Source organism: Aeromonas sp. Y311-2 (assembly GCF_027706025.1).
Taxonomy (GTDB): Bacteria; Pseudomonadota; Gammaproteobacteria; order Enterobacterales; family Aeromonadaceae; genus Aeromonas; species Aeromonas veronii.
The window spans coordinates 1-103,621 of sequence record NZ_JAPDCL010000018.1 but is presented as its reverse complement, the minus strand read 5'-3'; the positions used below and the strand labels follow the sequence as shown (position 1 = coordinate 103,621).

Genomic DNA, 103,621 nt, shown 5'->3' with positions numbered 1-103,621 from the left:
GGGTATTAGCTGGTCAAGGATGGCGATCATACCTCAGAAGCCGCGCCACGCCTCGCTCATATGAGGGGATGGTTAAGTGTGCTGATGGGCGGCTAGCCAGTTACGTGGTAGACCGAGCGACTCCAGAACAGATAGATTGCTGGTTGGGGGAGATTGCTCTACATGAGTCATGATTAGTCTGCGCCTCCGTCTGGGGGTTGTTGATGGCAGCCCAATGCGAATCATCACTCAGGAGTTCATTGGGTCATCATCTAGTTTGGGGCATTTCGCAAGTCGTTGGCTAAAAAATCGACATTATAATTTAATTCAATTTAATCAATGCGTTAAGTGCATTCATTCCAATTAGATTCGTCATCGCTCAACACAAGCGCGCACCGATTGGTTGATGGTCTCCATATGACAATTATCGTTCGCTCACTCTGTTCCCTGCCTGGCTACTATTAATCAACCTATTCGCGGCTCTACAAATATTCAATCCTCCAGAGCTGCCATGGCCTCTCGTGAGAATCAAAGGTTTGGCTTCAGGCCTAAATTGCATGAAAAGTGTGGTCGATTTGCGAAACGAGGCCGGTAATTAAACATAATGGGGTCACTTTGAATAAGTTTTTTCGGGGGATAGCTATCGAGCCTTCTTCACTGGACCCAATTGCATGATTTCGATTAAAAAAGTGTTCATTGGAATTGGTATACTGCATCACTTCAAAATCGGGAGTGATGCATGAATTTCACCTTGTTGTTCGATTGGCTCAAGCTTCTTGAGCCGACTTCTGCCCCTACTTTCGTGGTCTGCCTGGTCGGGCTGCTGTTAGTGCTTTTTGGCTTGTTCTATCTTTGGCCATCTCTGTTTGTGGCGAACAATCTGAAGCAGGCAAGCAAAGGATTAGAACCACTGCGTGACCTGCCTGCTTTTGAGAAGTTGGAGCAGGCAACAGCAATGTTTGCATCGCCAAAATTTATAGCTATGAAGCATGCGTGGAAAGAATATGAAGACACTTTGCATAAGCAGAGTGAACTGGCCGAGGGAGAGAGTCGCTTGATAGCTGTTCGCGCGACAACCCTGTCAGCGACCTTCTTCTCAGTGCCAAGTATGGTGGAAATGCCGCTTCGCACTGAGGTTTTCAAGCATCTACCAGGCGTACTTACTGGTATCGGTATTGTCGGCACCTTTTTAGGACTGATGTTGGGATTGTCGCATTTTGATGTATCAGATCCCGCGAAAGTGACCGAAAGTGTTTCTCGCCTGCTCAGTGATGTACTTTACGCTTTTGTTGGGTCTTCATTTGCAATTTTGGCCTCTATTTTAGTTACTGGGTTTGAGAAGGCTCGATGGGGACGTTGCCTTGTATTGCTGGAAAAGCTGACCGAGTCCATTGATGAACTCTTCAAGGGGGGGGTGGGTGAGGAATATTTAGCCGACCTGGTTAAGGCCAGCAATGAAAGTGCAGTGAATGCCCGGCAACTGAAAGACAGCTTGGTGAATGACCTACGCACCATGTTGCAAAACCTGGTTGATACCCAGGTACAGGAAAACTTCAAATTAGCCAACACTCTCTCAACCTCTTATCAAGAAGTCGGTGCGTCTTTAGCTAACCAAATTGGGCGTTCTATCGAAGATAGTCTTAAAGACCCGTTGGAAAAAATTGCTGGATCTGTGAAGCAGGCAAGTGGCGATCAGTCGGGCCAGGTACAGCATCTATTGACTGATGTACTGAGTGCTTTCATGAGCAAACTAGATGCATCTTTCGGTCAACAGTTCAGCGGTTTGCATGAGATGCTCGGTCAGTCCGTAACAGCAATGCAGTCCATGCAGCAAGGCTTTATGGCATTGGTTGACGATATGCGACGAGCTGGAGAATCCTCTTCTCAGCAAAGTTCCTCCATGATCGCGCAACTTCTTGCTGATATGCAGGCTGGCCAAGCAAGTATGCAGACGGGCATGAATGAAATGCTGTCACAGATGCAGACTACGGTAGAACGAATGGGAAGTTCGGGCGAAGATGCCAGTGAGCGTATAGCTCACCAACTTGAGAAATTGTTTGCTGAGAGTGAGGTTCGTCAGCAACAGATGGCCGAAAGTCTGACCAGCTTTATAGAGCAGGTCCAGCAAAGTGTTGGTCAGGGACAGGAAGAGATCATGAGCAACATGTCCACCAACTTGACTCTCTTGAGCTCCCAACTCAACCAGATGTTCCAGACCTTTTCCTCTAACCAAGAGGGAATGGATGCTGCTCATCGTCAGGCACAGGCCGATATCAGGAACACAACGGAGACTGTTATTGGTGGGTTGGATAAGCAGCTTAAAGAGACGCTGCAATTGGTCGAGCAGCAGAGAGAAGTGGCACAGCGGGCTAGCGATAGCCAGCAACAAGCAATGGTTGAGAATCTGGATCATTTTATTGCTCAGATTCAGCACCGAGTAGGTCAGGGGCAAGAAGAGGTTATGGCGAGCATGTCGAGCTCACTAACTCATTTGGGCTCCAAGCTTGAGCAAATGTTCGAGACGTTTGCGACCAATCGAGAGGGCATGGATACAGCGCATAGCCAAGCATTAACTAACGTTCGTACTATGACTGAGAACATTGTTGATGGTCTGCAACAACAGATTCGAGGTTTGATGGCGCTGGTAGAACAGCAGCGCGAAGAAGCGCAGCAAGTTATTGAAGTTCTTGGTCAGCAAACAAGGGAGCACTTGCAGCAGATGGCACAAGGGGCGGACAAAATGCGCCTCGCTGCGGATCGGTTCGACACGGCAGGCAATAGTGTGGCTCAGGTTGGTGAAACTACTGCCAAAGTGATGGAGTCGGTACAGCAAGTTGGTGGAGACCTGGCAGGCGCTTCTCGTGAGCTCACAACTATCATCGCAGAATACCGCGCTCATCGAGAGTCTGCCGTCAAAATTCTGGGTACTATCGAGTCTGTTGTCGCTGGAGCGCAGAGCGAACAGAGCCAGCGAGTGCAACTTATTAGCGATCTTAAACAACACGGTGAGCGAATGCGTGATCTGAACCGTGAGGCTACAGAATACCTCGACCAGATCGGCAACGCGATGGCAAAGGGGTTCAACGAGTTTGCTGATGGGCTGAATCGAAATCTGGTTAAGACCATGGGGAGTTTGGATAGCGAGTTGGATAAGGCAGTGAAAGGCCTTGCTGGTGGTATTGATGAAATGAAGGAAGGGATTGAGGATCTTTCCGAGTTGTTTGAGTCGGTCAAGGTACGACGCTAAGGGGCTAACTTATGTTCGGGATGAAAGGGGCCTCAACCTCACGTCGCTATGATGAGGCGGAAAAGCCATTTTGGATATCTTATGCCGATCTGATGACCGCCATGATGGTGTTGTTCCTAGTGGTTATGGTTGCCTCACTTGCATCTGTGACCCAGCGAATTCGGGAAGTAGAGGCTGGGGAAAAGCAAAGAGGACAGGATATTACCCGTATCTGTCAAAGCCTGGAGATTCAGGCGCGAAAGAAGAGCAATATCATCAAGGTAGACTGTCGCGACAACCGAATTAGCTTTGGGGAGGCTGGTCGCTTTGGCCACAACCAATATTTTCTCGACCCACAGGGTCAGCAGGCATTGCAGGATGTGGTGCCATTGATCTTGGATGTTGCCGATAGCCCGGAAGGGCAACGTTGGATGAAGCAAGTGGTGGTCGAAGGTTTTACTGATACGGATGGTTCTTACCTCTATAACCTCCATCTGTCCCTACAGCGTTCCGAGTGGGTAATGTGTTCTCTGCTTGATGGGCGGAGCCAGTTGCAGCAGTCCCTATCAGCCGAGCACCAACAGCAGATCCGCAGCTTGTTTTTAGCTGGAGGCGTTTCTTTTAACAATGCAAAGGACAGCAAAGAGGCAAGTCGTCGAGTAGAGTTGCGCATGCAATTTTATGGACTCAAGGAAGACAAGCAGCAGGCAGTGGAGAGCGCACCTCATTTTTCTGGTTTGATGACTGCTGAACGCTGTCAATTGGAGATGCGTTGATGGTGGATGCAATTTCCCGTTTTACCGCGACCTTGGAGTCCAGTGTAGAACGGGTCAAGGAACACTATCTGGAGCGACCTCTACATTCTTTTGCTGCTTTGAAGCAAGCTAGTGCTGAGGTTGAGGCAAGCTTTGACCAAGCGGATGCTGCACCAGAACCACCGAAGGAGAAGCGTCATGCCGCTTTGGCGGCTTTCCTGCGCAATGAACCACTCACTCGACGACAGTGGCGGCTGGTATATGCAGGACTTGTTGACTCTGTTGAGGCAGGTAAACAACTACTAGATGATGAAAGAGTCTTTCCACGAGTGGGTAGGCATGTTCGTGCTCACATCGATAACAGTGGGTTAGCTCGTCGAGATTGGTTGGCACTTTGTTTTAGCTATTTTGGCTATCAGGCAATCGATCCAGAAAAGAGTCAAAACTGGCAACAGTTGCGCACCTATATCCGGGATGGTTACCGAGTTTTACGGAATCCGGCGAAGCTGAAAGCTTGGATGCGGATAGTTGATGAGCACCAAGATCTTTTTCAGAGTGAGGCTGGCTTGCAGTTAGGGCAGCAGATATTTGAGGGGACTGTAACAGACCTTACTCAGCTTCAGACTCTTGCCCAGATCCCGGCAGAAAGTTGGCTCTGGCATCAAGTTATCGCGGTCGTGCAGAAGAAAATTACCGAACTTGATGAGACGAGATTTTTAGCCCGGTTACCGGAGTTGCTGACGCTGATGGGGGTAAACAATAGACGACATGCTGACGAGATCTTAGCCGCTTGTCTTACTCGGTATCGTGATTGTCACTGTCATGCTCAGCCACAACCCCATTTGATGCAAGCTGGTCTGGAGATCTGGGGAAATCCCCAGTTGAAGTCAGAGCAGAATCGTTGGCGCCACCATGTAGGCAAACCAGTGTGCGACATGGTGGGTGCTTGGCTTGCCAAACAGGATTTACAACATTTCTTTAGTTTACTTAAAGGCGAAGGTGAGGTTGATCAGGCTCGCCTCTTCTATTGGCTGCGTTTTGCTGATCAAATGAGCTACACCCGAATTGTGATGGGACGTGATGCACAATTAAACAGGGATGTAGAGTTTGCCCGTTTTCGTGATCAGAATAAGGGGCGCCTAGGGCATTTATCCGGAGGAACGTCAGCCGATAATGCTGTAATTATGCAGATTGGCAGATACCTTTTTGTTGAGTTTTCACGTACAGGAAATGCCTGTTATGTCTATCATGCTGATTCCTGTGGGTTCAATCCAGATGCACATACATTAGAGCTTAATGGTGTTTTGAAACGAGGAAGTACTCGTTGGCGTCATGCTCCTAGGCCATCTAGACCTGATGCGATGGAGGGGTGGCAGACCACTTATGACTATGAATTGCGACGGCTGGGTATTATTCCTACACCACAGGGTGCCCATCAGTCATGGAGTCAATCTGTCAAGCCAGCAGTCCAATCCAATCAAGCATCCTCAGCCAAAGCAGAACCTAAGCGCCAATCTTACAATGTACCTGAACGGCAGACGGCAGCCAGTAACTCAGTGTATTCAGACAGTAAAGGGAAAAGGGATTTTACCCTGTTGCTTGAGCAGTTAGGCGATAACTTGCTGCGCTATGTGGATAACAGCAACAAGTATGGGACTTTCCATATAGAGCTCAGGGAACGGCATGAACGGCATGAATGGTTATTAAAAAGCTGTAACTTCATCGCGGACAAAAACAAACCTCTCATGTTCAGTACAGTTATTCAGGACAATGAAAGCACTAGTACTCCCCAAGCGGCAGTGTCGATAAAAGATGATTTCTCTCTACTGCTAGAACAGTTAGGCGGAAACCTGCGGCACTATACGGATCATCGCGCTAAGGGGGGAGCTTTCCATATAGAGATCAAGCAGCGCAATACAGATGACATTTTGCTTCTTAGACGCAATGGATTTGTGGTCAAAAATGGTAGCCCGTTTATGTTTTGGAAAAAATGATGCTTGGACGTTGGTTTAGCAAATTTGGGAAAAATAAGCATGACCCGGTTGATCTCAGCCCATGTTGGCAGGCGGATCAAAGAGGGCTCGTGTTTGCCGAAAGTATACAGGACGAACCTGCGCGATGGGCCTTGGTTGCCTATTTGGAACAGCTTGCTGAGGAGGATTACGCCGCAGAGCTTAGCGACCGCTGGCTCCTAACTTGGCGTAACTTGTATCGATTACTAGCGGATCCCGAGCATGAAAGCAGTCTGGCGTTGTTATCTTTGCCTCACTTTGCTGATGTACGCCCCAAATTGGAATGTACTGGTAGCCTGCTTGATGCTCATTTTACCGTTGCGATTACTCACTGGTGTGACGGCGCAACAGGAGAACATGTTGAGTTAAAACGCCAAGGGGCGTTAGTAACAACGGCAAAAGGACAGGGTTTGCTGAGCGAGGCTAGCTGGCAGCTCTGTGAAGCGTTGCGTGATCTTGTTCGTTGTCAGAAGGAGCAACCAGGTGAGGCGACCAACTATGAGGGATGGGCCGTTATTCGCAGTGCAGCTAAGGCAGCTAATGCTGACATGGATGGTTTTCTTGCCAAGACCGTGGTTGTCAAGCCTCAGCGACTGGCCTTGCGACCACGGAAGGCTGAGATCGATTCCTGTCCCGTCATTGAGGTTAGCGTTGATTTTCCTGAACAACCGGCAGGGTTCCTTTCCTCATTTGATGCCACGCAACGGGTGCAGGATAGATACCGTATAACGCAGTCAGATGGCACTATTGCTCATGTGGTGATAGATCCTGAAATTAAACATGTGCTCGAAGCCATCAAGGCGATCCCAGGCAGAAGAGTTGCTGGGGATTCGGCTTTGTCTTTGTTACGTAACCCCTATGCCCTGCTGGGAGAAAAGACCAGCGTAGTACTCGATCCAGATCAGCACGAGCAATCGCTTGTCGATGCGGGGATTTATTTTCATCACTTTCGTCTGGAGCCGCAATTCGAGGTCGAGAGTGGGAAAATCACCATCGTATTGCTGCACCTTTCCCCAATAAGCCGAAAGCCACTCCCAGATGTAACCCTTTGTTTCAATTCACCAGGAGTATTTGCTCCTTTTGTACAAGAGCTTCGCCTTAAGATGGCTGCTGGTATGAGTGCAGGTTTCTGGCAGGGTTTTGAGCTTGAGCTCGGCGACTTTGACGAACAGCAGTTGTTCGACATCGAAAAGTTGCTAGATCGCTGGCAAAGAGAGGTGGCCGGAGAGTTGTTCGATTCTTTGTTTGAGCTTTCTCGCTATGGGGATCGCATCATCGGTCTGGGAGAAGTCGTTCCTGTTTCATCGCCCTTTCTGGCTAGAACCACGGGGCAGGATTGGCTATCGAGCGCGAGCGAGTCGCATGAAATAGAGGAATCCTTGGGAGATGCTATCGCACAGATCAATTTTGATGATTCAGCTCTGCTAGATGAGTTGTCAAAGAGGATTGATGCTGCGCTTGCAAACGACATTGGACATCTTTGTTTGCCCGGTTCTGAGCAACCAGTCCCGTTGCGCTTGGCTGAGCAGTTACAAAAGGAATGGCAAAAGCGCCTTCAAAGCGAAGATACAACAGTTCAAGAATCCATGAGGAAAAATGGCATTGGCTTGTTGATGGAAGAAAACATCGATGAGGTGGGTTATGCCAAGTGGCGACAAGATGCGATTGAACAGGCGCATCTTTCTTCCCCTTCCTTACCGGAGAGACTTAAGCCAGAAATTTCGCTGCGTGAGCACCAATTGCACGGTGTGGCATGGTTACAGCATCTGTTCGAACTGTCGCCAGAACATGTATCTGGTTGCCTCTTAGCCGATGACATGGGCTTAGGTAAAACGATCCAATTGCTGACCTTTGTGGTTGATTATCTGGAACGTCAACCTAGTGGCGATCCTGTTCTTATCGTTGCCCCGGTTTCGTTATTGGATAACTGGGAAGCAGAATTGCGAAAGTTCTTCTATGCCGATGACATTGTCGTCATGCGACTCTACGGTGACGCTCTATCAGAGGCAAAGTTTCGTAGCTATGAAATCCCAGAATCATTGCGTCAGCAGGGTGTAACAAATTTGCTGCGTCCCGGTTGGTTGAAGGAGGCTCGTATCGTGTTAACAACATACGAGACGATGCGTTCCCAAGAGATCTCCTTGGGTCGTCAGTCATGGGCCATGGTGATCTGTGATGAAGCCCAAAAAATCAAAAATCCGGCAGCTATGGTGACTAGGGCTATAAAAGCCATGAAGTCTAGGTTTCGTATCGCTTGTACTGGGACTCCAGTAGAAAACACCCTGATCGATCTTTGGAGCCTGTTTGATTTTGTCCAGCCTGGTTTGCTCGGGGCCTTGAACCAATTTGGTCGTGAATACCAAAAACCAATTGAAGAGGGAGAGTGCAAGGATCTAGCTGCTCTGGCTCGATTACGCTCCTTGATTGAACCTCAAACCTTACGGCGAACCAAGCAGGACGTGGCTAAGGATTTGCCTTCCAAGATAGAAGATCGCACTTGCCGCAATCTGACCATGGTTAGTCGGCAGCGTTCCCTCTATAACCAGCAGATTGGTGAATATCGACAGCGACAATTGGTGCAGGAGGCCGCAGGGAGTAAAGAGAGTTTCATCCTTCCTGTGTTGCATAAACTCAAGCTGGTCTGTGCTCACCCCTATTGTGTGGAGCCTGATCTTTGGTTACGCGAACATTCCCCTAAGATGAGGTGGCTTTTAGAACAACTGGATAACATCCGTCGCAGCGGGGATAAGGTTATCATCTTCACCGAACTACGGGATGTTCAGCGTGAAGTACTGCACGCGGTTAAGGTCCGTTTCGATATATCCCCAACAATCATTAATGGGGACACCAGTACAAGTAGCGATAGCCTGAATAGTCGCCAACGTCTGATTGATCGTTTCCAGGCTGTGACCGGTTTCAATGTAATTATTCTTTCCACCGTGGCGGTGGGGTTTGGTGTCAATGTGCAGGGAGCAAACCATGTGATCCATTTCACCCGATGCTGGAATCCGGCCAAAGAAGATCAGGCGACCGATAGAGCATACCGTATCGGCCAGACCAAGGATGTATTTGTCTATTATCCAACCATACGTGATGCTGAAATTCAGACCTTTGAGGCAACGCTCGATGATTTGCTGGATCAGCGGAGATTGTTAGCGAGTGATATGTTGCAGGGGAAAAAGGATTTACAACTATCGGATTTTGATGGTGTGCTTAACAAATGATGTCATTGCCACACTTTTCAACACTAGCATGTAGCCTTTCTGCTAACGCGCACAAATGACAAGCGTCTGCTCACTAATCCTCATAAGAGGTAATTAGCTGTTTTGTAATTTAGTTACATAGTCACTGTCACGGCAAACAGAACTTGGTTTCCAACTTCAATGTCCTGCTTGTTGGTTGAGCTGGCGGAGGATTGCTATTGAGTTTCCAACTTAAATGTCACTTGTGGGCTCGCTAAGTTACTGAATCGATTGATCAGCTAGTTTCCAACTTAAATGGTCATGATCAGTTTAGGTGCAACAGTTAAGCCTTATAAACAACAGGGCCACCCAGACGGGTGGCCCTTCGTTTACATGGACTTTATCTGCATGTTGCTATCCGAATGTCCGGCTTAAGTCCTTGAGTTGGCTCGCTTTGCTCTGCAAGTTGGCACTGGTTTCACTCACCTGATCGATTTTGAGACTGTTATCGTGAGAGAGCGAGGATATCTGGTTGATATTACGACTGATCTCCTCGATGACCGCTTGTTGCTCGGTGGCAGCGGCGGTGATCTGGTTTGAAAAATCAGAGACCTTGTCTATCTCGATCACAACCTGATTCAGGTTGCCGGTACTTGCCCGGGTGGTGGCGAGGCAGGCGTTGGTTCTGGTCACATTGAGATGCATCATCTCTTTCCATCCCCCCAGGGTTTGCTGGATATGGCCAATGCTGTTCTGGATCTGCTCTGTCGCCTTGTGGGTTCTGGTCGACAGGCTGCGAACCTCGTCCGCCACCACTGCAAAGCCGCGCCCCTGATCGCCTGCCCGTGCGGCTTCGATGGAGGCATTAAGCGCCAGCAGGTTGGTTTGATCTGCAATGCCGCGAATTTCGCTCATGATGGTGCCGATCCGCTCGGATTCGCTCGCCAGTTCGACGGCTGACTGAAAGGCTTGCTCCGCTTGAGTAGCAAGCGCCGACATCTCTTCTCCTGCTTCCGAAAGCTGGGTGCTGGTGGTGATGCAGTGGCTACGGGCTTCTTCAATCTGGCTGTTGCTGTCTTGAATATTGCGGTTGATCTCCTCGGCGGCCGAAGCCATCTGGGTGACGGCGGTGGCAATCTGCTGGATCTGCGTGTCTTGCGAAGAGATATCCTGGCTGGCCAGCGAGGCGGAGCCGCGCAGGTCATTGGCCATGGCATTGAGCGACGCGGTGGTGTCATCCACCCTGCCGAGTACGGTACGGATCTTCGCTTGCCCGAGCTTGATATGGAAATCGGCAATGCTGTGGGGGGCATCCCCCGAGAAGATAAGGCGGCTGATGCTGTCGTAATCCTGCTCGAGCTGCTGCAAGAATCGCGGTGTGAGGAAGAGAGGGTGGCGATTGAACCAGATGGCTGCCAAGAGAGGAATGATGACCCAGAGCGCCTGCAGCGGTGAGAGCAGCCAGAGCGCGCTGATCACGCTGACGAGCAGCAGAGGTATGGTCATCATGGCCGGTGTGAGTTGACGCAGGCCCATGTGAATGGCAGAGCCGGTTTCACGGGCTTTAAGGGTTTTGTACATCTTGCTGGCACGCGCTTTGTGCTCTGCGGCGGGACGGCAGCGGACGGATTGGTAACCGACCATCTTGCCATCTTCATAGATCGGGGTGACATAGGCATCAACCCAATAATAGCGACCATCTTTGCAGCGATTTTTTACCATGCCTCGCCATGGTTTGCCTGCCTGCAGGTGGGCCCAGAGATCGGCAAACGCTGCCTTGGGCATGTCGGGGTGGCGCACCAGATTGTGATGCTGCCCCAACATCTCTTCCAAGCGATAGCCTGCCACCTGACAAAACGCCGGATTGGCGTAGGTGATGTCCCCTTTGAGGTCGGTCGTCGATACCAACTGGATATCGTCGGCAAATTCAACCTCGGTATCTGTGGTGTGAAGCGAGCTGGTTACCATGATCAGGCTCCGGTTTCGGCGTAACGGAATACTTCGTTTGAGTATGGCAGAGGATGTTCATTTATTGTGTTGTTGCACATTAACTCTTGTGCTACTGCGTGGGGACGGGATGGGTCTCACATTTTTACACCATGGTTTGGCGAGGGGTGGCAGGCCAAGTCACATGGCCCGGAGAGCAGCAAACCCCTCATCCTTTGGCGGTCTCAAATTGATTGCCGTACGGAATAGACAAACGCCGATCAGTTGATCGGCGTTTTGTCTATGAGGTGCCGGATGGTTTCACACTCGGCTGGCTTAAAACTCTGTCTGTTTAAAGATGGGCGACTTAAAACAGCAGTTGCGTCAGGTAGCCCATCAGGATCGCCATGCCGAGTATCACGGTAAGGAAGGCCGCAATCATCGGGGTTCTGAACATCGATTTGAGCAGGATCACCTCGGTCAGGCTGGCACCGGCACTGCCGATGATCAGCGCCATGACGGCGCCCATCCCCATCCCTTTGCCCAGCAGCACCGACGCCAGCGGGATCACGGCCTCGGCGCGGATGTAGAGCGGGATCCCGACGATAGCGCTGAATGGAATGGCCAGCGGGTTGTCGGCGCCGGCATGGGCGGCGATCCACTCGGCCGGAATAAAGCCGTAGATAAATGAGCCGATAAGCACCCCCAGCAGCAGGAAGGGCAATACCGCTTTGAACTGCTGCCAGGCATCGATGCGAGCTTTGACCCAGGCGGTGGGGAGCTGTGGCGCTCTGGTCAGGGCAGCCGTGCCATAGCCGCAGCAGGGGAGGGTGGCCTGTTCTGCCATCTCTGGTTGCGGAGCCGGGCAGCATGCTGCCCCGTTGAGGGGTTTGATTGCGCGAATGGCACTGCGTTGGTTGTCACTGCAATTTGTTTGAGTTGTGGCGCGGGTCGCCGGGCCACAGTTGCTACCGCAAGAGGGGGTGGCCTCTTTGGGGTCGATGACATGGCGCTCGAATCCCAATCTGTCGAGCAACATGCTCGCCATGACGGAGACGCTGGCGGCGATCACGGCGTAGAGCAGGGTCACTTTCCAGCCAAAGGTGGCCCACATCAAGCCGACGATGATGGGGTTCAGCAGTGGCGAAATAAACAGGAAGGTGAGGGTGGGGCCAAAGCCAGCCTTGGCCGAGAGCAGCCCTCTCAGCATGGGGATGGTGGAGCAGCTGCAAAACGGGGTGACAGCACCGAGCAGGGCCGAGAGCAGATAGCCCTTGCCATGTCTCGCTCCCAGCATCCGCTGGATCTTCTCGTCGGGGATCTTCTGACGGATCAGGCTGACCCCGGCGCTAATGACCAGAAACAGCACCGACAGCTCGACAGCCAGAAACAGGAACATCTGGGCTGCATCGGTCAGCATGGTTAACCACTCATTCATTGTCGTATCCTCACTTGGTTTCTATATTTCCAAAATAATCGAAATGAATGTTCGGTCAAGATATTTCTGGTATTATCGAAATATCAAATTTGTGGAGGGCGCAGAGATGCAACTGGAAGAGGTCGCCAAGGCATTGAAAGAGCTGGGTCATCCGACCCGGCTGTTTATCTTCAAGCATCTGGTCAAGGCGGGAGAGCAGGGACTGCCGGTGGGGGAGCTGCAAAAGCAGCTGGCGATCCCCGCTTCCACCCTCAGCCACCATATCGCGGCGCTGGTCTCGGTGGGGCTGGTGAAGCAAAACCGGGAGAGTCGCACCCTGCTTTGCGTCTCTCAATACGCGGTGCTGGAGGAGATCATCGCCTTTTTCCGCGATGAGTGTTGCGTCAACAGCCCGGAGCATCGGCAAGATCAAAGGCAAGAGCTGCCTTCCTGAGGGCTATGGCTGCTAGTAGTGCTGCGCGCAATAAAAAAACGCCGATCATCCGATCGGCGTTTTGCATTGTTTTTCTCAGCTGCGGGCATTAACCCAGATTGGCTGCGACCTTGCTTTGGGCTTGTCCTTTGCGCTTGATGACAAAGCCAATGCCCAGTACCACCAGCCAGGCGGGGATCAGTTCGACCGAGATGCGGAAATCGGGGGTCATATACATGATCACCAGAATACCGGCCATGAACGCGAGGCAGAGATAGTTGCCGAAGGGGTACCAGAACGCCTTGAACTTGGGCTGGACACCCTCTGCGACCATGGCCTTGCGGAACTTGAGGTGCGCGAGGCTGATCATCGCCCAGTTGATCACCAGTGCGGAGACCACCAGCGCCATCAGCAGACCGAACGCCTTGCCCGGCATCAGGTAGTTGATCAGCACGCAGAGCAGGGTGGCGATGGCCGAGACCGAGAGGGCAACCAGCGGCACGCCGCTCTTGTTGGTCTTGAGCAGGGCTTTCGGGCCGTTGCCCTGCTTGGCCAGCCCGAACAGCATCCGGCTGTTGCAGTAGACGCAGCTGTTGTAGACCGACAGTGCCGCCGTCAGCACCACGATGTTGAGTACGGTGGCGACCAGATTGCTGTCCAGTGCATGGAAGATCATCACGAACGGGCTGCCGCCTTCCACCACTTTACCCCAGGGGTAGAGGGACATCAGGATAGCCAGAGCACCGATGTAGAAGATGAGGATGCGGTAGATCACCTGATTGGTGGCCTTGGGAATGCTCTTCTCGGGGTTGTCCGCTTCCGCGGCGGTAATGCCCACCAGCTCCAGACCGCCAAAGGAGAACATGATCACCGCCATTGCCATCACCAGACCGCTGATGCCGTTGGGGAAGAAACCGCCCTGGGCCCACAGGTTGGTGACGCTTGCCTCGGGTCCGCCGGCACCGGAGATGAGCAGATAGCCGCCAAAGCCAATCATGCCGATGATGGCGACCACCTTGATGATGGCGAACCAGAACTCCATTTCGCCAAACGCTTTGACGTTGGAGAGGTTGATGGCGTTGATCAGCACGAAGAAGAAGGCGGCCGACATCCAGGTCGGGATCTCGGGCCACCAGTACTGGACATAGATGCCCACCGCGGTCAGCTCGGCCATGCTCACCAGCACGTAGAGCACCCAGTAGTTCCAGCCGGACGCAAAACCGGCAAACTCACCCCAGTATTTGTAGGCAAAGTGGCTGAATGAACCGGCTACCGGCTCTTCCACCACCATTTCACCGAGCTGGCGCATGATCAGGAAGGCGATAAAGCCGCCGATGGCATACCCCAGCAGGACTGAGGGGCCTGCCATCTTGATGGTTTGGGCAATGCCCAGAAAGAGGCCGGTGCCGATGGCGCCGCCCAAAGCAATCAACTGAATGTGGCGGTTTTTAAGGCCGCGCTTCAGCTCCTCACCGTCTTGTTTCAAATCCATGGGTCTGTCCTTACGTCTCTGTTGTCTCTGGTCGGTGTTGGGCTCATCCTGAGCAGGCCGCATTGCGTAGCCAAAACCTGACGAAAGCTGTATTTATTTCGTTACGTCATGCCATTTTCAATTTTTACTGTTGGCTGGCAACCGAAGCAGAATAGTGATAATCCGCCATGAATGCACCTGTTTTCCATCTCTAATGGCCGTATTTTGTACCAAAGGTAGCTTTTTCATGATTTGAAGAGGCTTCTTGGTAGTTTTTGGTTGATGTTTGCGCAATCGAATTCTGTTTTGTTGACATTTTGTCTTGTTGGTGTGCTTTTGTGGTGCCAAGCCACAAATGGATGCAAATGATGCCAAACAAGCAAGAGTACAGGGAAGAGTGCAGGGAGTTGGAGTACAGAGAGCGCGAAAGCGTGCTGCAACAAGGGGTTGCCCGGGGTGTGCTGGTGGCGCTCTGGTTAGGGATTGCCGCCAGTCCACTGTTGTTGCTGGTGGCCGCGATTATGTTGCTGGGTTGGCTGTTACTCGGTGACCAGGAGTTGCTGCACTACTGGCAGTCGCTGTTGCTGGTGGGTGGGGTAACGGGGGCGCTCGTTGGTGGCTGGCTGGCGGAGCGGGTTCGCCTGCGCCACGGTTTGCTGGCCTTCTATGCCCGGTTGATGAACAACCCGGAGCTCAATCGTTAGTTAACGCTGGCTGTTTGCCGAGCGCAGCAGAACGGAATCGAATAGCGGCTAACTGGCAGCAGGTGACAAGGCACAACGCCAAGGTCGACAAGAAGAGGGATAAGCATTTGTGGTGCTTATCCCTTTTTTATCCACGCTTTTCACTGTCATCTATGTAAATTGCAGTTCGCCACAGCTGACTTTCGCCGCGACACTGTAATTTTTATCTTTTGTTGATGCCGATAGCTGTCAAGCTGGCTTAACAGAGCTGGCGGCGCAGACCGGTTGCCTCGAGGACCTTGGCGCTGATCTCCTCCACCGAGTGGGAGCTGGTATCGAGGAAGCGTATCGCCTCCTGGCGAAACAGCCTCTCCACGCAGGCCAGCTCCTGCTCGCATTGTTCGATGGAGGAGTAGCGGCTGTTGGCTCGGCGCTGGTTGCGGATCTCGTGCAGCCGCTGCGGCGCTATGGTGAGGCCAAACAGCTTGTGACGGTTGGCCTTGAGGGGGGCGGGCAGCTCCAGCATCCCCATGTCCTGCTCGATAAAGGGGTAGTTGGCGGCGCGAATGCCGAACTGCAGCGCCAGATAGAGGCTGGTGGGGGTCTTGCCGCAGCGGGAGACCCCGATCAGGATGATGTCCGCCTCATCGTACTCTTTGGTGGTGATGCCATCGTCGTTGGCCAGCGCAAAGTTGACCGCCTCGATGCGATCGTCATAGAGCTTGCGATTCTCCATACCGTGGGTGCGGTGGAGGCGGGGCTCGGCTTTTACCCCCAGCTCCTGCTCCAGCGGGCTGACGAAGGTATTGAGAAAGTCGTGGCCGCACGCTTCCGATTTCAGTACCTCTTCCCGTACCAGCGGGTCGACGATGGTGTGAAACAGGATGGGGCGTACCCCGGTCTGGCGGAACTGCTCGTCGATCCGCATCCGTACCTGACGGGCTTTCTCCAGTGTCTCCACAAAGGGGATAGTGATCTGCTCGAAGGCCAGCGGAAACTGGCTCAGTACCGCGTGGCCGAACACTTCGGCGGTGATGGCGGTGCCGTCTGAAACATAAAATACGGTGTGCACGTAGGGCTCCTGTGATACCGCGGGTGGGGTCGCATGGGGTAAGGGGTGAGAAGTATCTCCCGAAACCATACCAGTTTTGTCAACCGGTCTGCTGTGCCCAAGTTGTGAAGTGGCTTGCAAACCTGAATCGTTATCTTTTTGTGTCGCCATTGTAGAATGTTCCGGTCATTCGACCATCCCCAACTCTTGCTCGGGGATTTTTTTGAAAACCAATAGAAAACGTTTTCATGGTCGTTGGCAACAAAAGAAACAGACAATAACGCACCTGACTTACCCATAACCTCATCGATTAAATCGGGCGCACGAGGTGCTATGGCATCGGTGCCCACCAACCTGGAGACATCCAAGTGCAACAGTACGTGCTCTGGTACGAACAACTCGGAATGCAGGACGTAGAACGAGTTGGCGGCAAGAACGCATCCCTTGGCGAGATGATCAGCAACCTCTCTGGCGCCGGCGTATCCGTGCCGGGGGGCTTTGCTACCACCGCCTTTGCGTTTAACGAGTTTCTGGAGTCAAGCGGCCTCAACGGCAAGATCCACCATCTGCTCGACAATCTCGACGTGGACGATATCGCCGCCCTCAACCGGGCCGGTCAGCAGATCCGCGACTGGGTGATAGACGCCCCGTTCCAGCCCGAGCTGGAGCAGGCTATCCGGGTTGCCTATGAAAAGTTGAGTGCCGGTGTCGAGGCCTCGTTTGCGGTGCGCTCCTCCGCCACCGCCGAGGATATGCCGGACGCCTCCTTTGCCGGTCAGCAGGAGACCTTCCTCAACGTACGTGGCATCGATGCCGTCATGACGGCGGTCAAGCATGTGTTTGCTTCCCTGTTCAACGATCGCGCCATCTCCTATCGGGTGCATCAGGGCTATGACCACAAGGGTGTTGCCCTCTCGGCCGGGGTACAGCGGATGGTGCGTTCGGATCTCGCCGCTTCCGGCGTCATGTTTACTCTGGATACCGAGTCCGGCTTCAACGACGTGGTCTTTATCACCGGGGCCCATGGTCTGGGCGAGATGGTGGTGCAGGGGGCGGTCAACCCGGATGAGTTCTATGTGCACAAGCCGACTCTCAAGGGGGGCCGCCCGGCGGTGGTGCGCAAGACCCTCGGCTCCAAGCTTATCAAGATGACCTATTCGGACGATGCCGGTCACGGCCGTCAGGTGAAGATTGTCGACACCAATGAGGCCGAGCGCAGCCGCTTCTGCATCACAAATGAGGAGGTGATGGCGCTGGCGAAACAGGCCCTCATCATCGAGCAGCACTATGGCCGCCCGATGGATATCGAGTGGGCCAAGGATGGTCAGGATGGCCAGCTCTATATCGTGCAGGCCCGCCCGGAAACCGTGCGCAGCCGCCAGGAGGCTAACACCCTCGAGCGTTTTGCCCTCAAGCAAGCGGGCAAGGTGTTGATCGAGGGGCGTGCTATCGGTCACAAGATTGGCGCGGGCCCGGCGCGGGTCATCTCCTCCATCAGCCAGATGGACGAAGTGCAACCCGGCGATGTGCTGGTCACCGACATGACCGACCCGGACTGGGAGCCCATCATGAAGCGGGCCTCCGCCATCGTCACCAACCGGGGTGGCCGCACCTGTCACGCCGCCATTATCGCTCGCGAGCTGGGCATTCCGGCGGTGGTGGGCTGTGGCAACGCCACCGACCATATTCAGCCGGGCCAGCGGATCACCGTCTCCTGCGCGGAAGGGGATACCGGTTTTATCTATGACGGCGAGCTGGACTTTGATGTGGCGGTGACCGAGGTGGGCAATATGCCGCGCCTGCCCATCAAGATCATGATGAACGTCGGCAACCCGGATCGTGCTTTCGACTTTGCCCAGTTGCCCAATGCCGGGGTGGGGCTGGCACGCCTTGAATTCATCATCAACCGGATGATCGGCGTGCACCCCAAGGCGCTGCTGGAGTTTGACCAGCAAACCCCAGAGCTCAAGGCCACCATCGGCAAGATGATCGCCGGTTACGACAGCCCGCGTGAGTTCTACGTGGCCAAGCTGACCGAGGGGATCGCCACTCTGGGGGCCGCCTTCTGGCCGGAGCGGGTGATCGTGCGGATGTCAGACTTCAAGTCCAACGAGTACGCCAATCTGGTGGGCGGTCGTGGCTACGAGCCCCACGAGGAGAACCCGATGATCGGTTTTCGTGGCGCATCCCGCTACATCGCCGACAGCTTCCGCCCCTGCTTTGCCCTCGAGTGCGAGGCGATCAAGCGGGTGCGCGATGTGATGGGGTTGACCAACGTCGAGGTGATGATCCCCTTCGTGCGCACCGTGGGCGAGGCGGAGCAGGTGATCGACATCCTGGCCGAGAACGGTCTGCGCCGCGGCGAGCGGGGGCTCAAGGTGATCATGATGTGCGAGATCCCGAGCAATGCCCTTCTGGCGGACCAGTTCCTCGAGCACGTGGATGGCTTCTCCATCGGCTCCAATGACATGACCCAGCTCACTCTTGGGCTGGATCGGGACTCGGGGCTGATTGCCCATCTGTTCGACGAGCGTAACGAGGCGGTCAAGGCGCTGCTGGCGATGGCGATCCAGGCTGCGCGCAAGGCGGGTAAGTACGTGGGGATCTGCGGTCAGGGCCCATCTGATCATCCAGACTTCGCCGCCTGGCTGGTGGAGCAGGGGATTGACTCGGTGTCGCTCAACCCCGATACCGTGGTCGATACCTGGCTCTATTTGGCGGAGCAGCATGGCGCCAAGTAAGCCACTATCAAAATAAGCAGCACAGAAAGGGGGCCATGATGGCCCCCTTTGTTATCTGTGTGTCGCGACCTATTTCGGCTGCTGTTCGGCCCCCGACAGCTCGATCTGCACATTAACCCCTTCGCTCTTGAGCTTGGTGGCGATGGCGTTGAGATCGGTGCCCGATTTGGCCTCCAGCAGGGCGATACCGCCGCTGCTCTGCTTGAAGTTCAAGCCGTGGCGAGTCGCCAGTGCCTTGGCGCTGGCATCGTCAGCTTCCACTAGCAGGGTGCCACTGACGGTGAGTTCGGGGCTGGCGGCCCCTTGCATCAACACGTCACCGCGGCGCAGGGTCTGTTGCGGGACCTTGCTGTCAAGGCTGCGGGCGACCCGCTTCTTGCTGCCATTGTCAGGAATGAGGTAGGTCTGGCCGTTCACCTCTATGGTGCTGTACTGCTTGCCATCCATGGTGATGGACTCCTGGGCGCAGAGCTGTCCCGAGAGGGGGGCCAGCAGGGTTGCCAGAAGCAAGGTAACAGGTTTGTTCATGGTAATACTCCTAGCGTGTTAGCTGCGGTTGGCATCGTGACCCAGGACCCGCAGGGACCATGAGATCAGCTTGCCCGGTTGGCGATTGTTGCGCTCGGTCAGGGTGGTACGCTCACGGGTCTCGCGATTGAGCAGAGAGACCTGACGGGTACCGTTGGCAACGTCGGTTACTTCCAGTCGCCATGTGCCTTGCGCCGATTCGCCGTAGAACTTGTTGGATAGCATCCGCATGTCGCGCAATCCCTTGGTTCGCACAAAGCCCAGCTGCTGCTGGTCGAGAGATTGGCCGACCAGGCTGTTGAAGGGGCTCAGCAGGATGCTGCGGGTGCCAGCGGGGGAGACCAGTTCGATCAGCAGATCGGGCAGGCGCTGATGATCCAGACTCACCATCACCTGAACCGCTTCTACCGTCAATGGTGTCGCGATGCGGGTTGTTGAGCTGGTCGGGCTGTTGCCCACATCCGCAATGGCGGCGGCACTGCCGGTGACATTGATCTTCTGCCATGGCAGCTGTACCAGCGGGGGCAGGGGCTGGTGATTGGCTGCCAGCTCAAGGGCCTTGTTGACGTCGATCAGACCGAAACCGTAAGTCGGGCTGAACCACATGCCGGCGGCATTGCGCTCCCAACCTTCCAGTCCTTTCACGTCGCGCACCTTGCCGGTGCTGCTGGTGTAGCTGACCATCACAGGTTTCTGTGTGGCATCGACCCGGGTTGCGCTGCGCGCCAGCAGATCCCGCAGGTCCCGCACCGACAGATCCGGGTAGGCGGACATCAGCAGCGCCATGGCGCCGGAGGTGCTGGGGGTGGCGGAGGAGGTGCCGTTCATCACGCCGTTGTAGTCGCAGCTGGCATCCAGTTGCGAGTTGCCGTGCAGCCGGTTGGTGCTGGGATCGTCGGTGCGGTTGTAACCCATGTCGCAGCCGGGCAGATCCGTGGTTACCATCGCCGGAGCGTCGGTACCGTACTCGCCGCCGGTCGCGCTCAGGAAGATGTTGCTGCCGACGCTGGAGTAGGAGGATCTGACGCCATCGGCCTTGAGCGCGCTTACCACCAGGTTCCAGAAGTTGCTGTTGGAGGGATCGAGGTTGCTGTTTTCAAACGGCAATTTGGGGCCATTGCCGGTGCGGTTAAGCACATAGCCGCCCGCCGCTATCTTGTTGAAGCCGTTGCCGGCGGCCTTGATATAGGCCGCACCCTGCGCCTTGAGGGTCTGCTGTTCAAACAGACGATCAAGCTGGGATTGATCCAGAGAGTTGGCAGAGCGGGGATCCACCACACTCATGCCGTAGCTCTGGTTGAACACCCGGTTGTCGCGGCTGGCATCGCTGTCGCCAAGGGCGTAGAGCCAATCTTTCTGCAACTGCTGGCTGTTGTCATCCAGCAGGTTGAACCCCTGCAGCTGGGCTCGCGGGGCAATCCCCTTGGTTCCGATGGCGTTGTCTACCGCCGCAATAATGCCGGAGACCGAGGTGCCGTGGGCCGAATCCGGATCGGTCGGTGTCGGGTCATCGCTGCCGGTTACCACGTTTTTCGACCCCGGGCGCACGTTCTCCGCCAGATCCGGGTGGGCAATGGCCAGACCATCATCCACCACGGCCACATTGACTCCCTGGCCCAGCACGCCGGTGCGATGAGCCCACCAGAGGTTGAGATCATTGCCCGCTATGCCGCCACGGGCGCTGAATCCATCCTGGCCGCTGTTGAGCAGATACCACTGCTGATCCTGCAGGGGATTGGTACCTGGCAGGCAGCGCTCGGTGCTGCTGCGTCCGATATCCATGCCGCTCTCCTTGCCGGTGAGCGGCGCACAACCTTCATTTGCCTGAACGAGCACACTGGGCAGGGTCGACAGCAGTGCTGTGATCGCCAGTGCTAACGATGTTTGCTTCATTATTTTTTTAACTCCATCTTGGATCGCACCATCCTGAGTGCGACGGAAATCTATACACGGGTGAAAGGGGTTCAAAAAGAGCCATTTTCAAAAAACGCAATGAGGTTCAAAGAAATCCGATTCAGTTTGTGGTAGGTATTCCAATGACACTGGTTATGTGTTCTATTGAGAATGGTTCTCACAGCTCACTACTGATCTTTTTATCTGTAATTCACTCTCTCGTGACTCTTCTTCGCCGCAGCCATCTCGATTCGGGGCAATCCCGAGGGGAGCTCGTGCGCTCTTGAACGTGAGTGGCATGGTTGTGTGTGCCAATGTGAGTACAGCTATGCATTCGGGGGTGACAGCAAGGGTGATGAGGTGGGACCAGCGGTTTATTGCTTGGCGGCGGTGGATGGCTCTGTTATGGTAATTGAAATAGCCGTTTGGATGGCTAGATTGCTGCGGTTTGAGGGGCCTAATCTCTGAGAGCCACCCCGCCGCAGTCCCATAGCTTGATGCGTACCTGACAGGGAGTCCCTATGCCGTTTCGTTCCTTCTTATCTTCTCCTTTGACTGCTTCCTTGCGCGCCACTACTGGCGCCAGCACCTTTATTGCCGCGATGGCGGTCGGGAGCCTCTCTTTTTCCGCGGTTGCCGCCGATGCGCCCTTGCCGACCAAACAGGAGATTGTGATTGGTACTACGGTGGGGGATTTTGCCGACATGGTGACCGATTCCATCAAGCCGCAGCTGGAGGCCAAGGGGTACAAGGTCAAGCTGGTGGAGTTCACCGACTATGTGACTCCCAATATTGCTCTGGCTGACGGATCACTGGATGTGAACTGTTTCCAGCACAAACCTTATCTGGAGAGTTTTGCCAAAGATCGCGGCTTGTCGCTGGCGCCCATTACCCAGGTGCCAACCGGTCCGATGGGACTCTACTCCGGCAAGCTGGCGGCACTCGACAAGGTGAAAGAGGGGAGCACGGTGGCCATCCCCAACGATCCCACCAATCAGGCGCGGGCGCTGTTGATGCTGCAGGATCTTGGTTGGCTCACTCTCAAGGAGGGGATAAACCCGCTCAAGGCGAGCGAGTTTGATGTGGTGAACAATCCGCACAATCTCAAGCTGGTACTGCTGGAAGCCGCGCAGTTGCCCCGCTCGCGGGAGGATGTGGACTTTTCGGTGATCAACGGTAATTTTGCCGCCTCCAGCGGAATCCCGTTCACTGAAGGACTGTTTCTGGAGCGCAGCTACGATTTTATTAACTGGGTGGTGGTGAAAAGCGCAGATGCGGATCAGCCTTTTGCCAAAGATGTGGCGGCAGCCTACAACTCGGCGGCTTTCAAGGCCTATGCAGCCAAGCGTTTCGTCGGCTACAAGTACCCGCAAGGGTGGGGTGGCTAACTGTCGTGAACGTGGTCCGGCTATACAACGAAAAACGCCCCGAATTCGGGGCGTTTTTTATGGCTATGTCCCAATTACGTGTTGCATGGGGCGCCCCAGCGCCTCATGCAAACATGTTTTGATATTTACGCCTTTTCCGTAACGCTCCAGCATCCTGCGCCAACCCAAGTAGTTCTTCAGGTAGTGCGTCGCCACGCCATGGAACCGCTCCATCCACTCTTTCAACCGATGGTGATATCCGTTCACATGCTGGATGTGATACGCACCGACTACCCGTTCGCCTTGACGATTGCGCACCACCTGATGGGTTATACCCTGTTCCTTGCTGAAACAGGCATACACACCCGCCCCATCGCTACACAGCACCGCATCTGGTGACACCAACGGCTTTAACACCGCGATGACCGTCTCGGCATCTATTTTCTCCAACTGGAAATCCGCATGGTGGCCTGTACGGTCTTGTACCACCATCACCGGGATGCAATCTGGCCCGGTTCCACGAGTTCGACCTTTACCACCGCGATGACGTGGTGGACGCAGCAGTCCCCGCTGCCCCTTGAACGATTCAAGGAAGAAGGTCTCATCCACCTCAACAATGCCCTCTTCCCGGGTGGCCTGATGGGTTGCCATCGCGCGCAAGAATCGGTGACGCCAGAGGAACGCGGTGTTTTTGCTGACCCCACAGTGCCGCGCGGCCTGGCGGACAGTCAGTCCTTCGATGAGAGCTTGCGCGTAGTCTTCCCAGCACTGTGCTTTACGCAATCTGGCCAAGGGCGTCTTGGTCAGAACGGTGCTGGTGCGCAGACACAGTTTGCAACGGTAGCGGCGCAGTCCCCGACTCCATCCCCAAGGCGCCAGCTGGGTGACATCAGCCTGACAATGTGGGCAGCCACTGCATGCCGGTAACTGATTATTGAGCGAGGTAATGGTGTGGGGTGCAGTGAGCTCCTGCTGAGCAACACGGCGCTGGCGCAGGGTTAATTGGGGAAAAAGGGACAACAGGTGTTGAAAGGCTGGAGTATCCATGATGGTAGACCTCAAGGTGATGGCCTACTTCAAGATTAGCCTTTCAACACGTAATTGGGACAGAGCCTTTTTTATGGTATCAAGCCATTAACGGGCGTTTCACTGGTTGCGATAGAAGCGGTTCAGCTCGTTCATCACCTGGATCATTGCGCCCATATCCGGGGTGCCGTGCTTGATCGGGCGATAGCTGTTGCGCTCCAGCAGTTCGAAGTCACCCTGCTTGTTGAAGTGGGTGATGGTGTCCCCTTCATAGATGGCGAAGTCATTCTGATCCCCCGCCAGCAGCCAGTTGCGCGGGCTGGTATCAAACAGCGAGCGGCCAACGCTGTAATCGCGCGCCGGATTGCGCACGCCCAGCATCCCCTGCATCAGGGTCGGCGCCAGATCGAAATGGCTGCTTGGTTGTTCCCAAACGTCACTGCCGCGCCCCGGCCAGGCCAGTACCAGCGGTACCTGCACCTGATAGGGTGAGTAGTTGCTGCCTGCGCCCCAGCTGTTGCTACGGGTGTCGTTGAACTCCTGGCCGTGGTTGGAGGTGATGACGACGATGGTGTTGCTGTCCATCCCCTGCGACTGCAATTTGGTCAGCATCTGCTCAAGCAACTGGTCGGTATAGAAGACCGAGTTCTTGTAGCGGTTCTCCAGTTTTTGCAGGTTCTCCGCCCGATAGGCGGTCGCCGGATTGAAGTTGGCAAGCTCCGGTTGGAACGGCCCCTTCATGGTGGCGGGTAACTGGTAGTCGCCTGGGCTCGAGAGATAGACCAGCGAGAACCAGGGACGCTCGGGAGAGCGCTTCTCCAGCCACTGTTGCCAGTCGGTCAGCAGCTTGCCATCGTCACTCTGTTCGGAGACAAACACCTGTTTGCGCAGACCGGCGAGGATGCTCTTGCGATACTTCTGGGCATCTTCCATCGCGCCGAACAGCCCGAACTGGTAATCCTGGCGCAGCATCTCGTCGAACAGCACCGGCGGACGCTTGTCGCTGCTGATGTCCTTGTAGTAGTGACCGGGCAACCCGTAGAAGAGGCTGAACATGCCCATCAGGTCGTCGTTGCCACCACTCAGGTGATTGCGGAACGTCAGATGCTGATCCGCATAGCGCTGCAGATTGGGCATGTTGATGTTGTTGAGCATGTCAAAACGCAATGAGTCGACCACCACAATCAGCAGATTGTTGTGAGTCAGGGGCGCGTTGACGTTGAGCGGGCGCAGCGGATAGTGCATCCGGCTGTCGCTGTTATCACCCTGGGAGGCCGCCTGCTTCTCGTACTGATCCAGATCCAGCCAGCCATGTTTGGCTAGGAAGGAGCGGGCCGTCATAGGGTAGGAGAGGGGGAAGTTGGCTCTCTGCATGGTGATGGGCTGATAGAGGGTCGCATCCGCCCAACTGTTGACCACGTGGGTCAGAATAAAGCAGATCAGCAGAGCCAGCCCCACCTGATTGCCGTACTGGCGGCGCTTGCGCTTGTTGATCTTGCGCCAGACATAGGCCGACAGCAGCAGTTGCAGCAGGAAGATGGTGGGCACGGCAACGAAGATGATGCTCCAGATTGAGCCCTCTTCGGTCTGCGCCTGATCCAGCAGCAACTGCCATACCTGACTGTTGAGGTGGAACTTGAACAGCCGGAATACCTGGGTGTCGATCAGCAGCAACACCAGCGCCAGGGTGGCGATGATGGCCGAGATGAACCGCAACGACTTCTCCTTGGGCAGCACGAAGCTGAGCGGGAAGATCGTCAACAGGTAGGTGACAAAACTCAAAAACGAGAAGTGGCCAATCCAGCTTACAACGAGATAGATCACGCCAAGCGTGGTCGATGGCCAGCTGATGGCACCCAGATAACGGGTGGCGATGAGCATGGCCAGAATAATGTTGAAGAAGGAGAACCAATGCCCCCAGGTGATCAGGCGAGAGACATTATCACGATAGGGGTTACCGGTTTCGACCATAGTGATCCATCTGCGTTGAGAAACGTCAAATCAACAGAGTCGGGGACTCAGTGTGCGTCGTGGCGATTATCGACCGATGCGGTCAGGGCCTGGACAAACTTTTCAGTGATGGCCTGGCGCTGGGCCGGTGCCATACCGTTGATGATATTGGTGGTCAGATTGCCAAGCACCATAAGGCTGAGATCCACCGGCGCTTTATGCTTTTCCAGCGCGGTGATCAGGTCGTTCATCAGGGCGTCAAATTGCTCGTTATTGTACTTTGATACGATAGGCATAATCTTCAGTTCATCTCGGTTCAAAGCGCCTTATAATACTTCACCCTTTCGGCTAACACTATGGCTTTGTGACATGAGTCTCGATATCGACAAGATCATTCTTCACTCCTTGCGCCAGGGCGGCGATGGTCAACCCCACGCCGATACCCGCAGCCAGACCCTGCCCCCTGATGAGGCGGTACAGGGACTGATGGCGGAACTGCATCGGATCTACAACGGCAAGGGCGGCAAGGGCTTTGGCTTCTTTGCCGACCCCGAGGCCGCCGTCGCCGAGCTGGCCGATGGTGAAGAGGCTCCCAAGCAGCCTTCACCCGCGTTTCGTATCGCCCTCGAACAGCTGCTCGACGAGCAGACCGAATTCGTCCCCTTCTCGGTCACCGTGACCCAGATGCTGGTCAAGCAGCTGGTGGAGCACGCTCTCGATGAGCAAGGGGTGCTGCTGTTTGCCAAATATAACTACGTCGGGGTCGATTATCTGCTGATTGCCCTGCTGGAGGGCAAGGAGAGCGTCACCGTCAGCGAAGCGCTGGAATTGCGCCATATCCAGTATCTGGATATCGGCAAACTCAATCTGGTGGCCCGCATTGATTTGACCGAATGGAAAACCCAACCTGATTCGCGCCGCTATATCACCTTCAGCAAGGGGCGCATTGGTCGCAAACTGGGCGACTTCTTTATGGATCTGCTGGGTGCCCGCGAGGGCATGGATGCCAAGGTACAAAATAAAGGCTTGCTGCAGGCGGTCGAAGATTATTGCGACAGTCGTCAGCTCGAGCCGACCGAGCGCAATGACTATAAAAAGCAGGTCTTCAAATATTGCACCGAACAGGCGAGTGCCGGTGAAGAGATCGAAATCAAGGAGTTGTCTGCAGAATTGCCTGGCGACGGTGACCTCGATTTTTACAGCTTTATCGGTCAGGAGTATGAGCTGGAAGAGCGCTTCCCGGCGGATCGCTCTACCCTGCGCGGGCTGACCAAGTTTGTTGGCTCCGGCGGCGGTCTGACTCTGAGCTTTGAGCAGAAGCTGTTGAACAGCCGGATCTTTTACGATCCCCAGACCGACACCCTGACCATCAAGGGTGTGCCGCCCAATCTCAAGGATCAGCTGCTGCGCCAGTCGTAGTCATGCTCCCGAGTGTGATCAAGTCGTCATTTCTGGCAAAAAGAGACCCAGCCCCGGCGGGGTCTCTTTTTTTATTGCGCCCGGGCAGACCTCGAAACTGGCGCGGTACTTTGTTAACAAATCAAACAAAATAAACCATCTGAAAGGGTTTTCATTGAGGTGAAAACCCTTTCATTCATGAAATTTTATTTCATTTTGGTAATTATTATTCTGTGGTTGTCTGGAATTAAGCCGATAAATGGCCGTAATTCCCTGAAATAAGAAAATGTTTTCAAAACTTTCTGGAAGGAAATACGTAATTGCATTTCAAAAATGCGAGTTGCGTCATGTGAGCCGTTTGCCGCTTGGGATAATATTCATCTCGCACACAATGCTCTTACAGCGCGGAACTAATACAAGGAAAGGCTCATGAAAAAGAAATTGCTGTCATCCCTGATCGGTCTGGCCACTCTTGGCGTCGCTTGCTCTGCTACTGCTGCCATCGATGAAGGCCAGCTGACCATCTGGATCAACGGTGACAAGGGATACAACGGTCTGGCTGAAGTGGGTAAGAAGTTTGAAGCAGAAACCGGCATCAAGGTTACTGTGGCTCACCCGGATCAGGTTGAAGTGAAATTCCAGCAAGCCGCCGCCACTGGCAACGGCCCGGACATCTTCTTCTGGGCTCACGACCGTTACGGTGAGTGGGTCAAAGCCGGTTTGCTGGTTCCGGTAACGCCGAACGCTGCCACCAAAGGCAAATTTGAACAGCTGGCATGGGATGCCATGACTGTTGATGGCAAAACCTATGGCTACCCGGTTGCCATGGAAGCGGTCAGCCTGATCTATAACAAAGACCTGCTGCCCGAGCCGCCGAAAACCTTCGAAGAGATCGCCAAGATTGACGAGACTCTGAAGAAAAACGGCAAGCGCGCCATCATGTGGGCTTATGACACCCCGTACTTCAGCTATCCGCTGGTGGCTGCCAACGGTGGTTACGCCTTCAAGAAAACCGCTACCGGTTATGACGTTAAAGATACCGGCGTGAACAACGCAGGTGCCAAGATGGGCGTGGGCTACATCTCCGAGATGATCAAGTCCGGTCACCTGGAAAAAGGCATCGACTACGGTGTGATGGACGCCAAGTTCAACAAGGGCGAAGTGGCCATGATGATCAACGGTCCCTGGGCCTGGAGCAACCTGGACAAGAGCGGCATCAAGTACGGCGTAGCGCCGCTGCCGACCCTGAACGGCAAGCCGGCCAAAGCCTTCGTTGGCGTACTGGGTGCCACCATCAACGCCGCCAGCCCGAACAAGGATCTGGCTATCGAGTTCCTGGAAAACTACCTGCTGACCGATGCCGGTCTGGCGCCGGTTAACGCCGACAAGCCGTTGGGTGCCGTTGCGCTGAAATCCTTCCAGAAGACCCTGGAATCCGATCCGCACATCAAGGCCACCATGCTGAACGCCCAGGCTGGCGAGCCGATGCCATCCGTTCCCGAGATGAGCCGTTTCTGGTCTTCCTTCGAAACTGCCCTCAAGAACGTGACCTCCGGTCGTCAGGGTGTTGACGAAGCTCTGGATACCGCTGCCAAGCGTATCGTTCAGTAAGCACGCACTACCCGGGAGGCCGTCATGGCCTCCCACTCTCTCAAATCTCTCTTGGCGTTATAAAGGTTAATTGGCATGGAAGTAGTACCTTCTGTTGAGTCCTATGCCGGTCCGAAGGATAAGCACACCTGGCTTAAGTGGACCATAGCGGCCCTGGTTGCCATCCTCAACGGCTACGCAGCCGTGATGATGTACGCCAGTGGCGAGTGGGTATTCGCGCTGCTGGATCTGGTGGTGGTTTCCGTCGGTCTGTATGTCTTCATGAACAAGAAGACCTATGCCCATCGCTACATCTTTCCGGGTGTTGCGGGCATGGTTGTGTTTATCATCTTCCCTCTTGCCTACACCATTGGCATTGCCTTCACCAACTATTCGGGGTCCAACTTGCTCTCCGTGGAGCAGGCGCGGGACTACCACCTGAAGAAAACCTACAAGGTGGCGGGCGGTGAATTCGATTTTACCCTGCTGGGTGGCGACAACGGCCAGTTCCAGCTGCTGCTGACACAGGATGATCAATCCTTTATCAGCCAACCTGTTTCCCTGATGACCAACAAGGCCCGTGAGCTGGCGTCCCGCGAGGGCCGTGTGCAGAACACACAGCAAGTGGTCGAGCTGCAGCCCTTCACCGGCGAATCGGCCAGCAAGGCCGCACCGATCCGCGCCATTGTTGAGCATCGTACTCACCTGAGTGACCTTGATCTGGTGCTGCCGGATGGCGGTACCCACCTGACCCTGAGCAGCCTGCGCAAGTTTGCCGCCCAGAAGCAGCACTACACCCGTCTGATGGATGGTGCCGTGCTCAAGTCCGGCGTGGTGATCAAAGACAGCAACCTGCTGCGTGATACCCAGAATGGCGAGCTGATGCTGCCCAATGGTGAGACCGGCTTCTATCAGTACATCGACGAACAGGGTCAGTTTGTCGGCAAGGGTATTGCTCCGGGCTTTGTGGTGAGCGTCGGTTGGAAGAACTTCGCGCGCATCGTCACCGATCCGGGCATCCAGTCACCCTTCCTGCAGATCTTCATCTGGACCGTGATCTTCTCAACCTGCTCCGTCGCTTTCACCTTGGCTATCGGTATGGTGCTGGCCTGTCTGGTGCAGTGGGAAGAGCTCAAGGGGCGCGGTTTCTATCGGGTCATGTTGATCCTGCCCTATGCGATCCCGGCGTTTATCTCCATCCTGGTGTTCAAGGGGTTGTTCAACCAGAACTTCGGTGAGATCAACATGTTCCTGGAAGCGGCATTTGGCATCAAACCGGACTGGTATACCAACCCCTTCCTGGCCAAGGTGATGATCCTGATTGTCAACACCTGGCTCGGCTACCCCTACATGATGATCCTCTGCATGGGCCTGCTCAAAGCCATTCCGGAAGATCTCTATGAAGCGTCCGCCATGGACGGTGCCGGCCCGGTACAGAACTTCTTCAAGATCACCGTGCCGCTGCTGATGAAGCCGCTGACACCGCTGTTGATTGCCTCGTTCGCCTTCAACTTCAACAACTTCGTGCTTATCCAGTTGTTGACCAACGGTGCGCCCGACATCATCGGCGCCAGCACCCCGGCCGGTACCACCGACTTGCTGGTGAGTTATACCTACCGGATTGCGTTCCAGGGATCGGGTGGTCAGGACTACGGTCTGGCCAGTGCCATCGCCACAGCTATCTTCCTCATCGTAGGTGCGCTGGCGCTGCTCAACCTGAAATTGTCCAAAGCCGACAAGCAGCTGTAAGGAGGCTTCAACATGGCAATCGTACAACCCAAATCAGTCAAATACCGGGTGTGGGCAACCCACCTGGTCATGTGGGGCTTCCTGGCGCTGATCATCTTCCCGTTGATCATGGTTATCGCCATCTCGTTCCGTAACGGTAACTTCGCGGTAGGGGAGATCATCCCCTCCAATCCGACGCTGGATCACTGGAAGCTGGCGCTGGGCATGTCTATCACCAACGCCGACGGCAGCATCACGCCGCCGCCGTTCCCGGTGCTGACCTGGTTGTGGAACTCCATCAAGATCGCCGGCATCACAGCCCTGATGATCGTGACGCTCTCCACCACTTGTGCTTACGCCTTTGCCCGCCTGCGTTTTCGTGGCAAGTCCACCATCCTGCAGGGCATGCTGATTTTCCAGATGTTCCCGGCGGTGTTGGCGCTGGTAGCCATCTACGCGCTCTTTAACAAGATTGGTGACTATATTCCCTGGCTGGGTCTCAACACCCACGGTGGCCTGATCCTGGCGTACATGGGGGGGATTGCCCTGCACGTCTGGACCATCAAGGGCTACTTCGAGACCATCGACTCCTCCCTGGAGGAGGCGGCGGCCATCGACGGTGCGACCCCGTGGCAGGCATTCCGTCTGATCCTGTTGCCCCTGTCGGTGCCCATCCTGGCGGTAGTGTTTATTCTGGCCTTTATCGGTTCCATTACCGAGGTGCCCATGGCCTCCATCCTGCTGCAGGATGTGAACAATCTGACCCTGGCGGTCGGGGCCCAGCAGTACCTCTATCCGCAGAACTATCTGTGGGGTGATTTCGCGGCGGCCGCAGTGCTCTCCGGTTTCCCCATCACAGTGGTCTTCCTGTTGGCACAGCGCTGGTTGGTTGGCGGTCTGACTGCTGGTGGTGTGAAAGGTTAAGTTTATGGCCGGGGGAGCTGACTCCCCCCGCTATCACGATTTGCAAAGATTCAAGAGCGGAGCTCGTCATGGCTGAAGTAGTACTCAACAACGTTCGCAAAAATTACGATCCGGCTGTTCACAAGGACACCCTGCGCAACATCAACCTCTCCATCAAGGAAGGGGAGTTCATCGTCTTCGTCGGCCCGTCCGGCTGTGGCAAATCCACCCTGCTGCGGATGATCGCGGGTCTGGAAGACATCACCAGCGGTGAGCTGACCATCGGCGGTCGCTACATGAACGACGTGCCGCCGGTAGAGCGCAACGTCGGCATGGTGTTCCAGTCCTACGCCCTTTATCCGCACATGAACATCTACGAGAACATGGCCTTTGGTCTGAAGCTCAAGAAGATGGACAAAGAGAACATCCACAAGCGGGTGATGCGCGCCGCCGAGATCCTGGGTCTCGAGCCGCTGCTGGACAGAAAGCCCAAGGCGCTCTCCGGTGGTCAGCGTCAGCGTGTCGCCATCGGTCGCTCCATCGTGCAGCAGCCGCAGGTGTTCCTGTTTGACGAACCGCTCTCCAACCTGGATGCCGCGCTGCGGGTCAAGATGCGGATCGAGATCGCCAAGCTGCACAAGGAGCTCAACTCCACCATCATCTATGTGACCCACGATCAGGTGGAAGCGATGACCCTGGCCGACAAGATTGTGGTGCTGAGCCCGCTCAAGGCCGAAGCTGCCACCAACCTGGAACAGTTCGGTTCACCGCTGGATCTCTACCACAACCCGGACAACAAGTTCGTGGCGGGCTTTATCGGCTCTCCCAAGATGAACTTCCTGGCGGGTGAGTTGCTGGAGATTGGAGAGCAGGAGTGCCTGGTCAAGTTGACCTCTGGCGATACCGTGCGGGCCCGGGTCGATGCCCGCAGTGGCGCTGTGGGTGACAAGGTGGAGCTGGGTATTCGCCCCGAGCACCTGATGCCGCTGGATCACCCCCATGCGCACAGCAAGGTGAGCGGGATCGTGCAGGTGGCCGAGCACCTGGGGGCCGAGTCCTTCGTTTATATGGATGTGGATGGTCACGACTTTACCGTCAAGGCCACCTCGGATGTGGATGTGGCGACCGGTCAGACCTACAGCGTGGGTATCCCGGCCGAAGCCTGCTACCTGTTCGATGCCAAGGAGCAGGCGTTCCCCCGCACCGCCAAATATATCCGTACCTGATTTTTTTGTTGTGCCGGTTTTCCTTTCTTAATAATCAATGCCTTTTTGCCGGTCGTCAGACCGGCTTTTTATTGCCTGCGATTGGAACATGCAGATAGGCAAGGTAGCCCGGTTCAAGCCTCGAGTTCGGCGGTAATATCGGGCACAAAGGTCTGGCTGGCCAGCGGCGGGCGCTCATACCCTTCGGTCTTGATGGGGGGGAGCTTGATAGGCTCGTAGTGGATCGCCTCGTAGGGCACCTTGCTCAGCAGATGGGCGATGCAGTTGAGCCGGGCACGGCGTTTGTCATCTGCCTCCACTACGAACCAGGGGCAATCCTCGGTGTCGGTGTAGGTGAACATGTCATCCTTGGCGCGGGAGTATTCCACCCAGCGTGACCGGGATTGCAAATCCATCGGGCTGAACTTCCAGCGCTTGATGGGCGTATTTATCCGCTCCTTGAAGCGCTTCTCCTGCTCCTCATCGCTGACCGAGAACCAGTATTTGATCAAGGTGATGCCGGAGCGGATCAGCATCCGCTCAAACTCGGGGCAGGCGCGCAGAAACTCGCGATACTCGGCGTCGCTGCAAAATCCCATCACCCGCTCGACTCCGGCCCGGTTGTACCAGGAGCGGTCAAACAGCACCATCTCGCCAGCGGCGGGCAGGTGGGCTACATAACGCTGAAAGTACCACTGGGAGCGCTCCCGATCGGAGGGGGCGGGCAGCGCCGTGACCCGGCAGACCCGGGGGTTGAGCGGCTCGGTGATCGCCTTGATGACGCCCCCTTTACCGGCGGCGTCGCGTCCCTCGAACAGTACCACTACCTTTAACCCCTCCTGCTTGACCCACTCCTGCAGCTTGACCAGCTCCTCCTGCAGATGGGCAAGGTGGTGCTCGTAGCACTTCTTGTCCAGACGTGGCCGCTTCTTGCTCTTCTCCTTCGCCATGGGCTTCTCCTTTTGGCATCCTTTCATGGGTGACTTCTTTGAGTCACTGTCAGCTTGCACCAGGGAGGCGTCACCTGCCAAGGGGGACGTGATACACTGCCCGCCCATCGCTGGCAACAGGAGATAACATGAAGCATTTTATGGAGATAGCGGGCCGCCGGATGGCCTATCTGGACGAAGGGCAAGGGCCGGTACTGCTGTTTGGTCACAGCTATCTGTGGGACAGCGCCATGTGGGCGCCGCAAATCGAGGCGCTCAAGGGCAGCTATCGCTGCATCGTTCCCGAGCTGTGGGGCCACGGCGATTCCGACCTGCTCCCCGAAGGTGGCTGCACCCTGGCGACTCTGGCGCGGGATCACCTGGCGCTGCTCGATGCCCTCGGGGTTGACGAGTTCGTACTGGTGGGCCTCTCCATCGGCGGCATGTGGGGTGTGGAGCTGGCGCGCATGGTGCCAAACCGCCTCAAGGGTCTGGTGCTGATGGACAGTTTTGTCGGCCTCGAGCCCCAGATCACCTGCGAGCGCTACCTAGGCATGCTGGCGATGATCGAGCAGCTCGGCACCGTCCCTTCACCCATCATCGAACAGGTGGCGCCTATCTTCTTTGCCAGCCAGCCTGATGAGGCGCTGATGAGTGGTTTCAAGGCGCGTCTGGCCGCTTGGCCAAACGAGAAGATTGCTGCCATGGTGGCGGTGGGCCGCAGCTTTGTGACCCGCGAAGATCGTATCGAGTGGCTGGAGGAGATCACCACTCCCGCACTGGTGATGACCGGCTGCGAAGACAAGGCTCGTCCGGTGCTGGAGGGCTATCTGATGGCCGAGGTGCTGGGTTGCCCGTTCAGGGAGATCCCGATGGCTGGCCACATCTCGTCGCTGGAAAATCCGTCCTTCGTCAATCAGCAGCTGGCCGATTTTCTGGCGGCGCTGTAAGCCTGAATTGGACGCCTGAGTAGGCTGTACGACCAGCTTGATGATGGCCGTGAAAAAGGGAGCCGAGGGCTCCCTTTTGTTTGGTCGTGTCTCACGGTTCAAGACTCATAACCGTTACCAGATATAGCCCAGCGCAAAACCCGCATAGAGCTCGCCATCGTGCTGGACGACGGGGCTGTTTTTGATGTCCCGATCATACCATTCGTAGTTCATGGCAAACATGCCAATCCAGTTGGGGCTGAAGCGGTAGCTGGTGATGAGGGCCGCCATCGGAGATAGGGTGGTACCGGTATCCCAAGCGGGCCGCTGGGCAGTCGCCTCGCTCTCGGAGATGCCGCCGAAGTAGTAGTTGGCCATCTTGTCGCTGCGCAGCATCAGCCCCATCCCCGGCATGATCAGCAGGTTGTCGCGCAGGATGGGGAAGTCGGCCCACAGCAGCAGCTCCTGTCCCTTGCTGCGGCCGGTGACATCGCTGTTGGCACGCACGGTCAGCAGGGCATAGGGGGTGATGATGTTGCCACCGATCCCGCCTTCCAGCTGCCATTTTCGCTGCTCCATGCCAGTAAAGGCCGGAGAGTCCTCGGGATCCAGATTGCCAAAACGGACCCGGCCATAGCCGTAGAGGGCCACGTTCTCATCCTTGTGGAAGTAGTAGCGGGCCCGATCCCCCAGAAACATAAACTGGTCGCCGAAGTAGATAAAGCCGGGGATGGCGTAGAGGGCGTTGTCCTGCGCTTCATAACGGGCCTGTCCCCCGATGAGCGCCGCACCGGCGACAAAGCCCTGTGGCACCGGGCTGGTAGGGCTGTCGCTGGTGAGCAGATCCATGGCGCCAAGATCGATATCGGCACGCGCTGGCATAGCGGCAGCGAGGAGCAGGGCCGTCAGCCCTGCCGCTCTGATTTGACGAAAAAAGGTCATGGACACTCCGTTGTCACGATTGCAGGGGAAGCAGGTTATTTTGCGGCACCGGGCATCTCTTCACGTTTTGGCCAGGCATTGAGCACCGCCTTGACCAGGGTGGCGAGGGGAATGGCGAAGAAGACACCCCAGAATCCCCACAAGCCGCCAAACACCAGCACGGCGATGATGATGGCCACCGGATGGAGGTTGACCGCTTCCGAGAAAAGCACCGGCACCAGCAGGTTGCCATCGAGAGCCTGAATGACCAGATAGGCCACCATCAGCCAGGCGAACTCGGGGGTGAGCCCCCACTGGAACAGGGCCACCATGGCGACCGGAACCGTCACCACGGCGGCGCCGATATAAGGGATCAGCACAGAGAAGCCGACCGCGACCGCCAGCAGCACCGAGTAGCGCAATCCCATCAGGGCGAAGGGGACATAGGTGGCGATGCCGACGATGAGTATCTCGATCACCTTGCCGCGGATGTAGTTGATGATCTGGTTGTTCATCTCCACCCACACCCGGTTGACCAGGGTGCGGTTGCGCGGCAGGAAGCGGCGCAGGCTGCCCATCAGTACCCGCTTGTCTTTGAGCATAAAGAAGACCATCAGCGGTACCAGAATGAGGTAGATCATGATGGCGACCACGTTGACCAGCGAACTGAGGGAGGCGCTTACCAGATGCTCGCCGCCACTGAGGATGCGCTGGCGAATATTGTCGATGACGGTCTCCACCAGACTGACGTCGATGAGCTCGGGGTATTTGTCCGGCAGGGTGCGCACATAATCCTGAGCGTGGGTCAGCATGGCCGGCGCCTCTTTGGCCAGATTGATCCCCTGACTGACCAGCGTCGGGATAAGACCCAGCAAGGAGGCGACTGCTACCGCAATAAAGAGGAGCAGAATGACGCTGGTGGCCAGGGTGCGCGACAGCCCCGCTTTTTGCAGCCGGGCGACCGGCCACTCCAGCAGATAGGCCATTACCAGCGCCACCAGCAGGGGGGCCAGCAGATCGCCAAACAGCCAGATGATGGTGAAGCAGAACACCAGCAACAGAAAAAGGGTAACGGCATCGGGATCGGAAAAACGGGTCTGATACCAGCGCTTCAATACTTCTAACATGACGGCATCCTTACATCACTGGGGCTCAAGATGGCTGTTTCGCCCCGACAACCAACTGCAAAGAGAGGGTATTGTCCGGTTGTTGCTGCATCTCGACATGGTGGCCCTGACGGTGCAGATAGGCCGGAATATCCTGCCGGGAGCCCGCATCGGCCAGCCGGATGGTGACGGTTTGACCGCTTTTGGCCTCTCTTAACCAGAGCTTGAGCCGGATCAGCGGCTCGGGGCAACGCCAGGGGGTCAGGTCGAGAATTTCCATGGGGGCTCCATCAGGCAGGTGGCCGCTATTATGGCCGTGATAAGAGCGTGAAACAACGCTTGTAGCCCTTGATGGGCAAGGGTATTCTGCCGAGGCCCTTTCTGATGGAGATAGAGATAACGTGGCACGTTTTTCCCCCCTGATGGCATCGCTTCCCCTGCTGGCTTCCCTGATGGGCGCCACGTTTCATGCCGAGGCCAACAATCAGCTTCCCGACATCGGCACGGCCGGGGTTGCTGCCCTGCCCATCGAGCAGGAAGTGCGTTACGGCAACGCTTTTATGCGCTTTGCCCGTGCGGGTCTGCCGATCATCGATGATCCGGTGCTGAGCCAGTACATTGACGATCTGGGTCAGCGATTGCTGACCAACGCCGATGGGGTACGTTTCCCGTTTACCTTCTTCCTCATCAATGATCCCAGCATCAACGCGGCCGCCTTCCTCGGTGGGCGAGTCAAGGTGCACACTGGCCTCTTCCTCTACGCCGACAGCGAGAGCGAGCTCGCCTCGGTACTGGCCCACGAAATCACCCACGTGACCCAGCGCCATATCGCCCGTTATATGGAAGCGCAGGCGAGCAGCTCGGCGGTGACCCTGGCCGGTCTGGTGGGCTCCATCGCGCTGGCTGTGATCAACCCGACCGCCGGTATCGCTGCGTTGCAGACTACGCTGGGCCTCTCCATGCAGTCGGCCATCAACTACACCCGCGACAACGAATATGAAGCGGATCGCATCGGCATGAAGACGCTTTATGATGCCGGTTTCGACCCCATGGGGATGGCCAATTTCTTCCAGAAACTGGCTGCCGAGTACCGTTACGCCAGCAAGCCGCCGGAAATGCTGCTCACTCACCCGCTGCCGGAGACCCGGATCAGCGAGGCTCGCGCTCGGGCGGGCAGCTATGGCCGCCGCGACTTGCCGCCCAGCCTCGACTTCTGGCTGGCCAAAGTACGGATTCAGGTGCGTTTTGGTACCGATACCCCGCAGGGGCTGCTGAGCTACTTCGATAGCCGGATCCAGAAGGGGGATTACCCGCTCAAGGATGCCGCCATCTATGGCAAGGCGCTGGCGCTGATCCAGCTCAAGCGCACTGACGAAGCTGATACCCTGATGCAGGAGCTGGCGGCCCGTCATCCGGAAGATCTCTTTATCGTCGATGCCCAGACCGACATCGATCTGGCCAAGGGGCGCAGTGCTCAGGCCATCGCGCGCCTCGAGAAGTTCCGCAGCCGGATGCCGGACAACGAAGTGGTGGTGGTCAACCTCGGCAACGCCTACCTCGAGAGCGGCAACTACAAGAAGTCCATCGCCATCCTCGACCCCTATGCCCGTGCCCATGAGGAGAACAATCTGGCCTGGAACCTGCTCTCCGACGCCTATCGCAAGGCGGGCAGAATGACCGAGCTGCATATGGCGCGGGCTGAAATCCTCTCCCTGCGCGGTGATTATCAGGCGGCCATCGACGAGCTGATCGTGGCGCGTGGCACCACCAGCGATCGGATGACCCTGGCTCGTCTGGAGGCGCGCATCACCGAGCTGGAGCGGGCCAAGAAGGATCTCGACAGCCTCAAGGGCTAACGAAACCTATCAAACAAGGGCGCACTATGGTGCGCCCTTGTTGTTTATGGCGGTGGCGTTGATGTGGGGGACGGTGATAGCAGCGATGGGCTAGTGACTCATGCTGCTGGCGGTCGCCTTGAGCATCTCGATCTGCTGCTGGTCGAGCTCGCCGACCAGCGTCTGCTTGAGCTTGCCCTCGCTATCGAGCAGATAGCTGGTGGGCAGGCCGCTTGGGCGCGGGAAGGGAAGCCTGGCATCTTCATTGGTAATAAGGAGCGGCACCTTGATGTGGTACTGCGCAGCCAGCTTGCCCAGCTCTGCCGGGGTGGTCGGGTCGTAGTTGATGGCCACCACTGTGATCTGGCCCTCCGCTGCCAGCCTGTTGAGGCGCGGCATCTCCCGCAGGCAGGGGGCGCACCAGGGGGCGAAGTAGTTGACCAGCAGCGGCTTGCCGGCAAAGTGGCGCAGGCTGACCGACTGCCCTGTGGCATCGGTAAATTCGGGGGCGGGTGTGCAGGCGCCCAGCAGGCCAGCCACAATCAGCCAACAAATTCGTTTCAATTCCTTTCCACTGCTGCTTACCCTGACCATCACTTTCCCCTACAATAGCGCCGTTTCTAATCCCATCTTGCGATTAATCAGGGAGTTACCATGAGCGAGACCCAAATCTACCACAATCCGCGCTGCTCCAAGAGTCGCGAAACCCTGGCCCTGCTGGAACAGCACGGGATCGCCCCTGATGTGGTGCTCTATCTGGAGCAGGCCCCGAGCGAAGATGAGATCCGCAACCTGCTCTCTCTGCTCGGTTTTAGCGATCCCCGCCAGCTGATGCGCACCAAGGAGGATCTCTACAAGGAGCTGGGATTGGCCGATGTCAGCGGTGATGCCCTTATTCGCGCCATGCACCAGCATCCCAAGCTGATCGAGCGCCCAATTGTCATCAAGAATGGTCAGGCCCGCATTGGTCGCCCGCCGGAGCAGGTGCTGGAGATCCTCAAGTGAGCACCCGCTTCGCACGTTGGCTGACTCTGGTCGGCTTCTTCGGCCTGCTGTGCTGGGTCATCCTCTGGCATCTGTGGCTGTCGCCCCATCCGGACCTCAACCCCTGGCTGCTGCCGGTGATCTGGACGGTGCCGCTGCTCTTCCCTCTCAAGGGGATAGTGCAGGGCAACCCCTACACCCACGCCTGGGGCAACTTCGTGTTGATGCCCTATTTCCTCCACGCCCTCACCCTGATCACCACGGATGAGGGGGAGCGGTGGCTGGCTGTGGTGGAACTGCTGTTCACCACTATCGCCTTTGTCGGCACCATCTATTACGCCCGACTGCGTGGTCGGGAGCTGGGCTTAAGCATTCGCAAAAAGAAAGACGAAGCCAACTGATGACAAACGCCCCGCAAGGGGCGTTTTTTATGGGGACGCAGGGCTATCCAGAGGGATCACTGTGCCCCTTGGGCTGCCCGATATTGGGCCAGCTGCTGCTGGCTAAAGTCCATCAGCGCGGGATAGAAGCGCAAAAACCCCGCCTCGCATGTTTGCCACTGCGACTCATCGAGGGTCAGTAGCGCCTCTCCCAGTTGTACCGGGCGGCGCAGTCGGCGACCTATGCCATTCAGCGCTTGCCCCAGCCCCTCCTTGTGGCGGTAGGAGGCGATCCAGTTTTGCTCGGCCATCCGCTTGAGGGGGAGTGGCAGTCCATCCGGCAGGCGTGGGTGATCCGCCAATAGCTGTTCATAACTGCGTTGCAGGAAGCGGGGAAGGGGCTCGGTACTGAACAGCTCCCAGTGCTGGCTCAGCCAGTGGTCGTAGATCATATCCACCACTATGCCGCCAAAGCGGCGCCAGGGGGCCTCGAAACAGGCGACGGCCGCCTTGTGCTCAGGGTGGCCGTCGGTGAAAGCGTCAATTTTGCGGTGTAGCCAGATCCCCTCATCGAAGTGGGCGGCAAGCCCCGTGGGCAGCGTGCCTTTGACGAAATCGCCGAGCAGATTACCGGTGAGGGAGCTTCGGGTGTGGGCAGCCAGATGGAGATGGGCCAGAAAATTCATCGGTCGCTGTGGGTCTGTTATGGGATGGCAAGGTGCTTCGAGCCTAACGGATCCCGCCCGCCTTGACCATGATCGGGATTTTGCTACTGCCCTGCGGCTGCCTCTTGCTGGGCAAAATTCGGGCGTGCTAAGGTGATGCCATCTTTGTCACAGGACGCGACAAACCACCATGATGCGCAAAGCCAGAGGCTTTTTTCTGGCCTTCTACTTCAAGCCTTTCTATCTCTCCGAGTGGTTCGACGAATAGATCGAACCCCTGGAGCAGTTCACTGACGCCCGCTCGGGCGTGATCTCGCTCATCCAGATTTTGCTGCTTTTGGTCATCGCATGTATTCGCCTGCGGTGCCTTGTCCGCGCCTGTGCGCTTTTTATGTAATGGAGTACACATGATGAAGATCAGACTGACCCTCTCAGCCCTGTTTGTTGCCAGCCTGCTGGCCACCCCCGCTATGGCCAAGGAGTGGAAAACCGTGCGTTTCGGGGTGGAGGGGGCCTACCCGCCCTTCTCCTGGACCGATGCGTCGGGCGAGATCAAGGGGTTTGATATTGATCTCGCCAACGCCCTTTGTAAGCAGATGGCGGTCAAGTGCGAGTTGGTGGCGCAGGATTGGGACGGCATGATCCCGGCCCTGCTGTCGCGCAAATACGACGCCATCATCGCCGCCATGTCGATCACCGACGAGCGGCGCCAGAAGGTCGATTTCACCGAGAAATATGCCCATATTCCCAATCGCTTTGTGGCGGCCAAGGGGACCGAGCTGACGCTGACCCCGGAAGGCATGGCGGGCAAGCGCATCGGGGTGCAGCGGGCCACCACCCACGATAAGTACCTGACCGACAATTTTGGCTCGAATGTCACCATCGTCCGTTACGGCAATGCCGATGAGGCCTATCTCGATCTGAAAGCGGGTCGGGTGCTGGCCCTGCTGGCCGATGCCTCTGCCATCGAGCAGGGGCTGCTTGGCAAAGAGGGGGGCGACAAGTTCGACTATGTGGGGCCCGCCCTGACCGATCGCCAGTGGTTTGGTGATGGGATGGGGATCGCCGTGCGCAAGAGTGATAAGGAGCTCAAGGGCAAGCTGGACGAGGCGATCAAGGCCTTGCGTGCCAATGGTACCTATCAGCAGATCAACCAGAAGTACTTCAAGTACGATATATATGGTGGTTGACGGGGGGAGGGAGCTTGCTCCCTCTCTTTTCATTGGGCAAGCGACAATCGTGCAAGGAGGATCGCCATGTTGACCCTGATCGAGGGGGCTGAGATCTTCAGCCCCACCCACCTTGGCCAGCAGGATCTGCTGGTGGCTGATGGCCGCATTGCCTGGATGGGCAAGGGGTTGACGGTGCCCACAAACTGGCCGCTGCATCGGGTCGATGGTCGTGGCCGCTATCTGGTGCCCGGACTGGTGGATCCGCTGGCCCATATCACGGGCGGCGGCGGTGAGGGGGGCTTTGCTTTTCGCACCCCGGAACTGGCGGCGAGCGAGGCGCTCAAGGCAGGTGTCACTACCCTGGTGGCGGCGCTTGGCACCGACAGCCTGACCCGCACTCCCGCGCAGGTGCTCGGCAAGGTGCGTGAGTTTCGCGCCGCCGGGGTGAGCGCCTTTATGTATACCGGCTCCTACCATCTGCCGGTCAAGACCCTGACCGGCACGGTGGAGTCGGACATCATCCTGATCCCCGAGGTATTGGGGGTGGGGGAGGTGGCCATCAGTGACCACAGATCCAGCGCGCCGACCCACGATGAGCTGGCCAGGCTTGCCAGCGAGGCGCGAGTAGCCGGGCTGCTTGCGGGCAAGAGCGGGGTCAGCTTCTTCCATGTCGGGGATGGCAAGGGGGCATTGGCGCCCCTGCGGGCCCTGCGCGATGAGACTGACATTCCGCTACGCCAGCTCTATCCTACCCACTGCAACCGCAACCCCTGGCTCTTTGCCGAGGCCATCGAGTGGGGCAAGGCGGGAGGCTGGGTCGACCTCACCACCTCGAGCTTTCCCGATCTGCTGGAGGATGGCGAGCGGCTTGCCGCCGATGCGTTTCTCGAGCTGCTGGCCGCCAATGTGCCTGCCGAGCGCATCACCTTCAGCTCGGATGCCAACGCCAGCCTGCCGCGCTTTGATGGCGAAGGGCGGCTAATCGAGATGCGCTGCGGCCAGATTGCCAGCCTGTGGCAGCAGTGCGTGCGCGCGACCCGGCTCGGTGTCTCGCTGGAGAGGGCGTTGGCCTCGGTAACGAGCAATCCGGCACAGGCGCTGGGGCTCGGCAGCAAGGGGCGTATCGGGGTCGGACAGGATGCGGATCTGCTGCTGGTGCACGACCGGACGTTTGCTATCGAACGGGTGATGAGTGGCGGCCAGTGGCGCGAATAAGGCTGCGGGCAATATCGCAGCCAGTGCGAGTACGTGGTTGCTCCAAACAGCAAAAACCCGACAACAAGGTCGGGCTTTTTTATCTGCAATGTGGGAATCAGGCTTAGAGCGCCAGAAACCCGAGGATCAGGATGGGGCCGAGCAGGCTCAGGATAAAGCCGGAGACAATGGCCACCGGCACCACCTGAATGCCCCCTGATTTCTGGATAACCGGCAGGGTGAAGTCCAGCGCCGTGGCGCCGCCGTAACCGATGGCCGCCGAGGGGTGGCGACGCATCAGGACCGGGATGATCAGAATGGCGATAAGCTCGCGCCCAAGATCGTTGATAAAGGCAGCAGAACCGAGCACCGGCCCCAGTTTGTCGGCCACCAGAATGCCGGAGAGCGAATACCAGCCGAAGCTGGAGCTCATCGCCAGACCATGGGCAAAGGGCATGCCCAGCAACTGGGCCGCCAGCAGGCTGCCCAGCCAGCTGCTGAGGATGACAGTGGCGGCTATCTTCATCCCCCAGGGGTTGAGCAGGATCTGGCGCAGCCGCATGCCGGAGTTGCGCATCTGCACCCCGATGAGAAACAGCAGCAGCATCAGGGCCCATTCGCTCCACTTGTCGATGGGCAGGGCGCGCAGATCCACCAGTAGACCCAGCAGCACGCCGCCGAGCACCACAAAACAGAGCTGCAGGGATTCCCACAGCAGGTGCAACTTGCTCGGCATCTTGGTATCACTCGCCTCATGGGTCGGCGGTGTGCGCTTGTCGAGCCACCAGAGGGCCAGCAGGTTGCAGATCGTGATCGCGGTGAGCATTACCCCGGCGACCTTGAAGATCACCGCCAGATTGCTGCCCAGGTTCTCCACATAGGCAAGCCCGAGCCCCATCAGAAACAGAATGAGGTAGACCATCTTGCCCAGACTCTGGTTGACCAGCTTGATCAGCCGGGCAGAGGAGAGGGGAATCAGATAGCCGATTGCCAGTGGCAACAGGATCAGCAACACATTGAGCAGCATCGAGGCCTCGATCACAAAAACTGATAAAAACACCACCTTATCATTACTTATTGGCTCTGTGTCACATATCTCTCGCTTTCATGGCCGAAAACAGCCCTTTTGGGGGCGGATTGTTACTTTTTTGCCACAACCTCCCTGTTTGATAAGGTTCTGTGCGAGCCCGAGTGCACCAATGAAATCAAGTTGATCCGATCGGGGGGCCGATATTTCGCTCGGCAAGGGGGTGCATAAAGCCATTTTGGCGCCGGTTTGGCACACATCACGCTTTTCTCTTGCCACTGATATGATTGGGGTATAAAAAGGCGGTATCGGAACAGCCATTGAAACGGCTGTTTATGCAAACAAAGTGCTGAAAAATACGCAAAGGGCGAATGAAAATAGAGCGAATCCCCTGAAGACCCTCGTTCTGTATTGTTTTTTCACTATCCGGGTGATATTTTCGCTGAAGGTTGCCATCGGTTAACTTTTTGTTAAATGGACGATGGTTGAGTCACGCCCCTGCGGCGTCTAGGGACAGACAAGGTTGTAATGGATGAGCGACGTTGCCGCACTGGAAGTACGTGATCTGCACAAATATTTTGGCACCCACGAAGTGCTCAAGGGCATCGACATGACCGCCCACAAGGGGGATGTGATCTCCCTTATCGGCTCCTCCGGCTCGGGGAAGTCGACCTTTCTTCGCTGTATCAATCTGCTCGAAACCCCCTCATCCGGCACCGTCTCGCTCCATGGCGAGCTGATCCGGATGAAAACCAGCCGCGCCGGCGAGCGGTTGCCCGAGGATATGCGTCAGGTGGAGCGGATCCGCAGCCGGCTGGCCATGGTGTTTCAAAGTTTCAATCTCTGGTCACACATGACCATCATGCAGAACATCATCGAAGTGCCAATCCAGGTGCTCAAGGTGCCTCGCGCCGAAGCACTGGCCAAGGCAGAGCAGCTGCTCAACCGGGTTGGACTCTGGGAGCGGCGTGACTACTATCCCGGCCACCTCTCTGGTGGTCAGCAGCAGCGGGCCGCCATTGCCCGTGCGCTGGCGGTAGAGCCCGAGGTGATGCTGTTTGATGAACCCACCTCGGCGCTGGATCCAGAGCTGGTGGGGGAGGTGCTCGGCCTGATGCGCGAGCTGGCCGAAGAGGGGCGCACCATGCTGGTGGTGACCCACGAGATGTCGTTTGCCCGGGATGTATCGAACAAGGTGATGTTTCTGCATCAGGGGCGGGTGGAAGAGGAGGGCAACCCCAAGGAGATTTTCGCCCATCCCAAATCCGAGCGGTTCAAGCAATTCATCTCCTCCATCTACTGATGGCGGGATGCCTGGTTACCCAATCAACTGTTTTATCAAGGAGAGATACATGAACAAGCTGATGCTGGCGACAGCCGTAGTTACTGCCCTCGCGTCCGGTAGCCTGATGGCAAAGGAGTGGAAAGAGGTCCGGATCGGGGTTGAGGGTGCCTATCCCCCCTTCTCCTGGACCGAGCCCAGTGGCGAGGTGAAAGGCTTTGATATCGACATCGCCAACGCCTTGTGCGAAGAGATGAAAGTGAAGTGCACCCTGGTCAAGCAGGACTGGGACGGCATCATTCCGGCGCTGCTGTCGCGCAAGTTTGACGCCATCATCGCCACCATGGACATCACAGAAGAGCGCAAGAAGAAGGTGGACTTCACCCAGAAGTACCAGCACATTCCGGCCCGCTTCGCCGCCAAAAAGGGCACTGATGTGCAGCTCGACAAAGCCTTTATGGAAGGCAAGTCCGTCGCAGTGCAGCGTGCGACCTCCATGGATACCTTTATTACCGACAACTTCCCCAACGCTACCATCAAGCGTTACGGCACCGCCGATGAAGCCTATCTCGATCTGAAATCCGGTCGTGTGGACTATGTGCTGGCCGACTCTGCCGCCATCACCGACGGTCTGCTGAAGAAAGAGGGCGGTGATGCTTTCGAATTCGTCGGCCCGAAACTGACCGACCCCAAGTGGTTTGGCGAGGGTGCCGGTATTGCAGTGCGCAAGGCTGACAAGGATCTGAAAGAGAAATTCAACGCCGCCATTCTGGCGCTGCGTGCCAACGGCAAGTACAAGGAAATCAACGACAAGTACTTCGAGTTCGACGTTTACGGAGAGTAAAACAAAGAGACGTTTACGGCGAGTAACGACAGGTTGATCCCGTCAGTAGTCATCGGGCCCGTCACCTCCCTGAGGGAGTTTACGGGCCCGCATTGATTGCAATGGAGCTGCACATATTTCATTCGGACTGCTATGGAGCCTTCTGGTTAGCAGGTGCGTGAAGATTCAGTGGCGATGGAGCTGCATATGTTTGATTTGAAAGGATACGAAGCCTCGCTGCTGGAGGGCGCCTGGGTCACCCTGGAAGTGGCGCTGGCCTCCCTGCTGCTGGCGTTGCTGCTGGGGATGCTGGGGGCGCTGGCCAAACTCTCTCCCTACAAGTGGGCCCGGGCCATCGCCACCGGCTACACCACCATTATTCGCGGCATCCCCGATCTGGTGCTGATGATGCTGCTCTTCTTTGGCGGCCAGGTGCTGATCAACGGCATCTGCACCTGGGTCAACGAGACTTACAACAGCTGGTTACTGGAGAGCAATCCCAATCAGGAGTGGGTCTCCCTGCTTCCGGACTATATCGACATCAGCCCCTTTGTGGCCGGTGTCGCGACCATCGGCTTTATCTTCGGCGCCTACATGACCGAGACCTTTCGCGGCGCCATTCTGGCAGTGGACAAAGGTGAGCTGGAGGCCGCACGGGCCTTTGGCATGCGGGCAACCCAGGTGTTTGTGCGGATCCTCTTCCCCCAGATGATGCGCCACGCCCTGCCGGGGTTTGGCAACAACTGGCTGGTGCTGCTGAAAACCACCGCGCTGGTCTCCATCATCGGCCTCGATGACATGGTGCGCAAAGCCTCGCTGGCGGCGGGCTCGACCCAGCAACCCTTCACCTTCTACATGGCGGTGGCGCTGATCTTCCTGATCTTCACCGCAGTCTCCACCTCGGCGCTCAAGTGGGCCGAGCGTCACTATGCCATCAAGACGAGGTAAGCCATGGATTTCTCAATCATTCTAAAAGAGTGGCCCACCTATTGGGAGGGGCTCTATACCACCGTCTGGCTGGTGGCCCTCTCTCTGATCCTTGGGTTGATGCTGGCGGTGCCCATGGGCATCCTGCGCAATAGCCGCAACTGGCTGATCAAGGGGCCGATCTGGGCCTATATCTACTTCTTTCGCGGCACCCCGCTGCTGGTGCAGCTCTTTATCATCTACTACGGCGCCGCCCAGTGGGAGTGGCTGAAGAACAGTGCCGCCTGGTCGCTCTTCTCCGAAGCCTGGTTCTGTGCGCTGCTGGCCTTCACCCTCAATACCGCTGCCTATACCGCCGAGATCGTGCGCGGGGCGGTGCACAATATGCCGCGCGGCCAGATTGAGGCAGCCAACGCCTTTGGCATGACCCGCTGGCAGACCCTGACCCGGATCATTTTGCCCAACTCGTTTCGTCGGGCACTGCCGGCTTACAGCAACGAGGTGATCTTCATGCTGCAAGGCTCGGCGGTGGCGGGCATCATCACCATCGTCGATCTGACCGGCGCGGCGCGGATCATCAACTCTCGCTACTACAGTCCGTTCGAGGCTTTTTTGACCGCAGGGCTGCTCTATATGCTGCTCACCTTTGTCATCGTCTGGCTGTTCAAGAAGTGGGAAGCGCGCTGGCACGCTCACCTGCGCCCGCGCAATGTGTAAGGTGTGATCTGCCAAGATGAGCGAAAATGGCCCCGCCTGTTGCAGGCGGGGCCATTTTTTATCTTTATCCTCTGCCCGTCCGGTTTGCCAAATGGCGGACGAGCAGGGAGAATGCAGCACTCCCGAGCGCCGCCAGTCGTTGGCTGCATGCCTTATTCCCCAGTTCCCGAGGTTTTATGTACCGGATATTGTTTGAGCATCCCGCTTTCCTGGTTATCGACAAGCAGCCCGGCATCGGCATGCACGACGAGAAGGGGGACGGTGAGTCGGTCAATCCGGGGCTGGTCAATCGGGTGAAGGCCGATACAGGGCTCACGCTCTATCCGGTGCACCGGCTCGACAAGATGACATCCGGCTTGGTGCTGCTGGCCCGCAGCACGGAGGCGAACCGTGAGCTGAGCATGGCTTTTGCGGCCCGTGAGGTGAGCAAGCAGTATCTGGCGCTCTCCGATCGCAAACCCAAGAAGAAGCAGGGCTGGGTAAAAGGGGATATGCAAAAGGGGCGCGGTGGTAGCTGGATGCTGGCGCGCACGCTGGATAATCCTGCCATCAGCTGGTTTGATTCGGTGTCGGTGCGCGAGGGGCTGCGGCTCTATCGCATCAAGCCCCAGACCGGCAAAACCCACCAGATCCGGGTTGCCCTCAAAAGTATCGGCGCCCCCATTCTCGGGGATGAGCGCTATGGCGGTATGCCAGCCGATCGCGGCTATCTGCACGCCTGGCGGCTCAGCTTTACCCTGGCGGGCGAGCCGTTCGATTTTGTCTGCCCGCCCGATGTGGGGAGTGAATTTGTCACTCCCGAGCTCACGGCAGCCATCGCAGCCCTTGCGCCCTGATGCTTATGCGCCCAGCGTCTGACACCATTATCCATTCAGCAAAAGAGCGTGATGCATCCAATGCCTCTGACGGGAGCACTCCGCGCTGGATCCTGGCCGACTTTGACGACACCCTGGCCCCCGGCGACAGCCACGCCGGTCTGCTGCGCTATATCCTGCGCCGCCGGATCTGGCCGCTGCTGCTGTTGCCAGTGATTGCGCTGGGTGGCTTGGTCTATCTTCTTCCCAGCCAGCGGCGGCGCGGTATCTCCCTTATCTGGTGGGCCATCACGTTGGGGCTTTCTCCTTTGGGCTGGCGCAAGCTGGTGCGTGCCTATTGCCGCACCAGGCCGGGGCTGTATCGTCAGGCTCGCGAGTTGCTGCAAAGCGAGGGGGCGCGCTGCTGGGTGATCTCCGCCAGTCCCTGCCCGCTGGTGCGAGCCCAGCTCTATCAGCAACTGCCCGGCCAGTTGCCCCACCGGATCATTGGCTCGCAGATGCACTACCGTTTTGGCGGCCTGATGCCGCGCTTCTATTGCCACGGCCAGCACAAGCTGTTGCCGGAGATCTGCGCCCTCGATGCCGAGCTGGCGCTTAGCGACAGCCTGCACGATCTGCCGCTGCTGGGGTTGGGGAAAGAGGCGTGGTTGATCAATCCGACGCCCACGCGACTGCAAAAGGCCCGGGCCTGCTTGCCCCATCTGATGGTCAAAAACTGGCAACTGTAAGGCAAAGCTGACAGCCATACTGGTCGTCACCGTTTGATCCGCAGGGCTGCCGCTTGAATGTCACAATCTATTTACATCTTTTGCTGCCAGCTGCGAAAAACTATCTGCAACCCGCCTCTTCTCTTCCTGCTACGCCCTGCTTCTAATGAAACAAGTTGTTAACACTTGCCGCGCCGCGGGGTGCTGCAATCCGTTTTAACCGAATCAAGAGCAAGGAGCGCCCGATGAATGCCACCTCTTCCGCCACCCACACCATCAATCCGTTAGGCACAGATGGCTTCGAGTTTGTCGAGTACACGGCCCCCGATGCCAAGGGGATTGCCGCCCTCAAGAGCCTGTTTGTCTCGCTCGGGTTTGCCGAGGTCGCCAAGCACAAACACAAGCAGTGCTGGCTCTACCGGCAGGGGGATATCAACTTCGTGGTCAATGCTGAGCCTCACTCCCAGGCGGAGCAGTTTGCCAGCCTGCACGGGCCGAGCGTTTGCGGCATGGCATTTCGGGTGAGCGATGCGGGCAAAGCCCAGCAGTACGCCATCGCCAAGGGGGCAAAGCCTTTTGTCGGCAAGATTGGGCCGATGGAGCTCAATATTCCCGCCATCTACGGTATCGGCGAGAGCACCCTCTCCTTTGTTGACCGCTATGGCGACAAGGGCTCCATCTATGACGTGGATTTTGTTTTCTACCCCGACTGGCAGGCCCGGATGGCAGAGGTAGATGCCGGTCTTATGGAGATCGATCACCTGACCCACAACGTCCATCGCGGCAATATGGATGTCTGGTCCAACTTCTACGAGCGGATCGGCAACTTCCGTGAAATTCGCTACTTCGATATCGAGGGCAAGCTGACCGGGCTGCATTCACGCGCCATGACCGCGCCTTGTGGCAAGATCCGCATCCCCATCAACGAGTCGGCGGATGACAAGTCCCAGATTGAGGAGTACCTGCGCCAGTACAAGGGGGAGGGGATCCAGCACATCGCCATGGCCTCCAGCGATATCTACCACACCATCCGCACCCTGCGCAGCCGCGGTACCGGTTTTATGCCGACCCCGGATACCTACTACGAGAAGGTGAACAGCCGGGTCGAGGGGCATCAGGAGGATCTGGCGGCCCTCAAAGAGCTGCGCATCCTCATCGACGGCTCCCCTACCAAGGATGGCATCCTGTTGCAGATCTTCACCGATACCGTGATAGGCCCGGTCTTCTTCGAGATCATCCAGCGCAAGGGTAACGAAGGGTTTGGCGAGGGCAATTTCAAGGCGCTGTTTGAATCGATCGAGCTGGACCAGATCCGCCGTGGCGTGCTGGATGGCGGCGAGGATGAGAAGGGTGCCCGCAAAGAGGGAGCGAGCGATGCGTAACTGGATTAACTTCCCCCATCGGGAGGGAACCCACTCCCGGCAGGCCCATGCCGACCTGCCGGAACAGGCCATCTATGAGCGCGAACTGGGGCGCAGCGGCTTTTTCGGCCCCGCCACCCACATGCACCACAAGCATGCCCCTACCGACTGGAGCAGTTGGGAGGGGCCGCTGCGGCCACGGCTGTTTGACCTCAATGCCCTGCAAGAGGAGGTGAGTTCCCTCTCCCCTTGGGTGGCTCCCGACATTCTCAGCAACCCCCACTGCCGCTATCGCATCTGGCGGCTCTCCGAGGCGATGCCGTTTCTGGTGCGCAACGCAGACGGCGACGAGCTGCTCTTTATCCACGAGGGGGGCGGCGAGTTTTTCTGCGATTACGGCCATCTGACTCTGCGGGACGGCGACTATGTGGTGATCCCCCGCGGCACCATGTGGCGCATCGAACCCAGTGCGCCCATGTTCATCCTGATGATCGAGGCGACCAACGACAGCTACCAGCTGCCGGACAAGGGGCTGGTGGGCAATCACGCCATCTTCGACCCGGCGGCGCTGGATGTGCCCGCCATCAACGAGCGCTTTTTGGCCCAGCAGGATGAGAATCCCTGGTCGCTGCAGGTGAAGCGCCACGATCAGGTGTCGGTCATCACCTGGCCGTTCAACCCGCTGGATGCACAAGGGTGGCACGGCGACTTGTGCGTGGTGCGCCTCAACTGGCGGGATATCCGCCCGCTGATGAGCCACCGCTACCATCTGCCGCCGTCGGCTCATTCGACCTTTGTGGCGAGCCGCTTCGTGATTTGTACCTTCGTGCCGCGCCCCATCGAGAGCGATCCCGGCGCCCTCAAGGTGCCCTTCTACCACAGCAATGACGACTACGACGAAGTGCTCTTTTACCACGCGGGGGACTTCTTCAGCCGGGACAATATCGAGCGGGGCATGGTCACCTTCCACCCTGCCGGTTTTACCCACGGCCCCCATCCCAAGGCGTTTGCGGCAGGGCAGGCCTATGCCAAGAAGTTCACCGACGAGGTGGCGGTCATGCTCGATACCCGCGATGCGCTGAACGTCGGTAGCCTGTGCGAAGGGATCGAGAACACCCGGTATGTCTCCAGCTGGCAGCGCCCGGACGCGGCTGCCGGCAAATAAGGAATCGCTTATGAAATTGGCAACATTGAACAATGGCAAGCGCGATGGCGCTTTGGTGGTAGTGAGCCGGGATCTGACCCGAGCTGTACGGGTGAGCGAGATTGCTCCCACCCTGCAGGCCGCCCTCGACGAGTGGGCCGAGGTTGCCCCCAGGCTGGAGGCTGTCTATCAGCTGCTTAACGAGGGCCGTGCGGTAGAGGCGTTCCCCTTTGACGAAGCGTCTTGCCTCTCTCCGCTGCCGCGTGCCTATCAGTGGGCCGATGGCAGCGCCTACGTCAACCATGTGGAGCTGGTGCGCAAGGCACGCGGCGCCGAGATGCCGGAGAGCTTCTGGCACGATCCCCTGATGTATCAGGGGGGCTCCGACAGCTTTTTGGCTCCCCGTGGGCCCATCGTGATGGGTTCTGAGGAGTGGGGGATCGATTTCGAGTCGGAGGTAGCCATCATCACCGACGACGTGCCGATGGGGGTGAGCGCGCAGGGGGCCGCCAGCCACGTCAAATTGCTGATGCTGGTCAATGACGTGAGCCTGCGCAACCTCATTCCGGGGGAGCTCGCCAAGGGCTTTGGCTTCTTCCAGTCCAAACCATCCAGCGCCTTCTCGCCGGTGGCCATCACCCCGGACGAGCTGGGCGATGACTGGCGTGATGGCAAAGTGCATCTGCCGCTTCTGACCCACCTCAACGGTGCCCTGTTTGGTGCGCCCGAAGCCGGGGTGGACATGACCTTCAACTTCTTCGAGCTGATTGCCCATGCGGCCAAGACCCGCCCCCTTGGTGCGGGCTGCATCATCGGCTCGGGCACCGTCTCCAACTACGATCGCAGCGCCGGTTCATCCTGCATCGCCGAGCGCCGCATGCTGGAAATTCTTGATTGTGATCAAGCTATAACCCCCTATTTGCAGTTTGGTGATAGAGTGTCGATCGCGATGGAGGATCGCTCTGGCCAAAACCTGTTTGGCACCATCTTTCAACAGGTGGTGCCAGCGAGCGGTCAGGGAGGTTGATGGCCAGCGCCGGTTGGCGGCAAGGATATTCGGGATATGTCCGGATCACGACGAGCCCTCAACCGGTGCCGGATACACAAGGAGGCAGGTGGTGAGCACCTGCCGGGCTTCGGGCCCAGATAAGATGCAGGGACAGATTATGTTGCAGTTGTTTGGCTATTGGCGTTCGTCGGCAAGTTTTCGGGTGCGGATCGTGTTGCAGCTCAAGGGGCTCGCCTACGAGCAGCATCCCATCAATTTGCGGCAAGGCGAGCAGAGCGAGAAGGCCTATCGTCGGATCAACCCGCAAGGGCTGGTGCCGTTTCTGGTGGATGGCGATGTGCAGATCGGTCAATCGGTCGCCATCATGGAGTACCTTGACGAGACCTATCCCGCCTATTCTCTGATGCCCTCTTCCCCCGATGCACGGGCTCGAGTGCGCCAGATCGTCAACATGATCGCCTGCGATATCCACCCGCTCAACAATCTGCGGGTGCTCAACTATCTGGAAGAACACTTCAGGGCCAACAACGAGCAGGAGGCTCGCTGGTATCGCCACTGGATTGACGAGACCTTCACCGCCCTCGAACAGCTGTTGATGACCACCGCCGGTGTCTACTGCGTCGGCAACGAAGTGACCCTGGCCGACTGCATGCTGGTGCCCCAGGTCTACAACGCCCGCCGCTACGACATGACCCTGGACGATTACCCCACCATCCGTCGCATCGTCGCCAACTGCGAACAGTTGCAAGCCTTTATCAAGGCGGCCCCCGCCAACCAGCCGGACGCGCAGTGACCTACTGACTTGAATCGCGGGATGGCATCAACACGCCATTCATAAACAAGGGCCCACTGTGTGGGCCCTTGCTCGTTAACAGCACTCCAGTTTGCTGGCGTGCCTCTTTCTGTTCAGAGGGGATCAGGCACCCTGCTCCGGGCGGGCGTCCGGGATCAGCGGATCGGCTTTGCGGCGGCGCAGCAGGCGTACCAGCGGGGGCAGGGTGATCACTGCAATGGCCAGTACCAGCAGGGTCTGGCTGATGCCGCTGCTCCACAGGATGGCGGTGTCGCCATTGCTGATGGAGAGGGCGCGGCGCAGGTTCTGCTCCAGCATTTCACCCAGCACGAAGCCCAGAATGAGCGGTGACATGGGGAAGTGCATCTTGCGCAGCAGGTAGCCAAAGACCCCGAGGGCCACCATCAGCAACAGGTCGAAGGTGGTGCTGTGCACCGCATAGACTCCCACTGCCGAGACGCTGGCGATGGCGGGCACCAAAAACCAGAGCGGGATGGAGAGCATGCGGGTAAAGAGCCCCACCATGGGGATGTTCATCACCAGCAGCATGACGTTGGCCAGCAAGAGGGCGGCGATCAGTCCCCACACCACATCGGGCTGTTCGGTGAACATGGTGGGGCCAGGGGTTATGTTATACAGGGTTAGCGCCCCCATCATCACCGCCGTGGTACCCGACCCCGGCACTCCCAGGGTCAGCATGGGTATAAAGGAGCCACAGGCTGAGGCGTTGTTGGCCGCCTCCGGTGCGGCCACGCCGCGAATGTCCCCTTCGCCGAATTTGGCATTCGGCCCCGCCAGACGCTTCTCGGTCATGTAGGTGATGGCACTGGCGATGGTGGCACCGGCGCCGGGCAGAATGCCGACGAAGAAGCCGATGGTGGATGAGCGCAACATGGTGCCGGTGCAATGGACCAGCTCCTTGAAGTTGAACAGCATCCGCCCGGTGGTGCGCACCAGCTTGCCGCCACCGCTGGTGTGTTCCAGCATCAGCAGGATTTCGCTCACCGAGAAGAGGCCGATCACCACCACGATAAACTGCACCCCGTCCGAGAGGTGAACGCTGTCGAAGGTGAAGCGATAGACGCCGGTGTTGGCATCCACCCCGACGGTGGCGAGCCCCAGCCCAATCAGCGCCGCCATAAAGGATTTGAGCGGGTTCTGGCTCATCATGCTGCCAAGGCAGGCGATGGCGAACACCATCAGGGCGAAATACTCCGCCGGGCCGAAGGCCAGTGACCAGCGCGCCAGCGCCGGGGCGAACAGGATGATCCCCCCGATGGCGAGCATGGAGCCGACAAAGGAGCTGACCGCCGAGATGGAGAGGGCCACTCCCGCTTTGCCCTGCTGGGCCATGGGGTAGCCATCCAGCGCGGTCATGATGGCGGCGGCATCCCCCGGCACGTTGAGCAGGATCGAGGAGATCCGCCCGCCATACTCACAACCGATATAGACGGTGGCGAGCAGAATGAGCGCCGATTCGGGGGGCAGTTTCAGGGCAAAGGCCAGCGGCAACAGGATGGCGACCCCGTTGATGGGGCCAAGGCCCGGCAGCAGGCCGACCACGGTGCCGACAAAGCAGCCGATCAGGGCGATCACCAGATTCTCCGGGGTGAGTGCCACCGCAAAGCCCTGGGAGAGGTACATCCAGGTATCCATATTGACTCCTTAAGAGAACCAGACGCCGAGGGGCAGGGTGACATCCAGCAGCCGGTCGAAGGCGAGATAGAGCACCAGACCGCCGACGACGCCGGAGAGCAGGGCGGCTTTGGCAGAGGCGCCAAACAGGCGCCCCAGAACAAAGGTGAGCAGGGTGGTGGCCAGCGGAAAGCCCAGCCACTCGAAGCTGGCACCGTACCCGGCCAGCGCCACCACCATGATGGCGAGGTGGCGCAGGGTACGCAGCGGCGGCCAGCTGACGGTGTCCGGCTGGCGGCGCAGCAGCAACAGGGCGCAGAGCGCCATCAGGCCGATGATGCCGAGCGGGAAGGGGCGCGGCCCCAGCGGCTCATAACTGTATTCGCTCTGGATCTGCCAGGCGATGGCGGCGCCTGCCAGACAGAGCAGCAGCCAGATGGCGGCGAAGATGCGATCGCTCATGGCTGCGGCTCCTATTTGGCCAGACCGAAGGCTTTGGCCTGCTCGCGATATTGCGCCACCTGCTCCTTGACGTAGCTGTCGAGCGCCTCGCCGGTGAGGTCAAACTCGAACAGGCCGCGTAGATCCCGCTGCGCCTTGAAGGTGTCGGTCTTCACCAACTGATCGAAGGTCTGCTTCCACCACTGGTATTCGCTGTCGCTTACCTTGGGGCCGACATAGAAGCCGCGGATCACCGGCCACACCAGGTCATAACCCTGCTCCTTGGCGGTGGGGATGGTGGCCAGCTTGCCGGGCAGCCGCTCGGCAGAGAACACCGCCAGCACCCGCAGTTTGTCGCCGCCGATATAGGGCACCATCTCGCTCAGATCGCCGGAGACCGCCTGCACATGGTTGCCCAGCAGCGCGGTGACCGGCTCGCCACCCCCTTCAAAGGCGACGTAGCGCATCTTGTGCGGGTCAACCCCGGCCTGTTTGGCCAGCAGCGCCGTCTTCATCCAGTCCTGACTGCCGATGGAGGCACCCGCGCCGATCACCACGCTGTTGGGATCGCGCTCCATGGCGCTCACCAGCTCCTTGAGATTCTGATAGGGGGCATCGTGGCGCACCGCGATCATGCCGTAATCGGTGCCCACCGCCGCCAGCCAGCGCACATCGTCCACCCCGTAACGGCCAAATTTGCCCTGTGAGAGGTTGAGCAGGGAGCCGCCGGAGAAGGCGACCACAGTCCCCGCCTCGGCGGGGCGCTGGGCCACGATGGCGTTGTAGGCCACGGCGCCGACCCCGCCCGGCATGTAGGTGACCCGCATCGGCTTGTCGATGGTGCCGGTCTCCTGCAGGCTCACCTGCAGCAGCTTGCAGGTGAGATCGAAACCACCGCCCGGTTTGGCCGGTGCGATGCATTCGGTACGGCTCGGGGTCGCGGCACTTTCGGCCGCCTGCAGTGGCAGGGCGCCGAGCAGGGTCAGCAGGGCGAGGGCATGACGTGTGCGTTGCTTCATGGTTGTGTGCTCCATCTTGTCGTTGTTTTTCCTGGGTGTGACTCCGTCGATAGACGAAGTGATGCGAAATTGTTAAAACAACAACCTTTCATTCACCTTTCAATCGCTGACCAAGAGCCGGGAGTGTGACCTTGATCGCACCTTCTCCCGCAATAGCAGTGACGAAGGGATGCAGTTGAAGCACTGCGGCTGAATGCTGCGGTTAGGAACAAGGGGAGAGGGATGCGCTTGCTGTTGGCAGAAGATAATCACGAACTGGCTCATTGGCTGTCGCGGGCACTCACCAGCGCCGGTTTCGCGGTGGATTGGGTGGCTGACGGAGCTCAGGCTGACCACCTGCTGCGCCACGAACAGTACGCGCTGGCGGTGCTCGATATCGAGATGCCCAAGCTCGACGGGCTGGCGGTACTCGGCCGGTTGCGAAGTCGGGGGCAGGGGGTGCCGGTGCTGCTGCTCACCGCCCGCGGCGCGGTGGAGGAGCGGATCTGCGGCCTCAATGCCGGAGCCGATGACTATCTGGCCAAGCCGTTCGATCTGGGGGAGCTGGATGCCCGGTTGCGAGCCCTGCTGCGGCGCAGCGAAAGCGGTGGTGCCGAGCTGCGGCTGGGGCGCCTGACCCTGCACCCCGACGGCTATTTTCTGCTGGCCGATGCCCGCCTTGCCCTGACTCCGCGCGAACTGGCGCTGCTGACAGCGCTGATGTATCGCCATGGGCGGCCGGTCGCCAAGGGGCAGCTGTTCGAGCAGGTGTTCAACCTCGATGACGAGGTGGGGCTCGACAGTATCGATCTCTATATCCACCGGCTGCGCAAAAAGCTGGTGGGCAGCGGGGTGGTGATCACCACTTTGCGCGGGCTGGGCTATCTGCTGGAAGCGGCGCCGGAGGCTTCCCATTAGTCGCTCCCTGCTCCATCAACTGCTGCTGTTTCTGGGGGGCCCCTTGCTGATCCTCTGGGCTGCCTCGGCCTGGTACAGCTACTACGGCGCGTTGGCGGCGGCCACCTCGGCCTATGATCGCACCCTGCTCGCCTCGGCCCGCACCGTTGCCGAGCGGCTGACGGCAGCCGAAGGCAGCCTCAGGGTGGATGTGCCCTATGTGGTGCTCGACAGCTTCGAGCGCAACATGCGCGATCGCCTCTTCTATCAGGTGCGCGGCATCGACGATAGGGTCATCTCCGGCTTTGACGACTTGCCCCCCATGCCGGACGGTACGCCCCTGACCGACCGCTATCCGGCGCTTGCCTACTTCTATGACGGGCTTTATCAGGAGGCGCCGATCCGCGCCGTGATGCTGCTGCAACCGGTAGGTGAGGGGGGCGTCAACGGCATGGCCCGCATCACGGTGGCGGAAACCCTGCTCGGCCGCCAGCAACTGGCGGAGCAACTGCTCTGGTCGGCCCTGCTGACCCAGGGGGCGCTGGTGGTGCTCACCTTGCTGCTCGCTTATCTGTTGCTCAAGCGGCTGCTCACCCCGATGCGCCGCCTGTCGCGGGAGATCCTGCGCCGCGATGCCGCCACGCTCGCTCCCTTGCCGGATCTGCTCCCCTGGCAGGAGACCCGGCCGCTGGTGCAGGCGTTCAACCGCCAGCTGACCCGATTGCGCCAGCTAGTGGCCCGGCAGGAGCGCTTTAGCGCCGATGCCGCCCATCAGCTGCGCACCCCGCTCACCATTTTGAAAACCCAAGTTGAGGTGGCGCGCGGCAGTGGCGATCCGGCCCTGATGAGCGAAAGCCTCGATGCCATGGCCGTGCGGCTCGATCACACCATCGCCCTGACCGAACGGCTCCTGCTGCTGGCGCGACTCAAATCGGACGAGTGCTCCGGGCTGCGTCAGCGTGAGTCCATCGAGTTGACGGCGCTGGTGCAGCAGGCCTGTCTGTCACGGTTGGCGCAGGCCCGCAGCAAGGGGATCGATCTCGGTTACGAGGGGGAGGAGTCCGCCATCATGGTGGCGGGGGAGCCGCTGCTGCTCGGGGAGTTGTGCGCCAACCTGCTAGACAACGCCATCAAATACACCCCGCCCCACGGTACTGTGACGGCGCGGGTGGTGCGCAGCAACGGGCAGATCTGGCTGGAGGTGGAGGATAGTGGTCCCGGCATCGCCCCCGAGCTGGCGGAGCGAGTCTGGCAGCCGTTCCAGCGCCTCGAGCAGGGGAGTGAACAGCCGGGAGCGGGGCTGGGTCTGGCGCTGGTGCGCGATATCGCCCACTACCACCACGGCGAAGTGGTGTTGCTGCCGGCAACCCAGCTGGGGGGCTTGTTGGTGAGGTTGATCTTGCCGCTGGCAACATCGTGAGGGCGATAAAAAAGAGAGGGCACCTCGCGGTGCCCTGTTTATCTACACATAGATGGCGTTGGGGGTCAGCTGCGGATCTTGTTGAAGACAAACAGGACGATAAGGGCACCCACGGTCGCCAGCGCGATGCTCGGGATATTGAAACCGGTCACCGAGCCCAGCCCCAGCAGGGTACCCACATAGCCGCCAACCATGGCGCCGACAATCCCCAGCAGGGCAGTCATAAAGAAACCACCACCGTCGCGACCCGGCATGATCCACTTCGCCAGAATACCCACCAACAGTCCCAATACGATCCAGGTGATAAAGCCCATGGATTAATCCTCTCTGTGTGTTTGAGCCCGCATTATAGGCAGGGTTGCCGGGATGCGAAGGGCCGGACGGCGCTGGCTGGTCACAAGCTGTCGGACGGCGGCCGGCGCTGGTCGGGCTGCACAGTCCGGTTATGAGCGGTTGAATGGCGTTATGTGCGCCGCCAAACAGGCGGGGGATGGCCCACGTAAAGGCCAAAATGAGAAAAGCCCCGCAAGCGGGGCCGGGTTTGTGACGGGGTTGTGCCCTCACTTCTTGAGGTGTTTTCTGATCGCCTTGCCTGAGGTGCCGACTGCCTTGACCGCCCGTTTCAGCTGGACTTCGGTGCACTCAAACATTTTGATCCACTGCTTCATCTCATAGGGATCGTTGACATTGATCTTCTTGGCATCTAACGGGTGAGCGACCGCATTGCTGTCAGGCATACAAACCTCAACTTGTTGAAATAGCTGGCGAGAAAGATGTTTCTGCCTGAGCGCCATCATCCTCTCAATTGGCAAGGGGCAAGGTGACGGAGTTCACACAACCCGGGGACTGAAGGAGGAGTGCAGGTTTGCTTTGCTGATCTGTGAGCAATCGCCACTTATCCCACCCTCTTTACATCATCAACAACGGGGCCAGAGGCCGGATAAACAACAAGCGCCCAGCCGGGCGCTTGTTGTGGTTATCGCGATGACCCTATTCAGGGTGTTGGGCAGGCGCTTGGCGAGCCGCTGTTGCGGGGCCAGAGGGTGGATCCGTCGCTTTCAGAGAGCGGCAGGAATGTGACGCCTTCGCTCATGTTGGCAGGGGGCAGGTCATCCTCCAGCACATACATCCCCATCGGCAGGCTGCCATAACGCTGGTTGGCCTGCACCTGAGCGACCGCGAGGCTGGAGTAACGCAGGCCAAGCAGATCGAAGTGATTGCGCCAGTCCCAACCGGTGAGCCGACTGAGTGCAACCAGCATAAAGTCATTGCCCGGTATGTCGCGCACCCGTTTGCCGCCATAGACCGCATGCCCCGAGTAGGGGAACAGGCTAAAGCCGAGCGTATCCTTGTTGGCATTCCACTGCGCTTCACTGTCGGCTGCCGCGCCGAAGATCCGTGAATGCTGATAGAGCAGGGTGAAGATAGTGAAGCCATCGTTCAGACGGGTGCCATCAGTCAGGATCATACCGTGAGCGCGTAATGCCATCTGGATATAAAACGCCATGCGATAGCCGTTGTGGACGGCGTAGGCATTGCTCTTCCAGGGGGCTTCGTAGCGACTCTCGCCGGTATCGAGCACCTGGCAGTTGGCCCCGAGCACGACGCGGTTGCCACTCCTGTCCCGTACCTGCGCCGCATCAGACATGAACACATAGAAGAGATCCTTGTGATTCATGTGCCCATCCTTGATGGGCGCCGTGTTGCCATCTCTCAGATAATGGGCGCGCCACTTCACCACATAAGGGAAGATGTTGTTGGAGTTTTCCCCCGCCCGGCTGCCGTAGCCACTCCAGTTGTCGGCATCGTCTGCCGCTGCGTACTGCACGTTCAACCGGTTGGTCTGCAGGTTGTGGCCCAGCTCGTGATTGTCGAGCCAGCCGGTCGGGCTGATGCTGCCGGAAGAGTCCCACGGGTTGCCACTGCAACCGCTGCCGCAATGGGCATTCTGGTCATAGTTGGCATGCTGGATGATGGTGCGGGTATGAATCGACTCATCGAGACAACCCTCCCCCAGCAGTGCCACGCAGGCGTTTTTAACATCCGCAGGCAGCGACTCATCGAGCCCCTTGCCCTGAATTTTCAGGCCTGCCAGGGTGTAGACGCCATTGATGTGATCCCGGGCGATGCTGTCGAGCAGGGCATTGGTGTCGGGGATGACGCCACCCACCGCCTTGGTGAAGCGATCCCGGCGCAGATGCTGTTCGGCGCCATCGGCCCGCAGATCGATATGGGGCAGCTCGGTTTGTTCCAGCCGCTCGTTGAACTCGCGTATCTGCTGCTCATCACTGAAATCCATGATGGCCGGATGACGGGTGACGCCCGTGGCGCTTACCTGGACGGCCAGCGATGCTGCCCCCCCTTCCAGATAGAGATAGATAGGGCCGCCATAAGGAGAGGTGAAGGTGACGCTGCCCCCCTTGGCCAAGAGCAGTCGTCCGGTGGTCAGCTCCAGCGGTGCTCGATAGATCTTCTGCTCATAGGCTCGATTGGTGTTGGGCCTGTGGTAGTTGAGTCGGACGGTAGCGGACACATCGGCGTTATCGGTGCGTCTCAGGGTGATGGTTTGTCCCGGCAGGGCATACCAGCCGGTGGTGGTCCACTGCCCGCTGTAGGGAACCGCAATGCGCCGACTGTCGGTGAGCGTCGCGGGATAGGCGTAGTGAGCTGCTTGTCCCTTCACCACCTTGTTGCGATCGGTGACGTACTCCCCCAGATCGGGCTGGGCCGGGGTACGGGTGCGGGCATAGCTCACCAGCCAGTCGGCAAACATCGCCTGCTGCCAGGATTGATGTTCATCCCAGGCAATCGGGTAGTCGATGGCGGCACGGTATTTGTCGGCCAGCAGCAGGGTGGCGGGCAACAGTGTCACGCCGTCACGGGCAAAGGGACTGATCCCTGCCTTGTCGAGGGTGATGGCCGCATTTCTCAGCCAGTCGGCCCCCAGCTTGAACTGCTGGTTGAAGCTCTCCGAGCCACCGCAATTGATAAAGTTGCCGCCGCAGCTATCGAGCCACTGGGTAGTGAAGTTGCGATCCTGAAGGTTGCCAAGCAGGGTATCGAGCGCCATCAGCTGGGTGTCGGGTGTCATGATGGTGTTCACTGCCAGATCGCTGGCTCTGAGTTTTGACCAGTAGTTGCCCCAGGTGACCAGCCCCATATTGAGATAGAGGGGGCTTAGCAGCGGGCTGGCATCGCGCCGATAGTTGGAGAGCAGCAGCGGGATCCCGGCCGCTTTGGCCTTGGCGATCCCCTGTGCGATCCCCTGATACCCCAGCCCCTGGCGGTCGATATCACTGATCACGATAAGCTCCGGCGCCATGGTGTCGATACAGTCGCTCAGCGCCTGATAATCGCAGGTATTGGCCGGGTTGATGTTGTGCTTGTCGGGATAGATCGCCTTGAGCCAGTCACGCACGCCTTCGTTATGGGGAAAATAGACGCTATCGGCGCGGCTTGGCATCTGGGTGGTAATGATGCGCAGGCCATCGCTATCCTTGCCCCGGGTCAGCCAGCCAATTAGGCCCTTGAGCAGCGCCTCGCTCTGCGCTGTGCGGTCAACGGAAAACAGGTTCGCCCCCATGGCGGCCTGACGGTAATCGGCTTGCTCTGAGACCATCACCAGCCCCCGGATCTCGCTCTCCCCCTTGCCATTGATGTTGGAGGGGAGCAGGGTCACCGTGCTCTCCGGTTGGAAGCTGGAAAAGGTGATGGAGTCGTGGCTCGGGTTCCAGCTGATCTGTGCCATTCCGTGATAGAGGCTGCGAACCAGCTCAGTGCGGTGCGTCTCACTGTCGGCAATCGCCGCACGGGCATGGGCGATCAGGGATTGCTCGCTGGCAAGGGTATGATCTTCCCGGGCAATCGCATTGGCGGCATCGCTGATAAAGCGGGCCGAGATCTGACAATCGGCGCGCATGGGTGCTGTGGTGTAGGTATTACCCGTCAGGGTGCCCTCACACCCAGCGATCTGCGCCAGCACGAAGCCACTCTCGGGCTGCACGGTGAAACGGCCCTGTTCACCGGCGTTCAGACGCAGGGCGTCGGGGCTGAGTGCGCCCCCCTGAGAAGCTTGGGTGGTGGCGTTGAAATAGACGGCGGCACTCTCCTGAGTGAAGCTGGCCGAGATTTGGCAATCGCTGCTCATGGGGCCAGTGGTATAGGTGAGGCCGTCCAGGGTGCCATCACATCCGCTTATCTCGGTCAGGAGGTAACCGCTGTCAGCCTGTACCGAGAAGCGCCCATGTTCACCCGCCGCCAACCGCAGGCTGGTGGGGTTCAACTGTCCGCCCGCGCTGCTCTGGCTGGATGCCTCGAAATAGTTGGGGGTGACAGGGGGACGGATAGGGGTCTCTTCCTGTTCGCCATCACCGCCGCCACAGCCTGTGATCAACAGCGCCAGTAAGGGGGTGAGAACCGTCTTTTTCATTGTTTGATACGTTCCTTGTGTTACGACGGGTAGGGGAGTCGGTAGTCTAATGAGCTGCCTTGCTTATTTCAACGCTGATTGAATGGTCATTTTGCTTTATTTTCAGCATCTTGGATGTTTTTTGGGCCGGCTCTTGCCGTATTTGGTGTTGCTGGCGCAGCAGAACCGATAGGGATGGGGCGAGCACCCCATCGGCACAGGCTATACCAGCCTGAGCTCATCGTGATACGTCGGTTCACCGGGTTTACAGGGGGGCGCCGGGCCGCAGGTTTTACCTGCAACCCGCACAGGGGGGATGTCAGACGGATGGCTGAGCGGCGGGGTCGATCGTTGCCAGCGCCCGCATTTCCAGCCGCTGCTCGCCGGGGCGGCAGATCAGCACCGAGCCTTGCTCGAACCAGTCTCCCAGCACGATGCGGCGGGCGGGCTGGCCATCAAGGGTGAAGTCGTGGATGGCGGGTCTGTGGGTGTGGCCGTGGATCATCATCTGGCAGTCGTGGGCGCGCAGGGTGTCGTCCACCGCCGCGGGCGTCACATCCATGATGATCTGGCTCTTGTGGGCATTTTCCATCTGACTTTGGCCGCGCATCTTGCAAGCGATGGCCTGACGGCGGGCGAGCGGCAGTCGCAAAAAGAGCCAGCGCAGCCACTTGAGCTGGGTGATGCGGCGAAACTTCTGATACCCCTCATCCAGGGTGCAGAGCAGATCGCCGTGGCTCAGCACTACCCGCTCCCCATAGAGGTCGATGACGCAAGGATCTCCCAGCAATGTCATCCCCGCGCGCTTGGCGAACTGCTGCCCCAGCAGAAAGTCACGGTTGCCGTGGATAAAGTAGATGGGCACGTTCTGCTGGCTCAGGGCCAAGAAGGCATCGGCCATCTGTTGATGGAGCGGATTGGGGTCATCGTCGCCAATCCAGAATTCGAAGAGATCCCCCAGCACATAGAGGGCATCGGCGCCGGGGGCGTCGTGCTCGAGAAAGCGCACCAGTGCCGCGGTCATATCGGGCCGCTGGGCAGAGAGGTGAATGTCACTAATAAAGAGGGTGCTCATGATGTGGGGGTCGGGCTCTCGGTCGAAACAGGGCAAACGGGGGGGGGCAGAGATAGTAGAAACAACTGGGGACGAATCGTGCGCTGCGGGCGCCATCGCGCCAGTTGAGGTATGGATATCGTCACGGGATGGCGGCTGCCATGACAGCTCGGCCAGATTGCGTCCCTCCAGCGTCAGCAGCGCTTCATAAGGATCGCCAGCCAACCCCAGCAACCGGCACATGGCCGCTTCCCCTTTTAGTCCCTCTTCAAGGCGCAGGCGCAGCACTTCGCGGTAGAAGGCATCACCAAACCGCTCGAGCAACGCGGCCATCAGGGTGAGGTGGCGCCAGCCGTTCAGCGTCTCGATGGGGGCGGGGGTGACATAGAGTTCCAGCGGCCAGCGGGAATCGCTCTCAACGCAACCGCTAACAGCACAGTGCTGGTCGAGGCAGGAAAAGGTGCGCTCCAGCAGCCAGACATTGTCGCCCTTGGGGCTCGCCTGCCAGCCTTGAGCTGCAAAAGTAGCGGCAAATGCCGCCGGATTAGCATGCTGGCAGAGGATATCGAGATCGCTGCCCGGCCGATCCAGCCCGATGGCCAGCGTGCTCACCAGCGCCATATCGGCGCACTGCGCGGCCAGATCATCCCACACACCGGCGGTGAGCAGGGCATGGGCCGAGCGCTGGCGCGGGTTACCGTGGGCCAGATAGTCGAGGCGGCGCCAGTTCGGACTGGCTGTGGGGGAGGCAGATGGAAAAACTGCGGCCGGGGCCGCAGTTTTGTCAGTGCCGAGTCGGCAGAGATCAGTCAGCAAGGGTCACCTTGGTGATCACCACGTCTTCTACCGGCACGTCCTGGTGGATGCGGCCGTAGTTACCGGTCTTGACGCCCTTGATCTTGTTGACCACGTCCATACCGGCGGTCACTTCACCGAATACGCAGTAGCCGAAGCCCTGAGTGGTGGCGGATTTGAAGTCGAGGAAGTCGTTGTTGTTCACGTTGATGAAGAACTGGGCGCTGGCAGAGTGCGGCTCCATGGTGCGGGCCATGGCGATGGTGCCGATCTTGTTGGACAGGCCGTTGGCCGCTTCGTTCTTGATGGGAGCGCGGGTGTCTTTCTCTTCAAAGCCCGGGGCATAGCCGCCGCCCTGGATCATGAAGCCGTCGATAACGCGGTGGAAAATGGTGTTGTCGTAGTGACCGTCACGGCAGTATTGCAGGAAGTTGGCCACGGTTTCCGGGGCTTTTTCAGCGTTCAGGGTGAGGGTGATGTCGCCGTGATTGGTGTGCAGAGTGACCATGATATGTCCTTTCATTTGATGCGGACGACGAAGTGCCCGCAGGTGTATGGCATAAAGTGGTGGCAATTCTAGCCCATCAGGGGCTGGCGGCATAGTCTCTCAGGCGCCGTAACCGTGCTGGCAGGCGGGATTGGCCACGTTTTCTGCCTCGTTTTCTGCCCCTGAACGGGGTATTATGACCAACCATTTTACTCACAGGCAGTGGTTAGAAGATGCTGAAGATATACAACACACTCACTCGTCAAAAAGAAGAATTCAAACCTATCCACCCGGGCAAGGTGGGCATGTATGTGTGTGGTGTCACCATCTACGATCACTGTCATATCGGCCACGGCCGCACCTTCGTCGCCTTTGATGTGGTGGCTCGCTACCTGCGTTACGCCGGTTATGACCTCACCTACGTGCGCAACATCACCGACGTGGATGACAAGATCATCAAGCGCGCCGCCGAGACCCAAGTGACCTGCGACGAGCTGACCGAGCGTCTGATTGGCGACATGCACGCCGACTTCGACGCCCTCGGCATGGTGCGCCCTGATATCGAACCGCGCGCCACCCAGCACATCGAAGAGATCATCGAGCTGGTGCAATCCCTGCTGGAAAAAGAGCACGCCTACGTGGCGGATAACGGTGACGTGATGTTTATCGTCGAATCCTACGCCGACTACGGCAAACTCTCCGGCCAGGATCTGGAACAGCTGCAAGCCGGTGCCCGCGTTGACGTGGTCGATGCCAAGCGCAACCCGCTCGACTTCGTGCTGTGGAAGATGTCGAAGCCCGGCGAACCGACCTGGGAAAGCCCCTGGGGCCCGGGCCGTCCTGGCTGGCATATCGAGTGCTCCGCCATGAACTCCAAGCACCTTGGCAACCACTTCGACATCCACGGCGGCGGCTCCGATCTGCAGTTCCCGCACCACGAGAACGAGATCGCCCAGTCCTGCTGCGCCCACGGTGGCGACTACGTCAACACCTGGATGCACAGCGGCATGGTGATGGTGGATAAAGAGAAGATGTCCAAATCCCTTGGCAACTTCTTCACCATCCGTGACGTGCTGGCCCACTACGACGCCGAAACCGTCCGTTACTTCCTGATGTCTGGCCACTACCGCAGCCAGCTCAACTACTCGGAAGATAACCTCAAGCAAGCCCGCGCCGCGCTGGAGCGCATGTACACCGCCCTGCGCGATCTGCCGGTCGCCGCTGCTGCCGGTGGTGACGAGCAGGTGGCGCGCTTCAAGGAAGCGATGGACGACGACTTCAACACCCCGGAAGCCTACTCCGCCCTGTTCGATCTGGTGCGCGAGATCAACCGTCAGAAGGGCGAAGACATGGCCGTTGCCGCCGCGCTGGGCGCCCGTCTGCGCGAGCTGGGCGCCGTGCTCGGCATCCTGCAGCAAGACCCCGAGGCTTTCCTCAAGGGTGACGAAGCGGATGAAGAGGTTGCCGAGATCGAGCGCCTGATCGCCGAGCGCAATCAGGCCCGTGCCGACAAGAACTGGGCTGCTGCCGATGCCGCCCGCAACCGTCTCACCGAGATGGGTATCGTGCTGGAAGACAGCGCCGGCAAGACCAGCTGGCGCCGTGCCTAAGGTCGGTGGGCCTTGTTGGCGTCTGGTGCCAACAGGTTGAGCCAATAAAAAACCGCAGCCCTTGGGCTGCGGTTTTTGTTTGGGCATTTTCCCTCGCCACCGCTCAAGCCTCGGCGGCCTGAGTCCTGATCCCCTCTCCCCTTGTGGGAGAGGGCTAGGGTGAGGGGGGGCTAACGTCATTCCTCAGCTGAATGCCCTCCAACGCCTTAATGGCATGGCTTCGCCATGCAGGACGCGAGGGCGCTGCCCTCGAAGAGGTTTCGCAGCCGCTACGCGGCTTGGCGAGTGACTTTTGAAAGACCAAAAGTCACCAAAGGTCTTCTCCCAACTAGTTGAATGGTGTACTGCACTGGGCATATTTCTGTACCGGTGCTTAATTTTTCACAGACCTGTTGAACTCGAGCAGCCGATTTGCTGAGGGAGACACTAACACCTTAGTGAGTTATTGAAGTCGTTAACACGGTTTAAGCCCTCTACGGGTTTTTAGCAAATGAACATCCTTTTTATTAGTCTTGTGATTTAGTCTACTTAGTATTTTTTGCTGTGTTTCTGGTGTCCAGAAAATTTTAAGTTTTTCTCTAGCTCTCGTAATTGCCGTATAAAAAATACTATGACTTATATCATCTTCATTAGCGTCAGTTATTACTATTTTCACCGAGTTATACTCAAGGCCTTGCGCCTTATGAATTGAGCTAGCGTAGGCTACCTGAAATGGAATAACAGTATTTAATGAGTCATCATCATCATCACTAACATTAGGGAAATCATAAACTGTGAATTGAATGGTTGACTCTCTAATCCATGTTAATCCATCAATGTCAACATCAAACTCACTTAGTGGGCGGTCAAGTTTTACATCAAATCTAATCCAGCCAGGTTGCTGAACGATATCTACAATCCAACCTTTTAGATTATTATAAATGACGGGGCGAAAAAGTTCGGCATTTGAAAATAAAACAGGATCTCCGACTTTATAAGTTAACTCTCGCCAAGAAAAGCTTTCATTATTGTTCCTGCTTTGTAGGAAACGATTAATGTTATTGATTCCATACAGACCGTCATAATTCAAACACAATATGATTTCATCATCAGAGTGACTATCAAAAAGTGAATTATTTAACAGGGTTGAATATCCATTCTTAGCAATGATCTCTGCAATATCATCTTCATTTTGTCTTACTTTTGTCCAAAATGCTAATAGCTCTTTGTTGTTAGTTCTGTAAGGAGTGGTTAATTCAAATACAGAGTTTTTATTTATGAAATGCCGTATTAGTTCAAACCAATTGCCAAACTGGATAGATTCAATTTGGTAAATATCTCCTACCAATACTAGTAATTTAAATGAGGTTTTATCAAGAACAGTTAAAAGATCAGTGTTGCTAACAGTACTACATTCATCAATTATCAGTAAGTCATAACTTTTATTAATTTGGCTCTTAGATGCATGACTTCGAATTGTCCGAAACTCTGAATTTCTGGCTGCTATCTTCCTTTGAAGGTTGTCTATTGCTGGATTGGTATGTGCTAAGAATAATTTTTCTTTGTCGTTAAAATAACGAGCTATATGATCTAGCATCGTTGATTTTCCAGTACCAGCTGCACCATAAATGAGAGCGATACGAGACTTTTCAAAGAGTCTTTGAAGAGCTTCTGATTTTATATGGTCATCTATTCTATATTGACTTTCGCTTAGCCACTGCTCTACAGACGCTGCATACCCTGAAATACCAGATGATGCTTTGCTTTGAAGCATCTCAATAATGGAAACAATCTCATTTTCATATTCACTTATGGATATATGCCCCCTGTCAATGAAAATCTTACGGCCTTGATGCTTATAGTAGAGCTTAGAGTTATATTGATTAATTAAATGTTGTACGTTACCAAATCCAGCTAGTTCACTTTCAGGTGTATATAATATTCCATTGACTTCGATATTATTTTTTACTTTTCTAGCTAATAGTTCATTTTGTCTACTCTCTGACTCAATACAGTTGAGAAGATCCCAATACCGTGGATTGTGTCCAGGTAAAGAAGTACAAAATGGCATGCTGTCAAAAGGAATGCATCCAAACTTTATTTTTAGGCCTGATAATAAACTGCATGTATCTCGTTGATATTGAGATTTTATAATCTGATTGTTCATATGGAGCATGAGGTAGCGGATTACATTATGTCCAGAATAGGAGTTTTTTATTATGGCTCGAGCTTTATCCAAAACATCAAAAATTTGTGTGTTAGAGCCACTTTGCGTAGATAATGCTCTAAATGTAATATATTTGTCATCGTTAAGGGTTACAACATCCAACAAACTTTCTGATCGTTCCGTTAAATACTGCATTAAAAATTTATATTCATCAGAACTTGTTCTAGCCTTTAATTTTACACTAAAAAGCTTGGCGAAATTATCAAGCTCACAAGGCCTAATAGATACTTCCCAGCTTCTTATAACTGTTATTGGCATATTATATCCAATAACCTCTATAGAGTCGTGTTGTAACTTGAGCATGGCCGCATGATCATTCGATATATCAATGTCGGTAAATGCAATAACTCTATCAAATTTGTTTGCTAGATTTGTTGCACGGAAAAATGTAACTTCATAAAAAACCCTACCATTACAGAAGAAAGGACACACTTTATGAATATAGTATCTTTCTGAATGAGCGTTGTTGTCTTTTCTTGATTTCCATTTATCTATCACTTCTACAATTTTTTGATGATATTCAAATAGTGCAGGATCAATATCTATAGGGAATTTTTCTAAATTGCTTAATATTTTTAAATCAGTTTCTTTCTCAACCAAACTTCTTATTCTATGAAGATACTCATAGTACTTTAGCATTAACCTCTCTGAGTTATCGCCATCTAATGTATAGTGAGAAGCACTCTTCTGGATCAGTTTGTGAAACTTCCCTATAAAATTTAATTTCCCGCTTGACTTTACATACTCAATGGATGGTCCGACACAGTCGTAGTTGAAAGTACTTTCTGATGAACCACTCTGTAATCTTACTGCAACACCTTCAACTAAATTACGCAGTTGAGAAAGAATATTTTGAGATAGAAGCCCTCTCTGCTTTGATAGTAAGTCAATATTGTTGCATATAACATTGTCAGCACTGGTTATTTGATTTCGGACCGTCGTCATAATATTCCCCAAAGTGTGTACTGTTATTCATTGCTTTAGCTCACAAGTGCGATTAACAAAGCGCAATATGGCGTTATAGAAAAAGGTTTTATTGCGGTGAAATAGGCACTTTTGGGTATCCAAGATAAAGCTATTTTCCTATAGGGATATGTGCCGTTTGCCGTTGTAATCACCATGATTTTTCCACCTATGCAACCATGTCGATGACACCTGTTGTATCGGAGCGACAATCTGAGCTCGCCACGGGGTGGGCGAGGGGTTGGTTCTGAGATAAGGGTTCGCGAATTCAACTTCGAAGTGCAATTCCCGATTAAAAATCAGGCTGCTTTCAGAAGTTCGTCAAAAACCACCTGTGGCTGTTTAAATCCCAAGCATTTGCGCGGCCTGAAGTTCAGCCGCTTTTCGACGGCTGACAGTGCCTCTGCTGTCACCACACTCAAATCACTGCCTTTGGGCACATATTGCCGCAGCAGACCATTGCTATTCTCATTCTGTCCCCGTTCCCATGCACTGTATGGATGCGCAAAGTACACCTGCGCTTCCAGCTCTGCTGCAACACGTTCATGTTCGACAAACTCGCTACCATTGTCAGCTGTGATGGTATGGACATGTGCCTGGTAGGGTTTCAGCATGCTGATAATGGTGTCCGCCACCGCGCTGGCTGTTTTGCTGGGAACGTATTGAACCAGGTAGAGCCGGCTCTTACGCTCCAACAGACTCACTATTGCACCGCTGCCTTGCTTACCCAACACGGTATCGACTTCCCAATCTCCCACACGGCTCCGCTCATTGACTATCGCAGGGCGTTCATCAATCGATACCGGATTGGGAATGACACTGCGTTTGCTGTTCTTACCCTTGCGATAGCGTTTGTGACCCTGACGCAGATGCCGGTATAGCGTGCCACCGTTGGCCTTGTCGCGTGCCACATAGCGGTATATCCACTCGTGGCTAACCGGGCAGTTAATCATGTCTCCAACGCCACTGATTTGCTCGGGACTCCAGTCCGCGACCAGCGCCATGCAAACAAAGTCGATGGTATCAGACGGGACAGTACGCTTCTGACTCGTCAGCCGTCGTGCCGTGGCAAGTTGGTGAGCCTGCTGCGGCTGATAGGCCTGCCCAGCACAATTACGACGAAGCTCACGACTGATAGTCGATGGATGAACCCCGAGCTGTTTGGCAATGCGGGCCTGTGACAGGCCATGGTCACGGAGGCAGGCAATCTGGTATCGTAGCCCCTCGGTCAACTGCTGGTATTTCATGGTGTATCGCTTTGTTTCTTTGGCGAGAAGAAGCGTACCCTAACTGGTAGTTGACCGCCTCTCTCCTATGCACCATGGGCATTGCACTTATTATCTGAATTCACGTTCCCCAATTGTTATCCCGATAACACTTGGACCGGAGCAGTACACGAAGTACATTGCCCCGCTATTTCTAAGTACGGTTTTCAACTTTCCAATAGTCACCTTCACTAGATGGTTTGTTATTTTTATCGTCATCCATACATCGAGTCACTTTATTTTTTCCTGTGCCCATTAAAAGCGGGAACCAAATAGGATTTTTATCTTTGGTAAGCATAAAATAGACTGGATCTTCAATGGTTACGTTCTGTGGCTCTTTTGGGCTGCAAAGTAAAAAGTGAGGCTTTACATTTGGCCAAGTATCTTCATCGCCGAAAATAGCCTTGAATCGTTTGTTTTTACTGTTTAACTGAGCGTTGGTAAAATAGCTGTCGCCTTTAGCCTCAATCATCACAATATGGGTTGTGTTTTCGTGATCAACAAAGGCAAGAAGAAAGTCGACATCCTCTTGAGTACCTGATATTTGATAGTCTATCTTAACACCGTCATTTTCTATCGAATTCCGTTTGAAGGCTGTGTTGGCATCATTTTGGGTTAGGAACAAGCTGGCATAAATCCAGTCAAGGTGGTAATCCATTGCAGCAAAGTATTTTCTGGGGATGGTGAGACCGATTAGGTTTGATATCTTATCAAGCTGGTTGTCATCCATGCGAAATTCTGGGTTTCCCAGCATTTGGCCAATTAGGTAAAACCGCTCTTTGCGGTTAAACGATTTCAAATTATCAATTAGGTTATCGCTCATACAAATCTCGAAAATGTATCTTGTCTGATAGGAAATAATGCAATGGAAATCGGTGTATATCGTAGGGTGTAATGAACGAAGTGAATTACACCTCTATCTCAGATCGGCATGAATCCTGTATCTGATATTTTCCTCAGGGCTATGGGTCGGGTGTTGCCCCCTGTTGTTCGCCGAGGTGAGCCCGTTTGCCAGGCCGCCGAGCGAGCGCCGCTGTGCCATGGGACAAACGGGTGAACTGAGGGAACCCGACGCAGGAGGGCGAACAATTGGGGGAGAAGACTTTTGGTGTTATTTGCCAAAGAGAGCGGGTCTTTCCAAAGTCACTCGCCAAGCCGCGCAGCGGCGGCGACACCCCGTCGAGGACGGAGTCCTCGTGTCCTGCATGGCGAAGTCATGCCCATCAGGCTAGTGACCCCTCACCCTAGCCCTCTCCCGCAAGGGGAGAGGGGACGGTTACCTTGGCGCAGGGGCGGGAGACCGGCTGGTCTCCGCTAAAGTGGCTACCGCCCCTGACTGTCGCTACCAGATTGCGCCGTTGACCATTGATCTCGGAAAAGGGGTCAACAGACGCCCGTCGCCATATTACGGAGCCAGAGTGGTCTTATCTATGGTTTTGATGAGCTAACTATCAGAAAAGAGTGATTTTTTGCGCTGGCACAAACTTTTATTAATTAGTGATTAGTTGTTGGTTGCCGGGGTTTGGTCGTAGCGGGGCGGTGGGGTGACGCCGCGAGGGGGGACGCAAAAGGTAAAAGAGGGGAGCGCAAACGGAAAAAGCGAAGGGGCCCGCAATGGGCCCCTTGTTGTTGGCGTTCGACGCCGCGCCGCTATTTGGCGGCGGGGGTTGGGAAGTATTTGCTGTGCAGCAGCGGGTATTCGCTGCTCGCCAGCACCTGGGTCAAACCGGTCTGGAACTCCTTGACCAGCTCGTCGCTCACCGGATGGCTGAAGGCGAAGCAGAACTGCTCGGAGCTCAGCACCCACTGCTCCTTGAAGCGGGCGGGATCGAGTTTTTGTTCGACGATCAGCTGCTCCATGGTGGTCTTGTTGGTGGAGACCAGATCGACCCGGCCTGAGGTGAGCATCTTCAGCGCCTGTGCCAGCCGGTTGGCGGCCATCAGTTTGGTTTCGTCAAAGCCGTTGTTGAGCAGCAGTTGCTCCCCCACATCGGCCCGCACCGCGCCGATATTGAACGCCTTGGCATCGTCGAGCTTGGTGATGGTGATATTGCGATCGGCCAGCCCCACCAGCACGATCTCGGCATACCCGATGGGGCAGGCCCACTTGAACAGGGGATCCCGCGCCTGGGTGCGGGCGGTGGAGAAGAGCACCGCATTGGGCTTTTGGGTCAGCAGGTAGTAACCGCGCGCCCACGGCATGATGGTGATGGGCTGCGCCGGTGTATTGGTTTTTTTCCACACCAGTTGCAGCAGTTCGACCGCGAGGCCGGTGGGGGCGCCGCTGGCATCGGCATAGTTGTAGGGTTTGTACTCTTCGGTGATGTAGTGCAGTTTGCCAAGCTCAGGACTCGCCTGTGCGAGGGTGGCCAGCAGCGCCCCGGCCAATCCAATCCATGGTTTCATTTTTGCCATCCTGATCAAGGGAATATCTGCTCAAGTGTGACCAAGCTGGCCGATTTCGCCAAGGCGAGGGAGCATGTTTGGCAAAAATGCGTGAGGGGCGGCCGCCATCTTGCGCCCTATGTCGGCGGCGATCGGGGCGTTAGCGCAGCGGCAGGTATTTGACTTGCAGGGCCGAGAAATCCGCCGAGGCGACGACCTGGGTCAGCGCCTGCTGAAAGAGGGCGACCTCGCTGTCGGGCACCTGACGGCTGAAGGCGTAGCAGAGCGGTCTGGCATCCAGCACAAAGGCGACATGAAAGTCATCCGGCTTGAAGCCCAGTTGTTGCAGGGTTTGATAGCCCGCCAGCTTGTTGGTCGCAAACAGATCGGCGCGACCTGAGGTGAGCATTTTGGCCGCCTGGGTGAGGCGGTTGGCCAGCATCAGCTGGCGCTCATCGATACCGCGTTCGAGCAGCAGCTGTTTGGAGACGGTGGAGCGCACCACGCCGACCTTGTAGCGGCTGATCTCGGCCTCCGAGCCGAGAGTTATGTTGTCCGCCTTGCGCCCCAGCAGCACAAATTCCGAGTGATCGATGGGGCAGGCCCACTTGAAGAGTGCTTCCCGCTGCGGGGTGCGGGCGGTGGCAAACAGCACCACATTGGGTTTTTGTTGCAGCAGGTTGTAGCCCCGGGCCCAGGGCATAATGCGGATGGGCTGGGGCGACACGCCGCGCGCTTTCCAGATAAGCTGCATCAGCTCCACCGACAATCCGGTCGGCATCCCTTGCTGGTCGCTGAAATTAAACGGGGGAGATATTTCGCTCAGATACTCGAGCTTGCCCGGATCGGCCTGCGCGAAGGTGGCCCACAAGAGCAGTAGCAGATGAGGTAGGTGCCATGTCCGCACGGGAAAGATCCTTCGCAATCAACTATGTAGCCCAGTTTGACTGCTTGCGGCGGGAATAGCTAGCCACCTCTATTGCATCTTTCATCAATAAAATGGGCAGCGAACCGCTGCCCATCGGGTGAGTGAGTGCTCAGCGCACCGGCAGGTATTTGGCCTGCAATTTGCGAAACTCTTCCGAGGCGAGGGCGCGGGTCAGGCCCTGCTGAAAGAGGGTGATCTCGCTGTCGGGCACCTGACGGCTGAAGGCGTAGCAGAGCTGCTCGGCGCTCAGCACCATGGCCACGTTGAAGTCGTCGCTGCTCAGCTTCAGTTCGCGGATGGCGTCATATCCCGCCAGCTTGCTGGTGGCGAGCAGGTCGGCGCGGCCGGAGAGCAGCATCTTCAACCCCTGCGACAGGCGGTTGGCCGGGATGATGTTGTTGTCATCCATGCCGTTGTTGAGCAGCAGCTGCTCGGCGGCATCCGAGCGCACCGCGCTGATCTTGTACTGGCTCATCTGTTCGAAAGCGGTCAGGGTGATGTTTTGCGCTTTGCGGCCGAGCAGTATGTACTCCGAGTAGCCGATGGGGCAGACCCACTTGAAGAGATCCTCCCGCGCCTGGGTGCGGGCGGTGGAGAAGAGCACCACGTTGGGCTTCTGGGTTAGCAAGTAATAACCTCGCGCCCAGGGCAGGATGCGCACCGGCTGGGGTGTCACGCCGCTGTGTTGCCAGACCATCTGCAGCAGATCGACCGCAAGGCCGGTGGGCTGGCCTTGCGGATCGCTGAAGTTGTAGGGGGGGTACTCTTCGGTGAGGTACTCGAGCTTGCCCAGATCAGCCCGGGCCGTCGAGGCCCAGCAGAGCAGCAACAGATGACAGATCAGCCATATCCTCATTGGGAACATCCTTAGCGATCAACCTTCCCTTGAGTGTGACCATGAACAGAGTAAATAGCCACTCACTGCCGCTACCAGCGGGCGCGGATCTGCCCGATGGGCTGGTAGGCCTCATCCCGCAGCCCCACCAGCAGGGTCTTGCCATCCGCTTGCAGCCGGAACTCGCCGTAGCGGGCCGCTTCGTACTGCTCCCCCGTGCCCTCTTCAAAGAAGTAGGCATCGGGGCCGATCTGCCACTGCCGCTCACTCTGGTGCACCTGCAATAGCCGCTCATCGCTGGCGAGTCGATCCGGTTTGCCATCGATCACCAGACTGGCCACCTGATGGGCATCGAGGCGGATCACCAGGGTATCGCTGCCCTTGTTTTGAGTCGTACGGGTGTCGCGGCTGGTCAGCTCGCGGGCAATTTCATAGTTGAGCCGCATGTAATCCCCCTGCATCAGGGAGCGGGGATCGACCGGAGCGAGCCGCAGCAGCACCACTTCGCCGCTGCTCATGGCGTGCTCATAGCGCCAGACGGTGGCATTGATGCCCGCCAGGATGGCGAGGCCGCTCAGCAACAGGGCGAGTTGTCGGGTGACGGGTTTCATGAGTCGCTCCTTGCCGCGAAGGTGGTGAGCAGCTGGCGGGCCCCCAGCAGCAGGATGCCGGAGCCCAGCAGCAGCCAGGATTTGGTCATCAGGGTGAGCCCCAGATCGTAGTAATAGAGCGAGCCATAGCCGAGCAGCAGCAGGGCCGAGAGGGTCATCAGCCCCAGACTGCCGGCATAGAAGCCGAGGATCAGCACCAGTGCGCCTGCCCCCATGCCGGGGATGATGGCACTGATCAGCACCAGCGGCAGGCCAAACAGCAGGGGGAGCCTCAGCTTCACCATCACCGCCAGCAGCAGGGCGGCGCAGAGCAGGGGATTGAGCCAGAGCGGCAGGCGAGACAGCCCCAGCTCGTCCAGCACGCTGCTGCCACCATCCCAAAGCGGGTGGTGCAGACGGCCCAGCACCAGCAGGGAGAGGGCGAGCCCCAGCGTGATGGAGTGGTAGAGCTGGTGACGCTCTGGATCCCTATCTGCCCGCAGCCAGCAGAAGGTGATGGCCGCCATCACTAGCGGCAGCGCCAGCAGTTGCAGCCCGAGGCAAGCGAGGCCAAGGGTGAGCAGCAGGGCCGCCGCCACGCTGTGAAACAGCCGCACCAGCCAGTGATCGAACAGCACGGCGATGGCAAGGGAGAGCAGGCACAGACCGAACCAGAGCAGGGCGTGATGGAGATCCAGCTGATCGAGCAGGCCATAGAGCAGCCAGGCATCGGCCGCCAGAGTGAGGGCCAGCACGAACTGATCCCAGAGATCGCCGCTTTGGCTGCGATTGAGGGCGTAGGCCCCCGCCAGCAGCACGGCCCCCAGCAGCAGGGCGCTGTTGGCCTCGCGGGTCAGCTGCTCGAAGGTGAGAAACAGGAAAAAGAGCAGGAACAGGGCGGCAATCCAGCCCACCAGCCCCAGCAGAAAGCGGCTCGACCAGTGGGGCTGGTTGTTGCGGGGCATCTCCCCCTCCACCAGATTGGCCTGTTGCAGTGCTTGCCAAAGGGTCAGATCACTCATGAGACCTCCGTTGTTGTTGCAGCCAGCGGGCGGCGGTGACCGAAAGGCCGATGGCGATCAGGCTCAGCAGCAAGAAACCGTTGATATCGGGCTCCATCCACTTGCCCAGCGCCGCGAGGATGACGGCAATCAGACTGAGGCACCCCATGGCGAGTCCGGCGATAAATCTGTGGTGCCAAAGGGCATAGGCCGCAGCGAGCCAGCCAAGCCAGAGCGGCCACACCAGCGGGGAGGCAGCATCGAAGAGCGCCAGCAGGGTGAGCAGGGTGGTCCCCAGACCTGCGGCCAGACCCGCCAGCCAGCTTGGCATCAGGCGCCAGCGGTTTGGTGCCAGCAGAAGCAGACCCCAGAGGGCGGCGTTGAGCAGGGTAAGGCACCAGCCCAATCCCTCTTCATCGAAGGTAAAGAAGAACGTGAACAAACCGAGCCGCCAGTAGAGCACTAGCGCCAGCTGGCCGAGCAGCCAGCTTAAGGTCCAGAGCAGCGGGCTTTGGCCAAATGCCGCCAGCGGCACCAGCATCAGCGCCCAGGTGGCGAACAGCTGCCAGGGATCGGCGCCGGTCTGGTAGGTCTGACCCACCAGCGCCAGCAGGGCGCCGATATTGAGGGCGATAGCGAGCAGCAGCGCCTGACGGGGGGTATCCCCCAGCGGTTTGTGCCACAGCAGAAGCAGCATGGCGAGCAGCGGTGCCTCCAGCAGTGCGAGGCGGGAGACCCGGCCCAGCTCTTGCCAGTTGAAGGCGACGAAGAAGATGAGGCCAGCCCCGATGCAGAGGGCGCCGAGCCAGAGCAGCAGCCGGTCAAACAGCCACTGCCAGCGCGCCGGATGGGGGGGAAGATCGGCGAGGGTCAGGGCGTCCGCCAGCTTCTCTGGCGCCAGCCGTCCCTGTTTGACCCATTCGAGAAGCGTCTCTCTTGATACGTTGTGCATGGGGGGACTCCGCGAGGTTTGCCCCATTATGGCATGAGGCACCCGCAACCGTGCACTGCCCCTTGGCTCTGCGGCTGGTGGTTGCGACAGCGGGTTACGCAATAGACACAGCAGTAAACAAAAAAGCCCTCCACAGGGGAGGGCTTGGTCATCGGGTACGGGCCATCAGGCAAAGATCAGGGTGCTCACCCCGAGGCCGACGAAGAGGATGGCGCAGGCGATGCGGATCCCCTTGAGCGGCAGCTTGTCTGCCCCCAGCTTGCCGATCAGCACCACAGGCACGTTGGCCAGCATCATGCCGAGGGTAGTCCCGGTAATGACCTGCACCAGCGAGTCATACTTGGCGGCCAGCAGCACGGTGGCGATCTGGGTCTTGTCGCCAATCTCGGCGATAAAGAAGAGCACGAAGGTGGCCATAAAGGGGCCGTATTTATCCAGCGAGCTCTCCTCGTCATCCATCTTGTCCGGCACCAAAATCCAGATAGCCATGGCGATAAAGGCGATGGCGACCAGCCAGGTCATTATCTTGGGATCGAGCCAGCGACTAATGAACTCGCCAATCCAGGCAGCGCCCGCATGGTTGAGCAGGGTAGCCGCCAGCATGCCGGCGATGATGGGCCAGGGCTTGCGAAAACGGCAGATGAGCAGCAACGCCAACAGCTGGGTTTTATCGCCGATTTCGGCAATGGCGACGCTGAGGGTTGAGGTTAACAAGGCTTCCATAAAAATGACCGGGGGACGGAATTGTTATAAACCAAAGACAAGCCTGCGCCATCCGTCCCCGGTATTGGCACTGGCCCGTCAAAGGTCTTGTCAAATCCATGGCTGGCATGGATCACCCTGACCATGGTGATTTGGCACCAAGTATGTTGATCAGGGTCGCAAACCGGTATTCATGCAATGGATGGCACCGGTGTGCGAGACTACTCCCCCTCGATGGGAGCGGGCATTCTAGGGAAAAACCGCATGAGTGACAAGGGGATCAGCCACCCACCAGCTTGACGCTGAAACCGGCTTTCTCCAGCTCGGTTTTGATCAGGTCCCGTTTATCCCCCTGGATCTCGATTACCCCCTCCTTGATACCGCCTCCGGTGCCGCACTTTTTCTTGAGCAGGGTGGCCAGGGATTTTTGCTGATCGGCGGGTACGCCATGAATGGTGATCACCCCGGCACCCTTGCGCCCCTTGGTCTCGCGGCGAATGCGCACGGTGCCGTCGGTGGGGAAGGGGGAGGCGGATTGGGGAGCGCTCTGCTCCTTGATCATGCCGCCATCTGTGCTGTAAACGAGGCGGCTGTTGTTGTCGTGACTCATGGCAATACTTTATGGGTTAGCTAAGCGGAGTTTGATTTTACTCAAATAAAAGTTGAAGACACAGCTTATAATGCCCCAAGTAAAAGCGAATTATTATTGTTTAACTTCAGGAGTCAGTCATGGTACTCACGCAGTTGTCACCGGGACAGAGTGCTCGCATCAAGAATATGAATCAGCTCGCCCGGCCGCTGCGCCGCAAACTGATGGTGATGGGCCTGTTGCCCCAGACTGAAGTCATCTATCTGCGCTCCGCCCCCCTGGGGGACCCGCTCCAGATCCAGTGCCAGGGGATCTGTCTCTCCATGCAAAAGAGTCTGGCCCAGCAAATAGAAGTCGAGCCGGTATAACCCCCTGTTCGGCTACCGCTCTGGTTCAGAAACGTCACCGGGAGCGGTTCAGAGACAAGAAGTCGAACCTGCAAAGCGGCTTGTCACACGCACGCGGCGGGTTCAGAAGAAAATAGAGGTAGAGCTGGTATGAATTATTCCCTGGTAACGGTAGGTAACCCCAATAGCGGCAAGACCTCCCTGTTCAACGCCCTGACCGGCGCCCGCCAGCAGGTAGGCAACTGGAGTGGTGTCACCGTCGACAAGAAGATGGGTGAGTTCAGCGCGGGTGAGCATCACTTCAAGCTGATGGATCTGCCCGGCATCTATAGCCTGGCCAGTCAGGATGGCAGTCTGGACGAGCAGATCGCCAGCCGCTTTGCCCAGGGCCAACAACCCGACCTGCTGCTCAACGTCATCGACGCCGCCAATCTGGAGCGCTCCCTCTACCTCACGCTGCAACTGCGCGAACTGGGCCTGCCCATGGTGGTGGTGCTCAACAAGCTGGATATCCTGCAAAAGCGCCGCATCGTCATCGACGAGAGCAAGCTCGGCAAATCCCTCGGTTGCCCTGTAGTGGCCCTCTCTGCCCACAACAGCAAGCAGGTTGCCGCCTTCAAGCAGCAGATCCGGCAGTTTATCGGTCAGCCGCAAGCCGCCTTGCAACTCGATTACGGCCACGCGCTTGAAACCGATCTGGCGGAGCTGGAGACCCTGCTCGCCCCGCATCACCTCACTACCCGTGGCCGCGCCCTGCGCCTGCTGGAAGAGGATGCGGTGATGCAGGAGACCCTGCTGCCCGGTCAGCAGGCGGCCGCCGCCAATGTAGTGGCTCGCGCCCATCAGGGACAGGATATCGACCTGCAACTGGCGGATATCCGCTACGGCCATATCCACCAGTGGGTACAACAGGCTCGTCAGCAGAAGGGCAAGCTCACCGAGGCCCAGAGCGAGTGGCTGGACCGGGTGCTGCTCAATCGCTGGATTGGCATCCCCTTCTTCCTGTTTGTCATGTACCTGATGTTCCTGTTTGCCATCAACGTTGGCAGCGCCTTTATCGACTTCTTCGACATCATGGGCGGCGCCCTGTTTGTCGATGGGGTGCACCACCTGCTGGGGCTGGTCAATGCCCCCGAATGGCTGGGCGCCATTCTGGCTGATGGCTTTGGCGTCGGCTTGCAGACCGTAGCCACCTTTATTCCGGTGATTGGCTGCCTCTATCTGTTCCTCGCGGTGCTGGAGAGCTCCGGCTATCTGGCCCGTGCCGCCTTCGTGGTGGATGCCCTGATGCGCCGCCTCGGCCTGCCGGGCAAGGCGTTCGTGCCGATGCTGATGGGCTTTGGCTGTACCGTCCCCTCGGTGATGGCGACCCGTACCCTCAACTCCGAGCGGGAACGGCTGATGACCTCCGCCATGGCGCCCTTCATGTCGTGCGGTGCCCGTCTGCCGGTTTACGCCCTGTTTGCGGTGGCTTTCTTCCCCGAGTCAGGTCAGAACCTGGTGTTCGGTCTCTACCTCATCGGCATTCTGGTGGCGGTGTTCACCGGCCTGTTGCTGCGCAGCACCCTGCTGCCGGGCAAGAGCGACTCCATGCTGATGGAGATGCCGGATTACGAGTGGCCGCGTCCGGTCAACGTTGCCATCAAGACCTGGCAGAAGCTTAAATCCTTCGTCTTTGGCGCCGGTAAAACCATCGTGCTGGTGGTCGCCGTGCTGAGCGTGCTCAATTCGCTCGGCACCGATGGCAGCTTTGGCCATCAGGAGCAGGAGAGCTCGGTCCTGAGCAAGATCAGCCAGGCGGTGACCCCGGTGCTGCACCCCATCGGTGTACGCGATGACAACTGGCAGGCCACGGTCGGTATCGTCACCGGTATCTTCGCCAAAGAGGCGGTGGTCGGCACCCTCAACAGCCTCTACGCCGGTGGTGGCGATGCAGAGGAGGAGAGCGAGTTCTCGCTGGTGGCCAGTTTCCACGAGGCGATCGATGCCGTGGCGGCCAATCTGGCGGAGATCAACCCGAGTGACCCCATGGGGCTTGATGTTGGCAACCTTGACGACCAGAAAGCTGCCGCCGAGGCGCAGGAGGTAGATGTCTCCACCTACGGCAATATGCAGACCCACTTCGACGGGGCGGCCGGTGCCTTTGCCTACCTCTTGTTCGTGCTGCTCTACATGCCTTGCGCCGCCGCCATGGGCGCGCTGGTGCGGGAAACCGGTCGTCAGTGGGCGCTGATGACAGCGGTATGGTGCAACTACATGGCCTTTATGTGCGCCACCCTCTTCTATCAGGTCGCGACCTTTGCCGCTCATCCGGAGCAGAGCCTGTTCTGGATCGTCAGCTACGGCCTCTCTCTGGTACTGCTCTGGTGGGCCGGTCGCCGTCACGGTGACATCGTTGCCCGCAAGGTGGTGACCTTATGATCCTGCGCGAGCTGGGGGATTACCTCGCCGCGCAGCAGAAGGTGAGCCGGCGTGATCTGGCTCGCCAATTCCACACCTCGGAAGATGCGGTGGAGGCCATGCTCGGCGTCTGGATGCGCAAGGGGCGGGTCATCAAGCGCGAGAGTCGGGTCTGTGGTGGCAGTTGCTGCGGCAAGAGCGAAGAGGTGATGTTCGAGTGGTGTGACGCGGGCCAGATTGGCATCAAGATCCGCTAAACGACTACCCAACCTCATCACCAAAGATCGAACAATAAAAAACGGCAGGCCCTGCTTTAAATGAGGGTCTGCCGTTTTTATTGCTGAAAACAGGCGAGATCAGGCGCTCTGGCGAGCCTCGCTCAGCAGTGCCAGCGCCGGTTGGGCGTTGTCCGGCATCAGCCGGTAGGCCTTGTGATGTTTGACCAGGGTGGTTTTCTTGTTGCCCTGGCTCAGCAGCAGGCCGTACTTGAAGGCCGCCTCGGCCAGCACCTTCTCGTCACCGCGCACATAGAGGGTGAGGGGTTTGACAAGCTCACCACCCTCGATATGGCCTTCATATTCGCTGTGGCTGATCACCAGACTCGCCTGACCGCCAGATTGCAGGCGCAGCTTGGCGTTCACCTCGCTCTCGGTCAGCACCAGCCAGCCTGCCGCTGAGAGCTCCTCCAGCAGGGCCGCCAGCTTGGCCCCCAGTTGCTGCGGATTGGTCATGGCGCACTGGTATTGGAAGGCGATGCGCTCCAGCAATCCCTTGAGATCGGCACCCGCACCCAGCGTGCGGCCAAGCTGCACCCAAGCTTTCAAATCTTCCATCACCAGACGGGAGAAGCGCTTCTCCTTGAGGGAGTCGGCCATCCAGGTGCAGAGAAAGTGGCTCTCTTGCGCCGGAGTGCGCTTGCCCGCCTTTTGCTCGGCGGTGCGGGCCAGTTCGGCCAGGCTTTGAGTGGCCATCTCGAGCAGGGCCTGATTGTAGGTCGGAGAGGTCATAAGCAATCCTTGAGTTGACCACCAGGGGTCAACACCGATGACAGAGATGGCAAAGGCGCCAGTGGCGCCTTTGCGGTTCAATAGAGCAACTGCCCGCCTTATTTCGGCTGACGGGGCTTCTTGGCTGCAGCCAGACGCTTGAGGCGCTGACCCTGCAGCTTGGCTTCGGCCATCACCTGGGCCACGGCGTTATCTTCACGCTGCGGACGCTTGCCGAAGCGGCGACGCTCCTGCAGCTGTTTGATCAGCTCGTCACGGCTGCTCACCTCATAGCCCGGCACCATGATGCGACGGATCTTCTGGCCGATCAGGGCCTCGATCTCCAGCAGGGTGCGCTCCTCTTCACGGCTGACGAAGGAGATGGCCATGCCGCGCTTGCCGGCACGACCGGTACGACCGATGCGGTGCACGTAATCTTCCGCCAGGAACGGCAGATCATAGTTGACCACGTATTCCAAGCTCGGGATATCCAGACCACGGGCGGCCACTTCGGTGGCGACCAGTACCCGTACCTTGCCTTCCATGAATTCGCGCAGGGCGCGGCGACGGTTGCCCTGGGCCTTCTCGCCATGGACCACGGCGGACTTGATGCCGTCGAGGTTCAGCTCCTCGACCAGCACATCACAGCTCTCGCGGGTACTGGCGAACACCAGCACCTGCTGCCAGTTCTGCTTGCCAATCAGCTCTGAGAGCAGCTCGCGCTTGCGCTTCTGCTCGACCGGATAGACTGTGTGGCTGACGGTGTCGGCGGTGGAGTTCTGCTTGTTGACGCTGACGATCAGCGGTCTGTCCAGCATCAGGTTGGCCAGCTTCTTCACCGCGTCGGAGAAGGTGGCGGAGAAGAGCAGGTTTTGACGGGTCTTGTTGACCGCTTGCAGGATCTTCTGCACATCGGCACTGAAGCCCATGTCGAGGATGCGATCTGCTTCATCCATCACCAGACACTCGACGCCAGAGAGGCTGAGGTTGCAGGCGGTGAGGTGCTCCAGTAGACGGCCCGGGGTGGCCACAATGATGTGAGCGCCCGCTTTGAGCTTCTTGGCCTGCACGTCCTGCTTGCCACCGCCGACGATTGTGATGGTGGTGATATCGAGATACTTGGCGAAGTCATTGATGTTGCTCGCCACCTGAGCCGCCAGCTCGCGGGTCGGGGTCAGGATCAGCACACGGGCGTTGGAAGGCTGGACCGGCGCCGGATTGTCTACCAGACGCTGCAAGATGGGCATGGCGAAGGCGGCGGTCTTGCCGGTACCGGTCTGGGCGCTGGCCAGCACATCGCGGCCACGGCGAATGGCCGGGATCGCCTGTTGCTGCACAGGGGTCATCTCCTGATAACCGCAATCTGAGACAGCACGCAAAATCTCGGGGGCAAAATCGAACGATTCAAATCTCATAATGGGTTCCTGTGTTCCAGCTGGGCTGTGTTTGGCTTGGTTAGCTCGGCATGAGCGAGACGGAGGTTGTAACCACCGACGGCTGCGCCTGACATCAAGTCAGAGAGTGAGCCGGAAAATGGCGGGCGCGAAGTGTAACAGATAGACGTCACAAATTCTGCCTCAAATGGTTGTCCTTTTCTCATCCTTTGTGGTGTGAATGGCGGTTGAAAGCAATCATTTGACTCCCAAGTGCCAAGCCTGGAGGTGTGGGCTAGCGGTTTTGGGCAAGGACGAAAGGGATATCGATGGAACTGGAACAGTTAAAACGCCAGCTGGAGCAGCTTGGCGAGCGCAATGACAGCATGCAGCAGGCTCGACACCGCAAGCTGCTCAATATCACCCGCGATACGGGGGAGTTGCTGTCAGTGCTGGTACAGACCCGTGGGGCGCAGGCGGTGCTGGAGATCGGCACCTCCAATGGTTACTCCACACTCTGGCTGGCAGAAGCGGTGCGTCGGCTGGAGGGGCACGTTACCACCATTGAGCTGGATGAGGATAAGCGCGTGCTGGCCCATGACAACTTTCAGAGGTCAGGGTTGGCCCCCTGGGTAACCTTGCTGGCAGGGGATGCGGGCGAGCTGTTACCGATCTTGCCGCAAGGCGGCTATCAGCTCATCTTCCTCGATTCGGATCGTCAGCACTACCGGGCATGGTGGCCGCAGATCCGCCGCCTGCTGGCACCCCGTGGCCTGCTGGTGGTTGATAACGCCATCTCCCATCGCAGCGAGATGGTGGAGTGGATGAACGAGGTCGGGCAGGATCCGGCCTTTGCCACCTCGCTGGTGCCGGTCGGCAAGGGGGAGTGGCTGGTGGTGCGTGTGTAGGGAGAGTGAGTATGGAATTGAACACCATGGAGCCAAAAGCAGTGGTAGAGGCCTATTGGCAGGAGATGCAGAGCAATGACTTTGCGAAGGCGGCAAGCTGGCTGGGAGATGATTTTTTCTGTGACTGGCCCCAATCGGGAGAACGGATTGTGGGGCGAGAGAATTTTATTGAGATCAATCGTCGCTACCCCGCAGCTGGCCTGTGGCGCTTCGAGATTGTCCGTCTTCTGGCACAAGGGAGTGAGGTGGTCAGTGAGGTGCTGGTCAGCGATGGGGTCGTAAATGCTCGCGCCATCACATTTCACCATGTTGCGGAAGGTAAAATTCAACAGCAGACCGAGTATTGGCCCGATGAGTATGCCGCGCCAGAATGGCGCAGTTCTTGGGTTTGTCCGATGCCAAAGAGTTAGCCATCGCTATTCACTGGCGGCATGTCAAAGAAATCAGCCCCGCATTGGCGGGGCTGATTGTGAAAGCGCATCAGGGTCTTGGTCGGTCGGATCAGACCGCCAGATAGTCCATGATCCCTTCGGCCGCCTTGCGCCCTTCGTAGATGGCTGTCACCACCAGATCGGAGCCACGTACCGCGTCGCCACCGGCGAACACCTTGGGATTGCTGGTCTGGAAGGCGTATTCGGCCTGCTCGCGGGCCTTGATGCGATCCCGGTTGTCGAGCTCGATGCCGAACTCCGCCATCCAGGGTTGGGGGTTGGGTTGGAAGCCAAACGCCATCACTACCGCATCGGCAGCCAGCACTTGCTCTGAGCCCTCGATGACCACCGGATTGCGGCGACCATTGGCATCGGGTTCACCCAGCTCGGTGCTCACTACTTTGATGCCGACGGTGCGACCGTTGGCATCCAGTTCGACTGCCACCGGTTGCAGGTTGAACATAAACTCAACCCCCTCCTCGCGGGCATTTTTCACCTCCCGCTTGGAGCCCGGCATGTTCTCCTCGTCGCGGCGATAGGCACAGATCACCTTGGCGGCCCCCTGACGGATGGCGGTACGTACACAGTCCATGGCGGTATCGCCACCGCCCAGCACCACCACCTGCTTGCCGGCGAAGTCGATATAGTCGGCTTGCGCCTTCTCAAAGCCCAGCAACCGGTTGGCGTTGGCGATGAGGTAGGGCAGGGCATCATAGACGCCCGGCGCCTCTTCGTTGGCAAAGCCGCCCTTCATGTACTTGTAGGTGCCTACCCCGAGGAAGACCGCATCGAACTCGCCGAGCAGATCGGCGAAGGTGACATCACGGCCCACCTCGGTCTCGAGACGAAACTCCACGCCCATCCCCTGGAATATCTCGCGGCGACGCTGCATCACCTCTTTTTCCAGCTTGAAGGAGGGGATGCCGAAGGTAAGCAGGCCACCTATCTCCGGATATTTGTCAAACACTACCGGGGTAACGCCATTGCGTGCCAGCACATCGGCGCAGGCGAGACCCGCCGGGCCGGCGCCGATGACGGCGACCCGCTTGCCGGTCTTGACCACGTTCGAGAGATCGGGCTTCCAGCCCATCTCGAACGCCTTGTCGGTGATGTACTTTTCGATGTTGCCGATGGTCACCGCGCCGAAGCGATCGTTGAGGGTGCAGGAGCCCTCACAGAGGCGATCCTGCGGGCAGACCCGACCGCACACTTCCGGCAGGCTGTTGGTCTGGTGGGAGAGCTCCACCGCCTCCAGAATGCGCCCCTCTTTGGCCAGTTTCAGCCAGTTGGGGATGTAGTTGTGAACCGGGCACTTCCACTCGCAGTAGGGGTTGCCGCACTCGAGGCAGCGATCCGCCTGCATCTGTACCTGCGGCTGATTGAAGGACTCGTAGATCTCCACAAACTGGATTTTGCGGATCTTGAGCGGCTTCTTGGGCGGGTCGACCCGCTGGACATCGATAAACTGAAATACGTTCTGGCTCATAGGGTTCCCTCCTTATTGCGCCTGGATTCTGAGTTCTGCACTGGAACGGCTGGTGTGACCCAGCAGCGATTTCACGTCGCTGGACTTGGGTTTGATCAGCCTGAACTTGGGCACATAGGAGTCGAAGTTGGCCAGGATCTCCTCGGCGCGCGAGCTGCCGGTCTCATTGAGGTGCGCCGTGATGATGCCGCGCAGGTGCTCCTGATGGATGGCGAGATCCGCCACGTCCAGCAGTTCCACCAGCTCGGGGTTGGTGCGCTTGGCGAAGTTGCCGCACTCGTCGAGCACGTAGGCAAAGCCGCCGGTCATGCCTGCCGCGAAGTTGACGCCGGTCTGACCCAGTACGGTGACGATGCCGCCGGTCATGTATTCACAACCGTTGTCGCCAATTCCCTCGACGACCGCCAGGGCGCCGGAATTGCGCACCGCGAAACGCTCGCCGGCAGTGCCTGCGGCGTAGAGTTTGCCGCCGGTGGCGCCGTAGAGGCAGGTGTTGCCGATGATGGCCGCTTCATGGGATTTGAACGCCACGCCGACATGGGGCTTGATCACCAGCTTGCCGCCGGTCATCCCCTTGCCCACGTAGTCGTTGGCGTCACCGGTGAGGATCATCTCAAGGCCACCTGCGTTCCAGACGCCGAAGCTCTGGCCTGCGGTGCCGTTGAAGTGCACCTTGACCGGATCTGCCGCCATCCCCTGGTTGCCGTGACGTTTGACGATTTCGCCGGAGAGGCGTGCACCCACCGAGCGGTCGGTGTTGCGAATGTCGTAGCGGAACTCGCCACCGCTTGAGGTTTCCACCGCTTCCAGCAGATCTTCCACCATCTTGAGGTTGAGCGGCCCCTTGTCGAAAGTGGGGTTGTGCTGCTGGCTGAACAGGCTGGAGCCTGCCGGCGCAACCGGACGGGCTAGAATGCCGGAGAGATCCAGCTTGGCCTGACGGGCGGTGAGGCCGGGTAGGGCTTCCAGCAGATCGGTGCGGCCAATCAGGTCGGTCAGCTGGGTGACGCCGAGCTGGGCCATCAGCTCGCGGGTCTCCTCGGCGATGAACTTGAAGTAGTTCATCACCATCTCCGGCAGACCGGTGAAGTGCTCGCGACGCAGCTTCTCATCCTGAGTGGCAACGCCGGTGGCGCAGTTGTTCAGGTGGCAAATACGCAGGTATTTGCAACCGAGCGCCACCATGGGGCCGGTGCCAAAGCCGAAGCTCTCGGCGCCGAGGATGGCCGCTTTGATGATGTCGAGACCGGTCTTGAGACCACCATCCACCTGCAGCCGCACCTTGTGGCGCAGACCGTTGGCGACCAGCGCCTGCTGGGTTTCGGCCAGACCCAGTTCCCACGGGGAGCCGGCATATTTGACCGAGGTGAGGGGGCTGGCGCCAGTGCCGCCGTCATAACCGGAGATGGTGATGAAGTCGGCATAGGCCTTGGCCACGCCGCAAGCGATGGTGCCCACACCGGGCTCGGAGACCAGTTTCACCGACACCAGACAGCTCGGGTTGATCTGCTTGATGTCGAAGATGAGCTGGGCCAGATCCTCGATGGAGTAGATGTCGTGGTGCGGCGGCGGCGAGATCAGGGTCACGCCGGGCACGGAATAGCGCAGCTGGGCGATCTGGGCAGTGACCTTGTCACCGGGCAGCTGGCCACCCTCGCCGGGCTTGGCACCCTGCGCCACCTTGATCTGCACCACATCGGCGTTCATCAGGTAGTGGGGGGTGACGCCAAAGCGGCCGGAAGCCACCTGCTTGATGCGGGAGTTCTTCTCGGTACCGAAACGCTTGGGATCTTCGCCACCTTCGCCGGAGTTGCTCTGACCACCGAGGCGGTTCATGGCGACTGCCAGTGCCTCGTGGGCCTCAGGACCGAGGGCACCGATGGACATGGCGGCGGAGTCAAAGCGGGGGAACAGCTTGTCGGCCGGCTCAACCTGATCCAGCGCGACCGGATTGTCGACCTTCTTCAGCGCCAGCAGATCGCGCAGGGTGGCAACTGGGCGCTCGTTCACCAGACGGGCGTACTCTTTGTAATCGGCATAGTTGCCGGAGCGCACCGCGGTTTGCAGGGTCTGCACCACATCCGGGTTGTAGGTGTGGTACTCGCCGCCGTGGACGAACTTGAGCAGGCCGCCGTGGGGGAGGGGCTTGCGCACCAGCCATGCCTGACGGGCCAGATTGTGCTGATCCTGCTGGATGTCGGCAAAATCGGCACCCTGAATACGGCTCGATACGCCGCGGAAGCAGGTATCGACCACCGACTTGGCCAGACCCACCGCTTCGAACAGCTGGGAGCAGCGGTAGCTGGCGACCGTGCTGATGCCCATCTTGGACATCACCTTGTAGAGCCCCTTGTTGATGCCGTTGCGGTAGTTGACCATGGCCTGGCGCAGGGACATGGCGAGCACGCCCTCTTCAACCTGTTTGGCCAGGGTTTCGTAGGCGAGATAGGGGTAGATGGCGGTCGCGCCAAAGCCCAGCAGCACAGAGAAGTGGTGCGGGTCACGGCAGCTTGCAGTCTCCACCAGAATGTTGGCGTCGCAGCGCAGGTTGTTGTCCACCAGGGTGCGCTGTATCGCGCCCACCGCCATGGCGGCCGGGATCGGCAGGGTGTCGGCGCTGATATCGCGATCCGACAGCACCAGCAGCACGGTACCGCTCCTGGCGGCAGTTTTGGCCTCGTCGCAGATGCGCACGATGGCCGCTTCTAGCCCCTCTTCGGGCTTGAAGTTGAGGCTGATCACCTGATGACGGTAGTACTCACCTTCCAGTGCCAGTAGCTGGTGGAAGTCGGAGTAGAGCAGGATCGGCGACTGGAACAGCACCCGGTGGGCGTGGCCGAAGGTCTCGTTGAAGACGTTCTGCTCGCGACCGATACAGGTGGCCAGCGACATGACGTGGTTTTCCCGCAGCGGATCGATGGGCGGGTTGGTCACCTGGGCAAACATCTGGCGGAAGTAGTCATAGAGGGTACGCGGGCCGGAGGAGAGCACCGCCATCGGGGTATCATCCCCCATGGAGCCCACCGCCTCCTGACCATTTTCACCCAATACCCGGATGATCTGATCCAGCTCCTCGAAGGAGTAGCCAAACAGCTTCTGATAGGTTTTCAACTGGTCGTCGGAGAACTCGCGGCTACCGGTCTGGCTGTCATCCATCTGCTCGAAGGGGACCAGTCTGCGGCAATGTTTATCCATCCACTGCTTGTAGGTGTGGCGGTTTTTGAGATCGTCATCGATCTCGAAGCTGGTCCACACCTTGCCGTTGCTGGTATCCACCACGAACAGCTCGCCCGGGCCGACCCGGCCCTTCTCCAGCACTTCGTCCGGGGTGTAGTCCCAGGTACCGACTTCTGAGGCGAGGGTGATGAACTTGTCTTTGGTGATGACGTAGCGGGCCGGACGCAGACCGTTGCGATCAAGTGCGCAGGTGGCGTAGCGACCGTCGGTCATGACGATACCGGCCGGGCCGTCCCACGGCTCCATGTGCATGGAGTTGAAGTCGTAGAAGGCGCGCAGGTCGTCATCCATGTTCGGGTGCTTTTGCCATGCTGGCGGGATCAACAGGCGCATGGCGCGGAACAGGTCCATACCACCGGCGAGGAAGAGATCCAGCATGTTGTCGAGGCTGGAGGAGTCAGAGCCGGTGGTGTTGACGAAGGGGGCCGCTTCCTGCAAATCGGGGATCAGCGGCGTCGCAAACTTGTAGCTGCGCGCCTTGGCCCACTGGCGGTTGCCGGCGATGGTGTTGATCTCGCCGTTGTGGGCCAGATAGCGGAACGGCTGGGCCAGCGGCCAGCGCGGGCTGGTGTTGGTGGAGAAACGCTGGTGGAAGACGCAGATGGCCGCCTGCATACGGATGTCGGCGAGATCCAGATAGAAGCGCGGCAAGTCCACCGGCATGCACAGCCCTTTATAGACGGTGACCAGGTTGGAGAGGCTGACCACGTAGAAGTAGTCGTCGTTGACGCGCTTTTCGATGCGGCGACGCACGATATAGAGACGGCGCTCGAGATCCTTGTCGACCCAGCCGGGCGGGGCGTTGACAAAGACCTGTTCAATGCTGGGCAGGGAGGCTTTGGCGATGGTACCGAGTACGTTGGTATCGACGGGCACCTTGCGCCAGCCGACCAGACTCAGGGTCTCTTTTTCCAGCTCTTCGTCGATGATATCGCGGGTCTGCTGGGCCAATACGGGGTCAGGGTTGAGAAACAGCATGCCGACCGCATAGTTGCGGCCAAGGTGCCATCCCTTCTCCTCGGCGACAGCTCTGAAGAAGCTGTCCGGTTTTTGCAGCAGCAGACCGCAACCATCGCCGGTCTTGCCATCGGCGGAGATCCCGCCGCGGTGCTGCATGCGAGCCAATGCTGACATCGCGAGACGGACAAGCTTGTGGCTGGCTTCCCCTTCCATGTGGGCCAACAGGCCGAAGCCACAGTTATCCCTCTCCAGCTTTGGATCATATAGTGACATTGCATTTCTCCCTTGCTCGGCCTTGTATCGCACAGTCATCACCTGACTGCATAAATTGCGATTGGCTCTTGTGGTTCCGTCTGCCTGACGTGGCGAATCTCCAAACTAATGGGATTTTCTGGCGAGGTCAATCGCAGGTCAGGTTTGTCTTCATGGTTACATTCGCATAACAAAATGTCGGGTTAGGGGGATTCGCTCGCAGTTATGGAGTGTTTATTCTGTGTAGTTTGATTTTGTTGGTTAAATATATCGCCATTGGCGGGCTCAATGGTGCGCTCGGCGACGATGGGCGAATGTAGTAATTTTACCAACCCGATGTGGCCGACAGCGGAAGGGATCACATTTTCAATATCCCATGCTTGCAATTGTGTGCTGTCGGGTCTCTTTGAATTTTTCATTGTTCAACAGTGGGTTATCAGGTCTCATTTTCATATGGATGTTTACTGTTTGAATCGTCAAAGAACTGTAAAAATCCTTTTTTTGCGCTTTTTCTCTATATTTATTCAAAATTGGTCGGGTATTTATATGTTTTACCCTCTCCGCTAGCTTGATCCAGCTCAGCCCCTGTTTTGCGCAAGCTCGTACAATGGCGCTCCTTTAGCGGAGGTGTCATGCAGTTACACGAACTCGTCAATACATTCGGTCAGGATCTCAAGCAGCGTCATGGTCAGAAGATCCACAAACTCTCCATCCACGGGGCCTTCACCTGCCCGAACCGTGACGGCACCCTGGGCCGTGGTGGCTGCACCTTCTGCAACGTTTCCTCTTTTGCCGACGAGTCGGCTCAGCAACTCTCCGTGGTGCAACAACTGCTGGCTCGCCGGGACGAAGTCACCCGTGCCAAGCGCTATCTTGCCTACTTTCAGGCCTATACCAGTACCTATGCCGAGGTCGAATATCTGCAGCGGATGTATGAAGAGGCGCTGTCGGTGAGCGATATGGTGGGGCTCTGCGTGGGCACTCGCCCCGATTGCGTACCGGATGCGGTGCTGGATCTGTTGGCGGGCTATCAGGCCCGGGGTTACGAGGTGTGGCTGGAGCTCGGGCTGCAAAGTGCCAATGACAAGACCCTGCAACGGATCAACCGCGGCCACGGTTATGCCGCCTATGAGGATGCGGTAAGACGTGCCCATCAGCGCGGCATCAAGGTATGTGCTCATCTGATCGTCGGCCTGCCGGGCGAAGTGCCGATGGACAGCCTCGATACCCTGCATCGCATCGTTGAGACCGGTGTTGAGGGGATCAAGTTGCATCCGCTTCATGTGGTTGAAGGCAGTACTCTCGGCAAGGCGTGGCAGGCGGGGCGGCTTGAGGTATTGACGCTGGAGCAGTATGTGGAGGCGGCCGTTGCCATGATCCAGCACACGCCGCCCGAGGTGGTGTATCACCGGATTTCGGCCTCCGCGCGCCGTCCAACCCTGTTGGCGCCAGCCTGGTGTGAAAATCGCTGGACGGCCATGGCGGACATTGCCAAAGCACTCTCATTGAACGGCCCGCAAGGTCACGCGTTGGGCAGACCCTTCATACTTCCTGACCTATAATTGAGAACCAGATTATTATTTTCACGTAAAACATAGGGTTATATAAAAAACTTCATACCCTAAACTATAGTTTTGGTACGTGCCGGTTGATATAGTGGTGCGCCATAATAAATGTCATTATCAATTAACTCCGACATTCACCCTGATTGCAGTGTTAGCATGGTGTTGATGAGCCGATTATTTTTACCAATAACGAATCATGCCACCATTGCTGCTGTGCCGGGAAATTGGCGATGAGTGTCGCGATCTATCTGGACAGGTTTATCCCCTGATCAGTCTCATCAGCGGGAAGGCCACTCGGTTTTAGCGTGGCTATAGCAGGGAAATATGAGCGATGAACGCTCTTATCTACCTCATTTATGCAGTGACAGGATGCTATGCAAGCAGAAACAAGTCGTATTGATGAGTTATTGGAGTGTCTGGTCTTTTTGACCCGTTTTTATGGTGTGCCCAACAGTCAGGATGCCCTGACGACCGGGTTGCCACTGGTCTCCGGACGCCTGACAACCGCACTCTTTTGCCGTGCTGCCGAGCGGGGCGGGTTATCCGCCCGTGAAGTGATCCAGCCACTGGCCGATATTTCTCCCTTGCTGCTGCCTTGCGTATTGCAGATGCGCAGTGGTGGCGCCTGCATTTTGCTGGAGTGGAACGAAGATCGCAGCCAGGGGAAAGTGATTTTCCCTCAGGCCGGTGATGCCGCGCAATGGCTGACCGCAGCCCAGTTGGGTGATGAGTATCTGGGGCGCCTCTTCTATGTAAAGAAGCAGTTCAAGTTTGACGAACGCTCGCCCAAGGTGCTTGAAACCCGTGATGGACACTGGTTCTGGAGCACCTTGTTCGAATCCCGCGGCATCTATCGCGATGTGCTGATCGCCTCCATTCTGATCAACCTGTTTGCCATCGCCAGCCCTCTTTTCACCATGAACGTCTATGACAAGATTGTGCCCAATCTGGCGTTTGATTCGCTCTGGGTGCTGGCTGTCGGGGCCATGGTGGTCTTTACCTTCGATTTTGTGATGCGGCAGTTGCGCAGTTACTTTATCGACATTGCCGGTAAAAAGTCTGATGTGCTGCTGTCCGCCAAAATTTTCGCCAAGGTGATGGGCATGAGGATGGAGTCTCGTCCCGCTTCCACTGGCGCGTTCGCAAAACATCTGCAGGAATTTGAATCGGTGCGGGAGTTTTTCACCTCCGCAACGGTTTCTACTCTTATCGATCTGCCCTTTGCCGTCTTCTTCCTTTTTATTATCTGGATGTTTGCAGGCGTAATGGTGGTGGTTCCCATCGTCGCCATGCTGATCCTCATCGCCTACAGCTTCTATATTCAAGAGCCCCTCAAGCAGTCCATCGAAGAGGGGTCACGCCTTGCGTCCCAGAAGAACGCCAACCTGATTGAAAGTATTTCCGGGCTGGAAACCGTCAAGATTTTCGGCGCCGAGAGCATGTTCCAGCATCGCTGGGAACAGGCCGTCTCCCATATTTCCACCTGGGGCGTACAGACCCGCCGCATTACCAACTCCATGTCCTCGTTGGCCAGTTATATCCAGCAGGTGGTGACGGTCGGTCTGGTGATTGTCGGTGTTTACCAGATCTCCGAAGGTTTGGTCACCATGGGGGGCATGATTGCCGCCGTGATGCTCTCCAGCCGCGCCATTGCGCCCATGGTGCAACTCTCCGTATTGTCGACCCGTTATAACCAGGCCAAGTCAGCACTGGATATTCTGGAAAAAATCATGCAAACCCCGGGTGAGCAGGAGGAGGGCAAGCAATATATCCATCATCCGGTGATTGCCGGTCGAATTGAATTTGAAAATGTCTCCTTCAAATATCCCGGCATGGAAACCAGCACTCTGCACAATATCAATTTGCGCATTCAGCCGGGCGAAAAGGTGGCGATTATCGGCCGGATTGGGGCGGGTAAAACGACCCTCGAGAAGCTATTGATGGGGTTGTATCGACCGACCGATGGCTCGGTACGTATCGACGGTTTTGAACTCGATCAACTGCCACCTGCGGTAATCCGCCGCAATATTGGTTGTGTCCCGCAAGATGTCATTCTTTTCTTTGGCTCGGTGCGGGACAACATCATGCTGGGTAATCCGCTGGTGGATGATGTGAGAGTCTTGCGCGCCGCCAAGCGGGCGGGTGTCACCAACTTTACCAACAGGGATCCCAACGGGCTGGATCGGCAGATAGGTGAGGGTGGCCGTCAGCTCTCCGGTGGTCAGCGTCAGTCGATCCTGCTGGCACGCGCCCTGCTCAATGATCCCCCCATTCTGGTGATGGATGAGCCGACCTCCAACATGGACAACCAGTCCGAGATGCAGGTTAAGCAAGAGCTCGCCAGACTGGGCCCGGAAACCACATTGATCCTCATCACTCACAAAACCTCGATGCTGGATGTGGCATCGCGAGTGATCGTCATCGAGCAGGGGCAGATCGTTGCTGATGGCCCCAAAGAGGTGGTGTTACAGCAGTTGAAGGAAGGCAAGGTGCGCGTGCAGGAGGTGTCCCATGGTTAAGGGGCTCATGGACTGGTTCAAGCGCAGCAAAAAGACGCCTTCCGGCGAGGTATTGCCAGCACCCGAGCATCTGGAGTTTGTCGATGACGGCGCGGCAGCTGTACTGCTGACCACGCCGACGGGAGCTCGTATCCTGCTATGGTGCTGTTTCCTCTTTTTCATGAGTGCCATCGTCTGGGCGGCCTGGGCCGAACTGGATGAAGTCACCGTGGGTCAGGGCAAGGTTATTCCGTCCCGTCAGCTGCAGGTGATCCAGAACCTGGAAGGGGGGATCGTCAAAGAGATCTTCGTTAAAGAGGGGGACATCGTCGAAAAGGGGCAGCCGCTGCTGCGCATCGATGACACCCGTTTCCGCTCCGACTTTAGAGAACGGGAGCAAGAGGTGGTCACTCTCAAGGGCGATGTGGCTCGTCTGCGCGCCGAGATGGCCAGTGTCGAGGTGAAAAACGACCCGGCACTGGGTTGGCGTGAGCAGGTCGTGGTAGGCGAAGCGCCAATCCAGTTCCCCGATGGTTATGAAACCGTCTTTGCCGAATATGCGCACCGTGAGCGCTCTGTACAGCGGGATCGCCTCAATAACCTGAAGAACCAGCTCTATATTCTTGGTCAGCAAATCGAACAGAAAGAGCAGGAGCTGATTGAACTGAATGCCAAGATCCGCACCGTGAATCGCAGCGTGGATCTGGCCAGACAGGAACTGAATATTAGCCGTCCGTTGGCGAAAGAGGGTATAGTGCCTCAAGTGGAGCTAATTAAGCTTGAGCGGCAGGTCAACGAGATGCAGGGGGAGCTGGAGAGTAACCGTCTGCTGATCCCAAAACTCAATTCGGTACTGCGTGAGACCATCTCCAAGCGTAATGATATTGCGCTGAAGTTCAGAGCAGACTCCCAGACTGAACTGAATGAGAAACAGGGGCGGCTTGGCCAGTTATCAGAAGGGCAGGTTGGCTTGCGAGACAGGGTTGACCGGACCAGCGTGATTGCTCCGCTCAAGGGCACCATCAAGAAACTCAAGATCAACACCCTGGGCGGCGTGGTTCAGCCTGGCATGGATTTGATGGAGATTGTGCCGTTGGAGGATACCTTGCTGGTAGAAGCCAAGGTGTCACCGAAAGATATCGCCTTCCTGCGACCGGGGCTGGATGCCATCGTCAAAATTACTGCCTACGACTTTACAATCTATGGAGGATTGCATGGCAAGGTTGAACAGATAAGTGCGGATTCGATCCAGGATGAGGAGGGGAACTCCTTTTATCTGGTTCGGGTTCGAACAGAGAAGAGTTACTTGGGCGATGAGCTTAACGCACTTCCCATCATCCCCGGTATGTTAGCCAGTGCTGATATCATTACTGGTAAAAAAAGTGTCCTAGACTATTTGCTTAAGCCGATTTTACGGGCAAAGCAGTCGGCACTGAGAGAACGATAAGCCAACAATCTAAAAACAAAACATGACTGGAGATAACATGAAAAAAACGATTGTTGCCATGCTGGTCAGTGGCTGCATCCTGATCCCGAGTTTGGGTCAGGCCCAGACTCTGGAAGAGTCGGTGGCACAGACACTTGCTACGCATCCCAAGATAAAGGAAGCGTTTGATCTGTATCAGGCACGACTCTATCAGCATGATGGAGCCAAGGGTGGCTATTATCCTACGATCGATCTGCGTGGCGGCGTAGGCTATGAAAAAACTGATAGCCCTTCAACGCGTCGTGATCCAACTAGTGATGACTCGTTGACTCGTAAAGAGGCTGGGCTCAGTCTGCGGCAAATGTTGTTTGATGGCTTTGATGTCAGCAACAATGTCTCCAGAACCGAAGCTGAAGCCAATGCCCAGCGTCTGGCGATGATCTCCGAAGCAGAAAACACCGCGCTGCGGGTGGCTGAGGTCTACCTCAATATGCTGCGCCAGCAGGAGATCCTGGAACTCTCCAAACAAAACCTGGAAACCCACGAACAGATCCGCAGCGACATCAGCAAGCGGACTGATTCAGGGCTTGGTTCTACTGCGGATCAGACCCAGATTGAAGGTCGTGTTGCCCGAGCCTATTCAAATCAGGCTGCTGCTGAAAACAACTATCGCGATGCAGAGAGTGAATTTATTCGTGTCGTGAACGAGGTACCCAAAGATCTGGTGCAGCCGGTTCCCAATACCGAGCTTATCCCGACCAGCCTCGATAGTGCGCTGAAAACGGCGACCGAAGTCCACCCCACCCTGCTCTCTTCCTTGCAGGATATCGAAGCGGCCAAGTATCAGCATGAAGGTGCCAAATCCGGTTTCTATCCCAATGTGACATTCGAGGTCGATCAGAACTGGAATGAGGATATCGATGCTGTTCCTGGCCGTAATGATGACCTGACCGCCATGGTGCGCATGCGTTACAACCTGTTCCGTGGCGGTTCTGATGTGGCAGAGAGCAATGCAACATCGGCGCTCTACTCTCAGGCGAAAGACATTCATTTGAATGCGTTCCGCCAGGTGGAGGAAGGAACTCGTCTGGCCTGGAACGCGAAAGAGTCGTTGGCCAAGCAAAAGACCTTCCTGAAAGAGCATGTTGACGCCAGCTATGACACCGTACAGGCGTACAAGAAGCAGTTTGGGTTGGGTCAACGGACATTGCTGGACGTATTGAACACCGAGAACGAACTGTTTGAGGCGCGTCGCAGCTATATCACTGCCGAGTATGATGCACTGCTGGCTGACTATCGCATTCTCAACGCGACAGGTAGTCTGCTTAATGCATTTAGCGTCAAACAACCCGCTGAATGGCAGGCCAGGCAATAACCGTTTGTTCATGATCCCGCTGGGATCATGAACGCCAACATGGTGACTGCTGCTGGCAGTCACCATGTTTGGCTAACGCAGGTTGTTGTACGAGCTTTGAGGAGTGCAGCAGTAATAATGCAGCAGGAATATGACGTGACACTCCAGCGTGGTACCGGTAGCCGATGGTGTTATCTTCTCAATGAATGGAGATACCGATCACTACGCGCTCTGCGCCACTCCTTGTGGATCCTGCTGTTACCCTTCTCACTTCTGCTTTGTGCCAGTCAGCCTCTGCCACAGGAAGATCTCAACTTGATCAAGCGGGCGGAGCAGACCTATGGCGCCAGAGCCGGCAAGCGTGTAACCAGCTGGCGTATGTTGGTCATGGAGACGAAGGGCAGGGCCCTGAGCGAAGAAAAAAAGCTTGAGCGGGTTAATAATTTTTTCAATCGGATGCGTTTTATTGACGATATCAAGTTGTGGCGCAAAAAGGATTATTGGGCAACCCCGCTAGAATTTTTGGGGGCTGCCGGGGGAGACTGTGAAGATTTCAGTATCGCCAAATACTCTACGTTGCTCGAGCTTGGGATCCCGGATGATAAAATGCGGATGGTGTACGTCAAGGCGCTTGATTACAACCAGTTTCACATGGTGGTGGCATATTATGAGACACCCTCTTCCGTTCCGGTTATTTTGGATAATTTGATAGGCTCGATTCGCCCTGCCACACAGCGGCGTGATCTGGTGCCTATTTACAGTTTTAACGGTAGTCACTTGTGGTTGATGAAGGCACGAGGCCAAGGGGAACTGGCTGGTCAATCATCCCGCTTGGGATTATGGAATGATTTACGCAATCGCATGACCTCGGGGCGATTGGCTCGGCCAGTGGTGAATTTGGATGATTAACCTATGACGCTCTATCGACAGTTATTAGCCACCATGCTGCTGCTGTTTGGATTGTTATTTGCGGCCACATACTGGGTGCAATTCAATTCAACCCGCACTTATCTGGCGCAGCAACAGGAAACAACGGTCATCAATACGGCAACCTCGCTGGGGCTTGCGCTCACCCCCTATCTGGAAAACGGTGACAAGGTTGGTGCCGAGTCGGTGATCCAGGCTATTTTTGATGGCGGCTATTATCGACTGGTTCGCCTTGACCTGCTTGCATCAAAGGATGTCATCGAGCAGGAAAATACCAACAATATTCAGGGGGTGCCGCAGTGGTTTGTGAATTTGGGTCTGTTTCCTGAGGTATCCAACGAGTCAATTCTGACGTCTGGCTGGTTGCAGCTTGGAAAATTAAAAGTAGTGGGTCACCCTGGCCAGGCGTATTACGAGTTGTGGCGGGGGATGAGCGAGCTGGCGAGCTGGTTTCTGGTCGGCTTTTTGATCACCACAATTTTGTTGATGAGGGCACTCAACTACTTGCTCAAGCCACTCAAACAGATCTGTGATCAAGCCGTCGAGATCGAGTTGCACCATTTCGGTCATACGATCCCGGAGCCTAAAACCCATGAATTGAAGCAGGTCGTTCAGGCGATCAACACCCTCTCAAGCAAGTTGGCGTTGCAGTTCAAAGAGCAAGCTGATGAGGCCGAGAAATTGCGTGAGCGGGTTTATGTCGATGCCGTGTCAGGGCTTGGCAACCGAGCCTATTTTGTGGGTCAGGTAAACGCATGGATAGCGGAGGCAGGCCAAGGTGGCGTCATGCTGGTTGCGGTCGACATGCTGGATGATATCTATCGCGATGAAGGCTTTGCTGCCCGCGACAACATGGTCAAATCGATAGCTCAGGCTTTGAAAGAGCAATTAAAAGGGTGGGATGGCGCAGCCTTGGCACGGATCTCCGCGACGGAATATGCGCTGCTCTGTCCAACTGACGATCTGACTCAGCTAAAAGAGCTGGCTGAAGTGATTAATAGCCGCATTGCCGATCTGGTGGTGAATCCAATGGGCGAAGGGGATGCGCTCTCCGTCATTGGTATTGCCGGTCGTGATGGCAATGATGATCTCTCTGCCTTGTTGACCAAAGCCGATAATGCGCTTGGCAAGGCGCGCAATGAACGCCGTGGTGCTGTGGTGATGGAAGGGGGGACCGAGCAAGGTTTGATGGGGCGTTTGGCCTGGCGAGATCTGGTACAAGATGCCATTTCACGACAACTTTGGCGCTTCAAAGCCCAACCAGCTTGCCGGTTTGATAATGGAGCAAGGTTGCATGCCGAGCTGTTTGCTTCTATCTCTCGGGATGGCACTGATTATTTTGCAGGTCAGTTCTTGCCCGCGATTGAACAGTTCAAATTGGGTGGCGAGTTTGACCAAGCGGTGCTTGATGCTTGCGTTCCATTACTGCAAAAACAGTCTGATCTGGTACTGGCGATCAACATCACTGCTGGCTCGCTCTGCTCGGATGAATTTTTAACCTGGCTGACGCGCTATCTGACCGAGCATGCAGAGCTCAAAGAGCGGTTGTTATTTGAAATACCTGAAGCTGCCATCATGAAACATAAAGACAACGTGGCTGCGTTGGTTGGCACCTTGCAAGCTCATGGCTTCCAGTGGGGGGTTGACCACTATGGTCGTCACTTCCAGTCTCTGGGCTATCTGGAGGAGCTGTCGCCGGCTTATGTCAAGGTCGATCACGGTTATACCAGTCAGGTCATGGAGCCGGGGGCTGACACCTCATTCCTGGCTGCAGTGTGTCGCGCCGCACACAATGCCGGTGTGACCACCATTGCGACCCGTGTCGAGGATCAACATCAAGTGGAACTGCTTTCCAAGTTGCATATCGATGGTTACCAGGGATTTGTTCATCCTGCCTTCCCATTGTCTTGAACTAAATGTTGGAAATGGCCCCGATAGGGGCCTTTTTTATACCAGTCACTTCTCTTTTCGCCATTTTTCTATAACCAACTCAAGGTCAGCCTTGAATGGAGCTGTGTCTAGGGTTCTGATTTGTATTAAGAAATTCCAACTCTTCGATTTTTTTCCGTCCATTTGTTGAATTCCTCTCGAACGTACGCTTTTTTGCAACGGAACAGCGCGCTATCTCCTTCTACGGTGTAGACATCAAGATCTGTCACCTTGGAGCAATGGATATGCGTACCCAAATCATCGACAAGTCCGTGGTTGTCTCAGCTATAGAAGGCAATGTGGAGATTGTGCTGGCTGATGGAAGCAGCCGCCCTCTGCAAAAAGGGGAAATTCTCCAACCCGGAGCAAAATTGGCCATAGCTGATGACGCCAAGCTGGCTCTTTCCCCTTATGACGATACTCCTCCATCGGATGTACCAGCCGGTTCCGAGTCCGCTGAACCTGCTCAACCGCAAGTGGCGGCCAGCCAGGAAGGCGCTCCTTCAGATATTGCCGCATTGCAAGAATCGATTCTGCAGGGTGTTGACCCGACTCAAAACTTTGAGGCTTCTGCTGCTGGTGGGGCACCAGCGGCCGGTGGTGGTGGCGGTATTGGTGGAGTTGCGGGGGCCAGTGGTAATGGTGGTTTCGTAACAATTGATCGAACAGGCGATGCCACGATAGCGGCTGCAGGGTTTGATACCACCTACGATACGGCCGCTGTCATCAATGAAAATCAGGCCGAAGATTTGATTCTTGAAAATCAGCTTGATGATTTGGGCGAAACCGCCGTGACCCTGGAAGACACTCAGATCAGTGGGAATTTGCTCGACAATAGTACCAATCCAGATGGGCCTGCTGATGCCTCTATCATTTCATATGACTGGGGTATCAATATCGGAGTCCCTGCCGGTGTTGCTGCCACCATTACCGGAGTGGGCACGCTGATCATCAATCCGGATGGGAGCTATACCTTTACTCCGGCTCCTAACTATGATGGTGCAGTTCCCCCGGTGAACTATCAGGTAACTGATGGCCAGGATACAGTGACTTCAACACTCGTTATCTCCATTACTCCGGTAGATGAGGAGGTTGGCCTTGATGGGCTTACCCTGGAAGGGGGAGAGGTGTTGGTCAGTGATGCTAATCTGGCGGATGGTTCAACCCCCAATGCGACAGCGTTGACTCAAGGTGGAGTATTTACCTTCAGCGCCCCCGATGGCGTGCAAACGCTGGCGATCGGGGTGATCCAGTTGATCAGCAATGGCACTGTGGTTGCTCTGCCTGTATCCATTGAGACACCGCTGGGCAATGGATTGCAAATCACCGCAATAACCTACGATCCCGTTACCGGTAACGGCAGTGTCTCCTACAGCTATACCCTCCTTGATAATGAAGCTCATCAACAACCCGCTTCTGACCTGCAATTGGGTGAGAGCCTAACGGTGACCTTGACTGATGATGACGGTGATACAGCCAGCGCAACATTGGACATCGTTATTCAGGATGATGTGCCTATCCAGGATGTGGGGGTGGCCGAAGAGGCTAATTTGGGTGGATTGTCGGCCAGTCTGGACGAGACGGTTGGCAAAGAGGATACCTACAGCGAAAGTGATGTGAATGACGGCTATGTCAGTGATGACGTAGAGGGTGCACTGGCCCGGGCTACAACTGCGATTGAAGGTGGTTTGCTGTCACTGTTTACCAGCAGTGGCAGCTACGGTGCTGATGGTGCAGGTAGCATCACCGGCAGTTTCAGCTTTGTCGGAATTGGCGAAGCGGGGGTTGCCACCAACCTGTCGGCCACCAAAGGTGGTGAGATTACCCTCAATGCAGTGAGCGCGACCGAGCTGCAAGGGGTTGATGGTGAAGGAGATGTGGTCTTCAGCATCAAGATTGTGGTGGTAGATGGGGTATCCCAACTGCAGACCACCCAGTTTGAAGCCTTGTCTCATGACAACACCGGTTTGTTTGATGAATCACTGTTGCTGCTGCTCAGTGGACAGAACAGTCTGGGACTGCAATACAGCGTGACCCGTGTGGACGGAGATGGCGATAGCGTGACCGACAGTGCCACTGTCAGTTTGATTGCGGGCGAGCGGTCGGTATTCAGCTTCGATGACGATGGCCCGCGTGCCGGGCTGGCAGAGAAAGCGCCGGCTCTGGGCGCGACCGTGGATGAAAGCCTGGCCAGTCT

General features: G+C 57.1%; 83 protein-coding genes and 1 pseudogene. 44 read left to right on the top strand and 40 right to left on the bottom strand.

The features are described 5' to 3' along the window. Positions 1-718: 718 nt before the first annotated feature. The 4 genes from zorA to zorD are packed head-to-tail and all read left to right on the top strand — an operon-like array spanning position 719 to position 9,196. A complete protein-coding gene (gene zorA, locus OKC42_RS16395) occupies positions 719-3,226 on the top strand; it encodes an anti-phage ZorAB system protein ZorA (protein ID WP_088869620.1) in 2,508 nt (835 codons plus the stop codon). Positions 3,227-3,237: 11 nt separating this feature from the next. Next, positions 3,238-3,981 carry a type I Zorya anti-phage system protein ZorB1 gene (zorB1, locus tag OKC42_RS16390; RefSeq protein ID WP_024941361.1) on the top strand — a complete coding sequence of 248 codons (744 nt, stop codon included), beginning with the start codon at positions 3,238-3,240 and terminating at the stop codon, positions 3,979-3,981. Then, positions 3,981-5,954 (top strand): type I Zorya anti-phage system protein ZorC, encoded by a 1,974-nt coding sequence (gene zorC / locus OKC42_RS16385; protein WP_088869618.1) that lies wholly within the window; start codon positions 3,981-3,983, stop codon positions 5,952-5,954. The genes zorB1 and zorC overlap by 1 nt, the downstream gene beginning before the upstream one ends. Beyond that, positions 5,951-9,196 (top strand): type I Zorya anti-phage system protein ZorD, encoded by a 3,246-nt coding sequence (gene zorD, locus OKC42_RS16380; RefSeq protein ID WP_270820254.1) that lies wholly within the window; start codon positions 5,951-5,953, stop codon positions 9,194-9,196. The genes zorC and zorD overlap by 4 nt, the downstream gene beginning before the upstream one ends. Positions 9,197-9,568: 372 nt before the next feature. Here zorD and OKC42_RS16375 read toward each other — a convergent pair whose 3' ends face one another. Further along, entirely contained in the window at positions 9,569-11,122 is a 1,554-nt protein-coding gene (locus OKC42_RS16375; RefSeq protein WP_013723620.1) for a methyl-accepting chemotaxis protein, read from the bottom strand. 325 nt (positions 11,123-11,447) lie between these two features. Further along, positions 11,448-12,518 carry a permease gene (locus OKC42_RS16370; protein WP_013723621.1) on the bottom strand — a complete coding sequence of 357 codons (1,071 nt, stop codon included), beginning with the start codon at positions 12,516-12,518 and terminating at the stop codon, positions 11,448-11,450. A 106-nt stretch (positions 12,519-12,624) separates the two neighbouring features. Between OKC42_RS16370 and OKC42_RS16365 the strand changes: the two genes are divergently transcribed. After that, complete coding sequence (locus tag OKC42_RS16365; RefSeq protein ID WP_005344826.1) at positions 12,625-12,951, top strand: ArsR/SmtB family transcription factor; 327 nt, start codon at positions 12,625-12,627, stop codon at positions 12,949-12,951. Between the two features lie 88 nt (positions 12,952-13,039). Here OKC42_RS16365 and OKC42_RS16360 read toward each other — a convergent pair whose 3' ends face one another. Continuing rightward, positions 13,040-14,422 carry an amino acid permease gene (locus tag OKC42_RS16360; RefSeq protein WP_270803773.1) on the bottom strand — a complete coding sequence of 461 codons (1,383 nt, stop codon included), beginning with the start codon at positions 14,420-14,422 and terminating at the stop codon, positions 13,040-13,042. Between the two features lie 386 nt (positions 14,423-14,808). On the opposite strand from OKC42_RS16360, the gene OKC42_RS16355 reads away from it, so the two are divergent. Continuing rightward, positions 14,809-15,105, top strand: a complete 297-nt coding sequence (locus OKC42_RS16355; protein WP_235664760.1) for a hypothetical protein — start codon at positions 14,809-14,811, stop codon at positions 15,103-15,105. A 238-nt stretch (positions 15,106-15,343) separates the two neighbouring features. Here OKC42_RS16355 and ppsR read toward each other — a convergent pair whose 3' ends face one another. Further along, positions 15,344-16,156, bottom strand: a complete 813-nt coding sequence (gene ppsR, locus OKC42_RS16350) for a posphoenolpyruvate synthetase regulatory kinase/phosphorylase PpsR (protein ID WP_005344832.1) — start codon at positions 16,154-16,156, stop codon at positions 15,344-15,346. A 347-nt stretch (positions 16,157-16,503) separates the two neighbouring features. Between ppsR and ppsA the strand changes: the two genes are divergently transcribed. Then, a complete protein-coding gene (gene ppsA, locus OKC42_RS16345; protein ID WP_270803771.1) occupies positions 16,504-18,876 on the top strand; it encodes a phosphoenolpyruvate synthase in 2,373 nt (790 codons plus the stop codon). A gap of 69 nt (positions 18,877-18,945) precedes the next feature. Here the strand turns inward: ppsA and OKC42_RS16340 are convergent, their stop codons facing one another. Both OKC42_RS16340 and asp read right to left on the bottom strand, forming a co-directional pair. After that, a complete protein-coding gene (locus OKC42_RS16340) occupies positions 18,946-19,404 on the bottom strand; it encodes a serine protease chaperone (protein WP_064342001.1) in 459 nt (152 codons plus the stop codon). 18 nt (positions 19,405-19,422) lie between these two features. After that, positions 19,423-21,297, bottom strand: coding sequence for a serine protease Asp (gene asp, locus OKC42_RS16335; RefSeq protein WP_270820251.1), 1,875 nt, complete (start codon positions 21,295-21,297; stop codon positions 19,423-19,425). 602 nt (positions 21,298-21,899) lie between these two features. Between asp and OKC42_RS16330 the strand changes: the two genes are divergently transcribed. Further along, a complete protein-coding gene (locus tag OKC42_RS16330) occupies positions 21,900-22,685 on the top strand; it encodes a MetQ/NlpA family ABC transporter substrate-binding protein (protein ID WP_270803986.1) in 786 nt (261 codons plus the stop codon). Between the two features lie 63 nt (positions 22,686-22,748). Here OKC42_RS16330 and OKC42_RS16325 read toward each other — a convergent pair whose 3' ends face one another. The 3 genes from OKC42_RS16325 to OKC42_RS16315 all read right to left on the bottom strand — a co-directional run bounded on the left by OKC42_RS16325 (position 22,749) and on the right by OKC42_RS16315 (position 25,936). Continuing rightward, on the bottom strand, positions 22,749-23,711 hold the full coding sequence (locus OKC42_RS16325) for an IS1595 family transposase (RefSeq protein ID WP_270820250.1): 963 nt from the start codon (positions 23,709-23,711) through the stop codon (positions 22,749-22,751). Between the two features lie 99 nt (positions 23,712-23,810). After that, positions 23,811-25,661 carry a DUF3413 domain-containing protein gene (locus OKC42_RS16320; RefSeq protein ID WP_270803768.1) on the bottom strand — a complete coding sequence of 617 codons (1,851 nt, stop codon included), beginning with the start codon at positions 25,659-25,661 and terminating at the stop codon, positions 23,811-23,813. Positions 25,662-25,708: 47 nt separating this feature from the next. Beyond that, on the bottom strand, positions 25,709-25,936 hold the full coding sequence (locus tag OKC42_RS16315) for a YejL family protein (RefSeq protein ID WP_005333874.1): 228 nt from the start codon (positions 25,934-25,936) through the stop codon (positions 25,709-25,711). A 73-nt stretch (positions 25,937-26,009) separates the two neighbouring features. Between OKC42_RS16315 and yejK the strand changes: the two genes are divergently transcribed. From yejK to OKC42_RS16290, 5 genes are all read left to right on the top strand, one after another. Next, a complete protein-coding gene (gene yejK, locus OKC42_RS16310; RefSeq protein ID WP_005333872.1) occupies positions 26,010-27,059 on the top strand; it encodes a nucleoid-associated protein YejK in 1,050 nt (349 codons plus the stop codon). A 408-nt stretch (positions 27,060-27,467) separates the two neighbouring features. After that, the gene (gene malE / locus OKC42_RS16305) at positions 27,468-28,649 is read left to right on the top strand and encodes a maltose/maltodextrin ABC transporter substrate-binding protein MalE (RefSeq protein ID WP_005333871.1); all 1,182 of its coding nucleotides are present in this window, start codon (positions 27,468-27,470) and stop codon (positions 28,647-28,649) included. A gap of 75 nt (positions 28,650-28,724) precedes the next feature. Further along, a complete protein-coding gene (gene malF / locus OKC42_RS16300) occupies positions 28,725-30,377 on the top strand; it encodes a maltose ABC transporter permease MalF (protein WP_270803767.1) in 1,653 nt (550 codons plus the stop codon). A 12-nt stretch (positions 30,378-30,389) separates the two neighbouring features. After that, entirely contained in the window at positions 30,390-31,280 is an 891-nt protein-coding gene (gene malG, locus OKC42_RS16295; protein WP_005333868.1) for a maltose ABC transporter permease MalG, read from the top strand. 68 nt (positions 31,281-31,348) lie between these two features. Further along, on the top strand, positions 31,349-32,485 hold the full coding sequence (locus OKC42_RS16290) for an ABC transporter ATP-binding protein (protein WP_005333867.1): 1,137 nt from the start codon (positions 31,349-31,351) through the stop codon (positions 32,483-32,485). A gap of 113 nt (positions 32,486-32,598) precedes the next feature. Here OKC42_RS16290 and ppk2 read toward each other — a convergent pair whose 3' ends face one another. Further along, on the bottom strand, positions 32,599-33,414 hold the full coding sequence (gene ppk2 / locus OKC42_RS16285; protein WP_005361444.1) for a polyphosphate kinase 2: 816 nt from the start codon (positions 33,412-33,414) through the stop codon (positions 32,599-32,601). A 128-nt stretch (positions 33,415-33,542) separates the two neighbouring features. Between ppk2 and OKC42_RS16280 the strand changes: the two genes are divergently transcribed. Then, complete coding sequence (locus tag OKC42_RS16280; protein WP_270803766.1) at positions 33,543-34,343, top strand: alpha/beta fold hydrolase; 801 nt, start codon at positions 33,543-33,545, stop codon at positions 34,341-34,343. A gap of 114 nt (positions 34,344-34,457) precedes the next feature. Here OKC42_RS16280 and OKC42_RS16275 read toward each other — a convergent pair whose 3' ends face one another. Genes OKC42_RS16275 through OKC42_RS16265 form a run of 3 tightly spaced genes read right to left on the bottom strand, consistent with a single transcriptional unit; the run spans position 34,458 to position 36,629 of the window. Then, the gene (locus OKC42_RS16275; protein ID WP_268011714.1) at positions 34,458-35,264 is read right to left on the bottom strand and encodes a MipA/OmpV family protein; all 807 of its coding nucleotides are present in this window, start codon (positions 35,262-35,264) and stop codon (positions 34,458-34,460) included. A 35-nt stretch (positions 35,265-35,299) separates the two neighbouring features. Further along, positions 35,300-36,370, bottom strand: coding sequence for an AI-2E family transporter (locus OKC42_RS16270; RefSeq protein WP_270803765.1), 1,071 nt, complete (start codon positions 36,368-36,370; stop codon positions 35,300-35,302). Positions 36,371-36,395: 25 nt separating this feature from the next. Next, complete coding sequence (locus OKC42_RS16265; RefSeq protein WP_167558267.1) at positions 36,396-36,629, bottom strand: sulfurtransferase TusA family protein; 234 nt, start codon at positions 36,627-36,629, stop codon at positions 36,396-36,398. Positions 36,630-36,750: 121 nt separating this feature from the next. Between OKC42_RS16265 and OKC42_RS16260 the strand changes: the two genes are divergently transcribed. Further along, the gene (locus OKC42_RS16260; protein WP_429089297.1) at positions 36,751-38,205 is read left to right on the top strand and encodes a beta-barrel assembly-enhancing protease; all 1,455 of its coding nucleotides are present in this window, start codon (positions 36,751-36,753) and stop codon (positions 38,203-38,205) included. A 90-nt stretch (positions 38,206-38,295) separates the two neighbouring features. On the opposite strand, the gene OKC42_RS16255 is transcribed toward OKC42_RS16260, so the two are convergent. Continuing rightward, positions 38,296-38,778 carry a TlpA family protein disulfide reductase gene (locus tag OKC42_RS16255; RefSeq protein ID WP_270803764.1) on the bottom strand — a complete coding sequence of 161 codons (483 nt, stop codon included), beginning with the start codon at positions 38,776-38,778 and terminating at the stop codon, positions 38,296-38,298. A gap of 60 nt (positions 38,779-38,838) precedes the next feature. Between OKC42_RS16255 and arsC the strand changes: the two genes are divergently transcribed. Then, the gene (arsC, locus tag OKC42_RS16250) at positions 38,839-39,189 is read left to right on the top strand and encodes an arsenate reductase (glutaredoxin) (protein WP_042657676.1); all 351 of its coding nucleotides are present in this window, start codon (positions 38,839-38,841) and stop codon (positions 39,187-39,189) included. Further along, entirely contained in the window at positions 39,186-39,569 is a 384-nt protein-coding gene (locus OKC42_RS16245; RefSeq protein ID WP_216950561.1) for a DUF2069 domain-containing protein, read from the top strand. Before arsC ends, OKC42_RS16245 begins: the two co-directional genes overlap by 4 nt. A 56-nt stretch (positions 39,570-39,625) precedes the next feature. On the opposite strand, the gene OKC42_RS16240 is transcribed toward OKC42_RS16245, so the two are convergent. Beyond that, complete coding sequence (locus OKC42_RS16240) at positions 39,626-40,234, bottom strand: acyl carrier protein phosphodiesterase (protein ID WP_139444288.1); 609 nt, start codon at positions 40,232-40,234, stop codon at positions 39,626-39,628. A 386-nt stretch (positions 40,235-40,620) separates the two neighbouring features. Here OKC42_RS16240 and OKC42_RS16235 point away from each other — a divergent pair, with 386 nt between their 5' ends. After that, positions 40,621-41,403 carry an ABC transporter substrate-binding protein gene (locus OKC42_RS16235; RefSeq protein ID WP_101529955.1) on the top strand — a complete coding sequence of 261 codons (783 nt, stop codon included), beginning with the start codon at positions 40,621-40,623 and terminating at the stop codon, positions 41,401-41,403. A 66-nt stretch (positions 41,404-41,469) separates the two neighbouring features. Then, on the top strand, positions 41,470-42,600 hold the full coding sequence (iadA, locus tag OKC42_RS16230; RefSeq protein ID WP_270803763.1) for a beta-aspartyl-peptidase: 1,131 nt from the start codon (positions 41,470-41,472) through the stop codon (positions 42,598-42,600). 103 nt (positions 42,601-42,703) lie between these two features. On the opposite strand, the gene OKC42_RS16225 is transcribed toward iadA, so the two are convergent. Further along, complete coding sequence (locus OKC42_RS16225; protein WP_270803984.1) at positions 42,704-43,606, bottom strand: lysine exporter LysO family protein; 903 nt, start codon at positions 43,604-43,606, stop codon at positions 42,704-42,706. 532 nt (positions 43,607-44,138) lie between these two features. Here OKC42_RS16225 and OKC42_RS16220 point away from each other — a divergent pair. The 10 genes from OKC42_RS16220 (at position 44,139) to maiA (ending at position 53,184) form a co-directional block, all read left to right on the top strand. Next, positions 44,139-44,909, top strand: a complete 771-nt coding sequence (locus OKC42_RS16220) for an ABC transporter ATP-binding protein (RefSeq protein ID WP_005337310.1) — start codon at positions 44,139-44,141, stop codon at positions 44,907-44,909. Between the two features lie 49 nt (positions 44,910-44,958). After that, complete coding sequence (locus OKC42_RS16215; RefSeq protein ID WP_005337307.1) at positions 44,959-45,732, top strand: ABC transporter substrate-binding protein; 774 nt, start codon at positions 44,959-44,961, stop codon at positions 45,730-45,732. Between the two features lie 186 nt (positions 45,733-45,918). After that, the gene (locus OKC42_RS16210; protein ID WP_005352911.1) at positions 45,919-46,659 is read left to right on the top strand and encodes an ABC transporter permease; all 741 of its coding nucleotides are present in this window, start codon (positions 45,919-45,921) and stop codon (positions 46,657-46,659) included. Positions 46,660-46,662: 3 nt separating this feature from the next. Further along, positions 46,663-47,355: an ABC transporter permease gene (locus OKC42_RS16205; RefSeq protein WP_005337302.1), complete on the top strand. Its 693-nt coding sequence runs from the start codon at positions 46,663-46,665 to the stop codon at positions 47,353-47,355. Between the two features lie 176 nt (positions 47,356-47,531). Next, positions 47,532-48,191, top strand: coding sequence for a TIGR01621 family pseudouridine synthase (locus tag OKC42_RS16200; RefSeq protein WP_270803762.1), 660 nt, complete (start codon positions 47,532-47,534; stop codon positions 48,189-48,191). Continuing rightward, the gene (locus OKC42_RS16195; RefSeq protein ID WP_270803761.1) at positions 48,191-48,898 is read left to right on the top strand and encodes an HAD family hydrolase; all 708 of its coding nucleotides are present in this window, start codon (positions 48,191-48,193) and stop codon (positions 48,896-48,898) included. Before OKC42_RS16200 ends, OKC42_RS16195 begins: the two co-directional genes overlap by 1 nt. Before the next feature lie 224 nt (positions 48,899-49,122). Then, the gene (hppD, locus tag OKC42_RS16190; RefSeq protein WP_005352890.1) at positions 49,123-50,259 is read left to right on the top strand and encodes a 4-hydroxyphenylpyruvate dioxygenase; all 1,137 of its coding nucleotides are present in this window, start codon (positions 49,123-49,125) and stop codon (positions 50,257-50,259) included. Beyond that, complete coding sequence (locus OKC42_RS16185; RefSeq protein WP_064341988.1) at positions 50,252-51,403, top strand: homogentisate 1,2-dioxygenase; 1,152 nt, start codon at positions 50,252-50,254, stop codon at positions 51,401-51,403. Before hppD ends, OKC42_RS16185 begins: the two co-directional genes overlap by 8 nt. Before the next feature lie 10 nt (positions 51,404-51,413). Further along, on the top strand, positions 51,414-52,409 hold the full coding sequence (locus tag OKC42_RS16180; RefSeq protein ID WP_270803760.1) for a fumarylacetoacetate hydrolase family protein: 996 nt from the start codon (positions 51,414-51,416) through the stop codon (positions 52,407-52,409). Positions 52,410-52,548: 139 nt separating this feature from the next. Next, the gene (gene maiA / locus OKC42_RS16175; RefSeq protein WP_005361400.1) at positions 52,549-53,184 is read left to right on the top strand and encodes a maleylacetoacetate isomerase; all 636 of its coding nucleotides are present in this window, start codon (positions 52,549-52,551) and stop codon (positions 53,182-53,184) included. Positions 53,185-53,307: 123 nt separating this feature from the next. Here the strand turns inward: maiA and OKC42_RS16170 are convergent, their stop codons facing one another. From OKC42_RS16170 to OKC42_RS16160, 3 genes are read right to left on the bottom strand one after another with little or no spacing between them, the layout of a single operon-like run. After that, positions 53,308-54,840, bottom strand: coding sequence for a tripartite tricarboxylate transporter permease (locus OKC42_RS16170; RefSeq protein ID WP_019445074.1), 1,533 nt, complete (start codon positions 54,838-54,840; stop codon positions 53,308-53,310). A gap of 9 nt (positions 54,841-54,849) precedes the next feature. Further along, entirely contained in the window at positions 54,850-55,281 is a 432-nt protein-coding gene (locus OKC42_RS16165) for a tripartite tricarboxylate transporter TctB family protein (protein ID WP_005350923.1), read from the bottom strand. Positions 55,282-55,292: 11 nt separating this feature from the next. Continuing rightward, on the bottom strand, positions 55,293-56,279 hold the full coding sequence (locus tag OKC42_RS16160) for a Bug family tripartite tricarboxylate transporter substrate binding protein (protein WP_042082378.1): 987 nt from the start codon (positions 56,277-56,279) through the stop codon (positions 55,293-55,295). 222 nt (positions 56,280-56,501) lie between these two features. Between OKC42_RS16160 and tctD the strand changes: the two genes are divergently transcribed. Then, positions 56,502-57,176 carry a transcriptional regulator TctD gene (gene tctD, locus OKC42_RS16155; protein ID WP_005350926.1) on the top strand — a complete coding sequence of 225 codons (675 nt, stop codon included), beginning with the start codon at positions 56,502-56,504 and terminating at the stop codon, positions 57,174-57,176. A gap of 43 nt (positions 57,177-57,219) precedes the next feature. Then, the gene (locus OKC42_RS16150) at positions 57,220-58,575 is read left to right on the top strand and encodes a sensor histidine kinase (protein ID WP_270803759.1); all 1,356 of its coding nucleotides are present in this window, start codon (positions 57,220-57,222) and stop codon (positions 58,573-58,575) included. Between the two features lie 65 nt (positions 58,576-58,640). On the opposite strand, the gene OKC42_RS16145 is transcribed toward OKC42_RS16150, so the two are convergent. From OKC42_RS16145 to OKC42_RS16120, 6 genes and pseudogenes are all read right to left on the bottom strand, one after another. Continuing rightward, complete coding sequence (locus OKC42_RS16145; RefSeq protein ID WP_005359720.1) at positions 58,641-58,889, bottom strand: GlsB/YeaQ/YmgE family stress response membrane protein; 249 nt, start codon at positions 58,887-58,889, stop codon at positions 58,641-58,643. A 246-nt stretch (positions 58,890-59,135) separates the two neighbouring features. Beyond that, positions 59,136-59,312 (bottom strand): DUF3606 domain-containing protein, encoded by a 177-nt coding sequence (locus OKC42_RS16140; RefSeq protein ID WP_270808796.1) that lies wholly within the window; start codon positions 59,310-59,312, stop codon positions 59,136-59,138. A gap of 257 nt (positions 59,313-59,569) precedes the next feature. Then, positions 59,570-63,004 (bottom strand): ImpA family metalloprotease, encoded by a 3,435-nt coding sequence (locus OKC42_RS16135; protein ID WP_270803757.1) that lies wholly within the window; start codon positions 63,002-63,004, stop codon positions 59,570-59,572. Between the two features lie 298 nt (positions 63,005-63,302). Continuing rightward, on the bottom strand, positions 63,303-64,058 hold the full coding sequence (gene lpxH, locus OKC42_RS16130) for a UDP-2,3-diacylglucosamine diphosphatase (protein ID WP_270803983.1): 756 nt from the start codon (positions 64,056-64,058) through the stop codon (positions 63,303-63,305). After that, positions 64,055-64,853: pseudogene (locus OKC42_RS16125) on the bottom strand (DUF4269 domain-containing protein). Before OKC42_RS16125 ends, lpxH begins: the two are co-directional and overlap by 4 nt. After that, positions 64,843-65,340 (bottom strand): peptidylprolyl isomerase, encoded by a 498-nt coding sequence (locus tag OKC42_RS16120; protein WP_005337417.1) that lies wholly within the window; start codon positions 65,338-65,340, stop codon positions 64,843-64,845. Before OKC42_RS16120 ends, OKC42_RS16125 begins: the two are co-directional and overlap by 11 nt. Positions 65,341-65,552: 212 nt before the next feature. On the opposite strand from OKC42_RS16120, the gene cysS reads away from it, so the two are divergent. Continuing rightward, positions 65,553-66,929: a cysteine--tRNA ligase gene (cysS, locus tag OKC42_RS16115; RefSeq protein ID WP_041208491.1), complete on the top strand. Its 1,377-nt coding sequence runs from the start codon at positions 65,553-65,555 to the stop codon at positions 66,927-66,929. 454 nt (positions 66,930-67,383) lie between these two features. Here the strand turns inward: cysS and OKC42_RS16110 are convergent, their stop codons facing one another. From OKC42_RS16110 to OKC42_RS16060, 11 genes are all read right to left on the bottom strand, one after another. Then, on the bottom strand, positions 67,384-70,080 hold the full coding sequence (locus OKC42_RS16110; RefSeq protein WP_270803756.1) for an ATP-dependent DNA helicase: 2,697 nt from the start codon (positions 70,078-70,080) through the stop codon (positions 67,384-67,386). 317 nt (positions 70,081-70,397) lie between these two features. Then, entirely contained in the window at positions 70,398-71,345 is a 948-nt protein-coding gene (locus OKC42_RS16105) for an IS30-like element ISAeca1 family transposase (protein ID WP_012564931.1), read from the bottom strand. Between the two features lie 172 nt (positions 71,346-71,517). After that, entirely contained in the window at positions 71,518-72,186 is a 669-nt protein-coding gene (locus OKC42_RS16100; RefSeq protein ID WP_270803755.1) for a hypothetical protein, read from the bottom strand. A gap of 827 nt (positions 72,187-73,013) precedes the next feature. Further along, on the bottom strand, positions 73,014-73,769 hold the full coding sequence (locus OKC42_RS16095) for a substrate-binding periplasmic protein (protein WP_042056222.1): 756 nt from the start codon (positions 73,767-73,769) through the stop codon (positions 73,014-73,016). 139 nt (positions 73,770-73,908) lie between these two features. Beyond that, positions 73,909-74,655, bottom strand: coding sequence for a substrate-binding periplasmic protein (locus OKC42_RS16090; RefSeq protein ID WP_270803754.1), 747 nt, complete (start codon positions 74,653-74,655; stop codon positions 73,909-73,911). Positions 74,656-74,785: 130 nt separating this feature from the next. Further along, on the bottom strand, positions 74,786-75,532 hold the full coding sequence (locus OKC42_RS16085) for a substrate-binding periplasmic protein (RefSeq protein WP_236321850.1): 747 nt from the start codon (positions 75,530-75,532) through the stop codon (positions 74,786-74,788). Between the two features lie 71 nt (positions 75,533-75,603). Continuing rightward, on the bottom strand, positions 75,604-76,122 hold the full coding sequence (locus OKC42_RS16080; protein WP_270803753.1) for a GDYXXLXY domain-containing protein: 519 nt from the start codon (positions 76,120-76,122) through the stop codon (positions 75,604-75,606). Next, on the bottom strand, positions 76,119-77,123 hold the full coding sequence (locus OKC42_RS16075) for a DUF4401 domain-containing protein (RefSeq protein WP_100646147.1): 1,005 nt from the start codon (positions 77,121-77,123) through the stop codon (positions 76,119-76,121). The genes OKC42_RS16080 and OKC42_RS16075 overlap by 4 nt, the downstream gene beginning before the upstream one ends. After that, positions 77,116-78,054 carry a DUF2157 domain-containing protein gene (locus tag OKC42_RS16070; RefSeq protein WP_270803752.1) on the bottom strand — a complete coding sequence of 313 codons (939 nt, stop codon included), beginning with the start codon at positions 78,052-78,054 and terminating at the stop codon, positions 77,116-77,118. The genes OKC42_RS16075 and OKC42_RS16070 overlap by 8 nt, the downstream gene beginning before the upstream one ends. A gap of 165 nt (positions 78,055-78,219) precedes the next feature. Then, positions 78,220-78,777: a TMEM165/GDT1 family protein gene (locus tag OKC42_RS16065; protein ID WP_005337386.1), complete on the bottom strand. Its 558-nt coding sequence runs from the start codon at positions 78,775-78,777 to the stop codon at positions 78,220-78,222. Positions 78,778-79,036: 259 nt separating this feature from the next. Next, positions 79,037-79,366: a translation initiation factor gene (locus OKC42_RS16060; protein WP_005337385.1), complete on the bottom strand. Its 330-nt coding sequence runs from the start codon at positions 79,364-79,366 to the stop codon at positions 79,037-79,039. A gap of 119 nt (positions 79,367-79,485) precedes the next feature. Between OKC42_RS16060 and OKC42_RS16055 the strand changes: the two genes are divergently transcribed. The 3 genes from OKC42_RS16055 (at position 79,486) to OKC42_RS16045 (ending at position 82,349) form a co-directional block, all read left to right on the top strand. Further along, positions 79,486-79,713: a FeoA family protein gene (locus OKC42_RS16055; protein ID WP_005337384.1), complete on the top strand. Its 228-nt coding sequence runs from the start codon at positions 79,486-79,488 to the stop codon at positions 79,711-79,713. Between the two features lie 129 nt (positions 79,714-79,842). Next, positions 79,843-82,113 (top strand): Fe(2+) transporter permease subunit FeoB, encoded by a 2,271-nt coding sequence (gene feoB, locus OKC42_RS16050; protein ID WP_270820249.1) that lies wholly within the window; start codon positions 79,843-79,845, stop codon positions 82,111-82,113. Continuing rightward, positions 82,110-82,349 carry a FeoC-like transcriptional regulator gene (locus tag OKC42_RS16045; protein ID WP_158110684.1) on the top strand — a complete coding sequence of 80 codons (240 nt, stop codon included), beginning with the start codon at positions 82,110-82,112 and terminating at the stop codon, positions 82,347-82,349. The genes feoB and OKC42_RS16045 overlap by 4 nt, the downstream gene beginning before the upstream one ends. A gap of 99 nt (positions 82,350-82,448) precedes the next feature. Here the strand turns inward: OKC42_RS16045 and OKC42_RS16040 are convergent, their stop codons facing one another. Together OKC42_RS16040 and OKC42_RS16035 are read right to left on the bottom strand one after the other, a co-directional pair. Continuing rightward, positions 82,449-83,099 carry a DUF2913 family protein gene (locus OKC42_RS16040; RefSeq protein WP_270820248.1) on the bottom strand — a complete coding sequence of 217 codons (651 nt, stop codon included), beginning with the start codon at positions 83,097-83,099 and terminating at the stop codon, positions 82,449-82,451. A gap of 98 nt (positions 83,100-83,197) precedes the next feature. Further along, complete coding sequence (locus tag OKC42_RS16035) at positions 83,198-84,493, bottom strand: DEAD/DEAH box helicase (protein ID WP_270820247.1); 1,296 nt, start codon at positions 84,491-84,493, stop codon at positions 83,198-83,200. A gap of 287 nt (positions 84,494-84,780) precedes the next feature. Here OKC42_RS16035 and OKC42_RS16030 point away from each other — a divergent pair, with 287 nt between their 5' ends. Further along, positions 84,781-85,359, top strand: a complete 579-nt coding sequence (locus OKC42_RS16030; RefSeq protein ID WP_270820246.1) for an O-methyltransferase — start codon at positions 84,781-84,783, stop codon at positions 85,357-85,359. 11 nt (positions 85,360-85,370) lie between these two features. Next, positions 85,371-85,769 (top strand): nuclear transport factor 2 family protein, encoded by a 399-nt coding sequence (locus OKC42_RS16025; protein ID WP_064341968.1) that lies wholly within the window; start codon positions 85,371-85,373, stop codon positions 85,767-85,769. Positions 85,770-85,860: 91 nt separating this feature from the next. Here the strand turns inward: OKC42_RS16025 and OKC42_RS16020 are convergent, their stop codons facing one another. Together OKC42_RS16020 and gltB are read right to left on the bottom strand one after the other, a co-directional pair. Continuing rightward, the gene (locus OKC42_RS16020; protein ID WP_201954641.1) at positions 85,861-87,276 is read right to left on the bottom strand and encodes an FAD-dependent oxidoreductase; all 1,416 of its coding nucleotides are present in this window, start codon (positions 87,274-87,276) and stop codon (positions 85,861-85,863) included. A gap of 12 nt (positions 87,277-87,288) precedes the next feature. Continuing rightward, positions 87,289-91,746, bottom strand: coding sequence for a glutamate synthase large subunit (gltB, locus tag OKC42_RS16015; protein ID WP_270820244.1), 4,458 nt, complete (start codon positions 91,744-91,746; stop codon positions 87,289-87,291). Between the two features lie 611 nt (positions 91,747-92,357). On the opposite strand from gltB, the gene OKC42_RS16010 reads away from it, so the two are divergent. From OKC42_RS16010 to OKC42_RS15980, 7 genes are all read left to right on the top strand, one after another. Beyond that, on the top strand, positions 92,358-93,287 hold the full coding sequence (locus OKC42_RS16010; protein ID WP_042083735.1) for a TIGR01212 family radical SAM protein: 930 nt from the start codon (positions 92,358-92,360) through the stop codon (positions 93,285-93,287). A gap of 377 nt (positions 93,288-93,664) precedes the next feature. After that, a complete protein-coding gene (locus OKC42_RS16005) occupies positions 93,665-95,809 on the top strand; it encodes a type I secretion system permease/ATPase (protein WP_005350980.1) in 2,145 nt (714 codons plus the stop codon). Continuing rightward, positions 95,802-97,235, top strand: a complete 1,434-nt coding sequence (locus OKC42_RS16000) for an HlyD family type I secretion periplasmic adaptor subunit (RefSeq protein WP_005350982.1) — start codon at positions 95,802-95,804, stop codon at positions 97,233-97,235. Before OKC42_RS16005 ends, OKC42_RS16000 begins: the two co-directional genes overlap by 8 nt. Before the next feature lie 37 nt (positions 97,236-97,272). Then, positions 97,273-98,589: a TolC family outer membrane protein gene (locus OKC42_RS15995; protein WP_139442622.1), complete on the top strand. Its 1,317-nt coding sequence runs from the start codon at positions 97,273-97,275 to the stop codon at positions 98,587-98,589. A gap of 135 nt (positions 98,590-98,724) precedes the next feature. Further along, positions 98,725-99,477: a transglutaminase-like cysteine peptidase gene (locus tag OKC42_RS15990; protein WP_005350994.1), complete on the top strand. Its 753-nt coding sequence runs from the start codon at positions 98,725-98,727 to the stop codon at positions 99,475-99,477. Between the two features lie 3 nt (positions 99,478-99,480). After that, positions 99,481-101,406, top strand: coding sequence for an EAL domain-containing protein (locus tag OKC42_RS15985; protein WP_005337342.1), 1,926 nt, complete (start codon positions 99,481-99,483; stop codon positions 101,404-101,406). Between the two features lie 263 nt (positions 101,407-101,669). Then, the coding region (locus OKC42_RS15980) for a retention module-containing protein (RefSeq protein WP_270820242.1) at positions 101,670-103,621 on the top strand (1,952 nt) is incomplete at its 3' end.

Coding starts and splice junctions, on each gene's coding strand:
- OKC42_RS16160 (WP_042082378.1), bottom strand. CDS start 56,279: ATGAAGCAACGCACACGTCATGCCCTCGCCCTGCTGACCCTGCTCGGC.
- malF (WP_270803767.1), top strand. CDS start 28,725: ATGGAAGTAGTACCTTCTGTTGAGTCCTATGCCGGTCCGAAGGATAAG.
- OKC42_RS16035 (WP_270820247.1), bottom strand. CDS start 84,493: ATGAGATTTGAATCGTTCGATTTTGCCCCCGAGATTTTGCGTGCTGTC.
- OKC42_RS16235 (WP_101529955.1), top strand. CDS start 40,621: ATGATGAAGATCAGACTGACCCTCTCAGCCCTGTTTGTTGCCAGCCTG.
- zorC (WP_088869618.1), top strand. CDS start 3,981: ATGGTGGATGCAATTTCCCGTTTTACCGCGACCTTGGAGTCCAGTGTA.
- OKC42_RS16375 (WP_013723620.1), bottom strand. CDS start 11,122: ATGGTAACCAGCTCGCTTCACACCACAGATACCGAGGTTGAATTTGCC.
- OKC42_RS16265 (WP_167558267.1), bottom strand. CDS start 36,629: ATGGAAATTCTCGACCTGACCCCCTGGCGTTGCCCCGAGCCGCTGATC.
- OKC42_RS16000 (WP_005350982.1), top strand. CDS start 95,802: ATGGTTAAGGGGCTCATGGACTGGTTCAAGCGCAGCAAAAAGACGCCT.
- OKC42_RS16200 (WP_270803762.1), top strand. CDS start 47,532: ATGTACCGGATATTGTTTGAGCATCCCGCTTTCCTGGTTATCGACAAG.
- OKC42_RS16205 (WP_005337302.1), top strand. CDS start 46,663: ATGGATTTCTCAATCATTCTAAAAGAGTGGCCCACCTATTGGGAGGGG.
- OKC42_RS16320 (WP_270803768.1), bottom strand. CDS start 25,661: ATGGTCGAAACCGGTAACCCCTATCGTGATAATGTCTCTCGCCTGATC.
- yejK (WP_005333872.1), top strand. CDS start 26,010: ATGAGTCTCGATATCGACAAGATCATTCTTCACTCCTTGCGCCAGGGC.
- OKC42_RS16325 (WP_270820250.1), bottom strand. CDS start 23,711: ATGGATACTCCAGCCTTTCAACACCTGTTGTCCCTTTTTCCCCAATTA.
- feoB (WP_270820249.1), top strand. CDS start 79,843: ATGAATTATTCCCTGGTAACGGTAGGTAACCCCAATAGCGGCAAGACC.
- hppD (WP_005352890.1), top strand. CDS start 49,123: ATGAATGCCACCTCTTCCGCCACCCACACCATCAATCCGTTAGGCACA.
- OKC42_RS16240 (WP_139444288.1), bottom strand. CDS start 40,234: ATGAATTTTCTGGCCCATCTCCATCTGGCTGCCCACACCCGAAGCTCC.
- OKC42_RS16025 (WP_064341968.1), top strand. CDS start 85,371: ATGGAATTGAACACCATGGAGCCAAAAGCAGTGGTAGAGGCCTATTGG.
- OKC42_RS16220 (WP_005337310.1), top strand. CDS start 44,139: ATGAGCGACGTTGCCGCACTGGAAGTACGTGATCTGCACAAATATTTT.
- OKC42_RS16030 (WP_270820246.1), top strand. CDS start 84,781: ATGGAACTGGAACAGTTAAAACGCCAGCTGGAGCAGCTTGGCGAGCGC.
- ppk2 (WP_005361444.1), bottom strand. CDS start 33,414: ATGGCGAAGGAGAAGAGCAAGAAGCGGCCACGTCTGGACAAGAAGTGC.
- OKC42_RS16185 (WP_064341988.1), top strand. CDS start 50,252: ATGCGTAACTGGATTAACTTCCCCCATCGGGAGGGAACCCACTCCCGG.
- OKC42_RS16045 (WP_158110684.1), top strand. CDS start 82,110: ATGATCCTGCGCGAGCTGGGGGATTACCTCGCCGCGCAGCAGAAGGTG.
- OKC42_RS15985 (WP_005337342.1), top strand. CDS start 99,481: ATGACGCTCTATCGACAGTTATTAGCCACCATGCTGCTGCTGTTTGGA.
- OKC42_RS16100 (WP_270803755.1), bottom strand. CDS start 72,186: ATGAGCGATAACCTAATTGATAATTTGAAATCGTTTAACCGCAAAGAG.
- arsC (WP_042657676.1), top strand. CDS start 38,839: ATGAGCGAGACCCAAATCTACCACAATCCGCGCTGCTCCAAGAGTCGC.
- OKC42_RS16360 (WP_270803773.1), bottom strand. CDS start 14,422: ATGGATTTGAAACAAGACGGTGAGGAGCTGAAGCGCGGCCTTAAAAAC.
- OKC42_RS16105 (WP_012564931.1), bottom strand. CDS start 71,345: ATGAAATACCAGCAGTTGACCGAGGGGCTACGATACCAGATTGCCTGC.
- tctD (WP_005350926.1), top strand. CDS start 56,502: ATGCGCTTGCTGTTGGCAGAAGATAATCACGAACTGGCTCATTGGCTG.
- OKC42_RS16340 (WP_064342001.1), bottom strand. CDS start 19,404: ATGAACAAACCTGTTACCTTGCTTCTGGCAACCCTGCTGGCCCCCCTC.
- OKC42_RS16145 (WP_005359720.1), bottom strand. CDS start 58,889: ATGGGCTTTATCACCTGGATCGTATTGGGACTGTTGGTGGGTATTCTG.
- OKC42_RS16040 (WP_270820248.1), bottom strand. CDS start 83,099: ATGACCTCTCCGACCTACAATCAGGCCCTGCTCGAGATGGCCACTCAA.
- OKC42_RS16195 (WP_270803761.1), top strand. CDS start 48,191: ATGCTTATGCGCCCAGCGTCTGACACCATTATCCATTCAGCAAAAGAG.
- OKC42_RS16210 (WP_005352911.1), top strand. CDS start 45,919: ATGTTTGATTTGAAAGGATACGAAGCCTCGCTGCTGGAGGGCGCCTGG.
- OKC42_RS16020 (WP_201954641.1), bottom strand. CDS start 87,276: ATGAGCCAGAACGTATTTCAGTTTATCGATGTCCAGCGGGTCGACCCG.
- OKC42_RS16055 (WP_005337384.1), top strand. CDS start 79,486: ATGGTACTCACGCAGTTGTCACCGGGACAGAGTGCTCGCATCAAGAAT.
- OKC42_RS16255 (WP_270803764.1), bottom strand. CDS start 38,778: ATGGTCAGGGTAAGCAGCAGTGGAAAGGAATTGAAACGAATTTGTTGG.
- OKC42_RS16170 (WP_019445074.1), bottom strand. CDS start 54,840: ATGGATACCTGGATGTACCTCTCCCAGGGCTTTGCGGTGGCACTCACC.
- OKC42_RS16070 (WP_270803752.1), bottom strand. CDS start 78,054: ATGCACAACGTATCAAGAGAGACGCTTCTCGAATGGGTCAAACAGGGA.
- zorA (WP_088869620.1), top strand. CDS start 719: ATGAATTTCACCTTGTTGTTCGATTGGCTCAAGCTTCTTGAGCCGACT.
- OKC42_RS16315 (WP_005333874.1), bottom strand. CDS start 25,936: ATGCCTATCGTATCAAAGTACAATAACGAGCAATTTGACGCCCTGATG.
- OKC42_RS16270 (WP_270803765.1), bottom strand. CDS start 36,370: ATGTTAGAAGTATTGAAGCGCTGGTATCAGACCCGTTTTTCCGATCCC.
- zorD (WP_270820254.1), top strand. CDS start 5,951: ATGATGCTTGGACGTTGGTTTAGCAAATTTGGGAAAAATAAGCATGAC.
- cysS (WP_041208491.1), top strand. CDS start 65,553: ATGCTGAAGATATACAACACACTCACTCGTCAAAAAGAAGAATTCAAA.
- OKC42_RS16370 (WP_013723621.1), bottom strand. CDS start 12,518: ATGAATGAGTGGTTAACCATGCTGACCGATGCAGCCCAGATGTTCCTG.
- OKC42_RS16120 (WP_005337417.1), bottom strand. CDS start 65,340: ATGGTCACTCTGCACACCAATCACGGCGACATCACCCTCACCCTGAAC.
- lpxH (WP_270803983.1), bottom strand. CDS start 64,058: ATGAGCACCCTCTTTATTAGTGACATTCACCTCTCTGCCCAGCGGCCC.
- OKC42_RS16135 (WP_270803757.1), bottom strand. CDS start 63,004: ATGAAAAAGACGGTTCTCACCCCCTTACTGGCGCTGTTGATCACAGGC.
- OKC42_RS16065 (WP_005337386.1), bottom strand. CDS start 78,777: ATGGAAGCCTTGTTAACCTCAACCCTCAGCGTCGCCATTGCCGAAATC.
- OKC42_RS16010 (WP_042083735.1), top strand. CDS start 92,358: ATGCAGTTACACGAACTCGTCAATACATTCGGTCAGGATCTCAAGCAG.
- asp (WP_270820251.1), bottom strand. CDS start 21,297: ATGAAGCAAACATCGTTAGCACTGGCGATCACAGCACTGCTGTCGACC.
- OKC42_RS16165 (WP_005350923.1), bottom strand. CDS start 55,281: ATGAGCGATCGCATCTTCGCCGCCATCTGGCTGCTGCTCTGTCTGGCA.
- OKC42_RS16290 (WP_005333867.1), top strand. CDS start 31,349: ATGGCTGAAGTAGTACTCAACAACGTTCGCAAAAATTACGATCCGGCT.
- OKC42_RS16085 (WP_236321850.1), bottom strand. CDS start 75,532: ATGAGGATATGGCTGATCTGTCATCTGTTGCTGCTCTGCTGGGCCTCG.
- OKC42_RS16075 (WP_100646147.1), bottom strand. CDS start 77,123: ATGAGTGATCTGACCCTTTGGCAAGCACTGCAACAGGCCAATCTGGTG.
- gltB (WP_270820244.1), bottom strand. CDS start 91,746: ATGTCACTATATGATCCAAAGCTGGAGAGGGATAACTGTGGCTTCGGC.
- malG (WP_005333868.1), top strand. CDS start 30,390: ATGGCAATCGTACAACCCAAATCAGTCAAATACCGGGTGTGGGCAACC.
- zorB1 (WP_024941361.1), top strand. CDS start 3,238: ATGTTCGGGATGAAAGGGGCCTCAACCTCACGTCGCTATGATGAGGCG.
- maiA (WP_005361400.1), top strand. CDS start 52,549: ATGTTGCAGTTGTTTGGCTATTGGCGTTCGTCGGCAAGTTTTCGGGTG.
- OKC42_RS16060 (WP_005337385.1), bottom strand. CDS start 79,366: ATGAGTCACGACAACAACAGCCGCCTCGTTTACAGCACAGATGGCGGC.
- OKC42_RS16225 (WP_270803984.1), bottom strand. CDS start 43,606: ATGCTGCTCAATGTGTTGCTGATCCTGTTGCCACTGGCAATCGGCTAT.
- OKC42_RS16365 (WP_005344826.1), top strand. CDS start 12,625: ATGCAACTGGAAGAGGTCGCCAAGGCATTGAAAGAGCTGGGTCATCCG.
- OKC42_RS16330 (WP_270803986.1), top strand. CDS start 21,900: ATGGCGGTCGGGAGCCTCTCTTTTTCCGCGGTTGCCGCCGATGCGCCC.
- OKC42_RS16080 (WP_270803753.1), bottom strand. CDS start 76,122: ATGAAACCCGTCACCCGACAACTCGCCCTGTTGCTGAGCGGCCTCGCC.
- OKC42_RS16140 (WP_270808796.1), bottom strand. CDS start 59,312: ATGCCTGACAGCAATGCGGTCGCTCACCCGTTAGATGCCAAGAAGATC.
- OKC42_RS16215 (WP_005337307.1), top strand. CDS start 44,959: ATGAACAAGCTGATGCTGGCGACAGCCGTAGTTACTGCCCTCGCGTCC.
- malE (WP_005333871.1), top strand. CDS start 27,468: ATGAAAAAGAAATTGCTGTCATCCCTGATCGGTCTGGCCACTCTTGGC.
- OKC42_RS16110 (WP_270803756.1), bottom strand. CDS start 70,080: ATGACGACGGTCCGAAATCAAATAACCAGTGCTGACAATGTTATATGC.
- OKC42_RS15995 (WP_139442622.1), top strand. CDS start 97,273: ATGAAAAAAACGATTGTTGCCATGCTGGTCAGTGGCTGCATCCTGATC.
- OKC42_RS16180 (WP_270803760.1), top strand. CDS start 51,414: ATGAAATTGGCAACATTGAACAATGGCAAGCGCGATGGCGCTTTGGTG.
- iadA (WP_270803763.1), top strand. CDS start 41,470: ATGTTGACCCTGATCGAGGGGGCTGAGATCTTCAGCCCCACCCACCTT.
- OKC42_RS16280 (WP_270803766.1), top strand. CDS start 33,543: ATGAAGCATTTTATGGAGATAGCGGGCCGCCGGATGGCCTATCTGGAC.
- OKC42_RS16005 (WP_005350980.1), top strand. CDS start 93,665: ATGCAAGCAGAAACAAGTCGTATTGATGAGTTATTGGAGTGTCTGGTC.
- OKC42_RS16095 (WP_042056222.1), bottom strand. CDS start 73,769: ATGAAACCATGGATTGGATTGGCCGGGGCGCTGCTGGCCACCCTCGCA.
- OKC42_RS16275 (WP_268011714.1), bottom strand. CDS start 35,264: ATGACCTTTTTTCGTCAAATCAGAGCGGCAGGGCTGACGGCCCTGCTC.